The 112,973-nt window shown below is 67.6% G+C and carries 118 protein-coding genes, 4 pseudogenes and 1 riboswitch (1 of these 123 running past the window's edge); of the genes and pseudogenes, 73 read left to right on the forward strand and 49 right to left on the reverse strand.

Features of this window, described 5'->3' with window-relative positions:
* Nucleotides 1-205 precede the first annotated feature (205 nt).
* From CEX87_RS13745 to CEX87_RS13775, 7 genes are all read right to left on the reverse strand, one after another.
* Nucleotides 206-655 carry a septum formation family protein gene (locus tag CEX87_RS13745; protein WP_142301093.1) on the reverse strand — a complete coding sequence of 150 codons (450 nt, stop codon included), beginning with the start codon at nt 653-655 and terminating at the stop codon, nt 206-208.
* The gene (locus CEX87_RS13750) at nt 645-1,268 is read right to left on the reverse strand and encodes an alpha/beta hydrolase family protein (protein WP_094287725.1); all 624 of its coding nucleotides are present in this window, start codon (nt 1,266-1,268) and stop codon (nt 645-647) included. Before CEX87_RS13750 ends, CEX87_RS13745 begins: the two co-directional genes overlap by 11 nt.
* Entirely contained in the window at nt 1,265-2,101 is an 837-nt protein-coding gene (thiD, locus tag CEX87_RS13755) for a bifunctional hydroxymethylpyrimidine kinase/phosphomethylpyrimidine kinase (protein WP_094287726.1), read from the reverse strand. The genes CEX87_RS13750 and thiD overlap by 4 nt, the downstream gene beginning before the upstream one ends.
* A complete protein-coding gene (gene thiC / locus CEX87_RS13760) occupies nt 2,098-3,741 on the reverse strand; it encodes a phosphomethylpyrimidine synthase ThiC (RefSeq protein ID WP_094287727.1) in 1,644 nt (547 codons plus the stop codon). The genes thiD and thiC overlap by 4 nt, the downstream gene beginning before the upstream one ends.
* A riboswitch (TPP riboswitch) is annotated at nt 3,735-3,843 on the reverse strand. It overlaps the preceding gene by 7 nt.
* Before the next feature lie 73 nt (nt 3,844-3,916).
* Nucleotides 3,917-4,732: an exodeoxyribonuclease III gene (locus tag CEX87_RS13765; protein ID WP_094287729.1), complete on the reverse strand. Its 816-nt coding sequence runs from the start codon at nt 4,730-4,732 to the stop codon at nt 3,917-3,919.
* Nucleotides 4,733-4,735: 3 nt separating this feature from the next.
* Complete coding sequence (locus CEX87_RS13770; RefSeq protein WP_094287731.1) at nt 4,736-5,629, reverse strand: N-acetylglutamate synthase, CG3035 family; 894 nt, start codon at nt 5,627-5,629, stop codon at nt 4,736-4,738.
* Nucleotides 5,630-5,631: 2 nt separating this feature from the next.
* Entirely contained in the window at nt 5,632-6,225 is a 594-nt protein-coding gene (locus tag CEX87_RS13775; protein WP_094287733.1) for a peptide deformylase, read from the reverse strand.
* A 137-nt stretch (nt 6,226-6,362) separates the two neighbouring features.
* Here CEX87_RS13775 and CEX87_RS13780 point away from each other — a divergent pair, with 137 nt between their 5' ends.
* The 5 genes from CEX87_RS13780 to CEX87_RS13800 are packed head-to-tail and all read left to right on the forward strand — an operon-like array spanning nt 6,363 to nt 9,667.
* Nucleotides 6,363-6,671, forward strand: coding sequence for a DUF3263 domain-containing protein (locus CEX87_RS13780; protein ID WP_064351385.1), 309 nt, complete (start codon nt 6,363-6,365; stop codon nt 6,669-6,671).
* 40 nt (nt 6,672-6,711) lie between these two features.
* Nucleotides 6,712-7,170, forward strand: a complete 459-nt coding sequence (locus tag CEX87_RS13785; RefSeq protein WP_198957222.1) for a LytR C-terminal domain-containing protein — start codon at nt 6,712-6,714, stop codon at nt 7,168-7,170.
* Between the two features lie 10 nt (nt 7,171-7,180).
* On the forward strand, nt 7,181-7,915 hold the full coding sequence (gene sodC / locus CEX87_RS13790; protein ID WP_064419972.1) for a superoxide dismutase[Cu-Zn]: 735 nt from the start codon (nt 7,181-7,183) through the stop codon (nt 7,913-7,915).
* Entirely contained in the window at nt 7,896-9,029 is a 1,134-nt protein-coding gene (locus CEX87_RS13795; protein ID WP_094287849.1) for a glutamate--cysteine ligase, read from the forward strand. Before sodC ends, CEX87_RS13795 begins: the two co-directional genes overlap by 20 nt.
* A 2-nt stretch (nt 9,030-9,031) precedes the next feature.
* The gene (locus CEX87_RS13800; RefSeq protein ID WP_094287737.1) at nt 9,032-9,667 is read left to right on the forward strand and encodes an LON peptidase substrate-binding domain-containing protein; all 636 of its coding nucleotides are present in this window, start codon (nt 9,032-9,034) and stop codon (nt 9,665-9,667) included.
* Here the strand turns inward: CEX87_RS13800 and CEX87_RS27115 are convergent, their stop codons facing one another.
* The 11 genes and pseudogenes from CEX87_RS27115 to CEX87_RS13855 all read right to left on the reverse strand — a co-directional run.
* Nucleotides 9,668-10,399 (reverse strand): hypothetical protein, encoded by a 732-nt coding sequence (locus CEX87_RS27115; protein WP_142301094.1) that lies wholly within the window; start codon nt 10,397-10,399, stop codon nt 9,668-9,670.
* A gap of 35 nt (nt 10,400-10,434) precedes the next feature.
* A complete protein-coding gene (locus CEX87_RS13810; protein ID WP_094287741.1) occupies nt 10,435-11,703 on the reverse strand; it encodes a WXG100 family type VII secretion target in 1,269 nt (422 codons plus the stop codon).
* 103 nt (nt 11,704-11,806) lie between these two features.
* Nucleotides 11,807-12,091: a type VII secretion target gene (locus tag CEX87_RS13815; RefSeq protein WP_094287743.1), complete on the reverse strand. Its 285-nt coding sequence runs from the start codon at nt 12,089-12,091 to the stop codon at nt 11,807-11,809.
* 62 nt (nt 12,092-12,153) lie between these two features.
* A complete protein-coding gene (locus CEX87_RS13820; protein WP_094287745.1) occupies nt 12,154-13,059 on the reverse strand; it encodes an SAM-dependent methyltransferase in 906 nt (301 codons plus the stop codon).
* Nucleotides 13,046-13,408, reverse strand: a complete 363-nt coding sequence (gene mnhG, locus CEX87_RS13825) for a monovalent cation/H(+) antiporter subunit G (RefSeq protein ID WP_064399765.1) — start codon at nt 13,406-13,408, stop codon at nt 13,046-13,048. Before mnhG ends, CEX87_RS13820 begins: the two co-directional genes overlap by 14 nt.
* Nucleotides 13,405-13,692, reverse strand: a complete 288-nt coding sequence (locus CEX87_RS13830) for a monovalent cation/H+ antiporter complex subunit F (RefSeq protein WP_064399764.1) — start codon at nt 13,690-13,692, stop codon at nt 13,405-13,407. Before CEX87_RS13830 ends, mnhG begins: the two co-directional genes overlap by 4 nt.
* Nucleotides 13,693-13,723: 31 nt before the next feature.
* A complete protein-coding gene (locus CEX87_RS13835) occupies nt 13,724-14,260 on the reverse strand; it encodes a Na+/H+ antiporter subunit E (protein ID WP_198957229.1) in 537 nt (178 codons plus the stop codon).
* Nucleotides 14,260-15,855 (reverse strand): Na+/H+ antiporter subunit D, encoded by a 1,596-nt coding sequence (locus CEX87_RS13840; protein ID WP_094287749.1) that lies wholly within the window; start codon nt 15,853-15,855, stop codon nt 14,260-14,262. The genes CEX87_RS13835 and CEX87_RS13840 overlap by 1 nt, the downstream gene beginning before the upstream one ends.
* A 31-nt stretch (nt 15,856-15,886) precedes the next feature.
* On the reverse strand, nt 15,887-16,357 hold the full coding sequence (locus tag CEX87_RS13845; protein ID WP_064399761.1) for a Na(+)/H(+) antiporter subunit C: 471 nt from the start codon (nt 16,355-16,357) through the stop codon (nt 15,887-15,889).
* Nucleotides 16,354-19,242: a Na+/H+ antiporter subunit A gene (locus CEX87_RS13850; protein ID WP_094287850.1), complete on the reverse strand. Its 2,889-nt coding sequence runs from the start codon at nt 19,240-19,242 to the stop codon at nt 16,354-16,356. Before CEX87_RS13850 ends, CEX87_RS13845 begins: the two co-directional genes overlap by 4 nt.
* Before the next feature lie 180 nt (nt 19,243-19,422).
* Nucleotides 19,423-19,614, reverse strand: a pseudogene (locus CEX87_RS13855) (hypothetical protein); the annotation flags it as partial.
* 1 nt (nt 19,615) lies between these two features.
* Here CEX87_RS13855 and CEX87_RS13860 point away from each other — a divergent pair.
* Nucleotides 19,616-19,849, forward strand: a pseudogene (locus CEX87_RS13860) (response regulator transcription factor); the annotation flags it as partial.
* On the opposite strand, the gene CEX87_RS13865 reads toward CEX87_RS13860, so the two are convergent.
* The 6 genes from CEX87_RS13865 to CEX87_RS13890 all read right to left on the reverse strand — a co-directional run bounded on the left by CEX87_RS13865 (nt 19,816) and on the right by CEX87_RS13890 (nt 26,502).
* Nucleotides 19,816-20,283: a DUF1707 domain-containing protein gene (locus CEX87_RS13865; RefSeq protein ID WP_064419966.1), complete on the reverse strand. Its 468-nt coding sequence runs from the start codon at nt 20,281-20,283 to the stop codon at nt 19,816-19,818. The pseudogene CEX87_RS13860 and the gene CEX87_RS13865 overlap by 34 nt on opposite strands.
* Nucleotides 20,284-20,484: 201 nt before the next feature.
* Nucleotides 20,485-22,701, reverse strand: a complete 2,217-nt coding sequence (locus tag CEX87_RS13870; RefSeq protein ID WP_094287751.1) for an AAA family ATPase — start codon at nt 22,699-22,701, stop codon at nt 20,485-20,487.
* A complete protein-coding gene (locus CEX87_RS13875; protein ID WP_198957224.1) occupies nt 22,694-23,554 on the reverse strand; it encodes a CDP-alcohol phosphatidyltransferase family protein in 861 nt (286 codons plus the stop codon). The genes CEX87_RS13870 and CEX87_RS13875 overlap by 8 nt, the downstream gene beginning before the upstream one ends.
* Nucleotides 23,551-24,279, reverse strand: coding sequence for a phosphatidylserine decarboxylase (locus CEX87_RS13880; RefSeq protein WP_094287753.1), 729 nt, complete (start codon nt 24,277-24,279; stop codon nt 23,551-23,553). Before CEX87_RS13880 ends, CEX87_RS13875 begins: the two co-directional genes overlap by 4 nt.
* 58 nt (nt 24,280-24,337) lie before the next feature.
* Nucleotides 24,338-25,591, reverse strand: a complete 1,254-nt coding sequence (moeA, locus tag CEX87_RS13885) for a molybdopterin molybdotransferase MoeA (RefSeq protein ID WP_094287755.1) — start codon at nt 25,589-25,591, stop codon at nt 24,338-24,340.
* The gene (locus CEX87_RS13890; protein WP_094287851.1) at nt 25,591-26,502 is read right to left on the reverse strand and encodes an SDR family NAD(P)-dependent oxidoreductase; all 912 of its coding nucleotides are present in this window, start codon (nt 26,500-26,502) and stop codon (nt 25,591-25,593) included. Before CEX87_RS13890 ends, moeA begins: the two co-directional genes overlap by 1 nt.
* Nucleotides 26,503-26,558: 56 nt before the next feature.
* On the opposite strand from CEX87_RS13890, the gene CEX87_RS13895 reads away from it, so the two are divergent.
* Together CEX87_RS13895 and CEX87_RS13900 are read left to right on the forward strand one after the other, a co-directional pair.
* Nucleotides 26,559-27,053, forward strand: a complete 495-nt coding sequence (locus CEX87_RS13895) for a PH domain-containing protein (protein ID WP_064419962.1) — start codon at nt 26,559-26,561, stop codon at nt 27,051-27,053.
* 56 nt (nt 27,054-27,109) lie between these two features.
* Complete coding sequence (locus CEX87_RS13900) at nt 27,110-28,513, forward strand: PH domain-containing protein (RefSeq protein ID WP_094287852.1); 1,404 nt, start codon at nt 27,110-27,112, stop codon at nt 28,511-28,513.
* Here the strand turns inward: CEX87_RS13900 and CEX87_RS13905 are convergent.
* A complete protein-coding gene (locus CEX87_RS13905) occupies nt 28,423-29,850 on the reverse strand; it encodes an FAD-dependent oxidoreductase (protein ID WP_233151386.1) in 1,428 nt (475 codons plus the stop codon). The two genes, CEX87_RS13900 and CEX87_RS13905, sit on opposite strands and share 91 nt — an antisense overlap.
* Nucleotides 29,851-30,004: 154 nt before the next feature.
* Here CEX87_RS13905 and CEX87_RS13910 point away from each other — a divergent pair, with 154 nt between their 5' ends.
* Genes CEX87_RS13910 through CEX87_RS13920 form a run of 3 tightly spaced genes read left to right on the forward strand, consistent with a single transcriptional unit; the run spans nt 30,005 to nt 31,630 of the window.
* Entirely contained in the window at nt 30,005-30,820 is an 816-nt protein-coding gene (locus CEX87_RS13910) for an HAD-IIA family hydrolase (protein ID WP_094287757.1), read from the forward strand.
* Nucleotides 30,821-30,829: 9 nt separating this feature from the next.
* Nucleotides 30,830-31,096 carry an addiction module protein gene (locus tag CEX87_RS13915; protein ID WP_094287759.1) on the forward strand — a complete coding sequence of 89 codons (267 nt, stop codon included), beginning with the start codon at nt 30,830-30,832 and terminating at the stop codon, nt 31,094-31,096.
* Between the two features lie 36 nt (nt 31,097-31,132).
* Nucleotides 31,133-31,630 (forward strand): SRPBCC family protein, encoded by a 498-nt coding sequence (locus CEX87_RS13920; RefSeq protein WP_064399750.1) that lies wholly within the window; start codon nt 31,133-31,135, stop codon nt 31,628-31,630.
* On the opposite strand, the gene CEX87_RS13925 is transcribed toward CEX87_RS13920, so the two are convergent.
* Complete coding sequence (locus tag CEX87_RS13925; RefSeq protein ID WP_094287761.1) at nt 31,627-33,324, reverse strand: DEAD/DEAH box helicase; 1,698 nt, start codon at nt 33,322-33,324, stop codon at nt 31,627-31,629. The two genes, CEX87_RS13920 and CEX87_RS13925, sit on opposite strands and share 4 nt — an antisense overlap.
* Nucleotides 33,325-33,544: 220 nt before the next feature.
* Between CEX87_RS13925 and CEX87_RS13930 the strand changes: the two genes are divergently transcribed.
* Nucleotides 33,545-36,082, forward strand: coding sequence for an excinuclease ABC subunit UvrA (locus CEX87_RS13930; RefSeq protein WP_094287763.1), 2,538 nt, complete (start codon nt 33,545-33,547; stop codon nt 36,080-36,082).
* Here the strand turns inward: CEX87_RS13930 and CEX87_RS13935 are convergent.
* The gene (locus CEX87_RS13935; RefSeq protein WP_094287765.1) at nt 36,072-36,581 is read right to left on the reverse strand and encodes a cupin domain-containing protein; all 510 of its coding nucleotides are present in this window, start codon (nt 36,579-36,581) and stop codon (nt 36,072-36,074) included. The genes CEX87_RS13930 and CEX87_RS13935 overlap by 11 nt on opposite strands.
* 121 nt (nt 36,582-36,702) lie before the next feature.
* Here CEX87_RS13935 and CEX87_RS13940 point away from each other — a divergent pair.
* Both CEX87_RS13940 and groL read left to right on the forward strand, forming a co-directional pair.
* A pseudogene (locus tag CEX87_RS13940) lies at nt 36,703-37,265 on the forward strand (TetR/AcrR family transcriptional regulator).
* Nucleotides 37,266-37,456: 191 nt separating this feature from the next.
* Entirely contained in the window at nt 37,457-39,082 is a 1,626-nt protein-coding gene (gene groL, locus CEX87_RS13945) for a chaperonin GroEL (protein ID WP_064399745.1), read from the forward strand.
* A 133-nt stretch (nt 39,083-39,215) separates the two neighbouring features.
* Here groL and CEX87_RS13950 read toward each other — a convergent pair whose 3' ends face one another.
* A complete protein-coding gene (locus CEX87_RS13950) occupies nt 39,216-39,590 on the reverse strand; it encodes a hypothetical protein (RefSeq protein WP_064399744.1) in 375 nt (124 codons plus the stop codon).
* 42 nt (nt 39,591-39,632) lie between these two features.
* On the opposite strand from CEX87_RS13950, the gene CEX87_RS13955 reads away from it, so the two are divergent.
* Nucleotides 39,633-40,457: an SDR family NAD(P)-dependent oxidoreductase gene (locus CEX87_RS13955; RefSeq protein WP_066810751.1), complete on the forward strand. Its 825-nt coding sequence runs from the start codon at nt 39,633-39,635 to the stop codon at nt 40,455-40,457.
* Here CEX87_RS13955 and CEX87_RS13960 read toward each other — a convergent pair.
* Both CEX87_RS13960 and CEX87_RS13965 read right to left on the reverse strand, forming a co-directional pair.
* Complete coding sequence (locus tag CEX87_RS13960) at nt 40,446-41,003, reverse strand: carboxymuconolactone decarboxylase family protein (RefSeq protein ID WP_094287767.1); 558 nt, start codon at nt 41,001-41,003, stop codon at nt 40,446-40,448. The genes CEX87_RS13955 and CEX87_RS13960 overlap by 12 nt on opposite strands.
* Nucleotides 41,000-42,724, reverse strand: coding sequence for an N-acyl-D-amino-acid deacylase family protein (locus CEX87_RS13965; RefSeq protein ID WP_094287769.1), 1,725 nt, complete (start codon nt 42,722-42,724; stop codon nt 41,000-41,002). Before CEX87_RS13965 ends, CEX87_RS13960 begins: the two co-directional genes overlap by 4 nt.
* 22 nt (nt 42,725-42,746) lie before the next feature.
* On the opposite strand from CEX87_RS13965, the gene CEX87_RS13970 reads away from it, so the two are divergent.
* From CEX87_RS13970 to CEX87_RS14000, 7 genes are all read left to right on the forward strand, one after another.
* Nucleotides 42,747-43,136 (forward strand): VOC family protein, encoded by a 390-nt coding sequence (locus CEX87_RS13970; RefSeq protein ID WP_094287771.1) that lies wholly within the window; start codon nt 42,747-42,749, stop codon nt 43,134-43,136.
* Nucleotides 43,137-43,153: 17 nt separating this feature from the next.
* Nucleotides 43,154-43,669: a mycothiol transferase gene (locus CEX87_RS13975; protein ID WP_066810749.1), complete on the forward strand. Its 516-nt coding sequence runs from the start codon at nt 43,154-43,156 to the stop codon at nt 43,667-43,669.
* On the forward strand, nt 43,666-44,226 hold the full coding sequence (locus CEX87_RS13980; RefSeq protein WP_094287773.1) for a phosphatase PAP2 family protein: 561 nt from the start codon (nt 43,666-43,668) through the stop codon (nt 44,224-44,226). Before CEX87_RS13975 ends, CEX87_RS13980 begins: the two co-directional genes overlap by 4 nt.
* 25 nt (nt 44,227-44,251) lie before the next feature.
* Complete coding sequence (locus CEX87_RS13985) at nt 44,252-44,830, forward strand: TetR family transcriptional regulator (protein WP_064425413.1); 579 nt, start codon at nt 44,252-44,254, stop codon at nt 44,828-44,830.
* Nucleotides 44,831-44,899: 69 nt separating this feature from the next.
* Nucleotides 44,900-46,417 (forward strand): aldehyde dehydrogenase family protein, encoded by a 1,518-nt coding sequence (locus tag CEX87_RS13990; RefSeq protein WP_094287775.1) that lies wholly within the window; start codon nt 44,900-44,902, stop codon nt 46,415-46,417.
* 92 nt (nt 46,418-46,509) lie between these two features.
* A complete protein-coding gene (locus tag CEX87_RS13995) occupies nt 46,510-47,355 on the forward strand; it encodes a hypothetical protein (protein WP_094287854.1) in 846 nt (281 codons plus the stop codon).
* A gap of 29 nt (nt 47,356-47,384) precedes the next feature.
* Complete coding sequence (locus CEX87_RS14000) at nt 47,385-48,392, forward strand: DUF2889 domain-containing protein (RefSeq protein WP_094287777.1); 1,008 nt, start codon at nt 47,385-47,387, stop codon at nt 48,390-48,392.
* On the opposite strand, the gene CEX87_RS14005 is transcribed toward CEX87_RS14000, so the two are convergent.
* Entirely contained in the window at nt 48,372-49,286 is a 915-nt protein-coding gene (locus tag CEX87_RS14005) for a crotonase/enoyl-CoA hydratase family protein (RefSeq protein WP_064425416.1), read from the reverse strand. The genes CEX87_RS14000 and CEX87_RS14005 overlap by 21 nt on opposite strands.
* 154 nt (nt 49,287-49,440) lie before the next feature.
* Here CEX87_RS14005 and CEX87_RS14010 point away from each other — a divergent pair, with 154 nt between their 5' ends.
* Complete coding sequence (locus CEX87_RS14010) at nt 49,441-50,373, forward strand: EfeM/EfeO family lipoprotein (RefSeq protein ID WP_064419946.1); 933 nt, start codon at nt 49,441-49,443, stop codon at nt 50,371-50,373.
* Nucleotides 50,370-51,623, forward strand: coding sequence for a Dyp-type peroxidase (locus tag CEX87_RS14015; RefSeq protein WP_064425417.1), 1,254 nt, complete (start codon nt 50,370-50,372; stop codon nt 51,621-51,623). The genes CEX87_RS14010 and CEX87_RS14015 overlap by 4 nt, the downstream gene beginning before the upstream one ends.
* Here CEX87_RS14015 and CEX87_RS14020 read toward each other — a convergent pair.
* Nucleotides 51,616-53,634, reverse strand: a pseudogene (locus CEX87_RS14020) (prolyl oligopeptidase family serine peptidase); the annotation flags it as partial. The gene CEX87_RS14015 and the pseudogene CEX87_RS14020 sit on opposite strands and share 8 nt — an antisense overlap.
* A gap of 237 nt (nt 53,635-53,871) precedes the next feature.
* Here CEX87_RS14020 and CEX87_RS14025 point away from each other — a divergent pair.
* Nucleotides 53,872-54,747 (forward strand): phytanoyl-CoA dioxygenase family protein, encoded by an 876-nt coding sequence (locus tag CEX87_RS14025; protein ID WP_064399731.1) that lies wholly within the window; start codon nt 53,872-53,874, stop codon nt 54,745-54,747.
* On the opposite strand, the gene CEX87_RS14030 is transcribed toward CEX87_RS14025, so the two are convergent.
* Entirely contained in the window at nt 54,737-56,224 is a 1,488-nt protein-coding gene (locus CEX87_RS14030; protein WP_158220775.1) for an MFS transporter, read from the reverse strand. The genes CEX87_RS14025 and CEX87_RS14030 overlap by 11 nt on opposite strands.
* A gap of 169 nt (nt 56,225-56,393) precedes the next feature.
* Between CEX87_RS14030 and adh the strand changes: the two genes are divergently transcribed.
* From adh to CEX87_RS14050, 4 genes are read left to right on the forward strand one after another with little or no spacing between them, the layout of a single operon-like run.
* Entirely contained in the window at nt 56,394-57,917 is a 1,524-nt protein-coding gene (adh, locus tag CEX87_RS14035) for an aldehyde dehydrogenase (protein ID WP_064425428.1), read from the forward strand.
* A 34-nt stretch (nt 57,918-57,951) separates the two neighbouring features.
* A complete protein-coding gene (locus CEX87_RS14040) occupies nt 57,952-58,512 on the forward strand; it encodes a DUF779 domain-containing protein (RefSeq protein ID WP_094287783.1) in 561 nt (186 codons plus the stop codon).
* Nucleotides 58,513-58,548: 36 nt separating this feature from the next.
* Complete coding sequence (locus CEX87_RS14045; RefSeq protein WP_064399728.1) at nt 58,549-58,827, forward strand: putative holin; 279 nt, start codon at nt 58,549-58,551, stop codon at nt 58,825-58,827.
* Nucleotides 58,820-59,305, forward strand: a complete 486-nt coding sequence (locus CEX87_RS14050) for a hypothetical protein (RefSeq protein WP_064399727.1) — start codon at nt 58,820-58,822, stop codon at nt 59,303-59,305. The genes CEX87_RS14045 and CEX87_RS14050 overlap by 8 nt, the downstream gene beginning before the upstream one ends.
* A 6-nt stretch (nt 59,306-59,311) precedes the next feature.
* On the opposite strand, the gene CEX87_RS14055 is transcribed toward CEX87_RS14050, so the two are convergent.
* Nucleotides 59,312-59,989, reverse strand: coding sequence for a TetR/AcrR family transcriptional regulator (locus CEX87_RS14055; protein ID WP_064399726.1), 678 nt, complete (start codon nt 59,987-59,989; stop codon nt 59,312-59,314).
* Between the two features lie 192 nt (nt 59,990-60,181).
* Between CEX87_RS14055 and CEX87_RS14060 the strand changes: the two genes are divergently transcribed.
* From CEX87_RS14060 to CEX87_RS14075, 4 genes are all read left to right on the forward strand, one after another.
* Nucleotides 60,182-60,601: an MmpS family transport accessory protein gene (locus tag CEX87_RS14060; protein ID WP_064399725.1), complete on the forward strand. Its 420-nt coding sequence runs from the start codon at nt 60,182-60,184 to the stop codon at nt 60,599-60,601.
* The gene (locus tag CEX87_RS14065) at nt 60,598-63,510 is read left to right on the forward strand and encodes an MMPL/RND family transporter (RefSeq protein ID WP_064419941.1); all 2,913 of its coding nucleotides are present in this window, start codon (nt 60,598-60,600) and stop codon (nt 63,508-63,510) included. The genes CEX87_RS14060 and CEX87_RS14065 overlap by 4 nt, the downstream gene beginning before the upstream one ends.
* 9 nt (nt 63,511-63,519) lie before the next feature.
* Nucleotides 63,520-64,914, forward strand: coding sequence for a dihydrolipoyl dehydrogenase (lpdA, locus tag CEX87_RS14070; protein WP_064399723.1), 1,395 nt, complete (start codon nt 63,520-63,522; stop codon nt 64,912-64,914).
* 76 nt (nt 64,915-64,990) lie between these two features.
* Nucleotides 64,991-65,224, forward strand: a complete 234-nt coding sequence (locus CEX87_RS14075) for a hypothetical protein (RefSeq protein WP_233151387.1) — start codon at nt 64,991-64,993, stop codon at nt 65,222-65,224.
* Nucleotides 65,225-65,289: 65 nt separating this feature from the next.
* Here the strand turns inward: CEX87_RS14075 and CEX87_RS14080 are convergent, their stop codons facing one another.
* A complete protein-coding gene (locus CEX87_RS14080; RefSeq protein ID WP_064399721.1) occupies nt 65,290-65,841 on the reverse strand; it encodes a carboxymuconolactone decarboxylase family protein in 552 nt (183 codons plus the stop codon).
* Nucleotides 65,842-65,869: 28 nt separating this feature from the next.
* Entirely contained in the window at nt 65,870-67,297 is a 1,428-nt protein-coding gene (gene ramB, locus CEX87_RS14085) for an acetate metabolism transcriptional regulator RamB (RefSeq protein WP_064399720.1), read from the reverse strand.
* A 131-nt stretch (nt 67,298-67,428) separates the two neighbouring features.
* On the opposite strand from ramB, the gene CEX87_RS14090 reads away from it, so the two are divergent.
* The 3 genes from CEX87_RS14090 to CEX87_RS14105 all read left to right on the forward strand — a co-directional run bounded on the left by CEX87_RS14090 (nt 67,429) and on the right by CEX87_RS14105 (nt 70,900).
* Nucleotides 67,429-68,205, forward strand: coding sequence for an acyl-[acyl-carrier-protein] thioesterase (locus CEX87_RS14090; protein ID WP_064425429.1), 777 nt, complete (start codon nt 67,429-67,431; stop codon nt 68,203-68,205).
* A 267-nt stretch (nt 68,206-68,472) separates the two neighbouring features.
* On the forward strand, nt 68,473-69,759 hold the full coding sequence (gene aceA / locus CEX87_RS14095) for an isocitrate lyase (protein ID WP_064399719.1): 1,287 nt from the start codon (nt 68,473-68,475) through the stop codon (nt 69,757-69,759).
* Nucleotides 69,760-69,904: 145 nt separating this feature from the next.
* Nucleotides 69,905-70,900: a 3-hydroxybutyryl-CoA dehydrogenase gene (locus CEX87_RS14105; protein ID WP_332888953.1), complete on the forward strand. Its 996-nt coding sequence runs from the start codon at nt 69,905-69,907 to the stop codon at nt 70,898-70,900.
* Nucleotides 70,901-70,917: 17 nt separating this feature from the next.
* Here CEX87_RS14105 and CEX87_RS14110 read toward each other — a convergent pair whose 3' ends face one another.
* The 3 genes from CEX87_RS14110 to CEX87_RS14120 all read right to left on the reverse strand — a co-directional run bounded on the left by CEX87_RS14110 (nt 70,918) and on the right by CEX87_RS14120 (nt 73,638).
* Nucleotides 70,918-71,757 carry a DUF559 domain-containing protein gene (locus tag CEX87_RS14110; protein WP_064399717.1) on the reverse strand — a complete coding sequence of 280 codons (840 nt, stop codon included), beginning with the start codon at nt 71,755-71,757 and terminating at the stop codon, nt 70,918-70,920.
* A gap of 319 nt (nt 71,758-72,076) precedes the next feature.
* Complete coding sequence (locus tag CEX87_RS14115; RefSeq protein WP_064425423.1) at nt 72,077-72,931, reverse strand: polyphosphate kinase 2 family protein; 855 nt, start codon at nt 72,929-72,931, stop codon at nt 72,077-72,079.
* The gene (locus CEX87_RS14120; RefSeq protein ID WP_064399715.1) at nt 72,928-73,638 is read right to left on the reverse strand and encodes a TetR/AcrR family transcriptional regulator; all 711 of its coding nucleotides are present in this window, start codon (nt 73,636-73,638) and stop codon (nt 72,928-72,930) included. Before CEX87_RS14120 ends, CEX87_RS14115 begins: the two co-directional genes overlap by 4 nt.
* A 73-nt stretch (nt 73,639-73,711) precedes the next feature.
* Between CEX87_RS14120 and CEX87_RS14125 the strand changes: the two genes are divergently transcribed.
* The 9 genes from CEX87_RS14125 to CEX87_RS14165 all read left to right on the forward strand — a co-directional run bounded on the left by CEX87_RS14125 (nt 73,712) and on the right by CEX87_RS14165 (nt 81,264).
* Nucleotides 73,712-75,082: a DUF445 domain-containing protein gene (locus tag CEX87_RS14125; RefSeq protein ID WP_165593340.1), complete on the forward strand. Its 1,371-nt coding sequence runs from the start codon at nt 73,712-73,714 to the stop codon at nt 75,080-75,082.
* Between the two features lie 89 nt (nt 75,083-75,171).
* A complete protein-coding gene (locus tag CEX87_RS14130) occupies nt 75,172-75,600 on the forward strand; it encodes a helix-turn-helix domain-containing protein (protein ID WP_064419938.1) in 429 nt (142 codons plus the stop codon).
* Nucleotides 75,601-75,656: 56 nt separating this feature from the next.
* Entirely contained in the window at nt 75,657-76,301 is a 645-nt protein-coding gene (locus tag CEX87_RS14135) for a hypothetical protein (protein WP_064399712.1), read from the forward strand.
* 66 nt (nt 76,302-76,367) lie between these two features.
* Entirely contained in the window at nt 76,368-76,652 is a 285-nt protein-coding gene (locus tag CEX87_RS14140) for a DUF2516 family protein (RefSeq protein WP_064399711.1), read from the forward strand.
* Nucleotides 76,652-77,080, forward strand: a complete 429-nt coding sequence (locus CEX87_RS14145) for a DUF2599 domain-containing protein (protein WP_416171910.1) — start codon at nt 76,652-76,654, stop codon at nt 77,078-77,080. The genes CEX87_RS14140 and CEX87_RS14145 overlap by 1 nt, the downstream gene beginning before the upstream one ends.
* A complete protein-coding gene (deoC, locus tag CEX87_RS14150; RefSeq protein ID WP_064399709.1) occupies nt 77,080-77,772 on the forward strand; it encodes a deoxyribose-phosphate aldolase in 693 nt (230 codons plus the stop codon). The genes CEX87_RS14145 and deoC overlap by 1 nt, the downstream gene beginning before the upstream one ends.
* A 99-nt stretch (nt 77,773-77,871) precedes the next feature.
* A complete protein-coding gene (locus CEX87_RS14155) occupies nt 77,872-78,168 on the forward strand; it encodes a hypothetical protein (RefSeq protein ID WP_416171911.1) in 297 nt (98 codons plus the stop codon).
* Complete coding sequence (locus CEX87_RS14160) at nt 78,110-79,747, forward strand: S53 family peptidase (protein WP_416171912.1); 1,638 nt, start codon at nt 78,110-78,112, stop codon at nt 79,745-79,747. The genes CEX87_RS14155 and CEX87_RS14160 overlap by 59 nt, the downstream gene beginning before the upstream one ends.
* Nucleotides 79,748-79,788: 41 nt before the next feature.
* Nucleotides 79,789-81,264 carry a zinc ribbon domain-containing protein gene (locus CEX87_RS14165; protein ID WP_094287789.1) on the forward strand — a complete coding sequence of 492 codons (1,476 nt, stop codon included), beginning with the start codon at nt 79,789-79,791 and terminating at the stop codon, nt 81,262-81,264.
* A 3-nt stretch (nt 81,265-81,267) separates the two neighbouring features.
* Here the strand turns inward: CEX87_RS14165 and CEX87_RS14170 are convergent, their stop codons facing one another.
* The 4 genes from CEX87_RS14170 to CEX87_RS14185 form a co-directional block, all read right to left on the reverse strand.
* Entirely contained in the window at nt 81,268-82,182 is a 915-nt protein-coding gene (locus tag CEX87_RS14170; RefSeq protein WP_064399707.1) for an LmeA family phospholipid-binding protein, read from the reverse strand.
* A complete protein-coding gene (locus CEX87_RS14175; RefSeq protein WP_094287791.1) occupies nt 82,179-82,994 on the reverse strand; it encodes a carbon-nitrogen hydrolase family protein in 816 nt (271 codons plus the stop codon). Before CEX87_RS14175 ends, CEX87_RS14170 begins: the two co-directional genes overlap by 4 nt.
* 40 nt (nt 82,995-83,034) lie before the next feature.
* Nucleotides 83,035-83,817, reverse strand: a complete 783-nt coding sequence (locus CEX87_RS14180; protein WP_198957225.1) for a class I SAM-dependent methyltransferase — start codon at nt 83,815-83,817, stop codon at nt 83,035-83,037.
* A gap of 71 nt (nt 83,818-83,888) precedes the next feature.
* Nucleotides 83,889-84,395 (reverse strand): DUF2505 domain-containing protein, encoded by a 507-nt coding sequence (locus CEX87_RS14185; RefSeq protein ID WP_094287793.1) that lies wholly within the window; start codon nt 84,393-84,395, stop codon nt 83,889-83,891.
* Nucleotides 84,396-84,421: 26 nt separating this feature from the next.
* On the opposite strand from CEX87_RS14185, the gene CEX87_RS14190 reads away from it, so the two are divergent.
* Nucleotides 84,422-85,477, forward strand: a complete 1,056-nt coding sequence (locus CEX87_RS14190; protein ID WP_094287795.1) for a UDP-N-acetylmuramate dehydrogenase — start codon at nt 84,422-84,424, stop codon at nt 85,475-85,477.
* A gap of 15 nt (nt 85,478-85,492) precedes the next feature.
* A complete protein-coding gene (locus CEX87_RS14195) occupies nt 85,493-86,785 on the forward strand; it encodes a L,D-transpeptidase (protein WP_064427110.1) in 1,293 nt (430 codons plus the stop codon).
* A 36-nt stretch (nt 86,786-86,821) separates the two neighbouring features.
* On the opposite strand, the gene CEX87_RS14200 is transcribed toward CEX87_RS14195, so the two are convergent.
* The gene (locus CEX87_RS14200; RefSeq protein WP_094287797.1) at nt 86,822-87,070 is read right to left on the reverse strand and encodes a hypothetical protein; all 249 of its coding nucleotides are present in this window, start codon (nt 87,068-87,070) and stop codon (nt 86,822-86,824) included.
* An 89-nt stretch (nt 87,071-87,159) separates the two neighbouring features.
* Complete coding sequence (locus CEX87_RS14205; RefSeq protein WP_064419930.1) at nt 87,160-87,918, reverse strand: SDR family oxidoreductase; 759 nt, start codon at nt 87,916-87,918, stop codon at nt 87,160-87,162.
* Nucleotides 87,919-88,104: 186 nt separating this feature from the next.
* Here CEX87_RS14205 and CEX87_RS14210 point away from each other — a divergent pair, with 186 nt between their 5' ends.
* The 6 genes from CEX87_RS14210 (at nt 88,105) to regX (ending at nt 94,197) form a co-directional block, all read left to right on the forward strand.
* On the forward strand, nt 88,105-89,454 hold the full coding sequence (locus tag CEX87_RS14210; protein WP_094287799.1) for an ROK family transcriptional regulator: 1,350 nt from the start codon (nt 88,105-88,107) through the stop codon (nt 89,452-89,454).
* A gap of 36 nt (nt 89,455-89,490) precedes the next feature.
* Nucleotides 89,491-90,819, forward strand: coding sequence for a D-inositol-3-phosphate glycosyltransferase (gene mshA, locus CEX87_RS14215; RefSeq protein WP_094287801.1), 1,329 nt, complete (start codon nt 89,491-89,493; stop codon nt 90,817-90,819).
* The gene (locus CEX87_RS14220) at nt 90,816-91,322 is read left to right on the forward strand and encodes a type III secretion system chaperone family protein (protein ID WP_064425348.1); all 507 of its coding nucleotides are present in this window, start codon (nt 90,816-90,818) and stop codon (nt 91,320-91,322) included. Before mshA ends, CEX87_RS14220 begins: the two co-directional genes overlap by 4 nt.
* A 108-nt stretch (nt 91,323-91,430) precedes the next feature.
* Nucleotides 91,431-92,192 (forward strand): phosphoglyceromutase, encoded by a 762-nt coding sequence (locus tag CEX87_RS14225; protein ID WP_094287803.1) that lies wholly within the window; start codon nt 91,431-91,433, stop codon nt 92,190-92,192.
* A 137-nt stretch (nt 92,193-92,329) separates the two neighbouring features.
* Nucleotides 92,330-93,514: a sensor histidine kinase gene (locus tag CEX87_RS14230; RefSeq protein ID WP_094287805.1), complete on the forward strand. Its 1,185-nt coding sequence runs from the start codon at nt 92,330-92,332 to the stop codon at nt 93,512-93,514.
* Entirely contained in the window at nt 93,511-94,197 is a 687-nt protein-coding gene (regX, locus tag CEX87_RS14235) for a two-component sensory transduction protein RegX (RefSeq protein WP_064419926.1), read from the forward strand. The genes CEX87_RS14230 and regX overlap by 4 nt, the downstream gene beginning before the upstream one ends.
* Before the next feature lie 7 nt (nt 94,198-94,204).
* Here the strand turns inward: regX and CEX87_RS14240 are convergent, their stop codons facing one another.
* Entirely contained in the window at nt 94,205-94,519 is a 315-nt protein-coding gene (locus tag CEX87_RS14240; RefSeq protein WP_198957226.1) for a YciI family protein, read from the reverse strand.
* The gene (locus tag CEX87_RS14245) at nt 94,516-95,313 is read right to left on the reverse strand and encodes a hypothetical protein (protein WP_198957227.1); all 798 of its coding nucleotides are present in this window, start codon (nt 95,311-95,313) and stop codon (nt 94,516-94,518) included. The genes CEX87_RS14240 and CEX87_RS14245 overlap by 4 nt, the downstream gene beginning before the upstream one ends.
* 12 nt (nt 95,314-95,325) lie before the next feature.
* Here CEX87_RS14245 and CEX87_RS14250 point away from each other — a divergent pair, with 12 nt between their 5' ends.
* The 9 genes from CEX87_RS14250 (at nt 95,326) to CEX87_RS14290 (ending at nt 103,090) form a co-directional block, all read left to right on the forward strand.
* Complete coding sequence (locus CEX87_RS14250; protein ID WP_064399693.1) at nt 95,326-96,324, forward strand: Ppx/GppA family phosphatase; 999 nt, start codon at nt 95,326-95,328, stop codon at nt 96,322-96,324.
* 26 nt (nt 96,325-96,350) lie between these two features.
* A complete protein-coding gene (locus CEX87_RS14255; protein ID WP_094287811.1) occupies nt 96,351-97,511 on the forward strand; it encodes a hypothetical protein in 1,161 nt (386 codons plus the stop codon).
* Nucleotides 97,512-97,526: 15 nt separating this feature from the next.
* Entirely contained in the window at nt 97,527-98,372 is an 846-nt protein-coding gene (locus CEX87_RS14260; RefSeq protein ID WP_094287813.1) for a sugar phosphate isomerase/epimerase family protein, read from the forward strand.
* 45 nt (nt 98,373-98,417) lie between these two features.
* Nucleotides 98,418-99,290 (forward strand): thioesterase family protein, encoded by an 873-nt coding sequence (locus CEX87_RS14265; protein ID WP_094287815.1) that lies wholly within the window; start codon nt 98,418-98,420, stop codon nt 99,288-99,290.
* Nucleotides 99,291-99,350: 60 nt separating this feature from the next.
* A complete protein-coding gene (proC, locus tag CEX87_RS14270; protein WP_064399689.1) occupies nt 99,351-100,232 on the forward strand; it encodes a pyrroline-5-carboxylate reductase in 882 nt (293 codons plus the stop codon).
* A 127-nt stretch (nt 100,233-100,359) separates the two neighbouring features.
* Entirely contained in the window at nt 100,360-100,620 is a 261-nt protein-coding gene (locus CEX87_RS14275) for a helix-turn-helix domain-containing protein (RefSeq protein ID WP_064351303.1), read from the forward strand.
* 131 nt (nt 100,621-100,751) lie between these two features.
* Nucleotides 100,752-100,853, forward strand: a complete 102-nt coding sequence (locus tag CEX87_RS14280; RefSeq protein ID WP_003402602.1) for a 30S ribosomal protein bS22 — start codon at nt 100,752-100,754, stop codon at nt 100,851-100,853.
* 31 nt (nt 100,854-100,884) lie between these two features.
* Nucleotides 100,885-101,985 (forward strand): SDR family oxidoreductase, encoded by a 1,101-nt coding sequence (locus CEX87_RS14285; protein WP_064399688.1) that lies wholly within the window; start codon nt 100,885-100,887, stop codon nt 101,983-101,985.
* A gap of 37 nt (nt 101,986-102,022) precedes the next feature.
* Complete coding sequence (locus tag CEX87_RS14290; RefSeq protein WP_094287817.1) at nt 102,023-103,090, forward strand: lysophospholipid acyltransferase family protein; 1,068 nt, start codon at nt 102,023-102,025, stop codon at nt 103,088-103,090.
* Between the two features lie 21 nt (nt 103,091-103,111).
* Here the strand turns inward: CEX87_RS14290 and CEX87_RS14295 are convergent, their stop codons facing one another.
* Complete coding sequence (locus CEX87_RS14295) at nt 103,112-103,645, reverse strand: FAS1-like dehydratase domain-containing protein (protein ID WP_064425337.1); 534 nt, start codon at nt 103,643-103,645, stop codon at nt 103,112-103,114.
* Between the two features lie 105 nt (nt 103,646-103,750).
* Entirely contained in the window at nt 103,751-104,641 is an 891-nt protein-coding gene (locus CEX87_RS14300; RefSeq protein ID WP_064399685.1) for an HAD family hydrolase, read from the reverse strand.
* Nucleotides 104,642-104,680: 39 nt separating this feature from the next.
* On the opposite strand from CEX87_RS14300, the gene CEX87_RS14305 reads away from it, so the two are divergent.
* From CEX87_RS14305 to CEX87_RS14355, 11 genes are all read left to right on the forward strand, one after another.
* Entirely contained in the window at nt 104,681-104,935 is a 255-nt protein-coding gene (locus tag CEX87_RS14305) for a glutaredoxin family protein (protein WP_064399684.1), read from the forward strand.
* A 141-nt stretch (nt 104,936-105,076) separates the two neighbouring features.
* Nucleotides 105,077-106,420, forward strand: coding sequence for a glutamyl-tRNA reductase (locus CEX87_RS14310; protein WP_064399683.1), 1,344 nt, complete (start codon nt 105,077-105,079; stop codon nt 106,418-106,420).
* 3 nt (nt 106,421-106,423) lie between these two features.
* A complete protein-coding gene (gene hemC / locus CEX87_RS14315; protein WP_094287819.1) occupies nt 106,424-107,356 on the forward strand; it encodes a hydroxymethylbilane synthase in 933 nt (310 codons plus the stop codon).
* 22 nt (nt 107,357-107,378) lie between these two features.
* On the forward strand, nt 107,379-109,037 hold the full coding sequence (locus tag CEX87_RS14320; protein WP_064399681.1) for a bifunctional uroporphyrinogen-III C-methyltransferase/uroporphyrinogen-III synthase: 1,659 nt from the start codon (nt 107,379-107,381) through the stop codon (nt 109,035-109,037).
* Nucleotides 109,038-109,061: 24 nt separating this feature from the next.
* Nucleotides 109,062-110,042, forward strand: a complete 981-nt coding sequence (hemB, locus tag CEX87_RS14325) for a porphobilinogen synthase (RefSeq protein ID WP_064399680.1) — start codon at nt 109,062-109,064, stop codon at nt 110,040-110,042.
* A complete protein-coding gene (locus tag CEX87_RS14330; protein WP_064399679.1) occupies nt 110,039-110,491 on the forward strand; it encodes a hypothetical protein in 453 nt (150 codons plus the stop codon). The genes hemB and CEX87_RS14330 overlap by 4 nt, the downstream gene beginning before the upstream one ends.
* Before the next feature lie 20 nt (nt 110,492-110,511).
* Entirely contained in the window at nt 110,512-110,883 is a 372-nt protein-coding gene (locus CEX87_RS14335; RefSeq protein ID WP_094287821.1) for a hypothetical protein, read from the forward strand.
* Nucleotides 110,880-111,362 carry a DUF3093 family protein gene (locus CEX87_RS14340; RefSeq protein WP_064399677.1) on the forward strand — a complete coding sequence of 161 codons (483 nt, stop codon included), beginning with the start codon at nt 110,880-110,882 and terminating at the stop codon, nt 111,360-111,362. The genes CEX87_RS14335 and CEX87_RS14340 overlap by 4 nt, the downstream gene beginning before the upstream one ends.
* Nucleotides 111,359-111,670: a hypothetical protein gene (locus CEX87_RS14345; protein WP_233151388.1), complete on the forward strand. Its 312-nt coding sequence runs from the start codon at nt 111,359-111,361 to the stop codon at nt 111,668-111,670. Before CEX87_RS14340 ends, CEX87_RS14345 begins: the two co-directional genes overlap by 4 nt.
* Before the next feature lie 115 nt (nt 111,671-111,785).
* Nucleotides 111,786-112,643 (forward strand): oxygenase MpaB family protein, encoded by an 858-nt coding sequence (locus CEX87_RS14350; protein ID WP_094287823.1) that lies wholly within the window; start codon nt 111,786-111,788, stop codon nt 112,641-112,643.
* Nucleotides 112,630-112,973, forward strand: the 5' portion of a protein-coding gene (locus CEX87_RS14355; protein ID WP_064427097.1) for a TetR/AcrR family transcriptional regulator. It continues 277 nt past the right edge of the window; 344 of the gene's 621 nt are visible here — the first part of the coding sequence; it begins with the start codon at nt 112,630-112,632; its stop codon lies off the right edge, out of view. Before CEX87_RS14350 ends, CEX87_RS14355 begins: the two co-directional genes overlap by 14 nt.

Here is a 112,973-nt window from a genome sequence, read left to right on the forward strand (position 1 = left end):
GGGGGAGAGGGAGGGAGGGGGAGGGGTGGGGGGGGTGGGGGGGGGGAAGGGGAGGGGGGCGAGGGGGGGTGGGGGCGGAGGCGTGGTGGGCGGCGGCGGGGGGGTGTAAGGGGCAGGCTGCCCGCCGTAGGACGGCGGTGGTCCGTACGGCGGGGGAGGACCCGGCGGCGTTGTCACGCGGTAACCGTATCGCGGTCACCGCCGTCTAGCTGCGGATCGAACCCCAGCGCTCGTTCTTGGCCATCGCGACGCAGACCACCGACCGCGCTCCCTCCGACCATGCCTGCGCACTCGGATAACCGATCGCGAGCCGAAAGGTCGGCCCCTCGGGGATATTCGGCGCGTAGTCGAAGAACTTGCCACTGCACTGGTCGCCGATCCTTCTCAAGGCGTCCTCGCCGGGATACTCCGGCGCGTCGGGTGCGCGCAGGATCGCGAACACCTCCCCGTAGTGGGGACCGTCGCAGTCGACTCGCTTGACTTCCTGCGGCAGAAGGTCGGACTCACGCGTGCGCACGCAATCTCCGAGCCGTAGGAGATCGGCGCGCACCGTGGTCGTCATGCGTGGTTCGACGATGTAGAACCAACCGATCGCCGCCAGGGCGCCGATACCGATCACAACAACCGCGACGATCACCCAGTGGCTAGGACGCACCCGTCAACCGTAATGCCGCATCCACAGCCAGCGCAGGCACATTGAGTGTCTTGGAGGCCAGATCGTGGCGGGCGCCGGTGATCTCGACGACCTCGACGGGTGCGCCGATCAGAGCGGCGGCGGACCGGAGTTCGTCGATCGATCCGAACGGGTCGGCGGTGCCGTGCGTGAACGCCGTCGGTACGGTGATGCGCGGAAGGTGTTCGGTGCGTGCGCGTTCCGGCTTTCCGGGCGGATGAAGTGGATACGAGAACAGTGTCAGAACGTCGATGTGGGCCACCCCGTCGGCCACGGCCATCGAGGTCATCCGCCCGCCGTAGGAGTGCCCGCCCGCGATGACGGGCCCGTCGGCGAGCGTGCGGGCGACGTCGATGGCCTCGACCACTCCGGCCTGGTCGGCCTTGGCGGATCCCGACGGCGGGCCCTTGGGCCGGCGGCGCCGGTAGGGCAGGTTGTAGCGCACGGCAAGCCAACCGCGTCCGGCCCACTCGTCACAGAGCCTCTTGAGAAGCGGTGCTTCCCTGCTGCCTCCGGCGCCGTGGGTGAGTACGACGACACCGGCGGGGTCGGCGTCGGGTTCATGGGCGACACCCGCGATCGGTTCGAGGTTCACTCGGTGAGCCTGAACAGCGCCGACACCGGGCCGTGGCCGCGTCCCAACGGATAGGCGGCGCGCAGACATTCGGTGACCCAGCGTTTACCGAACGCGACCGCGTCGGGTACCGAATAGCCGTGTGCCAGCGCGCTGGCGATGGCTGCGGCCAACGTGTCACCGGCGCCGTGGTCGTGGCCGGTGTCGATGCGCGTGGCGTCGAATTCGTAGAACTCGGTGCCGTCGAACAGCAGATCGGGGCTCTGCGCCGACGCTCGCAGGTGGCCTCCCTTGACCAGTGCCCACCGCGGTCCGAGTGCGTGCAGCGCGCGGGCCGCCTCCCGCTGGGATGAGGGGTCGATGACCTCGATGTCGGTGAGCAGGCGCACCTCGTCGAGGTTCGGTGTCACCAGTGTCGCCAACGGGAACAGTTGTGCCCGCAGTGAATCCAGCGCACTGGGATGCAAAAGGGGATCACCGTGCATGGAGGCGCACACAGGGTCGACGACCAAGGGCACCGAACCGGCCATGCCCTGTGCGCGCCAGGTTTCGGCGACGGTGTCGATGATCTCCGACGACGCCAGCATCCCCGTCTTGGCTGCCTGCACGCCGATGTCGGAGGTCACGGCTTCGATCTGTCCTGCGATGACGTCGAGGGGAATCTCGTGAAAACCCTTGACCCCGACCGAGTTCTGAACGGTGACGGCGGTGACCGCAACCAGGCCGTGAACCCCGAGCAGAGCGAACGTGCGCATGTCGGCCTGGATTCCCGCGCCTCCGCCAGAATCGGATCCGGCGATCGTCATCACCCGCACCGGGGTGGTACGGGGCGGCGGCAGTGGTAGGTAGGTCATGCCAGCGGCAGGTACACGCGGTTGCCGTGTTCGGCGAATTCGCGTGACTTCTCGGCCATCCCCATCTCCATCGCGGCTTCGATCGCCTCCTCGCTGTCGAGCCCGTGCTTGGCAGCATAGTCGCGGACGTCCTGCGTGATGCGCATGGAACAGAACTTCGGCCCGCACATTGAGCAGAAGTGTGCGGTCTTGGCCGGTTCGGCGGGCAGCGTCTCGTCGTGGAACGCGCGGGCGGTGTCGGGATCCAGCGACAGTGCGAACTGGTCGTGCCAGCGGAACTCGAAGCGTGCGCGGGACAGCGCGTCGTCGCGTTCCTGAGCGTGGGGGTGGCCCTTGGCGAGATCAGCGGCGTGCGCGGCGATCTTGTAGGCGATGACGCCATCCTTGACGTCTTTGCGGTCGGGTAGGCCGAGGTGTTCCTTCGGCGTCACGTAACAGAGCATGGCGGTGCCGGCCTGCGCGATGATCGCGGCGCCGATGGCGCTGGTGATGTGGTCATAGGCCGGTGCGATGTCGGTCGCCAGCGGGCCCAGCGTGTAGAACGGCGCCTCCTCGCACCACTCCTCCTCGAGCCGGACGTTCTCGACGATCTTGTGCATCGGCACATGGCCGGGACCCTCGATCATCACCTGCACACCATGCGATTTCGCGATCTTGGTGAGCTCGCCGAGCGTACGCAGCTCGGCGAACTGGGCGGCGTCGTTGGCGTCGGCGATCGAGCCGGGCCGCAGGCCGTCGCCGAGTGAGAACGTCACGTCGTAGCGCTGCAGGATCTGGCACAGCTCATCGAAGTGGGTGTACAGGAACGATTCCCGGTGGTGTGCCAGGCACCATGCGGCCATGATGGAACCGCCGCGACTGACGATTCCGGTGACCCGCTTGGCCGTCAGCGGAACGTAACGCAGTAGCACGCCGGCGTGCACGGTCATGTAGTCCACGCCCTGTTCGCACTGTTCGATCACGGTGTCGCGGTACAGTTCCCACGTCAAAGCGGCCGGGTCGCCGTTGACTTTCTCCAGGGCCTGGTAGATCGGAACCGTGCCGACCGGCACCGGGGAGTTGCGCAGGATCCACTCCCGAGTCGTGTGGATGTCGCGGCCGGTGGACAGGTCCATGATCGTGTCGGCGCCCCAGCGGGTGGCCCACACCATCTTGTCGACCTCTTCGGCGATCGAACTGGTCACCGCCGAATTGCCGATGTTGGCATTGACTTTCACCGCGAACGCCTTGCCAATGATCATCGGCTCGGTCTCGGGGTGATTGTGGTTCGCGGGTATGACCGCCCTGCCCGCCGCGACCTCGTCGCGGACCAGCTCGACAGGGACTCGCTCGCGGGCGGCGATGAACGCCATCTCGGCGGTGATCTCGCCGGCACGGGCCCGCTGCAGCTGCGTTCCGCGGTCGCGCACCACGCCCGGGCGCGCAGGCAAGCCCGCCTGCAGGTCGAGGGTCGCCGTCGGGTCGGTATACGGACCGGAGGTGTCGTAGAGGTCGAGGTGCTCGCCGTTGGTCAGGTGCACCCGGCGCAATGGGACTCTGGCGCCGGGCACATCGTCGAGCTCTCGATACACCTTCGTGCTGCCCTGGATCGGGCCGGTGGTGACGGACGGATTGACAGGACTATTTGCGACGTGCGTCATTTGAACTATCTCCCTACGCCGGCATTACCCGGTCAGGTTCGTACGGTCGACGGGCCCACCCGTCCTCTCAGCGCGCTGGTGCGCGCTCCCGTGTGTGGACGCCTGCCACGCTAGCGCAGACGCGGAGGAATCGGGAAGGGGCGACGAGAGAATCGTCGGAAGTGGACCGTCGCGGTCACCCCAGTTCGATCAACACCGGGGCGTGATCGCTGGGCGCTCCGATGCGGTCCTTGCCGCTCTTGCGTTCATCGCGGACGATCTCGGCGTGCGTGACGCGGTCGGCGAGCGCGGGTGAGCCGAGGATGAAATCGATGCGCATGCCGCGGTTCTTCGGGAACCGCAGCTGTGTGTAGTCCCAGTAGGTGTAGACCCCCGGTCCGGGAGTGAACGGCCGCACCACGTCGGCGAAACCCGCTTCCACCACCGCGTTGAACGCCTCGCGTTCTGGTGCAGTGACGTGTGTGCTGCCTTGGTAGAACTCGACGCTCCAGACGTCCTCGTCGGTCGGCGCGATGTTCCAGTCCCCGACGAGCGCGATCTGCGCGGCCGGGTCATCGGTCAACCACTTGTGTGCCGTATTACGGAGCGCGGCAAGCCATTCCAGCTTGTACGCGTAGTGCGGTGAGCCGACGAACCGGCCGTTCGGCACGTACAGGCTCCACACCCGGACTCCGTTGCAGGTGGCGCCGAGGGCGCGGGCTTCGGCGGCCGCCTCCACGTCGGGCTTGTCGCTCCAGGTCGGCTGATCGTCGAAGCCCACGTGCACGTCCTCGATCCCGACGCGGGACGCGATCGCCACGCCGTTCCACTGGTTGAAGCCGCAGTGGGTCACCTCATAGCCGGCGGCCAGGAAGGGCATGACCGGGAATTGCTCGTCGTTGCACTTGGTCTCCTGCATCGCCAGCACGTCGACGTCGGCTCGCTCGAGCCAGTCGGTGACCCGTTCGACCCGAGCCCGAATCGAGTTGACGTTCCAAGTGGCGATCCGCATGGCTTACAGGCTACGAGCGTCGACATAGCGGCTGCGGTGCTGCGTCTGAAATCCCATCGACCTGTAGAGGCCGAGGGCCACCGCGTTGTCGACCAGCACCTGCGCGTAGCCGCCGGTCGCACCCCGCTGGGTCCCCCAACCCAACAGCGTCGAACACAGTGCGCGCGCCAGACCCGCACCGCGGGCCCGCTCGTCGACCCACACCGCCGACAGCCCGACCCAGCGCCGGCCGCACGGCGCCGTCGTCACGGCGGCCCTGCCGACGGCCGCACCGGGGATCGTCGCGAACGCGACCTCACCGTCGATGACGGCGGTCAGCACGTCGACAGGCACGGCGCGGCGATACAGGTGCAGCCATGCGGCGTCGGGTGTCGCGGTCAGGGTCACGCGTTCGTCGACCACCGTGTCGCTCAAATCGCTTGTCATGACCTCGGTCTCGAGGTGCGGCGGCTTTACGATCGGGCGGAACAGCCGATCGGGTATGGAAAGCCACGGCGTCAGGCCCCGCTTGCCGTACCAGCTGATGATCGTTGGAATGGCCGTGGCGTCGGCATCAAAACCCAGCGGGACAGCGGAATTGCCGCGGTGCGTGTGGCCTCCTGCGGCGCGCAGCAGCCAGCCGCCCAGCCATTTCTGTTCGACACCCGGCCACGCCAACGCCGCCGCGTGTTCGACGTTGCGGATGTCGGCGGTGCGCACCGGTGCGGCGGGCAGCTCCCTGATGGCGACGACATCGTCGACATCGACCCGTACGACGACCCCCCGTTTCGTCCGAATCCCCAGTGCCGCACCGCTGTCGACGACATGGCCGACCACGTCGGTCAGCGGCGGTGTGGAACCGGCCGGCCGCCGGTAACGCACTGTCACGCGTGTGCCGATCGCGGGCAGCCCGGGCACGGTCAGTGACCGAACGGATCGGGGTCCTTACCGGGCATCCACGACAACCCCGGCACTCCCCAGCCGTGCGACTTCACCGCACGCTTGGCGCTGCGCGCATGCCTGCCCACCAAGCGGTCCAGGTAAAGGAAGCCGTCGAGGTGACCCGTCTCGTGCTGCAGCATCCGGGCGAACAGGTCGGTGCCCTCGAGGGTGATCGGATTGCCTTCTGCGTCCAGCCCCGTCACCCTGGCCCAGTCGGCCCGCCCTGTCGGGAACGACTCCCCGGGCACCGAAAGGCAGCCCTCGTCGTCGTCGTCCGGATCGGGCATGGTCTCGGGAACTTCGGAGGTCTCCAACACCGGATTGACGACCACACCGCGGCGGCGGGTGATGCGACCGCGCACCTCGGCGCAGTCGTAGACGAACACCCGCTTGGAGATGCCGATCTGGTTCGCGGCCAAGCCAACCCCGTTCGCGGCGTCCATCGTGTCGAACAGGTCGGCGATCAAGTCCGCGAGATCGGCGGGCAGCGAACCGTCCTCGCCGACCGGCACCGGCTCGGTGGCTGTGTGCAGGACGGGATCTCCTACGATGCGGATCGGAACGACTGCCATGGTCGAAAATCTTAGGTCGGCAACCCTTGCTGGCCGACTCGCGGGCATGTCGAACCGCTCATCAGCCCATCACGTGGTTGAATGAGCGCCGAACCACAGCGATGTCATTCAAGTTGTCGGAAGGGTCCAAGAGCCAGATGGACGGCGCGATCGCGCGGACTGAACAATCCGGAGACAACTCTGAACTCTCCGACGGGCTGACTCGGCGCGAGCACGACATTCTCGCGTTCGAGCGGCAGTGGTGGAAATACGCGGGCTCCAAGGAAGACGCCATCAAGGAGTTGTTCTCCATGTCGGCCACCCGCTACTACCAGGTGCTGAACGCGCTCGTCGACCGACCTGAGGCGCTCGCTGCCGATCCGATGCTGGTCAAACGGTTGCGGCGACTCAGGGCCAGCAGGCAGAAGGCGCGGGCGGCACGCCGTCTCGGCTTCGACGTCACCTGAGTTCCCCGGGCCGCGGGGCCCGCTCGATAAGGTGGGCGCAATGAACCAGCGAGATTCGTCGGGGCTGCCCCTGCGCGCCATGGTGATGGTGCTGCTCTTCCTGGGCGTCGTTTTCCTTTTGGTGGCGTTTCAGGCGATGGGTTCCGACAGCGACGAGGAGGACGCGCCGCCGCTGGCGACCGCGACGACGACCACCGCGACCACGACGTCGGAGGCGCCGGCACCCGCCGATGCCGAGGTCCGGGTCTTCAACATCTCCACCGTCGCGGGCGCGGCCGAGGGTACCGCCGGACGGCTGCGCGAGGCCGGCTGGAACGTCACCGAGACCGGCAACCTCGAGTTGGCGGACGTGGCGGCCACCACCGTGTACTTCAGCGACGCGCCCGGCGAGCAGGAGGCCGCAGACGAGGTGGGACGTCTGCTCGAGGCGCCCGTCGAACCGCGATTGCCCGCACTCGCCGAACAACCGCCCGGCGTCATTGTGGTGGTCACCGGTTAGGCTCGTGCACATGTTCAAGACCGTCGCCGCCGCTGCCTTGTTCGCCGTTCCCGCACTCGCGTTGAGCGCCTGTGCGGCGCCCGAGGAGCCCAGCAACGTGCAGGGCACCCCGCCGTCCGTCTGGACCGGATCCCCGCCTCCCTCGGCCCCGCCGGGTGAGGGCGGTGGTCACGGCGGCGAACAGGCAGAAGGCCAAGGTCAAGGCCAAGGTGAAGGACAGGGTGCGGGTGAGACGCTCACCGCCGAATTGAAGCTCGCGGACGGCACACCGGTGGCGACCGCCGACATCCAGTTCAGTGGCGGCTACGCGACGATCAGCGTCGAGACCACCACGCCCGGGAGACTGACGCCCGGCTTCCATGGCATGCACATCCATCAGGTCGGCAAGTGCGAGGCCAACTCGGTCGCGCCCACCGGTGGCGCGCCGGGGAACTTCAACTCGGCGGGCGGGCACTTCCAGGTGCCCGGCCACAGCGGTCATCCCGCGAGCGGTGACCTGACGTCGCTGCAGGTCCGCGAGGACGGTTCGGCCAGGGTCCTGACGACGACCGACGCGTTCACCGCCGAAGAACTCACTTCGGGCGCGGGCACCGCGATCATCATCCACGAGAAGGCGGACAACTTCGCCAACATTCCGCCGGAGCGCTACCAGCAGGTCAACGGTGACCCGCCGCCGGATGCGGCCACTCTGGCGACCGGTGACGCCGGATCGCGGGTGGCGTGCGGTGTTATCCGTACCGGCTAACAGCCACATCGATTTTGTCGGCTCGCCCCGACCGACGGTCGGGGTCGAGTGGGAGTTCGCGCTCGTCGACGGGACGACCCGGGACCTGAGCAATGAGGCCACCGCGGTCATCGAGGAGCTCGGCGAGAACAACCCGCGCGTGCACAAGGAACTGCTGCGCAACACCGTCGAGATCGTCACGGGCATCTGCGATTCGGTGCCCGATGCGATGAACGACCTGCGTTCGACGCTGGTGACGGCCCGCGAGATCGTCCGGGGCCGCGGCATGGAGTTGTTCTGCGCGGGCACCCACCCGTTCGCGAAGTGGTCGCCGGGCAGCCTGACCGACGCCCCCCGTTATGCCGAGCTGATCAAGCGCACCCAGTGGTGGGGCAGGCAGATGCTGATCTGGGGTGTGCACGTGCACGTCGGGGTCCGCTCCGCGCACAAGGTGATGCCGATCAACACCTCGCTGCTCAACCACTACCCGCATCTGTTGGCCCTGTCGGCGTCGTCCCCGTTCTGGGACGGCGAGGACACCGGCTATGCGTCCAACCGGGCGATGATGTTTCAGCAGTTGCCGACGGCCGGGCTGCCGTTCCACTTTCAGTCGTGGGCGGAGTGGGAGCGTTTCGTCTACGACCAGAAGAAGACTGGCATCATCGACCACATGAACGAAATCCGTTGGGATATCCGGCCTTCGCCGCACATCGGGACGGTAGAGGTCCGGATATTCGACGGTGTCTCCAATCTGCGCGAGTTGGGTGCGCTGGTGGCGTTGACGCACTGTCTGGTCGTCGACCTCGACCGGCGGCTCGACGCCGGTGAGTCGCTGCCGACCATGCCGCCATGGCACGTGCAGGAGAACAAATGGCGTGCAGCGCGTTACGGTCTGGACGCCATCATCATCCAGGATGCGAACAGCAATGAACGGTTGGTGACCGAGGATCTCGACGAGTTGCTCAACCGTCTCGAGCCGGTGGCCGCGTCGCTGCACTGCGCCGACGAATTACGGCACGTCGCCGACATCTACGCGGGCGGCGGATCGTATCAACGTCAACGCCGCGTCGCCGAGGATCACGACGGCGACCTGCGCGCCGTCGTCGACGCCCTGGTCGCCGAACTGGAGCTGTAGACGTGGCGGCCATCCCGATGTTCCCGCTGCAGGTGGCGATGCTGCCCGGCGAGGAGCTTCCGTTGCGGATCTTCGAACCTCGTTACAGCGCATTGGTTTCGGACTGTCTGGCCACCGAGGACCCGGCGTTCGGTGTCGTGTTGATCAAGGCGGGCAGGGAAGTGGGCGGCGGGGACGTTCGCAGCGACGTCGGTGCGATGGCACGCATCGGCGAGGTCGCTGATTTCGGCGACGGCCGTTACCGCCTCAAATGTGCGGTAGGCGAACGTATTCGGGTCATCGAGTGGCAGCCCGACGATCCGTATCCACGCGCAGCGGTCGAACCGTGGCCCGATCAGCCGGGCGAGCCCGTCGAGGCGGACGCGATCCGCGACGTGGAGGACCGCATGGTCGCGCTGTTCGAACGGATCGCCGCTGCACGCGGGGCCGAGGTCAGCGGCCGCGAATTCGTGGCGGGTGCGGACGCGTCCGGCGACGCCGGTAAGTGGTTGTACACGTTGACCTCTCGTCTCCCTATGGGGCAGGCCGACCGCTACGCAGTACTGGCTGCGCCGACCGTCGCCGAGCGGCTGGCGGCGCTGAGCGACGCCGTCGAGACCGTGACCGCGATGGTCGAGTTCCAGCTGTCGGGGGAGTAGTCACACCGCGGTGAACTGCTCGTTGCGCAACCGTTCGAGCGCGCGCCCGTCGGTGAGTTCGAGGCGATCCTCGGGATGCTTCCAGTAGTGGCGGACCATCCAATACAGCGTGCCGAAGCCGGGCTCGTATCGGTCGGCATTCGGTACGACGATCGGCTTACCGTCGTTGAGCACGAAAATAATTGGATTTCGAGTTCGCTTGTCGGCAACGTCGGCGACATCGACAATGTCAGCCCAACGCGCAGTGCGGGTTCGCAAGATGTCAGCGTGCTCAATGACGTCTGGTCCGATCCGCAGTCGGGCCACGCCACGGCCCCTGAGCATCGCCACCAGGCCGGTCAGTGACAGAACCAGCAGGGTGATCATCAAGTACCGGTTGACGGTATCCCGCCCAGGCGTCGTGAAAGGGAGCTCCGCGACGCCGCGTGAAACGAACGCGAGATAGCATACCGATCCGATCGCGGCACCGACCAATGTGAGACTCCAACTCCAGGCGATAAGCGGATTGACGCGCAGCGTCGTCCCGTGGGTGTCTGATTTGGCGTACTTCGTCGGCGATAAGAACCAGGTCGTGGCGAGCGTAACCAGGGCTCCGGAGAAGAACAACGTCAGTCCACCGGACGTTAACGCCGCAGGAATTGAGCCACGCTGCAGCGCCACCACTGTTTGCGCCACGCTGTAGCCAACCCCGCCTACAAAACCTAAGAGCCCGAACTTCGCCAGGGCTGACAACCTGTTGTCCCAGTTGCGCGGTGGAGGCGGTTTCTCTATGCCCCGCACAGCACCTCACCGACCTTGGTCCCGACCGACTTCATCCACGCACCGCCAGCGACAGAGCCGCCGACCGCGAGAGCCGGAGCGACGCCGGGAAACGGAACCGGACCACCCAACATTGCACCTCCCGCCGCACCGCCGGCATTGCCGACGAGCGCGAATGTACCGGCGAACACCGAAACACACTTGTCGGCGGGCGTGGGCGCGGCGAGGAAGTCATACGTCGCCGACATGACACCGAGTGCGGGACCACCGTACTTGGCGCCCGCTCCGACTTTCTCCACGGCGTCCATGGACAACATCGGAATCTTGCCGCCCCGATCGATATGCGTTTCCAATCCCGTGAGGACATCTCCGATGCGGTCCGGGACGGTCTGGACGAGTAGCGGACTATCGGGAGGAAGAACGCCGTGGCGGCCGTCGGGCAAGTTGAAAGCCGCAGTGCGCACGCCTTCCGATGTTTCGTCGATGACGTATTGCGTTCCGTCCGCCCAATTCATGATCGTCTTCTTGTATCCGCCGGGCGTACGCGTCGAACTAGTCCACGAGATCAGATTGCCGTCAGTGTCGTAGTGGTCATCGGTCGTCATGTCGGGAACGCCGTTCTTGTAGTCCGGTTCGTACTCGGTGATGACGTGCCTACTACCGTCCTGCATGATCAGTGTCTTCTCGAAGTGGCCCTCATCGTTGTACCGCGACGTCGTCTCGCGGACGGTCATGGCCATCTGCTCACCACGCACCGTCGCTTGCTGCGTGAGCCCAATCGGATTTCGAGGATCGGGTACATCGTCAGCCGGTCGCTGCGTACCGGGGAGCATCAAGCCCGGCAGCCCGCCGGTCGCGGGGGGCGCGAAGCCGAACGGCTTCGCCGCAGCCATCACCTCGTCAGCTGTGCTTGTGTCGGCGTCGCCGACAGCACCCAACAGCTCATTGATGGCGGCCTGCTCGGTCGCAACTTGCTCCATCAACTCGGCGATCTGCTCCGCGCTTTGACCCCCGGGATCGATCAGCACCACCCACCCCTCCGACACGTTGAGAGGGCCGCGGTCGATTTCATCAGCCTTGTCCAGCAGTGCTTTTCGTGCCGTCCCGATGGTGCCGGCGCCTTCACTGAGGGCGTTGCCGATCGCGGTGGTGTAGCGGTTGAACTCCGATGTGGTCTGGCGCGCGCGACCGAACATCGCCGATGCCGCGTCGTGCGCTTGGCCGGACCACGCCTTGGTCTCGGGCATGCGCTTGAGGTGGTTGTTGATTCGTTCCACTGCCCGTTCCACCGATTCGCCAGCGGTCGTTACCGCAGGGCCGGTGAAATTCAGTGAGTCTGGGTTCCAGCTTTCGAGTCGGGAACGCGATGGCAGCACGGGTTCAGAAGATTTTCTTGAAATGTCCCGCAAGGTCCGAGTCGGTCACCTCGTAGGTGTTGCCCGCACCGCGGACTGCCTCGCCCATCTTGCTGACATTTGCGGCTATCGCGTCGACCCGCTCCGTCACATGCTCACCCAGAAGTCGTGCGGCCCACTGAGTGGCGGAGGCGGGTAAGCCGTCGGCGGCATCGCTCACTTTGTGGCCGACGTCAGCCTCACGGATCAATGACGACACCGTGTCGACCTGACCGGCGAACGCCTTGAGGATCTCGGGGTCAACCTCCATCGTTCAGAAGTTACCGGATGTCAGAGCCCCGCCGTGACGCTGATTTTGGCCGACAGCGGTTGTCAGCAGGTCCGTTGTCCCTCGACAAATACCGTCCGCGGAGTGGTGTCGTCGGGCTCGCCCACGGCGCACCGGCCGTAGCGCTCCATCAGGTCCGCGGCACCGATCAAGGTGACGTCCCAACCGTGGTCGGTGAGCCAGTCGGTCACCTCGGTGCGTTCCTCGGTGTACCAGAGGTCCTGTACGTCGAACGCGTCGTCGCTACCGTCGTTGCCCGCCTGTCTGCGGTACTCGGCCAGCTTCTCGCGGCGACTGGCCAGGTACTCCGGATCGAAGAACTTCGCCCCGAACGACTCGACGGCGATGCGGCTGCCTTGCGCGCTGAGCTTGTGAATCCGTTCGAACAACAAGTCTTGTCCGCGTGCGGGCAGATACGGGAGGAGCCCCTCGGCGGCCCACGCGGTCGGCTCGCTCGCGTCGAACCCCGCGTCCCGCAGAGCCCGCGGCCAATCCTCGCGCAAGTCGATCGGCGCCGGGATGTACTTGGCGGCCGGCTGGACTTCGTGTCGGCGCAATGTGTCGACCTTGAACGTCAGCACCCGGGGCTGGTCGATCTCGTAAACGACGGTGCCACCGATCCACGGCAACCGCCAGGCCCGCGCGTCGAGCCCGGCCGCCAGAATCACCACCTGGTCGATGCCGTTGGCACCCGCGGCGATGAAGAACTCATCGAACCATTTGGTGCGCGACGCCGCGTAGCCGCCGATCGAGCGGATGCGTTGGGCCATGTGGGCAGAGGGCGGTTGCCAACCCTGTTCCACCGCCGCGTCGACGAACATCTGCGCGTAGGGATCGGTGAACAGCGGGCAGTCGGTGTTCTGCTCCAGCGCACGAGACCAGGCCACCCCCAGCGCCGTCGCGCCCACACTCTCGGTGATGCCCCAGCTGTCGTCGTCAGTCCTGGCCATCGGCGCCGCTTTCCGTGTGGTCGGCGAACTCGTCAATCTCGTCCGCGGTCAACAGATCGTCTCGGACGTTCTGTTCCCGATACGCGAGCTGGCCAACCCGGTTCGCCACCACCGGTGCGGTGATCACCGTGAACAAGCCGGTGAGTACGAGCATGCCGATATCGGCGTTGCCGCGCAGCCGTATCCCGGCGCCGATGATCACCAGCAGGAGCCCGAGCACCTGCGGCTTGGACGCCGCGTGCATGCGCGTCAACGTGTCGGGGAAACGGACGATGCCGATCGCGGCGGTCAGTGCGAGCGACGAGCCGCCCAGCACCAGCACGCTCGTGAGGATGTCGAGTCCGGTCATCCTCGCCCCCCGATGGTGCGGGACTTGTCGACGTCGGGGACGCGGAATCGGGCGACGCTGACTGTGCCGACGAAGCTGATCAACGCCAATGCGGCCATGCCGTAGGTGACGGTGCTGTCCAGGCTGTAGGCGCTCCAGATGCCGATCCCGCACATCGCCACGGCGATGAGTGTGTCGACGGCGACCAGGCGGTCCAGTGTGCTCGGCCCGGCGAGGAGACGGAACATCGTGATGGCGGCGGCGGCGGTCATCATCACCGCGGCGATGACCCAGACGGTGATCATGCGCGCTGCGCCTTCGTATCTCGCTGGGGGCTCATACTTCGTGCTCCTCGTGCTCGTGCGCCGGGCGCCAGTCCTCGGGACGCTCGAACGTTCGGACCAACAACCGTTCGATCACGGCCACCTGGTGGTAGAACGCTTGCAGCGCGCGGTCGGAGCCGACATCGATGACATGCATGTAGAGCAGCCGGCGGGTCTGGTCGATCTCGAGCACGATCGATCCGGGAATCAGGTTGAAGATGACGACCGCCAACGACAGCACCAGGTCTGACTTCACGGAAAGCTGTGCCCGCAGAACGGCCGACAGCGGAGGGCGGGGTTTCAACGCCAGCAGTGCAACCTGTCCCGAGGACAGCACCAACCGGTAGGCGACCGTGAGGATGAGCCGGATCAGCGACAGCACGTGCACCTTGCCTTCGACCGGCACGGCGGGCAGGGGCAGCAGCCATGTGATCAACGCCGCGACGGCCGCACCCGAGAGCACATTCGCCGCGGAGAAGGTACCCCACAGCAGGATCCAGACGAACACCAGCCAGCAGAAGATCCAGACGCGCAGCGCGACGCTTCTCATCATTGCGGCCCCACCACGGCAGTGATGTACTCGCTCCGGTCGAGCACCTCGTTGGAAGCCCTTTCACTGTAAGCGAATATCGGCCCGGCGAGCACCGTCAGCGCGAGCCCGGCCGCGATCAGCGCACCCGTGGGCCCGACCATCCCCGCCGGCATGCGCCCGACGTGATCGCGGTCCACGAACTGGATGTCCTCGGGTTCGTCGAGCAACGCCGACGGCAGCGCCGCGGACAGATGGCCTTCGGGCGCGTCCGCGCGCGAGCGCCAGAACGCTTTGGTCCACACCCGCACGACCACGTACAGCGTCAGCAAGCTGGTCACCACACCGCCGGCCACCAACGTCCAGGCCAGCACCGAGCCGTCCTGCGCCCCGGCCTCGAGCAGTGCGACCTTGCCGATGAAACCGGAGAACGGCGGTATTCCACCGAGATTGAGCGCGGGGATGACGAACACGAACGCCAGCAGCGGGCTGGCAGCCGCCAAACCGCCCAGGCGGTCCATGGTCGACGCCCCGGCTTGGCGTTCGATCAACCCGACGACCAGGAACAGCGTCGTCTGCACCAGAATATGGTGCGCCACATAGTAAATGGCGCCGGACATGCCGAGTTGGTTGGACAATGCGATGCCGAACACCATGTAACCGATGTGACTCACCAGCGTGAACGACAGCAGACGTTTGATGTCGCTCTGCGCGATCGCACCGAGGATGCCGATCAGCATCGTCAACAACGCGGCCACCAACAGCACCGGGTCAAGGCCACCGTCGGGAAACAACAGCGAGTGCGCCCGAATGATCGAATAGACGCCGACCTTCGTGAGCAGGCCGGCGAACACTGCGGTGACCGGTGCGGGTGCGGTCGGATAGGAGTCGGGCAGCCAGGCCGAGAGCGGAAACACCGCAGCCTTGATGCCGAACGCCACCAACAGCACGGCGAACATCGCCGAACGGACTCCGCCCGACACGTCGTCAAGGCGCACGGAGAGTTCCGCCAAGTTCAGCGTCCCGGTAGCGCCGTAGACCAGCGCGAGACCGAACAGGAAGATCAGCGACCCGACCATCGACACCATCACATACGAGATGCCCGCGCGTACACGGTCCTTGCTGGCTCCGACCGTCAGCAGCACGAAGCTCGCGGCCAGCAGCACCTCGAACCCGACGAAGAGGTTGAACAGGTCACCGGCGAGGAACGCCATGCAGACACCGGCCGACAACACCAGATAGGTGGGCATGAAGATCGACACCGGTTGGCGTTCGTCACCGTCGCGCACACCCTGTCCGATGGCGTAGAACACCACGGCCAGCAGCACGATCGCCGAGACGACGAGCATCAGCGCCGACAACCGGTCCACCACCAGCGTGATGCCCAGCGGACCCATCCCGGGCACCGATTGGCCCCAGCCGCCGACGTGGAGCACGAGCGTGCCGTCCCTGTCGGCGAGGTAGAGCAGCGCGCCGCACACCGCGACGACGACAGACAACACGACGAGGGTGAGGAGTCGCTGCAGTCGTGGCCGCCGGCCCGCGATCAGCGTGGTCGCCGCGCCCAGCGTCGGGAGCAGGACGGGCAGGGGGATCAAGGTGGTCGCCAACGTCATGCGCAGTCCGCCTTCACTACTCGCGCCCGCATCACTTGGACCCCTCGTATCCGGGCAGGGCGTCCAACTCATCGGGTGCGTCGGTGTCGCGCATGGCTTCGGGTTGCGGTCGGTCCTCTTCGACGGCGGCGATGTCCTTCGAAGCCAACTCGGAGACCTTGGCGTCCTCGGGGTCGTCACCCACTTCCTCGGCGGTGGTCAACCGATAGGTCCGGTAGGCCATCGCCAGCACGAACGCCGCGACGCCCATAGTGATGACGATCGCGGTCAGGATCATGCCCTGGGCCAACGGATCCGCCGTGGTGGTCTGAGGTTCGCTGCCCCGCCCCCAGATCGGAGGCTCACCGGCCGGGCCGCCGGCGATGAGGATGAGCAGGTTGATCGCGTTGCTGATGAGCAACAGCCCCAACAGCATTCGGGTCAGGTTGCGCTCGAGCAGCAGGTAGACGCCTGCGCTGGTGAGCCCGCCGAGCAGGATGAGGGGCACGAGCGAGGTCGTCATCGCGTACTCACCGCCGTCTTCTGCTCCTGGCCCAGCTCCACGTCGATGCGGGCCCCCAGGCTGCGCAACACGTCGAGCACCAGGCCCACGACGATGAGGTACACCCCGAGGTCGAAGAACAACGCGGTGACGAATTTGACGGTGCCCAACACCGGCACGTCGATCTCGATCAGCGCCGAGGACAGTGCGGGCGCCCCCACCAGAAGCGAGGCGAACGCGGTACCTGCGGACAAGGTGAGGCCCGCGCCCAGGATCTTGCCCGCGTCCAGCGGCAGCGTCTCGCCCAGTTCGTAGCGACCGCCGGCCAGATACCGCAGCACCAGCGCGAGTCCGGCGGTCAAACCACCGGCGAATCCACCGCCGGGAGTGTTGTGTCCCGCGAAGAAGAAGTACGCCGACAACACCATGATCAGCGGGAAGATGACGCGGGTGGCGACCTCGAGGATCAACGACCGGTGCCGCGGGTCACGCAGTTCGCTGCCGCGCAGCCAGGTGATGTCGCCGGCCGCCGGGCTGGTGTTCACCATCGCCGGCAGCCGGCCGATGTCGGGCTGACCTGCATCCGAGACCCGCGGCGGCGCCCCGAACCTCCTGTGCCGGAAAACCATTGAGGCGACGCCGGTCGCCGCGACCACGAGCACCATGACTTCGCCCATGGTGTCCCAGGCGCGGATGTCGACCAGCAGCACGTTGACGGCGTTGGCGCCGTGGCCGCGGTAGTACGCCGCCTCGGGGATCAACGAGGCGATCGGAGTTCCGGTGCGCGCGGCCATCGCGTACACCGCCAGGGTGGTCACGGTCGCACCGACCGCCAGTGCCAGCGCCGCCCGCGGCCACCGGTATCTGCGGATGTGGACCCGGTCGGCTTCGGCGGGCAACGTGCGCAGCACCAGCACGAACACCACGAGGGTCAACGTCTCGACCAGGAACTGGGTCAGGGCCAGATCCGGTGCGCCGTGCAGCGCGAAGATCACCCCGCACCCGTACCCGGTCACGCCGACGAGCAGCACCGCCGCCAGGCGGTTGCGCATCACCAGAGCGCCGAGCGCGGCGGCCAGGATGATCAGACCGATCACCACCTGAAGCGGTGAACCCCACAGCCTGAACTGCGGGTGGTCGCGCGCACCCACCGCGAGCGCGATGGTGGGCACCAGCACCAGCGTCGACAGGATCGCTGCCTGGGTGGCCGGGATGGAACCGCGCTGGGTGACAGCGGTGAGTTCCACCGCCCACAGGTCGAGCCGGCGTATCACGGCGTCGTACGCGTGGTCGGCGTTGCCGAGTGGTTCGCGCATCGTGCGGAACCGGCGCAACCGTTCGCGGCCCACGAAGGCCGCCACGCCGGTGGCGATCACCAGCACCGACAACAGCAGCGGCACGTTCACGCCGTGCCACAGCGCGAGGTAGTACTCGTTGTTGCCGCCCGGCACCGTGTCGGCGTAATCCTCCAGCACATCGCCGATCCCGACGGGCCAGATCCCGAAGGCCAGGCCCGCGGCCGCGAGGATGCCCGGCGCAATCATGAACGTGCGCTCGGGGCGGTGCATCTCGGTGACACGGGTGCTCGGCTCGGGCCGCCCCTTGCGGCCGAACGCACCGAACAGGAAGCGCAGGCTGTAGATGGTCGTGAACACCGAGCCGATCACGATGCCGGCCAGCACCAGCGGGGCGAAGGCGCCGAGGGTGGGGGTGTGCAGGACGGTGGCCAGGTCGGTTTCCTTGGCGACGAAGCCGAAGAACGGGGGCAGTGCCGCCATGCTGGCCGATGCGCCGACGGCGATGACGAACAGCAGCCGCGCCTTGTCGCCGAGCCAGGCCAGCCTGCGGATGTCGCGGGTGCCGGTGGCGTGGTCGATGATCCCGACGACCATGAACAGCGCCGCCTTGAACATGGCGTGTGCCACCAGCATCGCCAGTCCGCCGAGCATCATGTCGCTGCCGCCGGTGCCGACCATGACCGTGATCAGCCCCAGCTGGCTGACCGTGCCGAAGGCCAGGATCAACTTCAGGTCGTACTCGCGCACCGCGCGCCAACCGGCCAGCAGCATGGTCAACAGGCCGAGTGAGACCACCATGGGCCGCCACACCGGGGAGTCAGCGAAGCTGGGGCTCATGCGCGCGATCAGGTAGACGCCGGCCTTGACCATCGCCGCCGCGTGCAGATACGCGCTCACCGGGGTCGGTGCGGCCATCGCGCCCGGCAGCCAGAAGTGCAGCGGCACGATCGCCGACTTCGACAGGGCGCCGACCAGAATGAGCACCAGCCCGACCGACGCCGCCATCCCGGTCGGCGGGGATTCAAGGAGTTCGGAGAGCAGGTAAGTGCCTGCCATGTTGCCGAGCACGATGATGCCGACCAGCATCGCCAGGCCGCCGAACGTCGTGACCAACAGCGCCTGGGTCGCCGCTCGCCTGCTGGTCAGGCGTTCGGCGTAGTGGCCGACCAAAAGGAACGACAACACCGACGTGATCTCCCAGAACACGTAGAGCATCAGCAGGTTGTCGCTGGTGACCAGCCCGAACATCGCACCGGAGAACGCGACCAGTTCGGCGGCGAAACTCGGCAACCGGTTCTCGATGCGGCCGTCGTGGTGTTGGAAGTAGTCGGCGCAGTAGAACAGGACCAGCGCGCCGATACCGAGAACCAGCACGCTCATGATCGCGGCGAGCGTGTCGAAGCGCAGCGTGAAGTTCATCGACAGCTCGGGCACCCACGGCACGTCGACGGTGCTCGTCCCCCTGGCGGACGGCCAGTTCTGCGCCACCCACACCAGAGACAGAAGCGGCACCAGCGCCAGCGGATAGAACGCCTTGCGCCCCCACATGTGGACAAGCAGGGGCGCCACCGCGGCGGCGACCGCGTGGGCGAGCAGGACGGCGAGCAGGGCACTCCGATCGGTTGGGTTGGTCAGCACGCGGCCGCCAACCGGAGAACTTTATGGTCGGGGTGTCAGCCGAGTAAGGCTTCGGATCGTCATTCTACGTGGGCCGATCGCGGCTACTATGCCGCGTCGTCGACACCACCGACCTCGCGGTGGTCGACGCAGGTCGGACCGCGCGGAAACTCAGAAGTACCGCGCCCACACATATACCCAGGCCAGCAGGGTGCTGAGCAGCGCGACGACCATGCCGTAGCGGGAGAACTGCCAGAAGCTGATCCGGTGGCCGGCGCGCTGGGCGATGCCGATCGCCACGACGTTCGCGCTTGCCGCGATCGCGGTGCCGTTGCCGGAGAAGCAGGCGCCCAGTGCGAAGGCCCTGCACCGCGCACGGCAGGGTGACGGGTTGCCCGACACCATCCTCACACCGCGAGAGGAGGAGGTGCTCAAGCTCATCGCCGACGGTTACTCCTCGCGCGACATCGCCAACACGTTGGGCATCAGCGTCAAGACCGTCGACCGGCACCGGACGAACCTGCTGGCCAAACTCGGACTGCAGGATCGAGTTGCGTTGACCCGCTATGCGATTCGCGCCGGACTGATCGAGTCCTGACGGCGTTGGCACGGGGCGGGCGCTAACCCGTACCGCACCGGGAGCGCGTGGCCCAACAACCCGATCCCCGCGCCGAGAATCGGCCAGACCGGCCAGAAGTACCAGGCTCCCGCGGTGAGTCCGACCGCCAACCACACCGTCAGCACGATCGCGACCATGGCCAGGTAGCCGGCCAGGTGGATTTGAACACTGCGACGGGCCAGCTGCCTGCGAGCCTCCCGGTGGCGGGGATCGTTGCGCCTGAGGCGCTCGACGGGCAGATCGGCGGTGAGCTCGTGCAGTTCGGGGCGGGTGGCCGCGGCGAAGGCGGCCTGCAGGCGGGCCTCGTACTCCGGCATCGCGAGGTAGCCCTGCGCGAGGGCCTGGCCGAGTAGGTCGGCCGTCTTCTCCCGGTCGGGGTCTCCGGCGCGGACCACGGGTGTGATGGCGGGCATGCCGACCTCCTCGATCTTGACAATGACAAGTTACGTTGACTATGCCGCATCAACTTGCCACTGTCAAGATGCTTCTCCTTTGTCCCGCGAACGTGGGTTACCCGCACGCGTCCGGTGCGTTTGACGTGCGTCAAGCCCACACTCGCGGAGGGGATTGGACTCGCGTTGGATGCTCGGGAGGGGAGCCGCCCGGGGACGTGGTCAGCGAGCGGCCGAGAACGCCCGCAGCGACTCGACCTGTGCCGCGTCCAGCGACGGGCGCACCGCCTCGCGCGCGGCCGCGACGTCGTCGGCGGTGACATCGGCGGCGTCGATCGAGCGCCGCATCGCGGTCAGCGCCGCCTCGCGCAACAACGCGACGCAGTCGGCGGCGCTGTAGCCCTCGAGTTCCCCGGCCAGGGCGCCGAGATCGACGTCGTCGGCGAGCGGGACGGACTTGCCGGCCGTGCGCAGGATCTCGCGACGGGCCTCGGCGTCGGGGGGTTCGACGAACACGAGCTTCTCCAGCCGACCGGGACGCAGCAGGGCCGGGTCGATCAGATCGGGCCGGTTCGTTGCACCGACCACCACCACGTCGCGCAGCGGTTCGATGCCGTCGAGTTCGGTCAGCAGCGCCGCCACCACGCGGTCGGTGACACCCGAGTCGAAGCTCTGACCGCGCCGCGGCGCGAGCGCGTCGATCTCGTCGAGGAACACCAGCGACGGGGCCGAGTCGCGGGCGCGCCGGAACAGTTCCCGCACGGCCTTCTCCGACGAGCCGACCCATTTGTCCATCAGCTCGGCACCCTTGACGGCGTGCACCGACAACCGCCCCGAACTGGCCAGCGCCCGCACCACGAACGTCTTGCCGCAACCGGGTGGGCCGTAGAGCAGCACACCGCGGGGCGGCGCCACGCCGAGACGCTGGAATGTGTCGGGGTGCTGCAGCGGCCACAGCACCGCCTCGGTGAGCGCCTGTTTGGTGTCGGCCATGTCGCCGACGTCGTCGAGCGTCACCGAGCCGACCGAGACCTCTTCGGTGGCCGAGCGTGACAGCGGGCGGATGACGGTCGTAGCGCCCAGCAGATCGTCCTGGACCAGGGCGGGCGGCTCACCGTCGGCGCTGGCGCGCGCCGCGGCCCGCAGAGCCGCCTCACGGACCAGCGCGGCCAGGTCCGCGACTACGAATCCCGGTGTGCGCTCGGCGATCTCGTCGAGATCGAGGTCCTTGGCAGGCACCTCGCGCAACAGCACCTCGAGCAGCTGCCTGCGGATCGCGCCGTCGGGCAGGCTCAGCCCGAGTTCGCGGTCGCACAGGTCGGGCGCGCGTAACCGGACGTCGACGTTGTCGGGCTGCTGCGACGTCGCGACGAACGCCACACCGCGGGTGGCGACCGCGTTGCGGAGTTCGGTGAGGATCAGCGTGGCCACCGGTTCGGCGGTGGCCGGCAGCAGCGCGTCGATGTCGGCGATCAACAGCACGCCGCCGCCGTCGCGGACGGTCGCCACCGCCGACGCCACCCTCGCGATCCGGTCCTCGGCGCGTAGCGAGCCGACCTCCGGTCCGTCGAGTTCGACCAGTCGCCGGTTGGCGCAGACCGCGCGCACCAGCGCTGCCTTGCCGACGCCGGCCGGGCCCGATACCAGGACGCCCAGATTGGCTGTGGCACCGAGGGTTTCAAGCAGTTCGGGCCGGTCGAGTGCGAGATTGAGCCATTCGGTCAGGCGCTGCGCCTCGGCTTGAGATCCCTTGAGGTCGTCGACGCTCAGCGTCGGTTGCGATGTCTGCGGTGCGGTTACCACCGCCTGACCGATCGCAGTGTCCGAAGCGGGTGCGACGGATCCGCCCGGTGAACCGTCGGCCCAGCAGACCGCCGAATTGGGTTGCACACTCACGGGTCCCGCGGGGTCGGTGCCGGTCACCGTCAGCAGTTCGGAGGTCCAGGTGATGCCGACCGACGAGGCAAGCGCCGCGGTCGCGCGCGAGGACGGGATGTCGGGTCCCAGCTCCCGCGGCAGCAGCGACACCGTGTCACCGACCGTCATCACCTTGCCCAGCAACGCTTGTCGCAGCGTGGCCTGGGAGATCGACTGGCTGGCCAGCCGCGAGCCCGACAGCGTCACCGATCGAGCGCCGTAGACGGTCACGGGCGCGACCAGCACGGTGGTGTCTTCACGCAGCCCGGCATTGGACAGCGTGACGTCGTCGAGCAGCGCGGTGCCGGCGGGAACACCGGCGGGTGCCTCTGCGGCCACCGCGGCGGTGGTGCGCGAACCGGTCAGCGACACCGCATCCCATTCGCGGATGCCCAGCGCGGCAATGGCTTCCGGATGCAGGCGCACCACACCCCTACGCGAGTCGAGCGCCGAGGTGTTCAGTCGCGCGGTCAGCGTGAGGTGCGCCCGGGGGGCCGGGCGGTCGGACTGCAGTTCAGTCATGTCGGGTGCCGGGTCTGCGCAGTCCCAGTCGCATCACCGACCGGCGGTGCGGCTGGGCCCGGCGGATTGCCCGCCGGGCGGCGCGCTGCTGGCGTGGTTTGTCGTCCCAGACTTCGGGGTGCGCGGCCAGGAACCGGCGGGTGCGGATGGCGAACGGGATGTGTAGGACGTAGGCGGCGATGATGATCAGGATCACCAGGTAGCCATAGAGGATCGCGGCGGCCACGCCGATCGCCACGAACGCCAGCAGCGGCGCGACCATGTTGGGCGGCACCGAGAACGTGTGGATCTTGCGCATCGGGATCGTACTGACCACCAGCGCCGAGACGCCGAGCATCCAGATGACGACGGCGGGTTCCGAGGTCCACCAGCCGTCACCGAACTGCATCTTGGCGGCAAGCGGACCGATCGCGCCGATCGCACCTGCCGGCGCGGGCATGCCGACGAAGTACTTCTTCTCGTAGTCCGGTTTGTCGACGTCGAGCATCGCGTTGAACCTGGCCAGGCGCAGCACTATGCACACCGCGTACACCAGCACCACGATCCAGCCGACCTCCGACTTCGACAGCAGCGTGCCGTAGACGATGAAAGCCGGTGCGACACCGAAGTTCACGGCATCGGCGAGCGAATCGATCTCCTCGCCCATCCTCGACGTCGCCTTCAGGGCGCGCGCAATGCGGCCGTCGAGCGCGTCGAGTATGGCGGCGACCGCCAGAAACGCCATCGCCTCGGTCGGCCGGTCGTCCAGCGCCATCTTGACCGCGCTCAGCCCCAGGCAGATCGCGGCGACCGTCATCGCGCTGGGCAGGATGCGCAGGCTGACGACGGAGCGCTTGATGCGGGGCCGGATCACGCCGAAGCCACCCGGCCGGCGACAGCGGGCTCCAGCTCGGCCAATACCGTCTCGCCCGCCAGCGCGCGCTGCCCCACCGTCACCAGGATGCGCGATCCGGCGGGCAGGTACGTGTCCAGCCGCGAGCCGTAGCGGATCAGCCCGTAGGTCTCGCCGATCGCCAAATCGTCGCCCACCTTTGCCTCGCACACGATGCGCCGCGCCACCAGGCCGGCGATCTGTACGGCGATCACCTCGACGCCGTCGGCGGTGCGGATCAGCACGCTGTTGCGTTCGTTGTCCTCGCTGGCCGCCTCCAACTCGGCCGAGCCGAACAAGCCCGGGCGGTGCTCGACCGCGACGACCTCACCGCTGATCGGGGCGCGCTGCACATGTGCGTCAAAGACCGACAGGAAGATGCTGATACGGGGCAATGGTGTTGGGGGTAAACCGAGTTCGGCCGGTGGCGCGGCCTCCTCGATCAGGCAGATCAAGCCGTCAGCGGGGGCGACGACCAGACCGGGCCGGGTGGGCGGTACGCGCGGCGGGTGGCGGAAGAACGCGGCGTTGGCGGCAGCCGATGCCAGCGCGGCGCCACGCAGCCACGAGTTCCGGCGCCCGAGCGCGGCCAGCGTCAGGCTCGCGCCGACGAACGGCAGTCCCGCGGGATGCATCGGGGGGATCGTGGTACGGGCCAGCGCCAAGAGCCGCGCGGGGCCGGATTTCAGGTCGGGGCGTCTGGCCATCGTCCCGCGATTCTACGGGCCGGGTGCGCGACGCGGCATTGGCCGGTCCGCCGGGAAATCAGGTCAGGTCCCACACCTGGACCGTCGACCCGGCCGAAAGAGCGTCGACATCCTCGGCGATCTCCAGCAGACAGTTCGCCGAGGCCAGCCACCGCAGGTGGTGTGAGGCGGGCGGTCCGTAGCTGGTCACCGTCCCGGCGGCCGCGTCGAGCACGCCGCGACGGAACTGGCGTTTTCCGCGCGGCGAGGTGAGGTCCTCGGTCAGCACGGCGTCCCGGCGCGGCCGGGCGGGGTTCGGCAGCCCCATCGCGATGCGCAGCGGCGCGCGCAGGAACACCTCGAAAGAGACCAGCGCGCTGACCGGGTTGCCGGGCAGCGTGACGATTGGGATGTCCCGCTGCGGTGATGCGGGCGAGCCCGCGGTGGTGATGACGCCGCAGCCCTGCGGCATGCCCGGCTGCATCGCGACCTTGACGAAGTCCACCGACCCGCCGAGGCCCGATGTCGCAGGCGTCGGAGCTCCGAGCGCATCCTTGACGACCTCGTACGCGCCCGCGCTCACCCCACCCGTCGTGATGATCAGGTCGGCGTCACCGGTGTGCTTTGCAAGGGCGGCGCGGAACGATTCGACGTCGTCGCCCGTCATGGGGGAGGCCACTACGTCGGCGCCGGTGTCGCGCAGCGCCGCGGCGAGCATCACCGCGTTCGATTCGTAGATCTGACCCGGTGCCAGCGGTGTGCCGGGTGCGACGAGCTCGGTGCCGGTCGACATCACCAGCACGCGCTGGCGCGGTATCACCGTCAACTCGGCAAGACCCAGTGCGGCGGCCAACCCGAGCGCGGCCGGTGTGACGAGCTGACTCGCGCGTAGCACGGCCGTACCGGCCGTGACGTCCTCACCGGCGCGCCGGATGTGCTGGCCGTCTCGGGCGGTTGCGCGGATCTCCACGGTGTCGGTCGCCGCGTTCGTCGCCTCCACCGGCACCACGGCCGTCGCACCGGCAGGAAGCATAGCCCCGGTCATGATCCGATGTGCCACACCGGGTTTCAGCGTGAGAAGGTCAGTGCGGCCGGCGGGGATGTCCTCGGCGACGGGCAACCGGACCGGGTTCTCGGGCGTGGCCGAAGCGACGTCATCGACCATGACGGCATAGCCGTCCATCGCGGAGTTGTCGAAGCCGGGCAGCGACAACGGCGCGACGACGTCCTCGGCCAGCACCAAGCCCAGTGCGTCGGCGATGGGAACGCTGACCGCTGGACGGGCGGTGATCAACACGGCGACGACGCGCTGATGCTCTTCGACGGTCCGCATCAGACGGGGTACGTGACGCCGGTCAGTTCCTCGGACATGGTCCACAACCGGCGCTGTATGTCTTCGTCGTGCGATTGTGCGCTCGAGGCGACGAGTTTCGGATGTCCCTTCACCTCGCCGATACCGTCGGGGCCGTAGTACTGCCCGCCCTGCACGCCCGGGTCGGTGGCCGCGCGAAGCGTGGGCAGCGCACCCTTGTCCGCAGGCTGGGTGAAGATCTTCCACACGATGTCCGGAACGAAAACCGGTATGTAGCGCATCAATTCGGTGTCCGAGAAGCCGGGGTGGGCAGCGGCCGCGATGGTCGGCGCGCCGCCGGCAGCCAGGCGCCGCTGCAGTTCGTAGGTGAACAGCAGATTGGCCAGCTTGGACTGTCCATAGGCTTGAATCCGGTTGTATCCGGTCTCGAAGTGCGGGTCCTCGAAGCGGATTCGAGCCATGATCCGGTGGCCGACGCTGCTGACCGTCACGATGCGCGACCCGTCGACGCTACGCAGGTTGTCGAGCAGCAGGCCCGTCAACGCGAAGTGGCCGAGGTGGTTGGTGCCGAACTGCATCTCGAAACCGTCTTTGGTGGTCTCGCGACTCGGCACGTACATCACGCCTGCGTTGTTGATCAGCAGATCGATGCGCGGGTGCGCGGCGCGCAGCTCGTCGGCGGCCCTGCGGACGCTGTCCAGCGAGGAGAGATCGAGTTCCTGCAGGCTGACCACGGCGTCGGGACTCGACCTCTTGATGCCCTCGACCGCCTCCCTGCCTTTGTCGAGGTTGCGCACCGCGAGCACCACCGCGGCGCCCGCGCCTGCCAGGGCGGCCGCGGTGTCATAACCCAGCCCGCTGTTGGCGCCTGTCACGATCGCGGTTCGCCCGGACTGGTCCGGTATGTCGGCCACGGTCCATTTGCTGCCCATGACGATCAACATACTCAGCGGCCGACGGACTCGCGGTTACCTAGGCTGGACGCCTGATGACCGATGTCGTGGAATTCTTGGACCCCGCGAACAAGCCGAGCCGCAAGGCGCCACTGGTGTGGGCGATCGGCGCGGCGATCCCGTGGTCGTTCGCGGTGCTCGCACAACTGGTGTGGTTCGTGGTGGACCCGCAGCCCTGGTGGGTGCATGCGCTCGCGGCGCTGGGCACGCTCCTAGGCATCGTGACGTTCGTCGTCGTCGTGCCGTGGTGGCGGTACCGGGTGCACCGGTGGGACATCGATCCGCGGGCGGTGTACACCCGCACCGGTTGGTGGACCCAGGAGCGCCGCATCGCGCCGATCTCGCGCGTGCAGACCGTCGACACCGAACGCGGTCCGCTGGACCGGTTGTTCGGGCTCGCGAACGTGACGGTGACGACGGCGTCCTCGGCGGGCGCGGTCCGCATCGTCGCGCTGGACGCCGAGGTGGCCGACGCGGTCGTCGCCCGTCTCACCGACATCGCCGCGCTGGGAACCGAGGACGCGACGTGACGGTCACCGGGTGGCAGCAGCCTGCCGGCGAGGAGTGGCAACGCCTGAGCCCGCGGATGCTGTTGGTGCACCCCGTTCACGAGGTGGTACGCCAGATCCCGGTGCTCGTCGGCACGCTGGTGCTCGGCTCGGCGACCGGCAACCCGCTTCTGGCTGTCGCGGTGCTGGGGATCACCGTCGCGATCGGCTTGGCGCGCTGGTTCACCACCACATTCCGCGTGGGGCCGAGCGATGTGCAGCTGCGCACCGGTGTGTTGCAGCGCAAGGAACTCTCGGTGCCGCGCAACAGGATTCGGTCGGTGTCTACCGACGCCCGCCTGCTGCACCGGTTGCTGGGGCTGACGGTGCTGCGGGTCAGCACCGGCCAGGAGGCCAGGGGTGACGCAGAGTTCGCGCTCGACGCCGTGCCCACCGAGCAGGTCGGCAGGCTGCGCGCGGTGTTGCTGGCCGAATCCCTTGCGGTGGAGGAGGACAAGCCGTCGGAACCTGGTCGCGTGCTCGCGCGGTGGACGCCGTCGTGGTTGCGCTACAGCCCGCTGAGCTTCACCGGCCTGGCGATGATCGCCGCCGCGGTCGGCGTGGCCTATCAGGTGGGTGTCGACAGCGGCGTGCACGAATCGGGCCTTGCCCGATCGTGGCTCGACACGGCCAGGAGCCTCGGCGTGGCGGCCGGCATCGCGCTCGGCGTGGCGGTGCTTGTGCTGGCCTCCGTCGTCCTCTCGGTGCTGCAGTCGTTATTGACCTACGGCAACCTCGAACTGCGAAGGGACTTCGAGGTGCTGCATCTGAAATACGGGCTGATCCGCGTCCGCGAAAACACCTTCGACATGCGCCGTCTACGCGGAGGCACGCTTCGGGAACCGTTGCTGGTGAGGCTGTTCGGCGGCGCACGCCTCGACGCGGTGATGACCGGTGTCGGCGGAGAGGGTGAGTCGTCGCTGTTGTTGCCGCCGTGCCCCAAGCGCAGCGCCGACGAGGTGTTGACGAATCTGATCGAATGCCCCGACGCGGTGACCGGGCCGCTTCGTGCACACGGCCCCGTCGCCACGCGCAGGCGCTGGAGCCGGGCGACGGTGCTGCCCGCCGCGGCGGCGGTGGCGCTGTTGGCGGCGCCGACGCCGATATGGGCGTGGGTGCTCTGGGTTCTGTTCTCCGGGTGCTGCGCGCTGCTGGCGTTCGACCGCGCACGGTCGTTGGGGCATCGCGTGGGAGACGGTTGGCTGGTCGCGCGTACGGGAAGCCTGCAGCGCCGCCGCGACTGCATCGACGCCTCGGGCATCATCGGCTGGACCGTGCGCCAGACGTGGATGCAGCGGCGCGCCGGGGTAGCGACACTGGTGGCCGCGACGGCCGCCGGGGTCAAGCACTATCAGGTGATCGACGTACCCGCGACGCTGGCGTGGTCGATCGCGGCGCAGGCGTCGCCGTGGGTGGCCGACACAGCATGGGCGCGTCGATAGTGGGGTCGCTGTCGACGTAGCACCCGCACCATGAACAAGGGCGAGAAGAGTTTCGCCGGCGGATCGACCATCCCCAGTACACGCAGGAACTGCAGCATGACCGTCGGGTCCGTTTCAGACGCCGTCAACACCCGCTCCAAGTAGGCGTTGATCAGCCGGATCGACAGTGGCACAGTTCCTTCGACTTCGGGCAGCGCCAGATCCGATCCGACGGCGGTCTGCCAGGCGATGCGGATCGTCTTGGCGCTGGACCGGAAGAAGCGGTGGGCCAGATTCCTGTCGCCGCGCCGCAGGCAGTCGCGCAGCACGGTCGCCTCGACGGCCGCGACTGTCATGCCCTGTCCGTAGATGGGGTTGAAGCTGCACACCGCGTCCCCGAGCACCAGCAGCCCGTCCGGCAGCCGGCGCATCTTGTCGTAGCGGCGCCACCGGTTGGACGGCACACGGTAATTCACCACGGGGCCGAGCGGTTCGGCGTCCGCGAGGGCGGCCAACACATCTGGCGGCACGAAATCGGCCGCGAACTCGAGCATGCCGGCAGGCGTGTCGGGCGGCTCGTGGCCCGCCATGGAACCGACCCCGAACATCGCCGCGCCGTTCTCGCAGCACGCGATTGCGAACATTTTCGGGCGGTTGTGCTCGGGCATGACCGCGATGAAGTTCTCCGAGATCCTGCCGGGTCTGATGCGCACCGGCTGGCAGGCGTACGCCAACTGCACGACCACCTCGTCTACCGGCGGACGGCCATACCCCAGCTGTTCGAGGAACAGGGGTGTCCGGGAACCACGCCCGGTCGCATCGACGACGAGGTCGCCGTCCAACATTCTCACCTCGCGGGTGTCACGGTCGATCACGTCGACGCCCGTCACCCGGCTGCGGTCGGTTGTCGCCCGCAGAGAGACCACGTCGTGCCGCTCCAGGATCGTCACGTTGGGGACGTCGCGCATGCGCCGCAACACATGCCAATCGAGAAACGGTCGGCTCTGGAAATAGAAGGGCATCGCGTCGGGCGACGGGCAGCGGCCCGATTGCACGAGTTGATGGCCGCCGAACGAGAAGCAGATCTTGGAGTAGTCGCCGTCCCATCTGATCGCGCCGTCTGCGACGAGTTCATCGAGGATGCCCGGCAACAACTCATCGAGCACCTGTGCCCCGCGCGCGAGTAGGGCGTGTATCAGCTTGCCCTGCGGGACTCCGCGCCTGGGCGTGGGCCCGGTCGGCAGCGCGTCACGTTCCACCACGGTGACCGTCCGATAGCTGTCCGCGAGAACCCTGGCGGCGAGCAATCCCGCCATACTCGCGCCGAGAACGACCGCTCGTTCGCCTACGACTGGCATCGCCCACTCCTTACCTCGCGATTCGTGGCCGGGTATCGGCCCTGGTAACGAACAGTTTTCGGCGTCCAGCCAAGCCGCACTAGCGTAGGCCACTACTCGAATCCGCGAGACCTCCACGATTTGCGCGCACGCTTAGGCCGTTTACTGTCGGGCCATGGCTATCGGTGGGGTGCTGTTCGACATCGATGGCGTGTTGGTGACCTCGTGGCGTCCGATCGAAGGCGCGGCCCAGACGGTCCGTACGTTGACCGACAACCAGGTTGCCTGCGCGTACCTGACCAACACGACGACCAAGACCCGCATGCAGATCGCCGAACTGCTCTCCGAAGCGGGGATGGCGGTCCGGCCCGATGAGGTCATCACGGCCGCGGTGTTGACCGCGCAATATGTGCGCGACCGGTATCCGGATGCGCGTTGCTTCCTCGTCAACAGCGGGCAGATCGCCGAGGACATGCCCGGCATCGACGTCGTCTACTCGCACGAGTGCAGCGGTCCCCGCGCACCGGAGACCCCGGACGTCATCCTGCTCGGCGGTGCGGGTCCGGAGTACAGCCACCTGACGTTGTCGTGGGTCTACGACTGGATGACCCACGGCGTGCCGGTGGTCGCGATGCACCGCAGCACCGCATGGACGACGACCGACGGGTTGCGCGTGGACACCGGCATGTACCTGCTCGGCATGGAGGAGACCTCCGGTCGCAAAGCCACCGCGGTCGGCAAGCCCGCCCCCGAGGGCTTCCTCGCCGCGGCGAGTCGGCTCGGGGTCGAACCCGACGAGATGTACATGGTCGGCGACGACCTCAACAACGACGTGCTGGCGGCGCAGGTGGTCGGTATGACCGGCGTGTTGGTGCGCACGGGCAAGTTTCGCCAGGATACGTTGGATCGTTGGGCGGCAGACGAATTCGCGATGCAACCGAATTATGTGATCGACTCCGTGGCCGACCTGCCGCAGCTTCTCGGACTGTAGGGGGCATCGATGTGGGAGCGAATGCAGCAGATGTTGCTGCAGCGGGGTATCAACACCTATTTGGAGCTGGCGCTGTGGATCACGCTGGTCTATATCGTGATCGGAGTCGGTTACGCGATGTTTCACATCGAGTTGATCGGCCAGCTCGAGGCGGCGCTGTCCGGCGACTTCACCATCTTTGCCAACATCGCGGCCCTGGTCGTGGCCGTCGTGCTCTGGCCGCTGCTGTTGATCAGCTCGTGGGTCTGTGGGGTGGCCGGGTGTGGAGTCTTCTGACGATGACTTTTCGTGCCCGCCGCAGTCTGTATCGACATGACTGAACAACGCATCCACGCGACCACCACCGTCAACGCCCCGATCGAGACCGTGTTCGACGTGCTCGCCGACCCGTCGACGCACCAGGCGATCGACGGCACCGGATGGGTGCGCGAGCCGCTCGACTCCGAACCCCTGACCGAGGTCGGCCAGGTTTTCCGGATGGGCATGCACCACGACAACCACCCAGAGAAGTACTACGAGATGGCCAACCGGGTCGAGGTTCTGGACCGGCCGCGCGCCATCGGTTGGCTGCCGGGCCAGGGTCCCGAGCAGCGGGGCTATCTGATGAACGCCACCGAACTCCAATGGGGCGGATGGCTATGGCGATACGACCTCGACGCAGTGGCCGAAGACCGGACGGCGGTCACGTTGACCTACGACTGGTCGAACGTGGCGCCGCACATGCGCGACATCGAGTTCCCGCCGTTCGAACCGCAGCACCTCGACAACTCGCTGAAGAACCTCGCCTCGATCGCCGAGTCGCGCAGCTAGGACTGCAGGGTGCGTACCGCCTCGATGCGGGCGCGGAGCTGATCGGTCGTCGCCGCCGCGACCGCCGGGCCGCCGCAGATCCGGCGCAGCTCCTTGTGGATCCAGCCGTGTGGCTTACCGGTGCGGTGGTGGGCGATGGACACCAGCGTGTTGAGTTCCTTGCGCAGCTCGCGCAGTTGGCCGTGGGTGGAGACCCGCGGCACCTCGCCCGAGGCGGTCTGGCGGGTGAGTTGTTCTTCCTGCCTGCGTCGCAACAGGTCCCGCATCTGGTCGGGGGCGAGCAGGCCGGGGATCCCGAGGTAGTCGGCCTCGTCCTCGCTGCCGACGGCCGCTGCGGTACCGAACGACGAGCCATCGAAGATCACCTGGTCGAGCTCGGCGTCGGCGCCCAACATCTCGAAGCCGTTGTCGGCCTCGCCCAGCTCGTCCTTCGTCTTGTTGGCGTCCTCGAGGGCCGCGTCGTCCCACTCGCCCTGCGACTCGCGGTGCGGCTTGCCGAGCACGTGGTCGCGCTGTGCCTCCATCTCGCTGGCCAGGTCGAGCAGCGCGGGCACCGACGGCAGGAAGATGCTCGCGGTCTCACCGGGGCGCCGGGAGCGGACGTAGCGTCCGATCGCCTGGGCGAAGAACAGCGGGGTCGACGCGGATGTCGCATACACGCCGACGGCGAGTCGCGGCACGTCGACACCCTCGGAGACCATGCGCACCGCGACCAGCCAACGACTCATGCCTGTCGCGTATTCGGCGATGCGGTCGGAGGAGCCGGGGTCGTCGGACAGGACGAGCGTCGGCGCCTCCCCGGTCAGCGTCGTCAGCACCTTGGCGTACGCGCGGGCGGCTTTCTGGTCCGAGGCGATCACCATCGCGCCCGCGTCGGGCACCCCGCCGTTGCGCAGCTGGGACAGCCGGGTGTCGGCGGCCTGCAGCACCGCCGGAATCCACTCGCCGTTCGGGTCGAGCACCGTGCGCCAGGCCCGTGCGGTCTGCTCGGCGTTGAGCGGTTCGCCGAGGCGCGCCGAAAACTCCTCGCCCGCACTGGTGCGCCAGCGCGCTTCCCCGGAGTACGCCATGAACACCACGGGCCGCACCACCCCGTCGGCCAGCGCGTCGGAGTACCCGTAGATGTGATCGGCCCGCGACCGCATCACGCCGGTGCCGTCGGGCTCATAGGTGACGAAGGGGATCGGGCTGTCGTCGCTGCGGAACGGTGTACCGGTCAGCGCCAGCCGGCGGGTGGCGTCGTTGAACGCCTCGCGCATGGCCTCGCCCCAGCTCTTCGCATCGCCGCCATGGTGGATCTCGTCGAAGATGACCAGCGTGCGGTAGTTCTCGGTGCGCACCCGGTGCCGGGTGGGGTGGCTGGCCACCTGGGCGTAGGTCACGACGACGCCGTGGTACTCCGACGAGTGGTGAGCGGCGCTGTTGGAGAACTTCGGGTCCAGCGACAGGCCGAGCCTGGCGGCCGCCAGCGCCCACTGGATCTTGAGATGCTCGGTCGGCACGACGACGGTGACGCGCTCGACGGTGCCGTCGGCCAACAGCTCGCCGGCCACGCGCAGGGCAAACGTCGTCTTGCCCGCGCCGGGGGTAGCGACGGCCAGGAAATCACGCGGTTTGGCGCCAAGATACCGCACCAATGCCCGACGCTGCCAGCCTCGCAAAGCCTGGGTGTCGGGCGCTGTGTCTGCCCGCACCCAAAGACTCCTCACTGATCGGACAGCAGCCTAGCGCAACGGATTACGGCCTCGCATCTCTGCGTGGCGTGTCGCCGGACCGCCGGTGTGTCGAACATGGCCGGCGGCTGCGAACCGCCGCTGCGCGCCGAGGGACAGACGCTGCGTCGCGACCCCGTGGGAACTGCGCACAGCAAACACGGTGCTTGTCCTGGCGCGAGGTGGGTACTCTCCGCCAACCATGTCGCCAACCCCCACTACCCGCAGCGACGACATCGACCCATGCGTCCGCGTCTTCGGTACCCGCGTACACAACTTACGGGGTGTGGACGTCGCCGCCCCGCGCGACGCGCTGGTGGCATTCACCGGCATCTCCGGTTCCGGCAAATCGTCGCTGGCATTCGGCACCATCTACGCCGAGGCGCAGCGCAGGTACTTCGAGTCCGTGTCTCCATACGCGCGGCGCCTGCTGCTGCCGACCGGCGCGCCCAAGGTCGACGACATCACCGGGCTGCCCCCGGCCGTGGCCCTGCAGCAGCGCAGGGGGACGGCCACCTCACGGTCCACGGTCGGCACCGTCACGACGCTGTCCAACCTCTTGAGGATGCTATTCTCCCGTGCCGGCACGTACCCGCGCGGCGCCACCGAACGACTCGACTCCGACGCGTTCTCCCCGAACACGGCCGTCGGCGCCTGCCCGAAGTGTCACGGTCTCGGGCGGATCCATGAGGTGACCGAGCAGACGCTCGTGCCGGACCCTTCGTTGACCATCCGCGAGGGTGCCGTCGCGGCGTGGCCGGGCGCCTGGCAGGGCCAGAACCTGCGCGACATCCTCATCACGCTGGGGTTCGACATCGACAAGCCATGGCGGAAATTGCCCAAGCGGCAACGTGATTGGATACTGTTCACCGACGAGCAGCCCACCGTCGAGATCGATCCGAGCCAGCATCCGGTCGCGGCGGACTACTACTACAACGGAACATTCTCCAGCGCCGAACGCCACGTCCGGCACACGCTGGCGAACTCGCAGAGCGCGATGATGCGCCGACGCGTCCTGCAGTTCGTCGACAGCGTCGAATGCGGGGTATGTCGCGGAGCGGGGCTGCGACCCGAGGCGCTGAAGGTTACCTTCGCGGGTCGCACCATCGCCGACTACGTGGCGATGCCGCTGGCCGAACTCGCCGGTGCGCTGCGGCCGACCGCGGCCCGCAAGGACGCCGCCCCGGCGTTCGAGTCGACCGCATCCGGTGAGTTCACCGAGGTCGCCACGATGATCGCCGCCGATCTGGTCGCCCGCATCCAGGTGCTCGTCGACCTCGGCCTCGGCTATCTGACGCTGAACCGCCGCACCCCCACCGTGTCTCCGGGTGAACTGCAGCGGCTGCGGCTGGCCACGCAGCTGCGAGCCGGATTGTTCGGTGTGCTCTACGTGCTGGACGAGCCGTCGGCCGGCCTGCATCCCGCCGATGCGGAGCCGTTGCTCGACGTTCTGGATCGCCTTCGGCGAGCGGGCAATTCGCTGTTCATCGTCGAACACGACATGGATGTCGTGCGCCGGGCCGACTGGATCGTCGACGTCGGCCCCGGCGCGGGCGAGCACGGAGGACGGGTGCTCTACAGCGGACCCGTCTCCGGCCTGAACGACGTCGACGAGTCGATCACCCGCCGATACCTGTTCGGTGACGAGGCGGCCGAACCTCGGACCCCGCGCGAGCCGTCGTCACGACTGCGATTGCGCGGCGTCTGTTTTCACAATCTGCGCGACGTGGATGTCGACCTGCCGCTCGGCGTCTACACCGCGGTCACCGGTGTATCCGGTTCAGGTAAGTCGACGCTCGTCGTCAAGGTTCTCGGCGATGTGGTGAACCGCCATCTGGGCCGCGCCGTGGGGATGGCCGAAAGCGATAGCGACACCGACGATTCCGACGCCGAGATCGTCGACCTCGATCACGACGCCAGCATCGGGGTCATGGCGGAGGGCGTCGATGTGATCGACCGACTGGTCGCCGTCGACCAGCGGCCGATCGGGCGCACCCCGCGTTCGACGCTGGCCACCTACACCGGCCTGTTCGACGCGGTCCGACGGGTGTTCGCCGCGACGCCGGCCGCACGCCGCCGGGGCTGGACGGCGGGCCGGTTCTCGTTCAACGTCGCAGAAGGTCGATGCGAGACCTGCCAGGGGGAGGGCTTCGTATCAGTCGAACTGCTGTTCCTGCCTGGCACCTACGCCACCTGCCCGACGTGCGGGGGCGCCCGCTACAACGAAGCCACGCTGCGGGTGCGCTACCGCGACCACACGATCGCCGACGTCCTCGCCATGACCGTCGACGATGCCGCACAGTTCCTCGAAGACATCCCAGGTGCATCGCGCAGCCTGACGACGCTGCGTGAGGTCGGGCTGGGATATCTGCGTCTCGGTCAGCCCGCCACCGAACTGTCCGGAGGGGAGGCCCAGCGCATCAAGCTGGCGTCTGAACTGCAGCGGCCCCGTCGCGGCCACACGATCTATGTCCTCGACGAACCGACGACGGGACTGCATCCGGCGGATGTGGATCTCCTCGACGCCCAACTGCATCGCCTCGTCGACGCGGGCAACACGGTGGTGGTGGCCGAACACGATATGCGGATGGTCTCCGGGGCGGATTGGGTGATCGACCTCGGACCGGGCGCGGGCCACGACGGCGGCCGCGTCGTCGCGGCGGGCACACCGCAGAAGGTGAGCCGGGCGAAGGGCAGTCGCACGGCGCCGTATCTGGCCGCGCGGCTGGTCACTCGATGAAGAAGTTGTCGTTGCGGATGAACCACTCCCGGCGTTCCTCGTCGGTCAAGTCGCCCAGCGCGGCGAATCCCTCGAAGTAGTGCTCGCGTGGGGCGCCGGGAGCGAACAGCATCAACAGCGACGTCGGCGCGTCGGCCTCGTTGCGGAAGCCGTGGATGCCGCCGGGCGGCACGTAGAAGAAATCGGTGGGATTGCCGTCGAACCAGTCGGTGCCGTCGTAGAGCCGCACCGTTCCCGACAGTACAAAGAAGGCCTCCGATATCGCGCGGTGAAAGTGGGGTCCCGGCCCGCCGCCGTTCGGTGCGATGTCCACGCGGTACAGCCCGTAGTCGCCGTCGGTGGCTTTCTGGTCGGCGAGGTAGTGGTATTTGACGAGCCCGAACGAGTCGTAGTCTGCCGGCTCGGTGCCACGTCGCACCCAGGCACTGGCCTCCGGTTCGGGCGCGGTGTACCGCGGAGGCGGGTAGGGCGGCACCTGCCGGGGATCGACGAGCGACATGCCAACCCACCCTGCCACGGTCAGACCACCGCCGGCACCGGATACGTGACGCCGGGCAGCTCCTCGCAGTTCCGTGTTCGAGCCGCCGGGGTCCCCCATAGTCTGATTCGGAGGTGATGACGTGAGTGCGACCGACCGGCCGCTGCGTGCCGACGCCCTGCGCAATCGCGCCCGCGTGTTGGAGGTCGCCTATGCCGCGTTCGCGACCGACGGCCTCGCGGTGCCGATCGACGAGATCGCCCGACGTGCCGGCGTGGGCGCGGGCACGGTGTACCGCCACTTCCCGGCCAAGGCGGACCTGTACCGCGCGGTCGTCGAGGACCGGATCGACAGCCTCGTCGCCGAGGGCCGGGCCCTGATCGAGGGTGTGTCGCCGGGAGGGCGCTGTTCGTTTTGCTGAGGTCGCTGGTCCTGCAATGGGGAGCGGCCGATCGGGGCCTGAAGGACGCGATGGCGGGGGAAGGCATCGACCTTGCGGCGGTCATCCCGGAGACCGTGCAGGCCTTCCTCGACTTCCTCGGCGGCCTGCTCGAGGCGGCTCAGGATGCCGGGACCGCCCGGCGCGATGTCGACGTGCTCGACGTGAAGGCGATCCTTGCCGGCTGCTTCGCGATCCAGGACGCCAACCCCGAACAAGCCGAGCGGCTCACCGAGGTGGTGCTGGACGGCCTGCGAGCGGCCTGAACGGGTGCGCATGCGATCTTGCACTCGCCATGCCCGAGTGCTAGAAAGGCAATTGGCACTCGCGACCGGTGAGTGCTAGGTCGGGACGGTGAGGCAACGGGCCGCATCTGCGGAGCACACCCGAGCCGTCCGTCGCGGGCACTGCACCCGACCGCAGACGTGCCATCCCCAATCCGGAGGAACACTTCGCAATGGCCAAGACAATTGCGTATGACGAAGAGGCCCGCCGCGGCCTCGAGCGGGGCCTCAACAGCCTCGCCGACGCGGTAAAGGTGACGTTGGGGCCCAAGGGTCGCAACGTCGTCCTGGAGAAGAAGTGGGGCGCCCCCACGATCACCAACGATGGTGTGTCCATCGCCAAGGAGATCGAGCTGGAGGACCCGTACGAGAAGATCGGCGCTGAGCTGGTCAAGGAAGTCGCCAAGAAGACCGACGACGTCGCCGGCGACGGCACCACCACCGCCACCGTGCTGGCCCAGGCGCTCGTGCGCGAGGGTCTGCGCAACGTCGCGGCCGGCGCCAACCCGCTCGGCCTCAAGCGCGGCATCGAGAAGGCCGTCGAGAAGATCACCGAGACGCTGCTGAAGTCGGCCAAGGAGGTCGAGACCAAGGACCAGATTGCCGCCACCGCTGCGATCTCGGCCGGCGACACCCAGATCGGTGAGCTGATCGCCGAGGCCATGGACAAGGTCGGCAACGAGGGTGTCATCACCGTCGAGGAGAGCAACACCTTCGGCCTGCAGCTCGAGCTCACCGAGGGTATGCGCTTCGACAAGGGCTACATCTCGGGTTACTTCGTGACCGACGCCGAGCGTCAGGAAGCGGTCCTCGAGGATCCGTACATCCTGCTCGTGTCGTCCAAGGTGTCGACCGTCAAGGACCTGCTCCCGCTGCTGGAGAAGGTCATCCAGGCCGGCAAGCCGCTGCTGATCATCGCCGAGGACGTCGAGGGCGAGGCCCTGTCGACCCTGGTGGTCAACAAGATCCGCGGCACCTTCAAGTCCGTCGCCGTCAAGGCCCCGGGCTTCGGTGACCGCCGCAAGGCGATGCTGCAGGACATGGCCATCCTCACCGGTGGTCAGGTCGTCAGCGAAGAGGTCGGCCTCTCACTCGAGACCGCCGACATCTCGCTGCTGGGCCAGGCCCGCAAGGTCGTCGTGACCAAGGACGAGACCACCATCGTCGAGGGCGCCGGTGACTCCGACGCCATCGCCGGCCGGGTGGCCCAGATCCGCGCCGAGATCGAGAACAGCGACAGCGACTACGACCGCGAGAAGCTGCAGGAGCGCCTGGCCAAGCTGGCCGGCGGTGTTGCGGTGATCAAGGCCGGCGCTGCCACCGAGGTCGAGCTCAAGGAGCGTAAGCACCGCATCGAGGACGCCGTCCGCAACGCCAAGGCGGCCGTCGAGGAGGGCATCGTCGCCGGTGGTGGCGTGGCCCTGCTGCAGGCCTCCCCGGCGCTGGACGAGCTCAAGCTGGAGGGCGACGAGTCCACCGGCGCGAACATCGTCCGCGTGGCGCTCGAGGCGCCGCTGAAGCAGATCGCCCTCAACGGCGGCCTGGAGCCCGGCGTGGTGGCCGAGAAGGTCCGCAACTCGGAGAAGGGCGTCGGCCTCAACGCCGCGACCGGCGAGTACGAGGACCTGCTCAAGGCCGGCGTCGCCGACCCGGTCAAGGTGACGCGTTCGGCGCTGCAGAACGCGGCGTCCATCGCGGCGCTGTTCCTGACCACCGAGGCTGTCGTCGCCGACAAGCCGGAGAAGGCGGCCGCTGGCCCGGCCGACCCGACCGGCGGCATGGGCGGCATGGACTTCTAAGTCCCGGTTCTCACGGAAAAGCCCGGCTCCTCGCAAGGGGCCGGGCTTTTTCACGTCCACTGGTAGCGCCGAACGTGGGTTACCCGCACGCGTTTGCGCGCGGACCGTGACACACGCCCACACTCGGCGGGGGTTACTCCTTGAGCGGCACGCAGTCGTGCAGGCAGTCCGGGCTCGTCGACGGCGACTCCGCGGTGGCCTTGCGATGCAGTACCGCGCGCGACGGTTGGACCGACAACGACTCGCCCGCCTGGTGCGCCTCACCGTCGACGATCAACGAGTACCCACCGGCCTCACTCGGCGGCCACACGATGGTGACGTCGCCGTGGCGGGCGGTGTTCTCCCGCGTGTGCCGACCGACGGTCCCGACGTCGAGTCGGCCGTCGCGCAACACGGGTTCGACGGCGACGGTGTGGGCGCGGTAGTCGTCGCCGACGGAGATCAGATAGGCGAAGCCGAAGTCTGCCAGCACGTCGGTCAACCGGTCGAGATCCACCTTGACGCTCATAGGGCGAGGATACGTCCGCGCAGCGGCGCGTTAGGTTCTTGTATGCCCTTGCCGCCGCCATCGTCTACCACCACCGCCGTCGTCACCGGAGCATCGGCGGGCATCGGCGCCGACATCGCCCGCGAACTCGCCGCGCGCGGTCACGGCGTCACGCTCGTCGCTCGTCGCGAAGACCGGCTGCGCGATCTGGCGGCCGAACTCGGCGGCAACGTCCGCGCCGAGACCATCGCGTGCGACGTCGCCGACCCGGCGGCCCGCGCCGCGCTGTTCGACCAGATCGCCGAGCGCGGCCTCACCGTCGACATGCTTGTCAACAACGCCGGGATCGGCACGATCGGATCGGTGACGAAATCGCCTGTGGCCGATGAGATTGCGCAGGTTCGCGTCAACGTCGAAGCCGTCATCGACCTCACCACCCGCGCGGTCCAGCAGATGGTGCCGCGTGGCCGCGGTGCGATCCTCAACGTCGGGTCCACCGCGGGCTACCACCCGTTTCCCGGCCAGTCCGGCTACGCGGGAACCAAGGCGTTCGTCAAGACCTACACCGAGGGCGTGCGGGCCGAACTGGCCGGCACCGGCGTCACCGTCGCGATGCTGGCTCCAGGGCCGGTGCGCACCGAGTTCCTCCAGGCGGCGGGCATGGACGAACGCAAGTTCGCCGCGGCATTCCCCAAGTTCATGTGGGTGCCGTCGCGGGAGGTGGCCAGAATCGGTGTCGACGCGCTCGAACACGACCGCGGCACGGTAATCGCAGGACGCCAGAATGTGCTGAGTACCCGCCTGCTGCAAGCGCTTCCGCGGGCTCTTCTGCTCTGGACGCTGCGCAGGCAGCATCCCGGGCTGCGTCGCGACCGCTCAGCGGTCTGACAGCGGCCAGCGCCGCATCCAACCCTCGACCGGCAAGGCCATGCCGTTGCACAGCGTGCAGATGGTGCGATACCAGCCGACTGTGACCAGCAGCTCCATCCGCTGCTCGTCATCGAGCTCGTCGCCCAGGGCGTGCCACGTGTGATCCGACCATGTGCCGGTTCTCTCGACCTCGTCCACGGCGGCGATCAGTGCCCGCTCGAAATCGCTGAAGCCGGGATCGTCGTCGAGAACCAGCGCGTCACATTCGCGTTCGCTGACCCCGGCGATGGGACCCCAGAACGCGGCCTGGCCGCCCCATTCGTACTCGCACCGCAGCAATGCGCAGATCCGCAGGATCGCGATCGTGCGCAACCGCGGCGGCAGACGCGCGTCGACGTAGAGCGACTCGCCCAGTTTGCGAAGCCGCGCAGCCAGATTCGGGTGCCTCTGCAGGCAGCGCACCAGCAGCAGCGGCTCGTACGTGCGGTCGGGGTGTCCCCAGCCGTTGATGCCTGCGGCGTCGTCCTCGCTCCACGGGGGAGCCAGCGGCGCGACCCTGCTCACGCAGTGGGCGCGGGTCGGCGGCCGCGGATCAGCGCGCCCGGACGCGCGACGGTGGGAGTGCCGTTCTCGGCGATGATCTCGCCGGACACGACGGTCGCGACGTATCCCTCGGCGCTCTGGTCCAGGCGCCGGCCGCCGGCGGGAAGGTCATAGGCGATCACCGGTCGGTGTAGGCGCAGCCCGTCGTGGTCGATGACGTTGAGGTCGGCCTTGTATCCGACGGCGATCCGGCCGCGGTCGGCCAGGCCGGCAACCCGGGCGGGCACCGACGTCAGTTCGCGCACCGCCTCGGCCACCGACAGCCGACCCGCGGCGCGGTCCCGTGACCAGTGCGTCAGCATGTACGTGGGAAAGCTTGCGTCGCAGATCATTCCGTAGTGGGCCCCACCGTCGCCGAGTCCGAGCACCACGTCGTCGCGACGGATCAGGTCCGCGACCGTGTCGAGGGTGCCGTCGCGGAAGTTGGCCAGGGTCACCAGAAGAATGGCGTGACCGTCGTCGTCGAGCAGCCGGTCGTAGGCCTCCTCGAGCGGGCTGACGCCGCGGGCACGGGCGCGGCTCGCGATGCTCTCGGACCGCGGAGGTTCGTAGTCCGGTGGGTCGCCGAGCGGGAACATCCATTCGAACGCCTGCGCCGCGAACATCAGCGGATGGCCCTCGCCGACCGGCTGGTCCGACAGGATTCGTTGTCGCACTTCGGGTTTGCGCATCTCGGCAACGCGTTCGGCCAGCGGCAGTGAGGCCAGTTCCTGATAGCTGGGGTACATCACGAACGGGTTGCCCGACAACTCGAGGCCGAGCACCAGCCCGATGGGCCGCGGGAAGATCTGCGCGGTGATCTCGCCGCCGTCGATGTTGGCCTTCTCGACCATCGTCAGCGCGTCGAGGAAGAACGGGTCGCCGGCGTTGCCGATCGCCAAGGTGAACGTCACGGGCAGGCCGACCTCGGCGGCGACCTCTAACACCGTTCGCAGCACGGGCTCGTAGTCGCCGGCCACCAGGTCGGGCACGAACTGGATCAGCCCGCCGCCGGCGTCGTCGACTCCGCGGGCGATCGCCTCGATCTCGGCGCGGTCGGCGTCGTAACTGGGGATCGGTCGCCCGCTCTCGGTTTTGTGCAGCGTGAACCGCGACGACGCGAAGCCCAGCGCGCCGGCCTGTACGGCTTCGGCGGTGAGTTTGCGCATCATCGCCAGGTCCTCGGCGGTGGCCGGTTCGCGGTCGACACCGCGCTGCCCCATCACGTACACCCGCAGCGGCGAGTGGGGCAGCAACGCGGCCACATCAATGTCCCGGCGCCGCTCCTCGAGCGCGTCGAGGAACTCCGGGAACGTCTCCCAGTGCCACGGCAACCCGTCGACCATCACCACACCGGGGATGTCCTCGACCCCGGCCATCACGTCGACGAGGACGTCGTGGTCCTCCGGCCGGCACGGCGCGAACCCCACCCCGCAGTTGCCCATCACCACGGTGGTCACACCGTGCGCCGACGACGGCGTCAGGCGGTCCGACCAGATCGCCTGGCCGTCGTAGTGGGTGTGCAGGTCCACGAACCCGGGGGTGACCAGGAGGCCCGTCGCGTCGATCTCCCGCGCGCCGGGCTCATCGACTCTTCCGACGGCCGCTATGACTCCTGCCGAAACCGCCACGTCACCGACGTAGGGTTGCCCGCCGAGGCCGTCGACGATGGTGCCGCCTCTGATGACGAGTTCGTATGTCATACGTCGAATCTACGATGGGCCGGTGATCGACCACTTCGGAATCAACTGCGCGGACTTCCAAAGGTCGCAGGCGTTCTACGACACGGTCCTGGGCGTGCTCGGCTACACCCGCCAACTCGACTATCAGGTCGCCATCGGTTACGGCAGGGACGGTAAGCCCGACTTCTGGATCGCGGACATGAACGCCGGCGACGCGGCGGGTCCCAACCGCGAGGTGCACTTCGCGTTCGAGGCCGCCGACACCGATGCCGTGCAGGCGTTCTACGACGCCGCGATCCAGGCCGGCGCGGAGTCGCTGCACGCCCCGCGGCTGTGGCCCGAGTACCACCCCGGTTACTACGGCGCCTTCGTGCGCGATCCCGACGGCAACAACATCGAGGCCGTCTTTCACGGGGCGCGAACACCGGACTGACGTATACCGTCGAGGCCATGGCTGACTCAGACGTGGCAGTGGTCCGCGAAATTCTGCGCGATGCGTTCACCCGGCTCAGCGAGCACGTGGAGAACCTCACCGACGGGCTGACCGACGAGACCGCGTTCTTCCGTCCCACGCCAACCGCCAACAGCATCGCGTGGCTGGTGTGGCACAGCGCCCGTCAGCAGGACGTCCAGCTCGCCGATCTTGCGGGCACCGAGCAGGTCTGGTTGCGCGACGGGTGGGTCGACCGGTTCGGGCTCGACCTGCCCCGCGAAGACATGGGTTACGGGCACAGCCCCGAGGAGGTGGGCCGCGTCCGCGCCCCTGCGGATCTGCTCGCCGGCTACGCGCACGCCGTGCACAAGGCGACGCTGGAGTACATCGCGTCGGTCACCGCAGAGGAACTGAGCCGCGTCGTCGACGAGAACTGGGATCCACCGGTGACGGCGAGCGTGCGGCTGGTGAGCATCATCGACGACGGCGCCCAACACCTCGGCCAGGCGGCCTACATCCGCGGAATCACGTGACCCGATGGTGGCCGGCGCTCGCGCTGGTGGCGATGCTGCTGCTCGGCTGCGCGGTCGGCAAATCCTCGACGGCGGTCGACGACTGGTTCCAGGGTTTCGGCGACACCCCGGTGCGGCGCCTGGCCGTGATCGCGGATGCCCGCGTGCTGCTCACCCTGACTGTCGTGGTGTTGGCCGCCGCGTGCCTGCAACGGCGTTGGTGGCTGGCGCTGATGACGGTCGTCGGGCCATTGGCCGGAATCGCGGTCGTCCGGGTGCTCAAACCGATCTTCGACCGCCAGAAGGGAGGCGGGCTCGCCTATCCGAGCGGACATCTCACCGCGACCACCATCGTGTGGGGGCTGGCCGTCCTCGTTTCCGGTGCGGCGTGGTGGGTCGTGGTGACCGCGGTTCTCGCCGTGGCGTTGGCGATGCTCGGAGTCGCCGCGACCTTTCACTACTTCACCGACGTGGTGGGCGGTGTGCTGTTCGGTTCGGCGGTCGTGTGGGCCGCCGCGGTCATCGCCCGACGCGACCGCAGCGGGGACCGCGATTCCCCGTCGGCCTCGGCTGGCTAACTCGACGCGGTGCAACAATTGGCTGATGGCGTTGTCCGATAGGCCTCTGGGCTTGCGCGAGCGAAAGAAGCTTCGAACTCGTGCGACTATCCGGCGGGAAGCGTTCCGCCTGATCCAGGAGCGGGGCTACCAGGCCACCACCGTCGAGCAGATCTCCGCTGCCGCCGACATCTCACCGCGCACCTTCTCCCGCTACTTCCCGACCAAAGAGGCGGTGCTGATCTCCGACGATCACATCCCGCCGATCATCGACGCGTTCGTCGCCGCGCCCGCCGACATGTCGGTCATCGACGCCTACCGGCACGCCGTCGAGACCACGTTCAATTCGCTGACCCCCGAGCAGCGCGAAGAGGCCATGATCGGGCAGCGGCTGATGTACACCGTGCCCGAGGTGGCCGGCCTGCTCTACGCCGAATATGTCCGGCTGATCGGCCTGATCGAAGACGCGCTGATGCAACGTCCCGGCGCACCGACCGACCCCCGCGAGCGACGCGTGCTGGCAGGGGCGATCGTCGGGGTGCTGATCAGCGCCTCGCACGGCACCCCACTGCCCGGCGACCCGATCTCGGACAGCCTGCAGGTGCTCGACCGGCTCATGAGGTAGACGCCCGCAAACTTGACACGTGTCAACCCTGCTGCGATCTAGATCACATGCGACCGCTAGCATGGGGACATGACTGCGACGTCCGACGTTGAGCTGCCCGATACCGGCACCATCCGCAATCCCGCGACCGGAGCCGTCGCGGGCACCGTGCGATGGACCGACCCCGCCGACGTGCCGCGCATCGCGGCCGGCCTGCGCCAGGCCCAGCGTCAGTGGGAGGCCCGCGGCGCCAAGGGCCGGGCCAAGGTGCTGGCCCGCTACGCCGTCTGGCTCGGCGACCACCGCGACGAAATCGAGTCGCTGCTGATCAAGGAGACCGGCAAGTCGGCCGTCGACGCGGCACAGGAGGTGCCGCTGCTGATCATGATCGCGTCGTACTACGTCAAGACCATGGAGAAGGCGCTGGCGCCCGAGAAGCGTCCTGCGCCGCTGCCGTTCCTGTCGATCAAGAAGATCGAGGTGCACTACCGGCCCCGTCCCGTCGTCGGCATCATCGCGCCGTGGAACTACCCGGTGGCCAACGCGTTGATGGACGCCATCGGTGCGCTGGCGGCGGGCTGCGCGGTGTTGCTAAAGCCGTCGGAGCGCACACCGCTGACGGCCGAGCTGCTGCTGCGCGGCTGGCTGGACTCGGGCGCACCGGAGGTGCTGGCGCTGGCCCAGGGCGCCCGCGAGGTGTCCGAGGCCGTCATCGACAACGCCGACTTCATTCAGTTCACCGGCTCCAGCGCGACGGGTGCGAAGGTCATGGAGCGCGCCGCTCGCCGGCTCACCCCGGTCAGCCTCGAACTCGGCGGCAAGGACCCGATGATCGTGCTCGAGGACGCCGACATCGACCTCGCCGCGCACGCCGCGGTGTGGGGTGCCTTCTTCAATGCCGGGCAGACGTGCGTATCGGTGGAGCGGGTCTACGTGCTCGAATCGGTCTACGACAAGTTCGTCGACGCGGTGGTGCGCGACGTCGAAAAGCTCAAGATGGGCGCAGGCGAGGGCTTCGACTTCGGCTCGCTGATCGACGAGACTCAGGTGGCCGTCACCGCCCGCCACGTCGACGACGCGCTTGCCAAGGGTGCGCGGGCGCTGACCGGCGGTAAGCGCCCCGAAAGCGAGGGCAACTTCTATCCGCCCACCGTCCTCGTCGACGTCGACCACTCGATGCTCTGCATGACGGAGGAGACGTTCGGGCCGACACTGCCGATCATGAAGGTCGCCAGCGTGGACGAGGCGATCCGGCTGGCCAACGACAGCCCGTACGGGTTGAGTGCCGCGGTGTTCTCCAAGGACATCGAGCGGGCCAACGACGTTGCGGTCGAACTGGATTGCGGTGCGGTCAACATCAACGACGTGATCTCGAACCTGATGTGCACGACCGCTCCGATGGGCGGCTGGAAGACCTCGGGTCTTGGCGCGCGGTTCGGCGGGGCGGACGGCTTGCGCAAGTACTGCCGCCAGGAAGTGGTGGTCGCGCCGCGCACCAACGTCGGCGCAGGCGGCAACTACTACAACAACTCGCCCAAGGCGCTGAAGCGGATGAACACGTTGATGACGAAGCTGGCGCTGATCACCCCGAAGCGGGCCGCCAAGTAGCGACGTCCCCGCCACCGCGTCGAGACTACGGTTTCTGAGGCGGTTACTCGCGGTTCGTGTCAGAAACCGCGGTTTCGGGTAGGAGGATGCGCGTGCGCGTGGTGGTGACGGTCTTCTTGTGGCTCGTCACGACGGCGCTGCTGGCCGTCGCCGTCCCCACCATGTGGGCGCAGCGCAACGTGGTCGACGAGGGCGGATACTCCGCGTTGGCCCAGTCGGCAGCCGAGGACCCGCAACTGCAGAAGGCGATGGCGGGGGTGCTTACCACCGAAGTCGCGTCGTACATGGGCGACAACGGTTACGACGTCGACAGCACCGTCATCAGCGGGGTGGCCTCGGCCTACACGGCGAACCCGACGTTCCCCGAACAGTTCGCCCTGGCCAACACCGTCGGTCATCGCTGGATGTTCACCGACGCGGCCCAGCAGGTCGAGGGCACCGACGAATGGATCCTCGACCTCGGCCCGATGCTCGCCGACGAGTCGTTCCGCAAAACGCTGGGTAACGTCGGCGTCGCCACCCCCAACTCGCTGCCGGTCTCCGTATCGATCACCGATACCTGGCGGCCCGGTCAGCTCGAACGGGTGTCGACGTGGGGGCCGTGGGTGAGCATCGGCGCGAGCATCCTCACGGTGGTATTCGCCCTGTTGACGCTCACGGCGGCCCGCAGTCGCGGCAGAGCCCTTGCCGCCCTTGGTGTTTCCGCGCTCATCGTGGGCGCGGCGGGGTGGGCGGGCCTCGAGGTGGCGCGCCGCTCCGTCAATGGCGCGTTGAACCGGCTGTCGGGGGACCTGCGAGTGGTCGTCGATGTGATGGTGGCGCACGCCGAGGACAACCTGCACCACTGGCTGAACCTCACCCTGGCCGCAGGCGGAGTGCTGGTGCTGTTCGGCGTGCTCGTGGCGATGCTCGGCGGGTTACGGCGACGCGACGTTTAGCCAACCTCGGTATTGCTACCGTGAAACCCATGCCGTTCGTCACCGACATCGTGGGCCCCCAGCGGCCCGTCGAGATGTGGCCACCGCTGGTGGCGGGCGCACTGCGGCGGACCAGCACCATCGACACCCATCCCGATGGCGCTGCGGATTCCGATGTGGACCTGAGGGCGCGTGACGTCGTCGTCCGGCGCGGTGCGGTGGAGGTGCTCGACGAGATCGCCGTGCGCGCCCGTTTGGCCGACCGGGTCATCGAGACGATCGAGGCGGTCGCGGCGGGCGACGACCGGCTCGGTCGCCTCGTCGGTAAGCGGGTAGGTCCCGGATTCCGCTCCGCGGTAGATGAACTGCTACCAACGGACGTCCATGGCTCGACCCTGCTGCACCTGCTGCTCGACGACTGGGTCGGTGCGGCGCTGGTCTCCGGTTACGCACTGCAGTACGCGACGATCGTCGCGGGTACTGAGGAGAAGTTGCCGCCCGGCACCGCCGATCGCATGGCCGGTATCTGCGCGGGTTTCGCACCTGAGGCGTCGCTCGTGGGATACGCGCGACGCCTCGGCACCATCCCCTCGGTGCACGGACCGCAGGCCCCGCCGATCGACATCGACGGTGTGCACGCCGTCGAAACCCTTGGTGCACACGGCATGCGGCGATTACGGCGACTCGACCTGCACCCGCCGGAACAGGGTGTGGCACGCTACTCGGCCCGCTTTGATGCGCACTTCCGTGACTCCCATGTCGACGGCGACGGGGTCGAGACGATCGTGCACGAGTACACGCTCGCCGGCGCGGTCGACGTCGCGACGCGGACGATCACCGCGATCAGCGCGGACGTGCGTGTGCTGCCGTGGCAGGAATGCCCGGGCGCCATCGGCAGTGCGCAACGTGTGCAGGGGATGAGGCTCGCCGAGCTTCGCGACCGCGTCCGGCGAGAGTTCGTCGGCACCAGCACGTGCACGCATCTCAACGACACCCTGCGTGCGATCGCCGATCTCGACGCGCTCTTCGAGCTGCGTTCAGGGCTCGATGACGTGTGACGGGTCGGGGCGCTTCTCCGGCGGCGCCTGGCTGTAGTCGCCCCATGGACCGTCGCGCTGCTCGACGGCGGCCCGAACCCCCTGCGCGGCAGCGGTTTCGATGAAGGACAGCGCATCGGGGGTGTTGCGCATCAGCCCGTCGAGGATGCCGCCGAGGGTTTGGGTGGAGGCCAGGCCCATGTTCTCGTAAGCCTGGTTGACGATCAGCTTCTGCGCCTGAAGCTGCGACAGCGGGATCGCGGCCAGCCTGCCTGCGACCTCTTTGACGCGGGCCTCGAGGTTCTCAAACGGCACCGACTCGTTGATGAGTTCGACTGCGGCGGCTTCCTTTCCGGTCAGCGGCTCGCCGGTCAACGAGTGCCACTTCACCTTCGCCAGGCTCAGCCGGTACAGCCACATGCCGGTGAGGTAGGCACCCCACATGCGGGCGTAAGGAGTGCCGATCACCGCGTCGTCGCTGGCAATCACGATGTCGGCGCACAGCGCGTAGTCGCTCGCGCCGCCCACACACCAGCCGTGCACCTGGGCGATCACCGGCTTGGACGCCCGCCAGATCGCCATGAACTTCTGCGTGGGACCGGTTTCGCGCGCGCTGACCATGGCGAAGTCCTTGCCGGGGTCCCAACGGCCGTCGGTGTTCATCGCATCGCCCCAGTGTGCAAAACCACCGCCGAAGTCGTAGCCGCCGGAGAACGCGCGGCCGGCGCCACGCAGCACGATCACCTTGACGGCGGGATCACGCTCGGCCGCACCGATGGCCTTCTCGATCTCGTCGGGCATCGGCGGGACGATGGTGTTGAGGTGGTCGGGACGGTTGAGGGTGATGGTGGCGATGGGTGGCTCGGCGGCATAGAGCAAGGTCTCGAACTGCGGCCCGGATTCTGGCGGCGTCATGGCCCAAGTTTGGCAGAGAAGGCGCCGGCGCCGATTCTCGCGCCGAGCCGGTTCGCGCTTGATGGTGCACCCGCTCGCAACGCCGATTTAGGCTTGCCTCGCCTCTGACCAGCCAGAAGTGCTATGTTCAGCCTCTCCTAACTTCGAGGTGCTAATGAACCGGTATCTTGCCTGGGCAACCCCCATCGCCGTCGTCGGCCTGATCCTGTCCGGATGCTCGAACGAGAGCTCGTCTTCCGGCAGCGAGACGACGTCGGCCACTGGAACCGCGACCGAGACGACGAGCGCCGCTCCCGCAGTCGATCCCGCGGTACTCGACAAAGCGGCCGCCGACTACAAGGCCTACGCGCAGAGCAACATCGACGAACTTCAGCGCGTGGTCAAGGTCTTCACCGATGCCGTGCGCGCCGGAGACCTCAAGGCCGCCCAGGACGCGTACGCGCCTTCTCGCGCCCCGTGGGAACGCATCGAGCCGATTGCCGCCCTGGTCGAGGAGATCGACGGCAAGATCGACGCCCGCGTGGACGACTTCGCGGGCGTCGACGACCCGAAGTTCACCGGTTGGCACCGCCTCGAGTATCTGCTGTTCGAGAAGAACACCACCGAAGGCGCGGCGCCGTTCGCCGACCAGCTCGACAAGGACGTCGCCGACCTGAAGGCGCAGTTCCCGTCGATCGAAGTGAAGCCGATCGATGTGTCCACCGGCGCGGCGGAGCTGGTCGAAGAGGTGTCCGAGGGCAAGATCACCGGCGAGGAGGACCGCTACTCCAAGACCGACCTGTGGGACTTCGACGCCAACATGCAGGGCTCGCGCGACGCCGTCAACACGTTGAGCGCCGCTCTGGTACAAGCCGATCCGGCTCTGCTGGGCAAGATCGAAGCGGGGCTCAACTCCGTGTTCGACACGATGCGGCCGTTGCGCCGCGGTGACGGCTGGGTGTTGTTCTGCACCGAGAACGACCCCTACCCGTCGCCGCGCTGCCCCGAGGTCACCGTGACACCGGACGTCATCGACAAGCTCAAGGCCGAACTCGCCGGGTTGTCGGAGAACCTGTCGCAGGTGTCGGGAGTGCTGAAACTGAAGTGAGCGAAGGCCGCTCGGGGCTGTCGCGCCGGGGCTTCATCACCGGCGCGCTGGGCACGGGTGCCGCGGTGGGTGCCGGTGCCGCCCTCGCCGGATGCTCGAAGGATGATGCCGCTCCGCCTGCTGCCGCGGGGACGCTCGTCCCGTTCGAGGGCGCCCACCAGACCGGCATCACCGCGCTGCCCATCCCCGAACAGGGATTGATCGCCTCGTTCAACGTGCTGTCGAAGGATCGCGACGGCCTCAAGCGCGCACTCCAGGAACTCACCGAAGAGATCCGCGGGCTGATGGCGGGCAAGCCGCCCGAGGTGCGCGACCCGGAATACCCGCCCGTCGACTCGGGCATCCTCGGCGAGCAGCCTCCGGCAGACAACTTGTCGGTGGTGGTCGGTGTGGGCGCGTCGCTGTTCGACGATCGGTTCGGGCTCGCGGACCGCAAGCCCAAGGAACTGGTCACGATGCCGTTTCTGGCCAACGACCGGCTGGATCCCAAACTGTCGCACGGTGATCTGTCGATCGTGATCGAGGCCGGGCACAACGACACGGTCATCTTCGCGCTGCGTCAGCTGATGCGCCGCACGCGCAGCGATCTGGTGATGCGGTGGATGGTCGACGGATACGCCAGGGGCATCGGCGCCGGGCAGGCCTCAGAGGCGGCGACTCCTCGAAACCTGTTGGGCTTCAAGGATGGGACGGCCAACCTCGATGTCGACGACGGCGCCGTGATGGACCGCCACGTCTGGGTCGGCCCGCAGGACGGTGAACCGGAGTGGGCGGTCGGCGGTTCCTATCAGGCGATCCGCATCATCCGCATGTTCGTCGAGTTCTGGGACCGCACCCAACTCGTCGAGCAGGAGGCGCTGATCGGGCGCAGCAAGGTCAGCGGCGCGCCGCTCGGGCTCAGCGGTGAGTTCACCGACCCCGATTACCCAGAAGACCCAGACGGCAAGCGAATTCCGCTCACGGCCCACATCCGGTTGGCCAACCCGCGAACGCCGGAGACAGACGAGAACCTGATCCTGCGGAGGGGCTTCAACTACTCCCGGGGTTTCGACGGCGCGGGCCGACTGGACCAGGGTTTGGCCTTCATCGCCTATCAGCGCAGCCTGGAGAAGGGGTTCCTGACGGTGCAGCGCCGCCTGGCAGGGGAACCGCTCGAGGAGTACATCCTGCCGGTCGGCGGCGGCTTCTTCTTCATCTTGCCGGGCGTCACCGGTCCCGACCGGTTCCTCGGCGATCAGCTGTTCAGCTGAGCATCGACCACAGGAACTCGTAGATCAGCGCTGACCGGAATGCGGTCTGGGCGTTATCGGCCGCGCCGGCGTGTCCGCCCTCGATGTTCTCGTAGTAGTGGACCGGATGGCCCGCATCCTCGAGGGCCGCGGTCATCTTGCGCGCGTGGCCCGGATGTACGCGGTCGTCGCGCGTCGACGTGGTGATGAGAACGGGCGGGTACCGGCGATCCGCCGAGATATTCTGGTACGGCGAGTATTTCGAGATGAACTCCCAATCGTCGGGATCGTCGGGATCCCCGTACTCGGCCATCCAGGAGGCCCCCGCGAGCAGCAGGTGGAACCGTCGCATGTCCAATAGCGGCACACTGCACACCAGCGCGCCGAACAGTTCCGGGTAGCGTGTCAGCATTACGCCCATCAACAGGCCGCCGTTGCTTCCGCCCTGCGCGCCGAGCTGCTCGACTGTGGTGATACCGCGCGCCACGAGATCGCGTGCCACAGCGGCGAAGTCCTCGTAGACGAGATGCCGGTTCTCACGCATCGCCTGTGTGTGCCACGTCGGCCCGTACTCCCCTCCACCGCGAATGTTCGCCAACACGTACGTGCCACCCCGGCTCAACCACAACCGGCCCAACACACCGGCGTAGCTTGGCGTGTTGGCCACCTCGAAGCCGCCGTATCCGCCCAACAGCGTGGGGCTCGGCGCATGATTGTGGCGATGCCCCACAACGAAATACGGGATCGTGGTGCCGTCATCGGACGCCACAAAGAACTGCTCGACCTCAAGGTCGGCGGCGTCGAAGAACGACGGCGCGCGTTTGACCTCTGCGACGGCGTCACCGGCCACGCCCCATAACAGCCGCGACGGGGTGTCGAAACCGCTGGAGTCGACGAAGATCTCGTCGCCGTATTCGTCGGCGTCGACCAATACCGTATTGGTGTTCGGCGGGATCCCTGCAATCTCGGCTCGCCGCCATGCTCCCGGTGTCACGACCTCGACGTGGCTGATCACATCGACGAGCGTGACGAGGATCAGGCGTTCACGTGTCCACGCGTAGTCGTCCAGGCTGGAGTGCTCGTCGGGTTCGAACACCACGTGCAGATCCCGCGCGCCATCCAGATATTCGACGTAGTTCGCGGCAAGCAGGGAACCGGCGCGATACGTCGTCGACCCGACTGTCCACTCCGCGCGCGGCCGGATCAACAGCCACTCGCGGTGCACGGAGATCCCGGCATCGGTTGGCACGTCGATGGGTATCAGCGTTTCGCCGCGCAACTCGTAACGCTCGCGGTTGAAGAAGTCGAACGCCCGCGTGATCAGCAACCGTTCGAATCCCGGTGTCGCGTCGTAGCCGCATCCCACGCTGACGTCGGCGATCTCACCCTCGAACAGGGTCTGCGCATCGGCGAGCGGTTGCCCGCGCCGCCAGCGCTTCACGATCCGGGGGTAACCGGAGTCGGTCAACGAACCCGGTCCGAAGTCGGTGCCGACCAGCACGGTATCGCGGTCCTGCCACGTGACGCTCGACTTGGCCTCGGGAAGCGCGAAACCGTCCGCGACGAACTGCCTTGCGGCCATGTCGAATTCGCGAACAACGGTGGCGTCGGCGCCGCCGCGGGACAGTTCGACGAGCGCGAGGGAGAAGTCCGGTTCGAGCACGTCGGCGCCGGCCCACACCCAGTTGTCGTCGTCTTGGTCGGCGAGCGCGTCGACATCGATCAGGACGTCCCACTCCGGCTGCTCGCTGCGGTAGCTGTCCAGCGTCGTGCGCCGCCACAGACCCCGCGGGTGGTCCGCGTCGCGCCAGAAGTTGTACAGGTGATCACCGCGCCTACGGACGTAGGGGATGCGGGCGTCGGTGTCGAGTACCTCCAGCGCCTCGCGCCGCATCTGCTCGAACCTCTCACTGCCGAAGCGCGCGACCGTCGGCTCGTTGTGCTTGCGCACCCAGTCCAACGCATCATCACCGGTGATGTCCTCGAGCCACAGATACGGGTCCTCATCCACGCGCCCATTGTCGCGGTCCGGCGCCCGACCGGTTCAGCCGGTGTTGCCGTGCCGGGTATGACGCCGTTTTCCGGCTCGCTTTGCGGCAGAGTTAATTTTCTGCCGGAATGCCCCGCGCCAGCGGCCGCGGTGAGTGATCATGACGTGGTCACCTTTCGTCTTGCCGAAGGAGGTCGTCATGGCCGACCCACAGATCGTCGACACCGACGAGGCTCGAGAAGAAGAGGTTCAGCAGGAAATCGACCTGCTGCCATCCTGATGACTGACGACTCATCGACGGCTCGACACGTCGGTGAGATCGAAGAACTCGGCTACACCGTCGTCAGGGGAGTCCTCGACGACGCCGCGGTCGACGGCTACCTGAGCGATACGCGTCGGCTCGAGCGCGAACTGCCGACGGTGATCGCCAACTCGAACACCGTCGTGAAAGGCTTTCCCCGCCCGGGACAGAAGCCGCTCAACGGCGCCGATCACGACTGGGTGCGGATCGACAACCTGCTGCTACACGGCGCCCGATACGAGGCGCTCCCGACCAACCCACGGTTGTTGCCGATCATCGAGGGTGTGCTCGGTCGGGACTGTCTGCTGTCCTGGTTCATGACGAGCAACCAGCTGCCAGGAGCGGTCGAGCAGCGGTTGCACTGCGACGACGAGATGTATCCGATTCCGCGGCCCCACCAACCGCTGCTCTGCAACGCGCTGATCGCGCTCTGCGACTTCACCGATGAGAACGGCGCGACCCGCGTTGTGCCGGGCACCCACCGGCTGGCAGCGATGCCGTCGGAGCCCTATCCACCGAGCACGCCGGTGGAGATGGCCGCCGGTGACGCGCTGGTGTGGAACGGCGGCCTGTGGCATACGGCCGGCGCCAACCGGACGAACAAACCGCGTCCCGCCCTCACCGTCAACTACTGCGCGGGGTTCCTTCGCCAACAGATCAACCAGCAGCTGAGCATTCCTCGCGAATTGGTGCGACGGCTGGATCCACGACTCCGCGAACTGATCGGCTACGGCTTGTTCGCGGGGAAGATGGGCCGGATCGATTGGCGCCCGCCGGCCGACTACCTGGGATCTGAAGAGCATCCGTTCCTCGACTCGGTTCGCGACCGTCTGGAGCGGCCGCTCACGATCTGAGGGCCGGCTGTTCGGGCAGCCGCAAGGCGATGATCAGTGCGACGGCCGTGATGGCCGCGGCGACCGCGATGGTCGCCTGCGCGCCTGTCGAGAGTGCCGTCGCGAGCGCGGACGTATCGGCCGAGGGCGTCAGTCGCGAGTGCGACGGCACCGCCGCGTCCAGCGCCGACCGGCCGGCCACACCGCTGAAGACGGCCGTGAGAATCCCCGCGCCAAGCGCGCCGGCCAGAAGTCGCAGCGCGCTCTGAACCCCACCGGCAACCGCTGAGTCCTGTTCCGGTACTTCGTAATACGATATATTCACCAGTCGCGCGTATGCGACACCCCAGGCCACGCCGTAGGCGACCAGCACCGCTCCCACGGCGGCCAGCGGCGTCTTCGAGGAGAGCAGGGCGATCAGGCCGAGCAACAGAAGCGGCAAAGCCGCAAGGGCGTATCGGGCCACCGTGCGGTCATCGAGTCGCCGAGCAAGCGCAGCCGCGGCCGGGCCGCTGAGCACCGCGCCCGCGCCGTAGCAGGCCAGCACGACGCCCACACCCCATTGGCCCGCGCCGAGGACGAATCCCAGGACCAGTGGTAGGGCCAGCTGGAATCCGGTGTCGCCGATGGACATGAACGCGGAACTGAACGTGGCCAGGCGAAAAGACCGGTACCGGAACAGGTGTGGCGGGGTAATGGGTTCTCGTCGCCGACGGATCCGCCTGCACTGCGCCGCGGCGAAGGCGGCGGCCGCGATCGTGACTCCGAAAAGCCCCGCGGCCGTGCGTACTTGGTCGTCGTAGCCGCCGCCTCCGAGGTCTACGGCCAGCGCAAGGCTGCCCGCACTTGCCGCCAACAGGAGTGCACCCCAGACGTCGATGTCGGCGAGACGCTTACGGGGGTTCTCGGCCAAGGTGGCGGCGATGCCCACCGCGGCAAGCACGCCAAGTAGCGCCGACCCGAAAAACGCCCAGCGCCAACTGATCGCGGTGGCCGCCGCCGCGCCCCCGACAAGAGGTCCTATCACCGCCGCCAGTCCGATCGCCGCCGCCCACAAGCCGAAGGCGCGCTCACGCTGCGGCCCGCGTTGCGCGAACAGCGTGTTGAGCACGCCGAGACCGTTGGGCAGAGTCGCCGCCAACGCCAATCCGGACAGCACGCGCCCGGCGAAGAAGGACGGCAGATCCCAGGCGATGCCGCTGAGCACGCTTCCCGCGATGAACAGGGCGGTGGAGACGAGCAGCACTAAGCGTCGTCCGAGAACGTCACCAAGCCTGCCGAACAGGACCATGAATGCCGCCGCTGCGGCGAAGTACGCCGTGAACGCCAAGCCCAGATCGGCCACGGACAAACCGAGATCGCGCACCAGCGACGGGATGACAGCGTCGGCGATCGTGAAGTCGCTGATCGCCAACGTCACCGCCAGCAACACGAACCCGTAGCTTGTCGAGGGCCGCGAACCGGGCGCGCGGTGTTCGACCGTCGGTGACGGATCCACGCGACCATTGTGGAGGTCGCGAGGCACGGTAGGGGCACGCTGGCGCACCGATGTGATCGCGAGCACAATCGGCCATGATGCGAAAGACCGACCGCCATCGACCCGTCGCCTTCGCCGATGGCGACCGGCCGTCACAGGTCTCGTCAGATGTCTCAACGAGGAGGACACGATGACCGTTTACGCCCGCCCGGGTGCCGCCGACGCCCTGATGTCGTTCGAGTCGCGCTACGGCAATTTCATCGGCGGAGAATGGGTGCCGCCGGCGTCCGGGGAGTACTTCGAGAACCCGACGCCGGTGACGGGCCAGCCGTTCTGTGAGGTGCCGCGATCCAACGAAACCGATATCGAGGCAGCGCTGGACGCCGCACACGGCGCGGCCACCGCATGGGGCAAGACGGCCGCGGGCGAGCGCGCCGTCATCCTCAACAAGATCGCCGACCGTATCGAGGCCAACCTCGAGTCGCTGGCGCTCGCGGAGTCGTGGGACAACGGCAAGCCCATTCGCGAGACGCTCAACGCCGACCTCCCACTGGCCGTCGACCACTTCCGCTACTTCGCCGGAGCGATCCGGGCGCAGGAGGGATCGCTGTCCCAGATCGACGACGACACCGTCGCCTACCACTTCCACGAGCCGCTCGGCGTCGTCGGGCAGATCATCCCGTGGAACTTCCCGATCCTGATGGCGACGTGGAAGCTGGCGCCCGCGTTGGCCGCCGGGAACGCCGTCGTGCTGAAACCGGCCGAGCAGACGCCGGCCTCGATTCTGTATCTGATGAGCCTGATCGGCGACCTGCTGCCCGCCGGTGTGCTCAACGTCGTCAACGGTTTCGGTTTCGAAGCGGGTAAACCGCTGGCGTCGAGCAACCGCATCGCCAAGATCGCGTTCACCGGCGAGACCACCACCGGCCGGCTGATCATGCAGTACGCGTCCCAGAACCTGATTCCGGTGACGCTGGAGCTCGGCGGCAAGAGCCCCAACATCTTCTTCTCCGACGTGATGGCCGCCGCCGACGATTACCAGGACAAGGCGCTCGAAGGTTTCACGATGTTCGCCCTCAACCAGGGCGAGGTGTGCACATGCCCGTCGCGCAGCCTGATCCAGGCCGACATCTACGACGAGTTCCTGGAGTTGGCCGCGATCCGCACGAAGGCCGTGCGACAGGGCGATCCGCTGGACACCGAGACGATGATCGGGTCGCAGGCCTCCAACGACCAGCTCGAAAAGGTGTTGTCCTACATCGCGATCGGTAAAGACGAAGGCGCCCGCGTCGTCACTGGCGGTGAGCGCGCCGAACTCGGCGGCGACCTGTCCGGCGGCTACTACGTGCAGCCGACGATCTTCGAGGGCAACAACAAGATGCGGATCTTCCAGGAGGAGATCTTCGGGCCCGTCGTCGCGGTCACCTCGTTCACCGATTACGACGACGCGATCGCCATCGCCAACGACACCCTGTACGGGTTGGGCGCCGGCGTGTGGAGTCGCGACGGCAACACCGCCTACCGCGCCGGCCGCGATATCAAGGCGGGTCGGGTGTGGACGAACTGCTACCACGCCTACCCGGCGCACGCCGCCTTCGGCGGATACAAGCAGTCCGGCATCGGCCGCGAGAACCACAGGATGATGCTCGACCACTACCAGCAGACCAAGAACCTGCTGGTGTCCTACAGCAACAAAGCGCAGGGATTCTTCTGACGAGCGCTTGCGCGAGGAGGCGAGGGTTCTGACGATGCCCGGGCGCGAACGTGGGTTACCCGCACACCAAACTCGACTTTCGCGTGCGGGTAACCCACGTTCGGCGCAACAGGAACCACCCCCGCGGGCGCTGATCACCGCCGCGGCCGCGGACCTGCTGGCCCGACTGCATGACAAGCACGGCGCGCTGATGTTTCACCAGTCCGGCGGCTGCTGCGACGGGTCGTCGCCGATGTGCTACCCCGACGGGGAGTTCATCGTGGGCGACCGCGACGTGCTGCTCGCGGTGCTCGACGTCGGCGACGGGGTACCGGTGTGGATCTCGGGCTCGCAGTTCGAGGCGTGGAAGCACACCCAACTCGTGATCGACATGGTCCCGGGCCGCGGCGGCGGATTCAGCGTCGAAGCCCCCGAAGGGGTGCGGTTCTTGAGCCGGGGCCGGGCGTTCACCGAGGCAGAGATGCAGGCACTGGCCGCCACACCGCCTGTGACCGGGGCGGATTTCGAACGGGGCGTCCGTCCGCGACCGTCGGACACGCATATCGTCGGTAACCCAATCGATGCCTGTCCGATACCTGACGCGCCGGGCGGGTGAGCGGGGCTAAGCCGTTGTCCGCGTAGCCTTTCAGGCGTGATACCGCTTCCCCGTGCATGGGTGCTGACCAGCGCGTTGCTGGTCGGTACGGCAGTGGGGCTGATCCTGGGGGTCGCTGCCACGCTGGTGATCGACGCGCCCATCCGGCCCGACGTCGTCGTGGCGCTCGTCGTCGGCGTACCCGCCGCGCTCGGCATGCTGGCGATCCTGGTGTCGGGTCGGCGGTGGGTGACGACCGCAGGCGCCTTCCTGCTCGGCGTCGCGCCCGGGTGGTTCGGGGTGCTGGTCGCGATCCAGGCGGTGCACGGTGCCTGAGACAACCGAAACGCTGCCCGGCGACCCGACGGAGCCCTACACCCCGACATTCACCACCGGTGAATTCCAGGCGGTGATGGGAACGACGGCCGTCGCCGAGCATCCGTCGCAGCCGGTACCGATCCCGGCACAGCCCGTCGTGGTTCCCGGCAACTACCCCTATCTCAAGCGCTGGATGTTCGTGCTCGTCGTCGCGGGCGTCTGGGCGCTCGCCGCGTTGGCGGGATGGGGTCTGTACCACTGGTGGTACCACTCGATGGACAAGACGGCCCCGGTGTTCGTCGCGCTGGTCTTCGTGGTCACGGCCACGGTGGCCGGTCTGCTTCTCGCGATGGTGCCCGACAGGCCCGTGGTGTCCGCGCTCGCGCTCGCGCTGATGTCGGCGCCGTTCGGAGCGGTCGCGGGGGCCGCGGTACTGCACGGTCTTTACTTCTGCGAGTGGGCCACCCGGTGTTTCGCAGGGGTGATCCCCTACTGAGTTGTCTCAGCGGCCGGTCGGTTCCCATGTCCGCATGGCCGCGTCGAGGCCCTGATCGTCCAACGCGCGCACCGGCAACGGTTCGTTGTCGTCGCCAGAACGCATACCGTCCAACAGGATCCCGACGTAGCGACGCCACAGATCGGTGTCGACGTGTCCGGCGAACTCGCTGACCATTCCGGCGAGCAGGCTGAGCAGAGGCAGGTCGGTGTGCGAGATGTCCGAGCGCAGACGGCCGTCGGTCTGCGCTCGTTTGACGACTTGCACCGCCACCGGGTGAAGGCGTTCCTGTGCCGCCACCACGCGGGCACCGCCGTAGGCTTTGCTGAACGCGATTTCTCGCAAGCCCCGGTCGGTAGCGGTCATCGCGCACAGCTGCTCGACGAACCACACGAAGCCCTCCCACGGATCGTTGTGCTCCAGCGCGGTTTCCGCCAACGCGGTCATCTGGTCCAGGCCGTCGACGAAGATCGCCTCGAGCAGTTCGTCTTTGGTCGCGAACCGTCGATACACCGTTCCCACTCCCACCCCTGCGTACCGGGCGACGTCATTGAGGTTGGGCTCCAAACCTTTTGATGCGAACAACTCACGGGCCGCTTTCAGAACGCGTGTGCGGTTGCGTTCAGCGTCTTTGCGCAGGGGGCGACAACCCAGCCGCGGCGACTCCGTCTCACCCACATCCATCCGGCCGAGTGTAATGCGGTCCACAGTAAAGCGGATTGACCTTGTCCGCTTCGTTCGTTAGCTTGGCTGACTAGCACTGCGCCCCTTGAGCCCGGGGTGGTCACAACGCCGGAAGGCCCGCACATTGACTCCCGTCGATCGATTTCCCGCACTGCTCGTGCGCGCTGATGCCGACCCGGGGGAGCGCCGGTCATGAAGCTGGTGACGCGCGTCTGGCTCCCCGTCATGATCGTGATCGCCGCGACTGCGGGCGTTCTCGCGGTGTCGCACTTCCGGGGCATCTTCGGTGCCGAACCCGCTCTGAAGACCCCGATCGGTGCCGACACCGCGGAGAAGTTCATCCCGAAGGTGGTCACCTATGAGGTCTTCGGTACGGGCAACGCCGTGGTCAACTACCTCGATCTCGACGGAAAGCCGGTGCGCGCCGGAACCGTGAGCCTGCCGTGGTCGCTGACGTTGGAGACCACAGCGCCGTCGGTAGCGCCGAACATCATCGCCCAGACCGACGGCCAGTCCATCGGCTGCCGCATCACCGTGGACGACGAACTCAAGGATGAGAAGACGGCTCAGGGTGTGAACGCCCAGACGTTCTGTCTGGTGAAGTCCGCATGAGTGCACCGGTCGACGACGCGCCGACGAACCCCAACCCGATCGCCCGGCCGAAACGTCCGTGGCTTCCGCGGTTGATCCGCATGTTCGCTCTGCCGATCATCGTGGGCTGGGTCGTCATCATCGGCTTCCTCAACACCGCGGTGCCGCAGCTCGAAGTGGTCGGCAAGCAGCGCGCGGTGTCGATGAGCCCGCAGGATGCGCCGTCGATGATCGCGATGAAGCGCGTCGGCACAACGTTCGAGGAATACGACACCAGCAGCTCGGTCATGGTCGTGCTCGAGGGCGAGAAGAAGCTGGGTGTCGAGGCGCTGGAGTTCTACGAACAGATGGTGCGTGATCTGCGCGCCGACACCGCACACGTGCAGTATGTGCAGGACCTGTGGTCCGACTCGTTCACCGCCGCGGGCGCGCAGAGCGTCGACGGCAAGGCCGCTTACACCCAGGTGTACATCGCCGGCGACCAGGGCGAGAGGTTGGCCAACGAGTCGGTGCGCGCCGTGCGGGACATCGTCGCCAAACACCCGACACCGCCGGGCGTCGGGGTTTACGTCACCGGGGCGGCGGCGACGACGACCGACCAGAACGCCGTCGGCGACAAGAGCATGCGGACCATCGAGATGCTCACCTTTGGCGTCATCGTCGTCATGCTGTTGGTGATCTACCGGTCCGTCGCCACAACGCTGGTGCTGCTCGGCATGCTCGCGATGGGATTGCTCGGCAACCGCGGGTTGATCTCATTTCTGGGCTACCACAACGTCTTTGGACTGACGACCTTCGCCACCAACCTGGTGGTCACCCTGACCATCGCCACCGCCGTCGACTACGGGATCTTTCTGGTCGGCCGGTACCAGGAGGCCCGCCGATCCGGTGAGGACCGAGAATCGGCGTACTACACGATGTTTCACGGGACCGCCCACGTCGTGGCGGCGTCCGGGTTGACCATCGCGGGCGCCACCTTCTGCCTGAACTTCACCCGGCTGCCCTACTTCCAGAGCATGGGCTATCCGATGGCCGCGGCGATGGTGTTCGGCATCGTGGTGGCCTTGACGTTCGGCCCCGCGTTGATCTCGGTGGTCAGCCGCTTCGGCCGCGTACTCGAACCCAAGGGCAAATCATCGACCCGGGCGTGGCGGAGGATCGGCACCTCGACCGTCCGCTGGCCCGGTGCGTTCGTGGTGGTGGCCGTCGCGGCCTGCCTGGTCGGCTTGCTCGCGCTGCCCAGCTACCACACGAGCTACAACGACCGGCTGTATCTGCCCGACGACATCTCGGCGAACGTCGGTTACGCGGCGGCGACCCGCCACTTCTCCGAGGCCCGGATGAACCCGGACGTGCTGATGGTCGAGACCGACCGCGACCTGCGCAACCCGGCAGGGTTCCTGATGATCGACAAGATCGCGAAAGCCTTGGCCGATGTCGAGGGAATCGCCCAGGTGCAGGCGATCACCCGGCCCGACGGCAAGCCGATCGAACACACGACGATCCCCTACATGATCGGCCAGCAAGGTGTCGGCCAGCTCATGTCCAACGACTACCAGCAGGGCGTCATCGACAACATCATGGCCCAGGCCGACGAGATGGCCCACACCATCGAGTCGATGGAGAAGATGAACTCGATCACCCGTGAACTGTCCGTGGTGTCGCGGAGTATGGCCGACAAGATGACCGACACGTCGCTGACCGTGCAGGAAGTGCGCGACAACATCGCCAACTTCGATGACTTCTTCCGCCCCGTGCGCAACTACTTCTACTGGGAGCCACACTGTTTCAACATCCCGGTCTGCTGGTCGCTGCGTTCCATCTTCAACAGCCTCGACGGCATCTCGACCATGTCCGACGACTTCCAGGCGATGGTTCCTGACATCAACCGGATGGCCGACCTGACGCTGGAGATGACCGCCGTGATGCCGGGGATGATCCAGTCGATGAAGAACCAGCGCCAGATGATGCTGAACCAGTATCAGGTTCAGAAGGCGCAGCAGGACCAGACCATGGAGCAGCAGGAAGACAGTGCGGCGATGGGGGAGGCGTTCGACGAAGCCCTCAACGACGACTCCTTCTACGTTCCGCCGGAAGCGTTCACGAACGCCGACTTCATCCGCGGCATGGACCTGATGATGTCGCCGGACGGGCACGCCGTCCGGTTCACCATCATCCACCAGGGCGATCCGCTGACCGAGGACGGCATTTCGCGGATCGAACCGCTGAAGAAGGCCGCGGCGGCGGCGATCAAGGGCACGCCGCTGGAAGGTTCCTGGGTCTACGTCGGCGGCGCCGCGGCGATGTTCGACGACATGCAGCAGGGCGCCGATTACGACCTGCTGATCGCGGTCACAGCGGCGCTCCTGCTGATCCTCGTCATCATGATGGTCATCACCCGAGCGCTGGTTGCCGCCCTGGTCATCGTCGGAACCGTGGCGCTCAGCCTGGGCACCGCGTTCGGGATGTCAGTGGTGCTGTGGCAGCACATCATCGGCATCCCCCTGCACTGGATGGTCCTGCCGATGGCGATCATCGTGCTGGTGGCCGTCGGCGCGGACTACAACCTGCTGCTGGTGTCGCGAATGAAGGAGGAAGTCCACGCCGGACTGCGCACCGGAACCATCCGCGCCATGGCGGGCAGCGGGCCCGTCGTCACCGCCGCCGGGTTGGTGTTCGCGTTCACCATGGCGACGATGGCGGTCAGCGACCTGATCGTCATCGGCCAGGTCGGCACGACGATCGCGCTGGGCCTGATGTTCGACACGTTCGTAATCAGGGGATTGATGACGCCGTCGGTGGCCACGCTGCTCGGACGGTGGTTCTGGTGGCCGCTGCAGGTGCGCCAGCGTCCGCGCCCGGCGCCGTGGCCCCAGCCGATCCAACGCGATCCCGCGGGACATGGCGGACCGTTCGCCGATGCCCATTAGTGTGGGGGCGTGACCCACTATGACGTCGTCGTTCTCGGAGCAGGTCCCGGCGGGTACGTCGCGGCCATCCGGGCCGCGCAGCTCGGACTGAACACCGCCATCGTCGAGCCCAAGTATTGGGGCGGCGTGTGCCTCAACGTCGGGTGCATCCCGTCCAAAGCGTTGCTGCGTAACGCGGAGCTCGCGCACATCTTCACCAAGGAAGCCAAGCAGTTCGGCATCAACGGAGAGGCGACGTTCGACTACGGCGTCGCCTTCGACCGCAGCCGCAAGATCGCCGACGGGCGCGTCGCCGGCGTGCACTACTTGATGAAGAAGAACAAGATCACCGAGATCCACGGCTACGGCAAATTCAAAGACGATCACACACTCGAGGTCGATCTGAACGAAGGCGGCACCGAGGCAGTCGAGTTCGACAACATCATCATCGCGACCGGTAGCAGCACCCGCCTGGTGCCCGGCACGTCCCTGTCCGAAAACGTGGTCACCTACGAAGAACTCATCATGACGCGCGAGTTGCCCTCCTCGATCGTGATCGCCGGCGCCGGTGCCATCGGCATGGAGTTCGGCTACGTGATGAAGAACTACGGCGTCGACGTCACGATCGTCGAGTTCCTGCCCCGCGCGCTGCCCAACGAGGACGCCGACGTCTCCAAGGAGATCGAAAAGCAGTTCAAGAAGCTCGGTGTCAAGGTGCTGACCGGCACCAAGGTCGAATCGATCAAAGACAGCGGCGGCGACGTCACCGTGTCCGTCAGCAAAGACGGCAAGTCCGAGGACATCAAAGCCGAAAAGGTGCTCCAGGCAATCGGTTTCGCGCCCAACCTCGAAGGCTACGGGCTCGACAACACGGGCGTCGGAATCACCGAGCGCAAGGCGATCGACATCGACGACTACATGCGCACCAACGTGCCGCACATCTACGCGATCGGCGACGTGACAGGCAAGTTGCAGCTGGCGCACGTGGCCGAGGCGCAGGGCGTCATCGCAGCCGAAACCATCGCAGGCGCAGAGACGTTGCCGCTCGGGGACTACCGGATGCTGCCGCGCGCGACGTTCTGTCAGCCGCAGGTCGCCAGCTTCGGGCTCACCGAGGAGCAGGCCCGCGAAGAGGGGTACGACGTCAAGGTCGCCAAGTTCCCGTTCACCGCCAACGCCAAGGCGCACGGTGCCGGCGATCCCAGCGGCTTTGTCAAGCTGATCGCCGATGGCAAGTACGGCGAGCTGATCGGCGGCCACCTGATCGGCCACGACGTGTCCGAACTTCTGCCCGAGCTGACGCTGGCCCAGAAGTGGGACCTCACCGCCACCGAACTGGCGCGCAACGTCCACACGCACCCGACCATGTCCGAGGCCCTGCAGGAATGCTTCCACGGATTGCTCGGCCACATGATCAACTTCTGAGCCGGGTCCACACAGCAGCGTGGTTCAGACAACCAACACGGCGAGGGCACTCTGGGTCGCCGGCATCGGTGGCTTGGTGATCGGCCATATCCTCTGGCTGGCCGGAATATCCTTCGCCACCTCGACCTCCGATGTCAGCACCTGGGTGCTGGTGGTGGCAGCGGTGTCGTTTGTCGTGGGCGGCGCGGTCGGCTGGCTGGGCTGGCGGGCGTATCAGCGCAGAAGCGAGGTGTGGGCGGCGTTCCTGTGCGCGCTGCCGGTCTCGCCGGTGCTGCTGTCGATGATCGTCCTCGGTATCACGTATCTCTAGCGCGCCGTTTGTGAACCTGCCGACGTTGACGGGCCGATGAGTGTCGTCAGATTCACACTCGAGCGCTAGTCCGGGAAGTCCAGCGGCACTTTCAAAGTGGTGATCGTGGCTGCCAGACCGTCGTACTGGGCGGCCAGCATGCAGAACTCGATCAGCTGCGGTTTGGTGAGGTGCCTGGCCAACACGGCCCAGGTCTCGGGTGAGACGCCGCGGGTCACGACGAACTCGTCGGTGGCGGTGATCAACGCGCGCTGGCGGTCGGTCAGCCCTTCGGCGTCGGGACCCTCGAAGATCTTCTTCTGCACGTCCGGGCCGAGCCCCCGGGTGCGGGCCAAGCGGCGGTGCTGCTGCAGTTCGTATTCGCAGTCCCGGAGATGCCCGACCCGCAGGATGACGGTTTCAGCGTCCTGCACCGACAGCTTGCTCAGCATGCCGAGCAGCACCCCGCTGTACGGCAGCCACGCCAGGAACAGAAGCCGGTGTTGGCCAAGCACATTGAACAGACTGAAGCGGGGCGCCCTGATCGCGCGGGCGCCGAGCTTGGCGATGGCCCAGTTCAGCGGGCCGAGTTCCTTGAATCCACCGGGCGCGATACGTGCCGACTCGGGTGCGCTCATCACAGCGAGTCTACGTGTGGTCGCCGAATCAAGGTCGACGTACCAGATAGGGCGAGACCGTGCTGCGGTGCTCGTCGATGTCGAGCGCACGGCCGAGGGCGGGGAAGGCGCGCTGCGGACAGTTGTCGCGTTCGCAGACCCGGCAACCGGCGCCGATCGGCGTCGACACCTCCCCGGACAGGTCGAGCCCCTCCGAATACACCAGCCGGTGGGCGTGGCGCAGCTCGCAGCCCAGGCCGATGGCGAACGTCTTACCCGGCTGGCCGTAGCGCTGCGCACGCCGTTCGACGGTGCGGGCCACCCACAGGTAGTTGCGCCCGTCGGGCATCTGCGCGACCTGCACTCCGATCTTGCCGGGGTTGGCGAATGTCTCGTAGACGTTCCACAACGGGCACGTACCTCCGCTGGAGGAGAAGTGGAAACCGGTGGCGGACTGGCGTTTTGACATATTGCCCGCGCGGTCGACGCGAACGAAGGACAGCGGCACACCGCGCATCGACGGCCGCTGCAGGGTCGACAGCCGGTGGGCGATCGTCTCGTAGCTGACCGAGTAGAACGCCGAAAGCCGCTCGACGTCGTAGCGGAAGTTCTCCGCGACATCGTGAAACTGCGCGTACGGCAACACCATTGCGGCGGCGAAGTAGTTGGCCAGGCCCAGTCGCGCCAGCCGCGTCGACTCGTCGCTGGTGAACTTGCCCTCGTCGACGAGCTTGTCGATGAGGTCGCCGAATTCCAGATACGCCAGTTCGACGGCCATCTTGAACACGGTCTGCCCGGATGAGAGGTGGTTGTTGAGCTCGAGTGTCTTGGTCTCGGGGCTGTAGCGGTGCAGCACTGATTCGCCGAGGTCCATGCGGTGGACGATGCGCACGCCGTGCACCATCGTCAGTCGGTCCGACAGTTGGCGGGCGAGTTCCGAGCGGTGCATCGGCATGCGGATGGTGAGGTCTTCGGCCGCGGTGTCGAGTTCGTGCAGATAGTTCTGTCGTTGGTAGAAGTAGTCGCGCACCTCCTCGTGGGGCATGGTGATCGCACCCGAGCCCGAGCTGAAGCCGCCGCCTGCGGCGAACCTGTCCTCGGTGGCCGCCGCCAGTCGGGTGGTGGTCAGCTGGTAGCGCCGGTGGAGGTTGACCATCGCGCGGGCGAGGTTGGGGTGCGCGGCGACCATGTCCGCGATCTCGGCCAGGTCGACGTTGATGTCGAGGTCGCGGTCGAGCGTGACCTCGCGTAGCTCCGCGACCAGACGGGTGTCGTCCTCGGAGGCGAAGAACGTCGCGTCGACGCCGAACACCTCGGTGATTCGCAGCAGGACGGCCACGGTCAGCGGCCGAACGTCATGCTCGATCTGATTGAGGTAGCTCGGCGAGATGTCGAGCATCTGGGCAAGCGCCGCCTGGCTGAAGCCACGCTCGCTTCGAAGTTGCCGAACCCGTGAGCCGACAAACGTTTTCGCCACGTCAGCCAGCGTAGCAACGGTGCGAAGGCGCGCTTCGCATTGTTGGCAGATCCACCGCTGTGGCAGGATCGGCGGTCGTGAGCGAGAAGCAGGGATCGGGAACGAGCCCGGCGCAGGGCCTGGCCAAGACCATGATGCCGGTCCCTGACCCGCACCCCGACGTCTTCGACATCGAGTGGCCGCTCCGGGTGGCCGACGTGGACCGCGAAGGCCGGCTCAAATTCGACGCCGCGACGCGCCACATTCAGGACATCGGCTCCGACCAGTTGCGCGAATTGGGATTCCAGGAGACCCACCCGCTGTGGATCGTGCGCCGCACGATGATCGACATGATCCGCCCGATCGAGTTCCAGGACATCCTGCGGCTTCGTCGTTGGTGTTCGGGCACGTCGAACCGGTGGTGCGAGATGCGGGTGCGCATCGACGGCCGAAAGGGCGGGCTGATCGAATCCGAGGCGTTCTGGATCAACATCAATCGCGAGACGCAGGGACCGGCGCGCATATCCGACGACTTCCTCGAGGGGTTGCGGCGCACGACCGACGTCAACCGGCTGCGGTGGAAGGAGTACCTGTCGGCGGGCAGCCGCGACAACGCCGACGACATCCGCGAGTTCCCGACGCGGGTCAGCGACATCGACATCTTCGACCACATGAACAACGCGGTGTACTGGTCGGTGATCGAGGACTACCTGCACCACCATCCGGAACTGGCGCGGTACCCGCTGCGGGTGACGATCGAACACGACGCCGCGGTCGCCCTTGGCGACAAGATGGAGATTCTCAGCCACACCTATCCGCCCGGTTCGACGGACAAATTCGGTCCGGAGCTGACGGACCGCACTGTTACAACGCTCACATATGCGGTCGGCGACGAGGCCAAGGCCGTCGCAGCGATCTTCAACCTCTGATCATGATCGGTTTAACAGTACGAGCGTACTGACCTGCGGAAATCGCCTACTCATCGGTAACTTCTGAACCGGTCAAGCGCACCTGGTTCTTCGCAAGATTCGCAAATCCGGGGGAGTGGTTGGCGAAAGTTGGCACTCGAAACGGCTGGACCTGCGCTAATGGACTGAGGCATCCTCGTAGTAGCGAAACTGCTAAACCGTTTGGGCGTTAACAAGCCGGGTACTCCGGCGGCGCCGCAGCGATAGTGAACAGATCGAAGGAGCGCCATGTCAACCGTTGGCAAGCCGAAGAGCGCCGAGGAAATTCAGCGCGACTGGGACACCAATCCCCGCTGGAAAAACGTCACCCGCGACTACTCGGCCGAGGACGTCGTCGCGCTGCAGGGGACCGTCGTCGAGGAGTCCACGCTGGCCAAGCGTGGGGCGGAGATCCTCTGGAACCAGCTGCATGACATGGAGTTCGTCAACGCGCTCGGCGCGCTGACCGGCAACATGGCCGTCCAGCAGGTGCGCGCAGGGCTGAAAGCCATCTACCTGTCCGGGTGGCAGGTCGCCGGTGACGCGAACCTGTCCGGTCACACCTACCCCGACCAGAGCCTGTACCCGGCCAACTCGGTGCCGCAGGTCGTGCGCCGGATCAACAACGCGCTGCTTCGCGCCGACGAGATCGCCAAGGTCGAGGGAGACACCTCGGTCGAGAACTGGCTGGTGCCGATCGTCGCCGACGGCGAGGCCGGCTTCGGCGGTGCGCTGAACGTCTACGAGCTGCAGAAGGCGATGATCGCCGCCGGTGTCGCGGGTTCGCACTGGGAGGATCAGCTGGCATCGGAGAAGAAGTGCGGTCACCTCGGTGGCAAGGTGCTGATCCCGACCCAGCAGCACATCCGCACCCTGACCTCGGCGCGTCTGGCGGCCGATGTCGCCGACGTCCCGACCGTGGTCATCGCCCGCACCGACGCCGAGGCGGCCACCTTGATCACCTCCGACGTCGACGAGCGCGATCAGCCGTTCATCACCGGTGAGCGGACCAAGGAAGGCTTCTACACCGTCAAGAACGGCATCGAGCCGTGCATCGCACGCGCCAAGGCCTACGCGCCGTACGCCGATCTGATCTGGATGGAGACCGGCACCCCCGACCTCGAGCTGGCCAAGAAGTTCGCCGAGGGCGTGCAGGCCGAGTTCCCGGACCAGATGTTGGCCTACAACTGCTCGCCGTCGTTCAACTGGAAGAAGCACCTCGACGACGCGACGATCGCGAAGTTCCAGAAGGAGCTGGGCGCGATGGGCTTCAAGTTCCAGTTCATCACGCTGGCCGGCTTCCATGCGCTGAACTACTCGATGTTCGACCTGGCTTACGGCTACGCCCGCAACCAGATGTCGGCATACGTCGAGCTGCAGGAGCGCGAATTCGCCGCCGAGGAGCGGGGTTACACCGCGACCAAGCATCAGCGCGAGGTCGGCGCCGGCTACTTCGACCGGATCGCCACGACGGTGGACCCGAACAGCTCGACGACCGCGCTGAAGGGTTCGACCGAAGAGGGTCAGTTCCACTGACGATGCGCGGCCCCCAGGCCGCGAGGAAGAAGTGGAACCGAAGGCTGAAGCCACTGACGATGCGCGGCCCCCAGGCCGCGAGGAGGAAGTGGAACCGAAGGCTGAAGCCACTGACGATGCGCGGCCCCCAGGCCGCGAGGAGGAAGTGGAACCGAAGGCTGAAGCCACTGACGATGCGCGGCCCAGGCCCCCTAGACCAGGCCCAGTAGGCTCACGAGGCCCAACGGCTTGTCATCAGGCCCCGTCCTTATATTGGGCGGGGCCTGATGTTATGGAGAGGACGCAAGTGAGCATTGAACGAGTCGGTGTGGTCGGCGCCGGACAGATGGGCAGCGGGATTGCGGAGGTGGCCGCGAAAGCCGGCGCCAACGTCGTCGTCTACGAGCCGTCCGAGGAACTCGTCGAGGCGGGGCGCAAGCGGATCACCGGCTCGTTAGAGCGGGCCGCGAGCAAGGGCAAGCTCTCGGAGGCCGACCGCGATGCGACGTTGGCGCGGCTGTCGTACACCACCGATCTGTCCGACCTGGCCGACCGTCAACTCGTGATCGAGGCGATCATCGAGGACGAGGCGGTCAAGGCCAAGGTCTTCGCACAGCTCGACGCCGTCGTCACCGATCCCGATGCGGTCCTCGCGTCGAACACCTCGAGCATCCCGATCATGAAAATCGCTGCGGCAACGAAGAATCCGAGCCGGGTACTGGGGCTGCACTTCTTCAACCCAGTACCGGTGCTGCCACTGGTGGAGCTCGTCAACACGCTGGTGACATCCGAGGAGGCGCTGCAGCGGACCGAGCAGTTCGCGAGCGAGGTGCTCGGTAAGCAGGTGGTGCGGTGCAGCGACCGCTCCGGGTTCGTCGTCAATGCGCTGCTGGTGCCGTACCTGCTCTCGGCGATCCGGATGGTGGAGGCGGGCGTGGCCACGGTGGAGGACGTCGACAAGGCAATCGTGGCCGGACTCTCGCATCCGATGGGCCCCCTGCGGCTTTCGGACCTGATCGGTCTGGACACCATGAAGCTGATCGCGGACTCGATGTTCGACGAACTCAAGGACCCGCACTATGCGCCGCCACCGCTGCTGCTGCGGATGGTGGAGGCGGGTCAGCTCGGCAAGAAGTCAGGCCTGGGCTTCTACAGCTACTAGTGCCGAGCGCACGCCCATCAAACGGGGCAGCCGCGGCTTCTGAGCGCCTCGCGTACCCGGCGCACTATCTCGGCTCGTTGACACCGTAGATGACGCGCGCTGACCCGCACGATCAGCCAGCCTTGCGCGGCCAAGAACTCCAGCCGTTCGATGTCTCCGGCGTGAATGTCCGGACTGGTCCAATGCTGCACTCCGTCGTACTCGACGCCCACTTTCCATTGGCACCAGCCCATATCGATTCGGCGATTGCCAACGCGAATCTGCGTGGCCGGGCGAGGCAACCCGTCACGGACGAGCAGCAGGCGAAGCTCGGTCTCTTTCGGCGATTCCGCGCCGCCATCGACGAGATCCATCGTCGCGCGCAGTTCACGGATGCCCCGTGCGCCGGGATAGCGGTTCGCGATGCCCTGCACTTCGGCGACGGTGCACCCGGTCGCGTTGAGCAGGGCGTCGATTCGCATGATCCCCAGATCCCCCGGCACGCGGCGGCCGATGTCGTAGGCCGTGCGGGCCGGCGTCGTGCAGTCGATGCTGCCGCGCAGGCAGATCTCGTCGTGGGCGAGGACGCCGCGATGGATGACGATGCCCGGTGGCGATGGCTGGTTGGGGTGAGCTAATTCAGCAGGCAGGTCGTCGGGTATCCATCGGGCGCCGTGCATCGCGGCAGCCGAGTGTCCAACGAGCACCGCCTTGCCGCGTGACCACAACCATGCGGCCACTGCCTTGTCAGCGGCGTCGAGTTTTGCCCCCGCCCGTGCGTATACGTTGTGGTGGACCTTGATGTAGTCCTTGCGTAAGGCGTAACGCGTAACGACACCCTCAGCGAGCGCCTGACTGCCCAAAATGAAATGTTCCACAAGTGGTTAGGCGCGCCAGCGGCTCAGTCGGTTCCCCCAGCGTCGGAGTTCTGATGGGTTTCGGGCCGGATGGTTGCCGAGCGTCGGATTGTTGACGTGTTTCGGGCCGGATCGCACCATACTTCCGACGCTCGGGGCGCCTGCGCGCTCAGGAGGCGCCCGCGTGCATCGGGCCCGGCCGGCATGGTCTGCGGCGTTGGTGGGTCGGCCGGTTGCCGAGCGTCGGCCGGTTGCCGAGCGTCGGGGTTCTGACGCGATTTGGTCCGGATCGCGCCATATTGACGACGCTCGGCGCCGGGCGCCCCGCAGTCTCGACGCCTTACGACTCCAATAACCGCTTGCGTTCCGCGTCGACGTCGAAATCAGCAGGCGGGTAAGACAAGTCGAGGCCCTCGAGCGCTTCGATCAGCAGTTCGGTGACGGCGAGCCGGCTGTACCACCGGCGATCGCAGGGCACCACATGCCACGGCGCATAGTCGGTCGACGTGCGGTCCAGCACCGCCTGGTAGGCCTCCTGATACTGGGGCCATTTGAGGCGCTCGTCGATGTCACCAGGGTTGTACTTCCAGTATTTCGTCGGGTCGTCGAGCCGTTCGAGGAGCTGCTTCTTCTGCTCGTCCAACGAGATGAACATCGCCACCTTCACCAGAGTCATTCCACCGTCGACGAGTTCACGCTCGAACGCGTTGATCTCGTCGTAGCGCGCACCCCACACCTCCGGCGGCACCAGGTTGTGCACCCGAACGATGAGTACGTCCTCGTAATGCGACCGGTCGAAGACGCCGATGTGTCCCGGCGGCGGCAACGCGCGTCGGATGCGCCACAGGAAGTCGTGCGCCAGCTCCTCCGGCGTCGGCTTGCCGAATGCGGTGTAGCGTACACCCATCGGGTTGACCGCTCCGACAACATGTTTGACGATCCCACCCTTGCCCGCGGCATCCATGCCCTGCAGCACGAGTAAGACCGAGCGCGCGTCGTCACGGCCTTTCGAACTGGCGTAGAGCAGCTCCTGCAGCTCGGCGAGGCGATTGCTGCGGGCCGCTTGCACCGGCGCCGCATCGGCTTTGGCGCCGTCGAAACCCGGTGTCGCCGACGGGTTCAGATCGGCCACCTTGTCACCGGCCCGAAACCGCACCGCGTCGACGATGGGCGAGGTGACCGGGTCCGAGCTCACCGGTCGTCTTGCGTCGGGGGCGGAAGCACCGGCGACGGATGTGGTTGGCCGCGGAACGCCTCGAGTGACCCGCCCACTTCGACGATGCCGCACAACGCATTCCACGACAGCATGGTCAGGTAGTCGATCAGCTCGTCGGAGCTCATGCGCCGGTTGGACATCCACGAGTGCGTGGCAAGCTGAACACCGCCGACCGTGTGGTACGCCCACGGCTCGACGCCGCCGGTGTCCATACCGGCCTCCTGCATCCGGCGCCGCAGCATGACCGCCAGCATGCGGGCGATGATCTGCTCGGACGTGGCGACCGCTCGGCTCTTGCTCGCCGAGTTGTTCGCCATCACGAACTGATAGGGCTCGGGTTCGGCGGCCACCGTTTCGACGTAGACCCGGATCACCTCGCGAGTGAGTTCAAAACCGTCGAGGTTCGACGACAGCGCCGCGGCCATGTTCGGGATCAGCGTGGTCTGTGCGAACCGCATCATCACCGCGGTCGTGAGGTCGTTCTTGTCGACGAAGTAGCGGTACAGCACCGTCTTCGAGACGCCGATCTCGGCCGCGATCTCGTCCATGCTGACACCGCTACCGAGCCGGCGGATCGCCTCCAGGGTGCCATCCACCAGCTCATTGCGGCGCTCTACCTTGTGCTTGTGCCAACGCCGCTTGCGGCCGTCTGTCTTGACCGCGATCGCTTCGGACTGTTGTGCCACTATCCCCGTGATCCGTTCCGTAGTTCCCCTCGATAGTACGGCCGATCTTGACACCTCGTGTTGCCGGTCCGAGCTGCCGCGCGTCGTAGCGGATGATGGAGAAGTGGCACATAGACCGAGCGCCGGACGGCACGCCCCGGCGGCTCCGCCCGCCCCGCGGAGGAGCTTCGCCGAGTCCCTGGCCGGGGCCGACTCCGTAGCCGATGCCGAGCGCCGCCGTTCGCTGCGGCGCATGAAGGTCGTCGCGCTGAGCTTTCTCGTCGGCGCCTCGGTCATCTTCCTCATCTGTACCTGGGCCCAGTCCGCCGGTGCTGCCCCGGACTGGGTGGGCTATGTGCGCGCCGCCGCCGAGGCCGGCATGGTGGGCGCCCTGGCGGACTGGTTCGCGGTCACCGCCCTGTTCAAGCACCCGCTCGGCATCCCCATCCCGCACACCGCGATCATCAAGCGCAAGAAGGACCAGCTCGGCGAGGGTCTCGGCGCTTTCGTTCGCGAGAACTTCCTGTCTCCTGAAGTCGTGTCGGCCAAGTTGCGCAACGCCGAAGTGGCAGGTCGGCTCGGCAAGTGGCTCTCCGAACGCTCGCACGCCGAACGCGTTGCCGCCGAAACCGCCACCGTGCTGCGGGTTCTGGTGGAGATGCTGCGCGACGAGGACGTGCAGCAGGTGCTCGACCGGATGATCGTCAAACGCATCGCCGAACCGCAGTGGGGTCCGCCCATCGGTCGGGTGCTGGCCACGCTGCTGGCCGAACACCGGCAGGAGGCCCTGCTGCAACTGCTCGCCGACCGCGCCTTCCAGTGGTCGCTCAACGCCGGGCCCGTCATCGACCGGGTGATCGAACGCGATTCGCCCACCTGGTCCCCACGCTGGGTGGACCACCTCGTCGGCGACCGCATCCACCGCGAGTTGATGGACTTCACCGACAAGGTGCGCCGCAACCCGGACCACGAGCTGCGGCGGTCGGCGACCCGTTTCCTGTTCGAGTTCGCCGACGACCTCCAGCACGATCGGGCCACCATCGAGCGCGCCGAGAACGTCAAGGAACAGGTCATGGCCCGCGACGAGGTCACGCGCGCGGCCGAGACGGCGTGGACGGCGGCCAAGCGCATCCTGTTCGAGTCGGTCGACGACCCCTCATCGACGCTGCGCACGCGGGTCGCGGACTCGGTGATGCTGATCGGGGAGTCGCTGCGCGACGACGCCGACCTGCGCGACAAGGTGGACAACTGGATCATCCGGGCGGCCCAGCACCTGGTCGCCCAGTACGGCGTGGAGATCACCGCGATCATCACCGAAACCATCGAGCGGTGGGACGCCGACGAGGCCAGTCGCCGTATCGAACTCCACGTCGGACGCGACCTGCAATTCATCCGGATCAACGGCACCGTGGTGGGCGCGCTGGCGGGCCTGGTGATCTATTCCGTAGCCCAACTTATATTCTGACCTGCGCTAACGAGTGCTTGCAAAAGTTAGCACTGCGCCGTACGGTAGGGATGTCGCTTTTTGGATACCCGAGGCACGGAGGGCTTCGCATGTCGCAGGATGACAATCTTGCCGTCGTCGTGTCCAACGCTGCGCAGACCGCCGCCCAGGACATCGGCACGTTCATCCGGACGCAACGCGAAGCCGCTCAGGTATCCGTACGACAGTTGGCCGAGAAGGCCGGCGTCAGCAATCCCTACCTCAGCCAGATCGAGCGGGGATTGCGCAAACCCTCTGCCGACGTGCTCAACCAGATCGCCAAGGCGCTGCGGTTGTCGGCTGAGGTGCTCTACGTGCGGGCCGGGATTCTCGAGCCCAGCGAGAAGAGCGAGGTGCGCGACGCCATCGTCAACGACACGGCGATCACCGAGCGGCAGAAGCATGTGCTGCTCGACATCTACACGTCGTTCTGTCAGCAGAACGAGGCCGAGGTTGACGAGGCAGGTAGCGACACAGAACAGGAGTCGTCGACTGAATAGAGACTCCAGCTTCTGAACACGAACGCAACCGAACGACATCCTCAGAAAGGAACACCATGGCCAAGAACACTCCCGCCAAGAACCAGCCCACCCCCGACGACCTCAAGGCGCCGTTGCTCGCCGCCGTCGGTGCCGCGGACCTCGCCCTCGAGCGGGTCAACGAGATCGTCGCCGCCCTTCGTGAGCGCGCCGACGACGCCCGCACCGACTCGCGTAGCCGCGTCGAGGAGACCCGTGCGCGGATCGACCGACTGCAGGACGACCTGCCGACGCAGTTCGGTGAGCTGCGCGACCGTCTGAGCTCCGATGAGCTGCGCAAGTTCGCCGAGACCTACGCCGAGGCCGCGCAGACCACCTACAACAAGCTCGTCGAGCGCGGTGAGGCCGCACTCGAGCGCCTGCGCAGCCAGCCCGGCTTCAGCGAGGCCGCCGGCCGGGTCGAGGGGTACACCGACCAGGCCGTCGAGCTGACCCAGGAGGCGCTGGGCAACGTGGCCGCGCAGACCCGCGCCGTCGGTGAGCGCGCCGCCAAGCTGGTCGGCGTCGAGCTGCCGAAGAAGGCCGACCAGGGTGCTGCGCCGGTGAAGAACACCGCCAAGAAGGCCCCGGCGAAGACTCCGGCCAAGACTCCGGCGAAGAAGACGCCGGCCAAGAAGGCCCCGGCCAAGAAGGCGACAGCCAAGAAGGTCACCCAGAAGTAAGGACTCGACAGCGGGTCGCAAGGCCCAAAGTCGACCGAGGGGACGTCACCCGCTTAGTCTTGAAGCGTGCAGCTCCAAGGCTTGGTGGGTTACGTCCTCTTCTTTTTGCAGATCGCCGTGCTGGTGACGACGGTGTATGCATTCGTCCATGCGGCGATGCAACGGCCGGACGCCTACCCGGCCGCCGACAAACTGACCAAGCCGGTGTGGTTGGTCATCCTCGGGGTCGCGGGGCTGCTCGCGCTGGTCCTGGGTTCCGTGCTGGGCCCCGCCATCGCAGCCGTCGCGGCCGGTGTCTACCTGGTCGACGTGCGGCCCAAGCTGCTCGAGGTCCAGGGGAAGTCCCGGTAGTGCGGCCAACCATCGCGGTCGTCGTCATGGCGGCCGGCCTCACCGTGCCTGCGCTGGCGGCCCCCGTGGCATCGGCGAATCCACCTGCCAAGCCGACGGCGCCTGCCCCGCCGTTCGTCGATCACGTCGAATGGGCCAAGTGGGGCGATTTGTCGAGCCTGCGCGTGTACCCGACCGCGGCAGGCAGGCAGGCGTCCGGGCTGGCCACTCCGGCCCAGGGCGAGATGGCCTGGGCCGAGGTGCTGGCGCTCGCACCCGATGCGGACATCCCGGGCATGAGGCCCCAATTCGTCTGTCACTGGGAATTCGCCGAGTACTACCAACCCCGCAAGACCAGTTGGAATCTCGAGCCGTGGCGCCCCGAGGTCCCCTACGAGCAGATGGTGGAGACCGGCTGCAACCCCGGCGGTACCGAAGAGCCGTTCTGATGGCACGCACCTACCTGCGCGACGAGGTCGCCGGACTGGTCGATCACACACTGCTCAAACCCGAAGCCACCGAGGACGACGTCGCCGCGGCCGCTGAGGAGGCTGCGGCCCTCGGCGCTTACGCCGTATGCGTGTCGCCGTCGATGGTTTCGGTCGCCAGACGGTCCGGTTCGCCGTCGCAGCTGGTGTGTGCGGTCGTCGGATTCCCTTCGGGCAAACATCTTTCGGCGGTCAAAGCCAGTGAGGCACGGCTCGCGGTGGAAGACGGCGCCGGCGAGATCGACATGGTGATCGACGTGGGGGCCGCGCTGCACGGCGACTTCGCGGCGGTGCGCGCCGACATCGAGGCCGTGCGTAGCGAGATCGGTGCGCGCGCGACGCTGAAAGTGATCGTCGAGTCCGCCGCGTTGCTCCTGCTCGCCGACGAGCAGACCCTGCTGTCCGCCTGCCGGGCCGCGGCGGACGCGGGGGCCGATTTCGTCAAGACCTCCACGGGATTTCATCCCGCAGGCGGGGCGTCGCTACGTGCCGTGGAGCTGATGGCGACGGTGGGTCCGCAGGTCAAAGCCAGTGGTGGTATCCGGACCGCCGATGACGCGATCGCGATGCTGAACGCAGGCGCCACCCGGTTGGGGCTGTCAGGGACCAGGGCGGTACTCGAGGGCTTTCCGAAACTTGACCGCCGCCAGTAATTTACATTGGTCACCAATATTTGCCGTATAGTGACGTCCGCCCCCGACGGCTGGAACCATCGCACTCTGCGCACGGGAAACCGTGGATAGGACCTGATCATGATGACTCTAAGCGGTTTGCTTCGCCGAGCGCTGGCCGGAGCGGGGGTGACCGCGGTGCTGGCGACGGGCGCGTTCACTGCCGGCTGCGCCTCACAAGAGGAAGAGGCACCGGAGACGTCGACCACCACGACGACGACCACAACCACCACTACGGTGCCGCCTCCGCCCGCCACGCCGACGGAGAAGGCGCCGCGCATCGATCCCAATCAGCCGAACCCGTTCTCGCCCACCGTTCATGCGCCATCGGCTCCCGGTCCGACGCCCGGTCGACACCGCGGTCCTCACGGCCAGTAGGCGCGGGGTCCACCGGCCCTGCGCCCTCCTCACCGCCGCGCTGCTGATCGCAGCGTCGGGTGCGTGTGCATCTCGCACCCCGGCGGTGATCACCGGTCCCTATGCGGCACTGTTGGCGAGCTCGACCGACCTGGGCCCGTCACGTTCGGCGGACGCGCAAGTCACCGTAACGCTCGGCGGACCGCAACGTCCGGCCGCCTTGATGGGCTGGTCGAGCGACCGCGACCTCTGGGTGCGCTGGCGGCCCGGCGACAGTTGGGCGATCGTCGAGGGCGCTGCCGGGGATCTCGCGCGGGCATTCGCGATTCCGGTGCGCGACTACCGGTCTGCCAAAGGGGAGGAGTTCTACGCCTCGCCCGAACAGCCGGCGATACCGCCGCAGGTACGCGGCGACGTCACCGCGGTCGGGCGGGTGATGAGCTACACCCCGTACCGCATGAAGCGGCCCGACTTCGTTCCCCTTGACGTACCCAAGGGCGGGCTGACGCCCGACGGACTGTTGTCGGCGTACAACGCGACGCCGTTGGCGGACGCCGGCTTCACCGGCGAGGGCGCGACGATCGTCATCTTCGCGTTCGACAGCGTCGAGCAAGACGACCTCGACCTGTTCGCCGACAGCTCCGGGCTACCCCGGTTCACACCCGAGATCGTCGGCGGCAAACCGTCCGAGGTGCACGGTGAGACGGCGATGGATCTGCAAGTGGCACACGCGATTGCACCCGATGCACGGCTTGTCGTGGTCAACGCCAGGCCGACGGTGGAGGGCGACGGCACATACGAAAAGCTGGGGAGGCTGTTCGAACAGGTCGACCGCGACTACCCCGGAGCGGTGTGGAGCCTGTCGATCGGATGGGGATGCGAGGCGTTCGTCACCGCGGCGGATCTGGCTCCGGTCGAGGCGGCGTTGACGGCCGCCCAGCGGCATGGCACCACGGCGTTCGACGCCAGCGGGGACACCGCGGGCCTGGAGTGCAAAGGCGGAGACCGATGGTCGGCTCCGCCGGGCCCCGACGACGTCGGTGTCGATGCGGTCGCCTCGCTTCCCACGATGACGTCGGTCGGAGGCACCACGTTGTCGACCGGTACGCGCGGGCAGTGGCTGGCCGAACACGCGTGGGTGGATTCCCCGCTGTCGCAGGGCAGTAGCGGCGGGGTGGCGAAGCTGTTCGCCCGTCCGGCGTGGCAGGACAAACTGGATGTCGAGCGTGACACCGAACGCCGCCGCCTGCTCCCCGACGTCTCCGCGGTCGCCGATCCGTTCACCGGTGTGCGGTTCATCTTCGGCCAGCGCGAGGTGGTCGGCGGCGGTACGTCGCAATCGGCGCCGATCTGGGCGGCACTCACCGTGCTGATGAACCAGTACCTGCTGGCCAACGGTGGACGGCAGGTCGGAAACTTCAATCCGGCGCTGTACCAGGTAGCCTCCGGGTCGCGTCTGCCGGGCTTCCGGGATGTGACCAAGGGCGGCAACGCCGTCGATCTGGCGTCACCGGGGTACGACCTGGTTACGGGCCTCGGCACCCCGAACACCGAGAACCTCGCCCGCAACATTCTCGACCTGCAGAAGACGTCACGTTGACCGAAGCGTCACCACGCCGCCGCCGTCGGTGGCGAGATCCCTTGACGAGCACCCTGTTTCCGCATGTGGCGGCTCCGTCGAGGACGACGTTCGGGCTGGCGCTGGCAGCGCTGGCGGTGATGCTGTTCGGGTTCGCGGTGCTGCGTTGGCAGGCGCCGCTGATCGCGATCGGAGCGGTCGGTGTGGCGCTGGTGTTCGTCGTCTATCTGCGTCAGGCAGGTCACGACGTACCGGTACGGCAGTTGGTGCTGACCGCTGCGCTGGCTGCGGCACTCGGCGCCGCGTGGGCATTGGCAACCGGCAGCATCGTGGCCGAGTCTCACGACGTCGCACTCAGCGGCGGTGAGCTGGATCGCGAAAAACTGTTGGTAGGCACCGAGATACCGGTCGGTGGTGCGATCGTGATGCTGATCCCGGCGGGGTTACTGCGGTTGCGCCGCGGGGTGAGTCGAATCCCGCTCGACGGCTACGCGGTCGGCGTGTTGAGCGCCGTGGTGTTCACGTCGGCAGCGACATTGGTCAGGCTGGTCCCGCAGTTCGCGACCGGCGTCAGGGCCGAAGACCTGTGGGTCAGCGCGCTTCTGGTGCAGGCTGGTATCCAGGGGTTGACCCTGCCGCTGACCGCGCTGGCGCTCGGCGGACTCGTCGGCATCGCGCTGTGGGCGGGGCGGCGAAGGATGATCGTCGCGAGTGTGGTTGTGACGCTGACGCTTTACACGGTCATGGGTGTCACCGAGTACACCCCGGTACCGCACATCGTGCATCTGATCGTGCATATCGTGATCGCCGCGGTCGCACTGGCCGCGCTGCGCGGCGGGCAGCGAGCCCTAGGTCCAGAGCTACCGGTGCGAAGCCCCGAGGAAGGCACCGGCCGCGCGCGGGTGCTGGCGGCGCTCGGGGTGGGTGCCGCCGTCGCCGTCACGGCCGGTGTGGTGGCGGCCGTGCTCACCACCCCCGACGTCCCGAAGATCGTGTGCCCTCCCGATTGTGGACGCCCGCCGATCGGCGAGCCCATCGAATCCAACCCGCGGTTCTACGCCGCCGACGGGTCGTTCTCCGTCCAATACCCCGGCCCCGGCAGCGCGTACGAGGCCACCCTCCTAACCGATGGGGTCGAACTCGACTTCACCGGCGGCGACACCGGCATGCTCGAGCTGTTCGGTCTGCCCGCCGAGAACCGGACCGCCAAGCAGGTCGCCCAGGACCTGATCGACGAGTACTACCCCGACGCCACAACGGAATACGAGATCCCCAACGCGATGGTCGGCTACGAACCCGGCTACGGCGTCGTCGCCGACGACTATCCGCAGGACGCCAGCGGCAGCTTCACCCGGCTCCGGTTGATCGTGATGGTTGCGGTCAGAAACGATGTCGCGCTGGTGGCCTCGGCCATCGGCCCCTACCGCGAATTCACTCCCGACTTCGGCACCGGGCATCCATCGGGTGCGAACCTGCAGCTGGCGATAGATATGGGCAAGTACGTCAACAGTTTCCGCTGGACCGGTGTCACCGACTGAGGGTCACAGCTCGGCGAAGCACGGATCCTGCTGACCCTTCGGGATGTCGGCGTTGCGGGTCGAAAACCGGCTCACCACACCGTCATCGGTGACCTCCACCGAATCGGCTTTGATGTTCATCGGGTAGTTCTTCGTCAGCTCGGAGGTGAACGCGTCCAACGCCGGCTGCACGGCTTCGCGCGGCAGCGTGAAGCCCAGCCCGGTCAGCTCGATCACCTGCAGTGAGATTCCGCCGTCGGCGACCGTCGGCCGCGCCCTGATCGAGCCGAGCGCACCTTCCAACTCGATCGTGTCGTCGGACGGGTTGGTCGTGACCCCGCTGACGAATGCGCCGATGAGCGGGATCGAATCGGAGATGGTCTGCCGGATGCCCTCCGATGACCAGTTGATGTCCGCGACGAGCGAGCCGACCGTGCCGCCCGAGGTGGCTGTGTCCTCGAGGCGGACGTCCTCGATGGTCAACTCGACCTTCATACCCTTGGCGTCGCGGATCTGATTGCCGGCGGTCTCGATGTGGATGTTCGTGTAGTGGCCGGACATGTGCTGGATCAGGAACGGCGGCATGACGCCGAACGATGCGCTGGCCTCGTCTTCGACGACGCATGACGTGACGCCCGCGACGACATCGTTCGCGCGGTTGCGTGCGTACAGTTCTCCGGCCAGCACGCCCGCCAGCACCAGGGCCACCACGATGACGACCACCAGCACGATCGACAGGGGATCGCGCAGCAGGCTCCTGAGTTTCGACTCGGAGCGCGGCGGCTCGCCCTGGCCCGGTTCATTCGGTCCCTGGGGTCCCGGCGGCGGCCCCTGTGGTGGAGGCCCCTGCGGCGGCGGGGGTGCCTGGTCCTGCTGGGGTGGGGGGACCTGGCCCTGCGGCGGCGACGGCTGGTTCGGGCGGGCCCACGGGTCAGTCACGAGCGCGATTCTGCCTTACCGCGACGAGCGAAGTCCGCGCGGTTGCGCAGAACCGCGACCGTCTCGCGTACCTTGCGGCCGTCCTCCAGGTCGATGTCGGTCACCAGCAACTGCGGGTCGTCACCGGCGCTGACCAGCACGTCACCGGTCGGGGACGCCACCAGGCTGCCTCCCACGCCGGTCGGGCCGAGCGCGGCGATGTCGGGTTCGGGACAGCCCTGGTCGACGGCGGCGACGAAGCCGGTCGTGTCGATCGCGCGAGCCCTCGCCAGCAACGTCCACTGGTCGAGCTTGCCCGGTCCGCTGCCCCACGATGCGTGCACGGTGATCAGCTGTGCACCACGTTCGGCCAGCTCGACGTAGAGCTCGGGGAACCGGATGTCGTAGCACAGCGTCAACCCGACTCCCACGCCGTCGACCTCGATCAGGACCGGCTCCTGGCCGGGCGCGACCGTCTTGGACTCCTTGAACCCGAACGCGTCGTAGAGGTGGATCTTCTCGTAGTGCGCGTCGATGCCGTCGCCGGCGGCGATCAGCGTGTTGAGAACGCGCCCGTCACCGGACGGCACGAACATTCCCGCCACGACGACGATGCCCATCCGCTCGGCGATGGCCCGCACGCCCGAGGCCCACGGCCCGTCGAGCGGTTCGGCGACCGGGGCGAGCGGCACCCCGAACCGGCACATCGTCGCCTCAGGAAACAGCACCATCCGCGCGCCAGCGTCTGCGGCGCGGCGGGTGTAGTCCTGAACGACCGCGAGGTTCGCCGACGGGTCGGTGCCGCTGAGGATCTGCGCGAGGGCAATCCGCATACGGCCCAGCCTACGGCTTCAGCGGTTACGGCCCCCGGCTTCAGACAGGCGCGACGGTCGACCAGGGCACGGTGAGCACCCCGTCGCGCATCCGGCGTCGCGCGGATGCCACAGGAAAACCGTTGTCGCGCAATAACTCCAGCATCGCACGCCACCGGATCCGCGGACCGAATACGCCGTGGCCCGCGACGCTGGCCCACGCGCGATCGGCAGCGGTCAGCAGCGTGTGCACGGGCTGACCGTCGACGTTGTGGTGGATCAGCGCCTTCGGCAGCCGCTCGGCCAGGTCGGACGGCCGTTCGATCGCGAACGGGTCGCACGCCAGCGTCAGGCTCAGCGGCCCGTCTGCGTCCAGCAGAATCCAGCAGGCTCGCCTGCCGATCTCATCGCAGGTGCCGTCGACGATGAGGCCACCGGGCGCCAGCCGCCGCTGCATCGTCGACCAGGCCTCGTGAACTGCTTCGACCGGATACTGCCGCAACACGTTGAACGCCCGCACCAGGACGGGCCGCATCCCCGCCAATTCGAAACCGCCGAGGCCGAACTGCACCGCGGGGACCCCCGCCGCCTGTGCCGCCTGCACGCGGTCAGGATCGATCTCCAGTCCCACGACGCGAATATCGTTGCGCACCACCCGCAGCCGGGCGGCGAGCTCCAGCGTCGTCACCGGCAGTGCGCCGTAACCGAGATCGATGACCAGCGGATCCTCGGCAGCGGCCAGGGCGGCGCGGACCCGCGGCGCGTGCACGAGCCAGCGGTCACTGCGGCGCAACCGGTTGTAGCGGGTGGTGCCCCGGGTCAGCTGACCGATGGGCCCGCTCATGACCCGAGTGTATGGCCCGGTGGCGGTTCTGCGTCACCGCCCTCGGCGGTACCACCACTTGACGCTGCGCCTCAAGCGTTTTCGGCGATCCACAGGGTGGTGAAGTGCTGCTCGGCGATCAGCAGGTCGACGAGCTGGCCACCGATGAAGTTCTCGATCTTGCCGCCCACCAATGGAACTCGCACCTCCACCTCGACGGTGAACTGCAGCCGCGAACCGGTGCCCGCCGGGGCCAGCACGGCCGTGCCCGTCAGGTTCGCAGGCGCACCGGGGATCGACCCCTTGACTGTCGCGGTGGCCTTCCCGTCGAGCACCGCGCTCCACGCCTCCTCGCGCACGAAGCTCAGGTCCCCGCGGTGGAACTGGGTCACCACACCGGGCAGCCGGTCGGCGCGCAGCGTCTGCGTCGTGACGACATCGATGCCGCCCTGGTCGTCGACGACCATCGAGTCCAGCGAGTACATGTCGGCGCCGGAATCGGTCAGCCGCGCGAGCCAGTACCGCTCGTCGCCGAACGCCCGGTGGACCTGCTCGACGGTTCCCCCGTACTCGGCGGCCATGTCGAATGAGCGCGGCATAGCTGGTCAGGCTACCGTTACCGCCCGTGGTCGGTTCGCAGCTAGGGGGTGCCTCCGTCGAGGAGCGGGTGCCGCTTGCGCCGCTGACCACGCTGCGGGTCGGACCCGTCGCGCGACGGCTGATCACGTGTGACACCACGCAGAAGGTCATCGACGTGGTCCGCGCGCTCGGTCCAGGCGACGATTCGCTCGTTCTGGCGGGTGGCTCGAACGTCGTGTTGTCCGACGAGCTGACTGACCTGTCGGTGATCCATCTCGCCAATACCGAGATCACCGTCGACGGTGATGTGCTGCGCGCCGAGGCCGGTGCGGTGTGGGACGACGTCGTGGTCACCTCGCTGGCACACGGGCTCGGTGGCCTGGAGTGCCTGTCGGGGATACCGGGGTCGGCCGGGGCCACACCGGTGCAGAACGTCGGCGCGTACGGCACCGAGGTGGCCGACGTCATCCGACGGGTGCGCCTGCTGGACCGTCGCACCGGAGAAGACCGCTGGGTCCAAACCGAGGCACTGCGGTTCGGCTACCGGACCAGCGTCCTCAAATACGCGCACGACGCGATCGTGCTCGAGGTGGAGTTCGCGCTGGACCCGGCCGGGCGCAGCGCGCCGCTGCGCTACCGCGAACTGGCCACCGCGCTGGGCGCCGAACAGGGCACACGCGCCGATCCGCTCGAGGTCCGCGAGGCGGTGCTGGCACTGCGGGCGAGCAAGGGCATGGTGCTCGACGCCGACGATCACGACACCTGGAGCGTGGGCTCGTTTTTCACCAACCCCGTCATCACGACCGCGGAGTTCGAGCGGCTCCGCGCCTCGGTCGACGGACCGGTGCCCAACTATCCGGCCCCCGACGGAGTCAAACTGGCCGCGGCGTGGCTGGTCGAGCGGGCCGGCTACGGCAAAGGCCATCCGGGCGAAGGCGCCGCCGCCCGGCTGTCGACCAAGCATGCGCTGGCGCTGACCAACCGTGGCGGGGCCACCACCGCCGACGTGATCGCGCTGGCCAGGACGGTACGTGACGGCGTCCGAACGAAATTCGGGATCGAGCTCACAGCCGAGCCTGTCCTGATCGGGTGCTCGCTGTAGGTACGCTCGATTCACGTGAGTACAGCAGAACCCCTACCGCCGGGGTTCAACCGGCGGCGCGCCCTGGCCGCACTGGCGGTCGGCGTCGTCGCGCCGGGCGTGCTGGCCGCGTGCGGCTCCAAGGACGACGGGTCTTCGGCGTCGCAGGACGGTGAAGCGTCCGGTGCCCCCTCGCTGGACTTCACGCCGGCAAACGCCGCGACCGACGTCCCGCCGACCGCGCCCGTCGGTGTCCAGGTCGCCGACGGTTGGTTTCAGCGGGTCTCGTTGACCAACCCCGACGGGAAGGTCGTCGCCGGTGCGCTCAACCGCGACCGCACCGAGTTCGCGATCACCGAACCGCTCGGCTACGGCGTGCAGTACACGTGGAAGGGCTCGGTTGTCGGCCGCGACGGCAAGGCGGCGCCCGTCGAGGGCTCGTTCTCCACGATCAACCCCAGCACTCAGGTGAGTGGGCGCTTCCAACTCGGCGACGGTCAGGTCGTCGGGGTGGCGGCGCCGGTCATCCTCCAGTTCGACGGACCGATCAGCGACAAGGCCGCCGTCGAGAAAGCGCTCACGGTCACCACCGATCCGCAGGTGGAAGGCAGCTGGGCGTGGCTGCCCGACGAGGTCGGCGGGTCGCGCGTGCACTACCGCACCCGCGAGTACTACCCGGCGGGCACCAAGGTGAACGTCGACGCGAAGCTTTACGGCGTGCCGTTCGGCGACGGCGCCTACGGCGCGCAGGACATCTCGCTGCACTTCGAGATCGGCCGTCGTCAGGTGGTCAGGGCCGACGCACCGTCGCACCGCATCCAGGTGCTCGACGGGGCTGGCGCGGTGGTCATGGACTTTCCCTGCAGTTACGGCGAAGGCGATCTGGACCGCAACGTCACCCGCAGCGGCATCCACGTCGTCACCGAGAAGTACAGAGACTTCTACATGACCAACCCGGCCGCGGGCTACGCCAACGTGCACATGCGGCATGCGGTACGGATCTCCAACAACGGCGAGTTCATCCACGCCAACCCGGCCAGCCTGGGTTCTCAGGGCAGCAGCAACGTCACCAACGGCTGCATCAACTTGTCGCCGGCCGATGCCGAGCAGTACTTCAACAGCGCGATTTACGGCGATCCCGTCGAGGTCACCGGCACGCGCATCCAGTTGTCCTACGCCGACGGCGACATCTGGGATTGGGCCGTGCCGTGGGAGGAGTGGAAGTCGATGTCGGCGCTGTCGGACGCGAACGCTCCGGACATGCCGAGCACCGCGCCCGCGACGCCGTCGGGCGCACCCGAGCCGGTGAGCGGCCGTCCGGGCGGGTGACGTTCACAGTGTCAGCACGCCCGGCGGCTGACCCGCCTACTGAGCGTCGGTGCTGAACAGGTACCAGCCGCCGTCGCCCGGGGCGCAGAACCAATACGGGTAGGCCCGGTCGAAGTTCGGATCGTTCCAGACGATGGGGGCGTCCGACTGGCATTCGGCCTCGGTGGCCCAGAACCACGGCTGCCCGTTCGCGTCGGTCTCCAGGTAATCAACGGCATGGGCCGTTCCCGCTGCGCCCATCAAGCCCGCGAACGCCAGTGCAGCGGCCGCGATTGCCTTCTTCATGTCATCCCACCCTGTCCAGTTGAATTGATTTCGAGTGGAAGATAACGTCCCGCGGCTCAATGATCTACGCGAACGTAAAAAGCAGATCCTCAGAGCTTCCGGTTGAACCGCGATCCGCTGGACCCGCTGACCTGATCGCGCGGCCGGACCACGATCAGGTCGAGATCGACGTGCGATGGCCTGCTGGCGACGAAGCCGATGATCTCGGCGATGTCTTCGGCCACCAGTGGAGTGACGCCCTCATACACCTTGGCCGCGCGGTCCTCGTCGCCCTCGAACCGGTTCAGCGAGAAGTCCGTCTTCACCATGCCGGGCGCAACTTCGGTGAGCCGCACCGGTTTTCCGAGCAACTCGCTGCGCAGCGTGCGGTGCAGCACGCCCTGCGCGTGCTTGGCAGAGGTGTAGCCGCCGCCGTTGTCGTAGATCTCCACCGCCGCGATCGAGGTGACCGTGACGATCAGCCCGTCGCCCGACGCGATCAGCTTCGGCAGCAGCGCGCGGCTCACCAGCAGCGTGCCGAGCACATTGACTTCCCACATCCAGCGCCAGTGCTCGACGTCGGCCTCGGCAACCGGATCCAGCCCGAGGGCCCCGCCGGCGTTGTTGACCAGCACATCCACCCGGTCCACCGCCGCCGCCAACGCCGACACGGACTCCTCAGATGTGACGTCCGCCACAATCGCGGTGCCGCCGATCTCTTCGGCCAGGGCCTTGAGTGGCGCCTCGCGCCGGGCCACGCACACCACGTGAAAGCCAAGGGCTGCAAGGGTTCTCGCGGTCGCTTCACCGATTCCGGCGCTTGCGCCGGTGACCACCGCGACACGACCGTCGGCCTGGAAAGTCGTCATCTGCCCAACCTTAGTTGGCGTGCTAAGTTCACCTCGTGTTGTCCAGTCAGGCCTGTATGCGGCGTGCGTGTTGTTGTTGCACGCCTCGCCGCGCCTGACTGTTTGAAGACGACATCTCTGTCCTTCTGAATCGCCGGGTGTGGCCCGAACACCGCCGCCGGCCGAATTCTCCCCAAGGACAAGCAGATGAGCACTCCCGTCGCCACCACCCTCTCCGCCAAGCGTTCCGTGCGCAGCGCGCAGCATCCCAAGCAGACGCTGACGTTCGTGACCGGCCGGCACCGCCAGGCCGGCACGCGGATCGTCGCGCCGTCACTGAAGGTCGCCGACGCGGCCGCCGCCTCGGTGTTCAGTGCGGCCCGCCAGCGCGGACCCATCGCCCGTGACGCGATCGCGCGGGTCACCGGGCTGAGCATCGCGACCGTCAACCGCCAGGTCACCGCGCTGCTGGAGGCCGGTGTGCTGCGGGAGCGCGCCGACCTCGCGGCCTCCGGCGCGATCGGCAGGCCCCGAGTGCCTGTCGAGGTGAACCACGAGCCCTTCCTCACGCTCGGCGTCCACATCGGCGCGAAGACCACAAGCATCGTCGCCACCGACCTGTTCGGCCGCACCCTCGACGTGGTGGAGACGCCAACCCCGCGGGGCCCGCAGGCCGCGGCGCTGACGTCGCTGGCCGGCAGCGCCCGCCGCTACCTGAGCCGCTGGCACCGCCGACGCCCGTTGTGGGTCGGGGTGGCCGCCGGCGGTGTCGTCGACAGTACGACGGGATACCTGGACCACCCGCGGCTCGGATGGTCGGACGCACCGGTCGGGCCGGTGCTCGCCGAGGCGATCGGACTGCCGGTGTCGGTCGCCTCCCACGTCGACGCGATGGCGGGCGCCGAACTCCTGCTGGGGGCGCGCAGGCAACCGTCGACCGCATGGCCGGAAACGCTGTTCGCCCCCGCGGGCACGAGCCTGTACGTCTATGCCCGCGAGACCGTCGGGTATGCGCTGTCCATCGGCGGGCGCGTGCACTCCCCGGCCAGCGGTCCGGGCACCATCGCCGCGCTGCCCGCACACTCCGAATTGCTCGGCGGCACCGGCCAATTGGAGTCGACTGTCAGTGACGAAGCGGTGCTGATCGCCGCTCGCAAGGCACGCATCATCCCGCTCGAGGGACCGGGCTCGACGATGCAGGCGCTGCTCAAGACCGCACGCCAGGGCAGCCAACCGGCGCAGGAACTGCTGGCCGAGCGTGCCCGGGTGTTGGGTGAGGCCGTGGCCCTGCTGCGCGACATGCTCAACCCCGACGACCTCGTCGTCGGCGGTCAGGCGTTCACCGAGTACCCCGAAGGTATGGCCACAGTGGAAGCCGCGTTCGCGCAGCGGTCGGTGATGCCCGCCCGCGAGATCCGGCTCACCGTATTCGGCAACCGCGTCCAGGAGGCCGGCGCGGGCGTGGTGTCGCTTGGCGGGTTGTACGCCGATCCGATCGGGGCCATGCGGCGCGCGCAGCTGCGCAGACCCGAAGCCAGGCCCGAGGTCCCTGCGTAGCCCGGCGCATCGGGCCGACGGTGTAGACATGTCTGTGTGCGCCTAGCAACGGATCCGTCCCGTTCTGATGCCGCCGGACTTCCGGTCCCCAGGCGCGTCGCCGTGCTGTCGGTGCACACGTCGCCGTTGGCCCAGCCCGGCACCGGCGACGCGGGCGGGATGAACGTCTACGTGCTCCAGAGCGCGCTGCAGATGGCTCGCCGCGGGGTCGAAGTTGAGATCTTCACGCGGGCGACCTCGTCGGCCGACCAACCCACTGTGCGGGTCGCGCCCGGTGTGCTGGTGCGCAACGTGGTCGCAGGCCCGTTCGAGGGGCTCGACAAGTACGACCTGCCCACCCAGTTGTGCGCGTTCACCGCGGGGGTGCTGCGCGCGGAGGCGACGCACGAACCGGGCTACTACGACATCGTCCATTCGCACTACTGGCTGTCGGGTCAGGTCGGCTGGCTGGCGCGCGACCGCTGGGCGGTGCCGCTCGTGCACACCGCGCACACGCTGGCCGCGGTCAAGAACGCCGCCCTGGCCGAGGGTGACTCACCCGAACCGCCGCTGCGCGCGGTCGGGGAGCAGCAGGTCGTCGACGAGGCCGACCGGTTGATCGTCAACACCGAACACGAAGCGCAGCAACTGGTTTCGGTGCACAACGCCGATCCGGCAAGGATCGACGTGGTGCACCCCGGCGTCGACCTCGAGACGTTCACACCCGGGGACCGCAACGCCGCGCGTGCCGCGCTGGGACTCGACACCGACGAGCAGGTGGTCGCGTTCGTCGGGCGCATCCAGCCGCTGAAGGCGCCCGACGTCGCACTGCGCGCCGCGGCCAAACTGCCGGGCGTCCGCGTGCTGGTGGCCGGCGGCCCCTCCGGCTCCGGACTACAGGCCCCCGACGGGCTGATTCGACTGGCCAACGATCTGGGTATCTCGGACCGGGTGACGTTCCTGCCGCCCCAGTCGCGCGACCAGCTGGTCAACGTGTACCGGGCCGCCGACCTGGTGGCCGTACCCAGCTATTCGGAGTCCTTCGGCCTGGTCGCGGTCGAAGCTCAGGCATGCGGGACGCCGGTGGTGGCCGCCGCGGTCGGCGGATTGCCGGTCGCGGTGCGCGACGGTGTCACCGGGACACTGGTCGACGGGCACGACGACGGCGACTGGGCGCACGCCATCGGCGATGTGCTGGGCCGCGCCGACGCTCTGAGGCCCGCGGCCGCGGCCCACGCCGCGACGTTCTCGTGGGCCCGCACCGTCGACGCGCTGTTGGCCAGTTACGGCCGCGCCATCGCCGACTACCGGGCACGTCACCAGATGCGAGACGGCGCGCGCCGTACGGGTCGGCGGTTCTCGCGGCGGCGGGGGGTGCGGGCATGACCAACGCGGCGAAGATCATCGAAGAGGCGTGCAAGGAGAACGGCCTGGTCTGCACGTATCACGAAGGTGCGCGCGGCGGGTTGGCCGGCATCATCGTCGAACTGCCCGGCGAGCGACGGCTCAAGACCAACACGATCCTGTCGATCGGCGAGCACTCGGTACGCATCGAGGCGTTCGTCTGCCGCAAGCCCGACGAGAACCACGAGGGCGTCTACCGGTTCCTGCTCAAGCGCAACCGCCGCCTCTACGGGGTCGCGTACACGCTCGACAACGTCGGCGACATCTACCTCGTCGGGCGGATGTCGCTGGAATCGGTGACCTCCGACGAAGTCGACCGGATCCTCGGTCAGGTGCTCGAAGCCGTCGACAACGACTTCAACACGTTGTTGGAGTTGGGATTTCGCTCGTCGATTCAGAAGGAGTGGGAATGGCGGGTGTCGCGCGGCGAGTCGCTGAAGAATTTGCAGGCGTTCGCCCACCTGATCGACGACGAGGACGACTGACCCTTTCGCCCAGACCGACGTTTTGGCGGGTTTTTCGACCGAATTCCACCATTCCGTCGGTCTCGGTGCGGGGGGTGGGCGATCCGTCTGCCGTGAGAGGATTGCGGCATGTCTGATTCCCGGGGTGACTGCACGCTGATCCTGCTCCGCCACGGCCAGAGCGACTGGAACGAGAAGAACCTGTTCACCGGCTGGGTCGACGTCGACCTCACCGAGAAGGGCCGCGCCGAAGCGGTCCGCGCCGGCGAGCTGATAAAAGAACTCGATCGCCAGCCCGACGTGGTCTACACCTCGCTGCTGCGCCGCGCGATCACCACCGCGAATCTGGCCCTGGACAAGGCCGATCGGCATTGGATCCCGGTGCACCGCGATTGGCGGCTCAACGAGCGCCACTACGGCGCGCTGCAGGGCCTGGACAAGGCCGAGACCAAGGAGCGCTACGGAGACGAGCAGTTCATGGCGTGGCGGCGCAGCTACGACACCCCGCCGCCGCCGATCGAGCCGGGCAGCACCTACAGCGAGGACGGCGACCCGCGCTACGCCGACCTGCCCGGCGGTCCGCCGCGCACCGAATGCCTCAAGGACGTCGTCGAGCGGTTCGTGCCGTACTACACCGAGACCATCGAGCCCGACCTGCGCGCGGGTAAGACCGTGCTGATCGCCGCGCACGGCAACTCGCTGCGCGCCCTGGTCAAGCACCTCGACGGGATGTCCGACGAGGACGTCGTCAACCTCAACATCCCGACCGGCATCCCGCTGCGCTACGACCTGGACTCCGACCTCAAACCGAAGATCATCGGCGGCACCTATCTGGATCCCGAGGCCGCCGCCGCCGGCGCGGCAGCCGTCGCCGCACAGGGCGCCAAGTAGTCCGTCAGCCGTCCCAGGCGAACGGACGGTGAACAGCGGGGGTCCGGAGCCCGAATTTCGGTGTTTCGGTATGTGAGTTGTCCCGTTTTGGCCGCACGCTGCTGGGATGACGTTCACCGGGTGCGTACGATTTCGGCGTGAGTGTCGTTTGGGCACTGCTGCTGGCAGCGGTGGTCGCACTGCTCGCTCTGGGAGCCGGTATCGCGCTCGGGGCGCGTTTGAGCCCCCGCCTCACCGATCGCAGACAGCGTCGCACCACCGCGCAGAGCGGGGTCACGGTTTCACAGATGCTCTCCCACATCGCATCGCGGGCGCCCACGGGAATCGTGGTGGTCGACCACTTCCGTGACGTCGTCTACGCCAACGACCGGGCCCGCGAGCTGGGACTGGTTCGTGACCGGCTGCTCGACGAGCGGGCCTGGCGGGCCGCCGAGCGCACACTGGCCACCGGCCAGCCCGGCGACGTCGACCTCAGGGCAAACAAGCGCGTCAACCCCGGCCGGTCCGGCCTGTCGGTGCGCGGACACGTTCAGCTGCTGACCGACCAGGACCGCCGCTTCGCCGTCGTCTACGTCGACGACCACTCCGAATACGCCCGTATGGAGGCCACCCGCAGGGACTTCGTCGCCAACGTCAGCCACGAGCTCAAAACGCCGGTCGGGGCGATGGGGCTGCTGGCCGAGGCGCTACTCGCATCGGCCGACGACCCCGAGACCGTGCGCCGATTCGCCGAGCGGATGGTCGCCGAGTCCAACCGGCTGGCCAACATGATCGGCGAGCTGATCGAGCTGTCGCGGCTGCAGGGCGCCGAGCGCCTGCCCGACCTCGCGGCCGTCGACGTCGACACCGTGGTGTCCGAAGCGCTGTCGCGGCACAAGGTGCCCGCCGACAACGCAGACATCAAGATCACCACCGACGCGCCGACCGGTTTCCGCGCCCTCGGAGACCAAGCCCTGCTGGTCACCGCGATCGCGAACCTGGTCTCCAACGCGATCGCGTATTCGCCGCACGGGTCGTCGGTCTCGATCAGCCGCAGGCGGCGCGGGGACAACATCGAGATCGCCGTCACCGACCGCGGTATCGGCATCGCCCGCGAGGACCAGGAGCGGGTCTTCGAGCGATTCTTCCGCGTCGACAAGGCGCGGTCCCGGGCCACCGGCGGCACCGGGCTCGGGTTGGCCATCGTCAAGCACGTGGCGGCCAACCACAACGGAAGCATCCGGCTGTGGAGTCAGCCGGGAACGGGATCGACGTTCACCCTGTCGATTCCGGCCTATCCCGATCACGAATCGGACGAACGAGAGGACCAGCGAAACCAATGACCAGTGTGCTGATCGTGGAGGACGAGGAGTCCTTGGCTGATCCCCTGGCCTTTCTTCTTCGCAAAGAGGGCTTCGAGGCCACCGTCGTCACCGACGGGCCCGCGGCCTTGGCCGAGTTCGAGCGCTCCGGCGCCGACATCGTGCTGCTCGACCTGATGCTTCCCGGCATGAGCGGTACGGATGTGTGTCGTCAATTGCGTTCGCGCTCAAGCGTTCCAGTCATCATGGTGACGGCCCGCGACAGCGAGATCGACAAGGTCGTCGGGCTCGAACTCGGCGCCGACGACTACGTCACCAAGCCTTACTCAGCCCGCGAGCTGATCGCTCGTATCCGCGCGGTGTTGCGGCGCGGCGCCGAGAACGACGACCCCGGGATCGGTGACGGCGTGCTCGAGGCCGGGCCCGTCCGAATGGACGTCGAGCGCCATGTGGTCTCGGTGAACGGACAGCCGGTGACGATGCCGCTCAAGGAGTTCGACCTGCTCGAGTACCTGATGCGCAACAGCGGCCGGGTATTGACCCGCGGCCAGCTCATCGACCGCGTGTGGGGTGCCGATTACGTCGGCGACACCAAAACCCTTGACGTCCATGTGAAGCGGTTGCGGTCCAAGATCGAGGCCGATCCGGCCAACCCCGTGCATCTGGTCACCGTCCGCGGCCTGGGCTACAAACTCGAGGGCTGACGCCGGTCTAACCGGTAGTGCCGCCCATGATCTCGAGGACGTCGAACGTGTTGACACCGGCGGTGACCGACGGGTCGCGCTCGGCGATCGCGAGCACCTCGGCGCGATCGTCGGCACGCAGCACGCCCAGCCCCCATACGCCTTCGGGATCGGCGACCGGGCCGTAGACGACGACGCGGCCCTGCGCCAACAGCTGCTCCCAGTACTCCTGATGCGCCGCCATCGCCTGCTGCTCGGCGGGCGTCATGGTCTGGGCGAAATCCGGTCGCGGCGGGATCAGCCGGAACAGGAACAGCGATGCGGCGCCCGAAGGATCGGTCATCCGGCCAGGCGGGTGGCGGGGTGCACGGCGATAAGCCCTAATCCGCTGCGCCGCTTGCACATCGCCGCGAGCTCCGCGTACGCCTTCTCGCCGAGCAGTTCGGTCAGCTCGGGGCCGTAGGACTCCCACACCTGCCTGCTGCCGACGTGCGCGTTCGGATCGCCGGTGCAGTACCAGTGCAGGTCGGCGCCGCCTTCACCCCAGCCGCGACGGTCGTACTCGGTGATCCACGTCTTGAGGATCTCGGTCCCGTCGGGTCGTTCCACCCACTCCTGCGTGCGACGGATCGGCAGCTGCCAGCACACGTCGGGTTTCATGGTCAGCGGTTCGACGCCGAGCTTGAGCGCCTTGCTGTGCAGTGCGCATCCGATACCGCCTGCGAAACCGGGCCGGTTGAGGAAGATGCAGGCGCCCTTGTGCTTCCGGGTGCGCAGGTTGGGCTTGTCGTCGTACTCGTCCATCTCGAGGTAGCCCTTTTTGCCGAGCCCCTTCTCGCGGAACTGCCAATCCTCGTCGGTCAGCGTCTTCACCGCGTCGTCGAGGCGCGCGATGTCGTCGTCGTCGGACAAGAACGCCCCGTGCGAACAACACCCGTCATCCGGGCGTCCCTCCACCGTGCCCTGGCACGCCGGGGTGCCGAACACGCAGGTCCACCGCGAGAGCAACCACGTCAGATCGGCGGCGATCAAGTGCTCGGGATTGTCGGGGTCGTAGAACTCGACCCACTCACGGGCGAAATCGAGTTCGACCTCTCCGGGGTGCGGTGCAGTCACAATTCTCAACGGTAGACCCATTAAGTTGGATGAGTGCGATTAGGCGTGCTCGACGTGGGCAGCAATACCGTTCACCTTCTCGTGGTGGACGCGCGACGCGGTGGGCACCCGACGCCGATGAGTTCGACCAAGGCCTCGCTGCGCCTCGCTGAGGCCATCGACAGCGACGGCAAGATCACCCGCAGAGGCGCCGACAAGCTGATCGGCACCATCGACGAATTCGCCAAGATCGCCACGAGTTCCGGCTGTGCGGAGCTGATGGCGTTCGCCACGTCCGCGGTGCGTGACGCGAAGAACTCCGAAGAACTGCTCGCCCGGATTCTCGCCGAGACGGGGGTGGCGCTGCGCGTGCTCGCAGGCGTCGACGAGTCGCGGCTGACGTTTCTTGCGGTGCGACGGTGGTACGGCTGGAGCGCCGGACGGATCATCAACATCGACATCGGCGGCGGCTCGCTCGAACTGTCCAACGGCGTGGACGAGGAGCCGGAGGTTGCGCTGTCGCTTCCGCTCGGGGCGGGCCGGCTCACCCGCGAGTGGCTCCCTGACGATCCGCCGGGCAGGCGGCGGGTGGCGATGCTGCGCGACTGGCTGGCCACCGAGCTGGCCGACGCCGGCGCCGAGATGCTCAAGGCCGGCGCTCCCGACCTGGCGGTCGCATCGTCGAAGACGTTTCGGTCGCTGGCCAGGCTGACCGGCGCGGCGCCCTCGGGGGCCGGCCCGCGGGTCAAACGGACGCTGACCGCCACCGGCTTAAGGCAGCTCATAAATTTCATCTCTAGGATGACCGCGGCTGACCGTGCCGAACTGGAAGGGGTGAGTGCCGATCGGGCGCCACAGATCGTGGCCGGAGCGTTGGTCGCCGAGGCGAGCATGAATGCCCTCGGTGTCGAGAGCGTCGACATCTGCCCCTGGGCGTTGCGGGAGGGGCTGATTCTGCGGAGACTCGACAGCGAAGCCGATGGCAGCGGTCTCGCCGGCGGTACCCACAATCCGGCCTCAGTACAGACGTTTGTGCGTAATGCTGGACGATAGATGACGAGGCCCGAAGGCAACACACGATGACAGGACCAGAAGACGACCACAGCAACACGCGACCCATCTCGGTCGCGGAGTTGCTGGCGCGCAACGGCACGATCGGTGCCCCGCCGGTCGGCGGGCGGCGCCGTCGTCGCCGCGGCGCCGACTCCGTGACCGTCGCCGAACTGACCGGTGAGATCCCGATCATCCGTGACGACGACGCACCCGCCACGGGGCGTTCGGCCGCCGCGACGGTCGAGGCCCCCGCCGAAACCGAGCCCGTCGCGCCCGCCGAGGCCGCGGACGCCGAACCCGCCACCGACACTGCTGAGGCCGCCCCCGCCGAGACTGCCGAGACCGCTGCCGCCAACGGCGCCGTCGACCACACCGAGGAGACGGTCGAGGAGGAAGCCCTCGAGGTTCCCGAAGACGAGCCTCTCGAGGCCTCCGGCACCGAGACTTCCGAGGTCGAGGCCGTCGAGGACGAGGCCGCCGACGCGGCCGGTGCGGACGAGGACACCGACTACGCCGATGCCGTCTCCGACTACCAGACCCACATCGAGCAGCGCGACGCCGACGAGGACCTCGACTTCTTCGCCCCGCCGCGGCGCTCGACCTTCGCGCGCCGACGCTTCGGCATGCTCGGTCGCAGCGCACCGGCAGAACCCGGCGATGCCCAGGTCGGTGCCGAGGAGATGAGCCCGGATCCCGTCGACTGGGCCGATCCGGACGCCGACGAGGACGAGGCCGCCGACGCGGCGGTCGCCGTGGCCGAGCCCGAGCACGACGATGAGCGCGACGACAGGCCGTCCTACCTGCGTTCTCCCGATGACGCCCTGTTCGGCGGTCCCGACGTCGACGACGATGTCGCCCGGCCGGACAACGACCTGAGCCCGGCCGACGTCGACCTCGACGAGGACGCACCGCGTTCGGGTGCGATGTCGTCGATCCTGCGCGGGGCGATGGTCGTCGGGCAGTGCGTGGTCGCGGTCGCGTTCGGCGCCGGGCTGTTCATCGCCTTCGACCAGCTGTGGAAGTGGAACAGCATCGTCGCGCTGGTACTGGGCGTGCTGGTGATCCTGGGCCTGGTGGTCGGCGTGCGCGTGGTCCGCAAGACCGAGGACATCGGCAGCACACTGATCGCCGTCGCGGTCGGCGCGATGGTGACATTCGGGCCGCTGGCATTGATGCAGGCGGCTTGAGGCGCCCAATCACCCGTGCGTCCAGCCATTAAGGTCGGTCTGTCGACGGCCTCGGTCTACCCGCTGAGAACCGAGGCGGCCTTCGAATACGCAGCCAAGCTCGGCTACGACGGGGTCGAGCTCATGGTGTGGGCCGAGACGGTCAGCCAAGATGTCGACGCCATCGAGCAGCTGTCGAAGCGTTACGAAATGCCCGTGCTCTCCGTGCACGCGCCGTGCCTGTTGATCACCCAGCGGGTGTGGGGTGCCAACCCGATTCCCAAGCTAGAACGCAGCGTGCGGGCGGCCGAACAGCTGGGCGCTCAGACCGTCGTCGTGCATCCGCCGTTCCGGTGGCAGCGCCGCTACGCCGAAGGCTTCTCCGAGCAGGTCGCCGAGCTCGAAGCGTCCAGCGAGGTGATGGTCGCCGTGGAGAACATGTTCCCGTTTCGTGCCGACCGCTTCTTCGGCGCGGGTCAGACCTCCATCGAGCGGATGCGCAAGCGTGGCGGCAACCCCGGGCCGGGCATCTCGGCGTTCGCGCCGTCCTACGATCCGCTCGACGGCGACCACGCCCACTACACGCTCGACCTGTCGCACACCGCGACCGCCGGCTCCGACGCACTCGAGATGGCGCGCCGCATGGGCGAGGGGTTGGTGCACCTGCACCTGTGCGACGGCAGCGGCGCCTCGACCGACGAGCATCTGGTGCCCGGCCGCGGCACTCAGCCGACGGTGGAGGTGTGCGAGATGCTGGCCGCAAGCGACTTCAACGGCCATGTGATCCTTGAGGTGACCACATCGGGTGCGCGCACCGCCGCCGAACGCGAAGCGCTGCTGGTCGAGTCGTTGCAGTTCGCCCGCAGGCACCTGCTGCGCTGACACCCCTGACCTCGTTCCGAACTCGCTTCTAGAAGGACTCACCAGATGGCCGGCTCCACCCTGTTCACCGACGCCATGGCGCTCACCCACGCCGGTGACGGCGTGTATCACGGTGAGCTGAACGAACATTGGACGATCGGGCCGAAGGTGCACGGCGGAGCGATGCTCGCGCTGTGTGCGAACGCCGCGCGGACGGAGCATTCCAGGGGGCTGCAACGATCGGCGCACGCGCGCAGCGCAGGGGACGACTCGGGGGATCAGGCGAGCGGTGGCGTGGAACCGATCGCGGTGTCGGGAAACTTCCTGTGGGCGCCCGACCCCGGCCCGATGCAGGTGGTCACGACCGTGCGCAAACGCGGGCGTCGCGTCAGCCTGATCGACGTCGAACTCAGACAGGGCGACCGTACAGCTGTGCGGGCCGCGATCACGCTCGGCGAGCCGGAACATCATGTGACGCCGCTGCTCTCGGTCAATCCCGTGATCCCGTTGATGCAACCGGATCCGCCGCCCGGTCTCGAGCCGATCGGTGAGGGCCACCCGATGGCCGACATCGTGCACCTCGCGCGCGGCTGCGACATCCGGCCCTCGCTGACCACGATGGAACCGCGGTCCGACGGCGGCCCGCCGGTGATCGAGTACTGGGTGCGGCCCAAGGGTGTCGCCCCGGACGTGCTTTTCGCGCTGCTGTGCGGCGACGTGTCGGCTCCTGTGACGTTCGGCGTCAACCGGTTCGGTTGGGCGCCCACCGTCCAGCTGACGGCGTACCTGCGCAGCAGGCCGGCCGACGGGTGGTTGCGCGTGCTCTGCACGACCGTGCAGATCGGCCAGGACTGGTTCGACGAGGACCACATCGTCGTCGACTGCGAGGGCCACATCGTCGTGCAGACCCGCCAACTCGCGATGGTTCCGCAGGGGTAGGCGGCAAGCCGCGGAGGGTGGCCGCACACGCGGTGCCCGACCGTCTGCAATGCTTCCGGCATGGCCAGAATCGCGATCGTCGGCGGTGGAAGTATCGGTGAGGCACTGTTGTCCGGGCTGCTGCGGGCCGGACGGCAGGTCAAGGACCTGGCGGTGGCGGAGAAGGATTCGGACCGGGCCCAGTACCTGGCCGACACCTATTCGGTGCTGGTGACGACGGTGGCCAACGCGGTGGACCACGCGAGCTATGTGATCGTGGCCGTCAAACCGGCCGACGTGGCCGGGCTCGTCGACGAGATCGTCGATGCGGCGACCAATGCCGAAAGTGACACGGCCGAACAGGTTTTCGTGACGGTCGCGGCCGGCGTCACCACCGAGTACTACGAGAATAAGCTGCCCGCCGGCGCGCCCGTGATCCGCGTCATGCCCAACGCGCCGATGGTCGTCGGTGGGGGAGTGAGCGCGCTGTCGGCCGGTCGCTTCGCCACCCCCGAACAGATGAAGGAGGTCTCGGCGATCTTCGACGCGGTCGGCGGGGTGCTCACGGTGCCCGAGTCCCAACTCGACGCGGTCACCGCGATCTCCGGGTCGGGGCCGGCCTATTTCTTCCTGATGGTCGAGGCGCTCATCGACGCCGGCGTCGACGCCGGGCTCTCGCGATCGGCGGCCACCGACCTCGTCGCACAGACCATGGCGGGGTCGGCCGCGATGTTGCTGGATCGCCTCGACCGGAACGCGTCCGCGGGAGGTGCCGCCGGCGGCCCGTCGGGTGCCGGAATGGACACCACGCCCGCTCAACTGCGCGCGACGGTCACCTCGCCGGGCGGCACCACCGCGGCCGGTCTGCGGGAACTGGAGAGGGGCGGCCTGCGAGCGGCCGTTGCCAGGGCGGTCGAGGCCGCGAAAAAGCGCTCTGAGCAGCTCGGAATTACATCTGAGTAATTCTTTAAATTACCCACACCCGTCGCAGTAACACCATCTGCCACGCTATTCTCCTCGTGTAAGCACGGGTCGGTGCCAGCGGTGGGGAAGCCGCTGGAACTGCCCGTGCCTGAATGATTGGGTTGCGATGACGTCTATGAACGGGCCATCCTCGCGGGATTCGGCCAGTGGGAAGTCGGCTCGGGACTCCGGATCCGACGGTCAACAGCCACGGGCGCAATTCCTCACCGTCGCCGAGGTGGCGAGCCTGATGCGGGTCAGCAAGATGACGGTGTACCGGCTGGTGCACAACGGCGAGCTGCCTGCCGTCCGGGTCGGCCGCTCGTTCCGCGTGCATGCGAAGGCTGTTCACGACATGTTGGAGAGCTCGTACTTCGACGCAGGCTGATCTCCTCCGCGTTCCCGGCGACACCGTCGCCGGCCGTTGGGCGCGTTTCGCGGTTACCTGCACAGCCCGGTAAAGTGGCCGGGTCAGTCAACGATGCTCATCGGGCAGGTAAGGCGTAGGTAGCGGAGTTCATGGGTTCAGTCATCAAGAAGCGGCGCAAGCGCATGTCGAAGAAGAAGCACCGCAAGCTGCTTCGTCGCACCCGAGTCCAGCGCAGAAAACTCGGCAAGTAATCGCCGCCCGCCGTCGCTAGGCTCACCGGACATGGATTCCGAGGGTCGTGCCAATGGAGACGTCAACGGGGCTGACCCACGCGACGCCGTGCAGTATCCGAAGGTCGTGCTGGTCACCGGGGCGTGCCGGTTCCTCGGCGGCTACCTGACGGCCAGGCTGGCGCAGAACCCGTTGATCAACCATGTGATCGCCGTCGACGCGATCACTCCGAGCAAGGACCTTCTGCGGCGGATGGGGCGCGCGGAGTTCGTCCGCGCCGACATCCGCAACCCTTTCATCGCGAAGGTCATCCGCAACGGCGATGTCGACACCGTGGTGCACGCCGCGGCGGCGTCCTACGCACCCCGCTCCGGGGGCCGCGCGACGCTCAAGGAACTCAACGTGATGGGCGCGATCCAGCTGTTCGCGGCCTGCCAGAAGGCGCCGTCGGTGCAGCGAGTGGTGCTCAAGTCCACGTCGGAGGTGTACGGCTCGACCTCGCGCGACCCGGTGATGTTCACCGAGGACACCAGCGCGCGACGGCCACCGGGGGAGGGCTTCGCCCGCGACAGCATCGACATCGAGGGCTATGCGCGCGGACTGGGGCGTCGTCGGCCCGACATCGCGGTGACCATCCTGCGGTTGGCCAACATGATCGGGCCGGGTATGGACACCGCGCTGTCGCGCTACCTCGCCGGCCCGGTGGTGCCGACGGTCATCGGACACGACGCCCGGCTCCAGCTGCTGCACGAGCAGGATGCGCTCGGGGCGCTCGAGCGCGCGACGATGGCGGGCAAGGCGGGCACCTACAACGTCGGCGCGTCCGGGATCGTGATGATGAGCCAGGCGATCCGGCGGGCCGGCCGGATCGCGTTGCCCGTGCCGCGATCGGCGCTGGCGGCGGTGGATTCGCTGAGGCGCGCGACTCGTTACACTGAACTGGATCGTGAGCAGCTGAACTACCTCAGTTATGGCAGAGTGATGGACACATCGCGGATGCGCAACGATCTCGGCTATAACCCGAAGTGGACGACGGTGGAGGCCTTCGACGATTACGTCCGAGGTCGCGGATTGACTCCGATCGTCGACCCGCGGTGGGTACGCTCAATGGAGAGTCGCGCCGTTGCCGCGGCGCAACGGTGGGGGCGCTAGGCGCATCAACTAATCGGGTGGGGAGAAGGAAACGACCGTGGCGGGCGAGTCCAAGGCGAAAGTCATTCCGCTGCATGGCAATTCGGGCCGTGCAGCGGCTCAGCGGCGTAATGCCGCACGAGCGCAGGGCTCGCGCCGACATCCCTCGCAGCTGTCGGATCCGGTAGCCGGGGCCTCCGCCGAGGAGATCGCCGCCGTCGTCCGCGAGATCGACGAGCACCGCGGCGGCGTCGCGGGCGCACCGCCGGTCGACCAGACGCCCACCGAACTGGCCAAGCAGATCGCCTCGGTCGGGGAGTTCGTGCGCAAGCGGATGACGGGTGAGTACACCGTCGACGAGTTCGGGTTCGATGCCCATCTCAACAACGCAATCTTTTTGCCTTTGCTGAGAGTCTTCTTCAAGTCGTGGTTCCGCGTCGAGGTCAGCGGGATCGAGCATCTGCCCGAAACCGGCGCCGCGCTCGTGGTCGCCAACCACGCTGGCGTGCTGCCGTTCGATGGGCTGATGACGTCGGTGGCGGTGCATGACCACCACCCTGCCCAGCGCGACCTGCGCCTGCTCGCCGCCGACATGGTGTTCGACCTGCCGGTGGTCGGTCAGGCCGCCCGCAAGGCCGGCCACACCATGGCCTGCACCGCCGACGCGCATCGGCTGCTGGCCGCGGGTGAGCTGACCGCGGTGTTCCCCGAGGGCTACAAGGGCCTGGGCAAGCACTTCAAAGACCGCTACAAGCTGCAGCGATTCGGTCGCGGCGGTTTCGTGTCGGCGGCGCTGCGCACCAAGGCGCCCATCGTGCCGTGCTCGATCGTCGGGTCCGAGGAGATCTATCCGATGATCGCCGACGTCAAGCTGCTGGCCCGGTTGCTCGGCCTGCCGTACTTCCCGATCACCCCGTTGTTCCCGCTGGCGGGTCCGGCGGGCATGGTGCCGCTGCCGTCGAAATGGCACATCCAGTTCGGCGAACCGATCGAGACCGCGGATTACGACGAGTCGGCTGCCGACGATCCGATGGTCACCTTCGAACTCACCGATCAGGTGCGCGAGACCATCCAGCAGACGCTGTACCAACTGCTCACCCAGCGCCGGAACACGTTCTTCGGCTGAGCGCGCGAAAAGCCGCTAGCTCTACGAATTACTTTGCTTGGCAATCATTTTCGCGATTGCCTCGTCGCGTGCGGCCGCAATGCGCTGGCTCACCTCGTCGGCTTCGGTGTCCGACTGCGCCTCGCCCATGACCGTGACGACGCTCGTCAGGATGGGGTTGCCGTCGGCGTCGGTCACCTCGCCGCGCACCTCGGTGACGATGGCGCCGTGCGATTCGGTGACCGAATCGAGGTAGGAGTCGAAGAACAGCTTGTCGCCGGCCAGGATCGGGCGGTGGAACGTGATCTTCTGGTCGCGGTGCAGGACCCGCTCCATGTTGATCGGCACGTCGAACTGGTTGAAGATCTCCAGCTGAACGCGCCGACCGGCGACGGCGAGGAAGGTCAGCGGTGCGATCAGCGAGTCGTAGCCGTACTCGGCGGCGGCCTCTTCGGTGAAATGCGCGGGGTGCTCGTCCTTGACCGCCTGTGCGAACTCACGGATCTTCTCCCGGCCGACCTCGAAGTAATCGGGATACCGGTAGTGCGTTCCGATGATGTTCTCTGCGATTGCCATACCTGAACTGCTCCTCGGGTGCGCGCGCTGCCGTCTCTCCTCGTCGGAGTCAGCGGCGCGAGCCTATCAGCGGGTCTGGGCCACCGCCGCGACCAGAGCGGCTCGTCAGCGGCCCTCCTGGCGGCGGGAGACCACCGCCGCCAGCGCCCCTCCGGCCGCGCCGAGCGCCAGCGCCGACGGCACACCGATGCGCGCGGCCTTGCGGGCGGTGCGGAAGTCGCGGATCTCCCACCCCCGCTCACGGGCCAGGTCGCGCAGATCGGCGTCGGGGTTGATCGCCACCGCCGTACCCACCAGGGAGAGCATCGGCACGTCGTTGAAGCTGTCCGAGTAGGCCGTGCAGCGGCGCAGGTTGAGGCCTTCGCGGATGGCCAGCGAGCGCACCGCGTGCGCCTTGCCCGTGCCGTGCAGAATGTCGCCGACCAGCCGCCCGGTGAACACCCCGTCGATGGATTCGGCGACGGTGCCCAGCGCCCCGGTCAGGCCCAGCCGCTTGGCGATGGTCGCGGCCAGTTCGTACGGGGTCGCGGTGACCAGCCACACCTGCTGTCCGGCATCGAGGTGCATCTGCGCGAGCGCGCGGGTGCCCGGCCAGATCTTGTCGGCGATGATCTCGTCGTAGATCTCCTCACCGACCGCCATCAGCTCGGCCGTCGAGCGCCCCTCGATGAAGGCGAGCGCCTTACGACGGCCCGCGGCCACGTCCTCGCTATTCTCGCGGCCCGTCAGCTGGAATTTCGCCTGCGCGTAGACGAACCGCGCGATGTCGCCGTAGGTGAAGAACTTGCGGGCGGCAAGGCCGCGGGCGAAGTGCAGCAGCGAGGACCCCTGCACCAGGGTGTTGTCGACGTCGAAGAACGCCGCCGCGGTCAGGTCAGGGGGCGGTGCGGGTGGGGCCGTGGCGGCTTCGGCCACGAGGTCGGTGACGGCCGCCTCTGCGCTGGCCTCACCGGCAAGTTGCTGTTCAGCAGCTTCGCGGTCGCCGTTTCGAGACACGGATCAACCCTAAGTCACGGAGGTGGAGATACTGGCGAGGTGGAGCACCAGGTGGAGTTGCTGACGCGCGACGGTTGCACGATATGCACCGCGGCGGCGGCCCGGCTCGCGGCGCTGGCCGGCGAACTGGGCTTCACGCTGACCGTCACCGATGTCGACGCCGCCGCGGCCGCGGGCGATTCCGGGCTGCGCGCGGAGTACGGCGACCGGCTTCCGGTCGTTCTGCTCGACGGCAGCGAGCACAGCTACTGGGAGATCGACGAGCCGCGCCTTCGGGCCGACCTGGCGAAGTGACCATCCGTTTTTGCGCGAAATTGCGTTCCAGCAGGCCTCCACTCGTGATTCGGCTGCTGGAACGCAATTTCGGCGATAATGGTGGGGAATTTGGTGAGCTAACTGTTCAACGGCTACCTTGGATGACGTGGTGATGATGCCGTGAGCGTGTTGCTTTTCGGGGTTTCGCACCGCAGTGCGCCGGTGTCGGTGCTCGAGCAGCTGAGTACCGACGAGTCCGATCAGGCCAAGATCGTCGACCAGGTGCTGCAGTCCTCCCTCGTCACCGAGGCCATGGTGCTGTCGACCTGCAATCGCGTGGAGATCTACGCCGTTGTCGACGCGTTCCACGGCGGGTTGTCGGTGATCGGCCAGGTACTTTCCGAGCACTCCGGGATGAGCCTCAACGACCTGACCAAATACGCGTATGTGCGGTACGCCGAAGCGGCTGTCGAGCACCTGTTCGCGGTGGCGTCGGGCCTGGATTCGGCCGTTGTCGGTGAACAGCAGGTGCTCGGCCAGGTGCGCCGCGCGTACGCCGCCGCCGAGGCCAACCACACCGTCGGACGCACCCTGCACGAGCTCTCGCAGCGCGCGTTGGCCGTCGGCAAGCGGGTGCACACCGAGACCGGCATCGACGCCGCGGGCGCGTCGGTGGTGTCCGTCGCGCTGTGCACCGCCGAATCCAAGCTCGGCTCGCTGGCCGGTCGCACCGCGGTGGTCATCGGGGCGGGTTCGATGGGTTCGCTGGCCGCCAAACACCTGACCCGCGCGGGCGTCGACCGCATCCACGTCGTAAACCGCAGCCAGCCGCGGGCCAAGCGGCTCGCCGCCAACGTCCGGGAACTGGGCGTCGACGCGCACGCCTTCCCGTTCGACCACCTGCCGCCGCTGCTGACCGATGCCGATGTGGTGGTCTGCTGCACCGGGGCGGTGCGCCCGGTGGTCTCACTGGCCGACGTGCACCGCGGCCTCGCGCACGGCCAAGAGCCCAAGCAGCTGGTCATCTGCGATCTCGGCATGCCCCGTGACGTCGACCCCGCCGTGGCCGGTCTGCCCGGCGTCTACGTCGTCGACATGGAGCGCATCCAGCGCGAACCGGCGGCCCGCGCCGCGGCGTCCGACGCCGAAGCCGCCCGCGCGATCGTCGCCGCCGAGGTCGCCACCTACCTGGCCGGTCAGCGGATGGCCGAGGTCACCCCGACCGTCACCGCGCTGCGTCAGCGCGCCGCCGACGTGGTCGAGGCCGAGCTGCTGCGGCTGGACCACCGCCTGCCGGGCCTGGACGCCATCCACCGCGACGAGGTCGCCAAGACGGTGCGACGGGTCGTCGACAAACTCCTGCACGCGCCGACTGTGCGCGTCAAGCAGCTGGCGAGTGCGCCGGGCGGAGACAGCTACGCAGAGGCTCTGCGTGAGCTCTTCGAGCTCGACCAGCAGGCCGTCGACGCCGTCGCCGGGCCCGAATTGCCTTTGATCGCACCAGATCTCGATAAGGCCGAGTAACGCTTGACTGTAATCCGGATAGGCACTCGCGCCAGTCTCCTGGCGACCACTCAGGCCGGTACGGTCCGAGACGCGCTCATCGCCAACGGACACGCGGCCGAGCTCGTCCCCATCTCCACCGAGGGTGACCGCAACCAGGGCCCGATCGCCGAGATCGGCGTTGGCGTGTTCACCGCGGCTCTGCGCGAAGCCATCCACGACGGCCGGGTGGACGCCGCCGTGCACTCGTTCAAGGATCTGCCGACCGCGGCCGACACCCGCTTCGTCATCGCCGCGAGTCCCCCCCGCGAAGACCCCAGGGACGCCCTGGTGGCACGCGATGGGCTGGTGCTCGGGGAGTTGCCGCCGGGTTCTTTGATCGGCACGTCGAGCCCGCGGCGGGCGGCACAGCTTAGAGCACTGGGTCTCGGTTTGGAAATCCGCCCCCTAAGAGGCAACCTGGATACCAGGTTGAACAGGGTTAGCAACGGTGATCTCGACGGCATCGTAGTCGCACGGGCGGGACTGGCCCGCATCGGGCGACTGGCCGATGTCACCGAGACTCTCGAGCCGGTGCAGATGTTGCCAGCGCCGGCTCAAGGTGCGCTCGCGGTCGAGTGCCGCGCAGGCGACACCGGGCTCGCTGCGCTGCTGGCGGAGTTGGACGACGCCGACACACGCGCCGCGGTCACCGCTGAACGGGCCCTGCTCGCCCGACTGGAGGCGGGTTGTCACGCACCGGTGGGCGCGATCGCTGAGGTGGTCGAGTCCATCGATGAGGACGGCAACGTCTTCGAAGAGGTGTCGCTGCGCGGCTGCGTGGCGGCACTGGACGGATCCGACGTGATCCGCGCGTCCGGCGTCGGCACAACCGACCGGGCCCGGGAGCTGGGGCTCTCGGTGGCCGAGGAGTTGTTCGACCTCGGGGCGCGCGAACTCATGGCGGACGCCAACTGAGCTGTAGAGCGGAGTGACTGAGATGACAGGCCAGACCAGCGGGCGGGGGCGCAAGCCGAAGCCGGGCCGCATCACGTTCGTCGGCTCGGGTCCTGGCGACCCGGGACTGCTGACGACGCGGGCGCACACGGTGCTCGCCAACGCTGCCTTGGTGTTCACCGATCCCGAGGTGCCGGAAGCGGTGCTGGCCCTGGTGGGTTGCGAACTGCCGCCCCCGTCGGGGCCCGAACCGGCTGAGGCCGCCGACAACGGCGAGGCCTCGGGTAAGGAAGCCCCGACCCTGCCCGGCGGACCGGATATCCGGTCGGCCGTCGGCGATCCGGCCGAGGTGGCCAAGACGCTGATCACCGAGGCGCGCACCGGTGTCGACGTGGTCCGGCTGGTGGCGGGCGATCCGCTGTCGGTGGACGCCGTGATCACCGAGGTGTCCGCGTTGGCGAAATCGCATCTGAACTTCGAGATCGTGCCGGGCCTGCCGGACACCACCGCGGTGCCCACCTACGCCGGCCTGCCGCTGGGATCGGCGCACACCGTGGCCGACGTCCGCGACCCCGACGTCGACTGGGCCGCATTGGCCGCCGCGCCCGGCCCGTTGATCCTGCACGCGACGGCGTCTCATCTGCCCGACGCGGCGCGCACGCTGATCGAGTACGGCCTGACCGACACCACGCCACTGGTGGTCACCGCCAACGGCACGACGTGCCAGCAGCGTTCGGTCGAGACCACCCTGGCCGGGCTGCTCGACAAGGCCACCCTGGCGGGCTCCGAGCCGGCCGGTCCGTTGGCCGGACCGCTCGTGGTGACCATCGGCAAGACCGTGGCCAACCGCACCAAGCTGAACTGGTGGGAGAGCCGCGCCCTGTACGGCTGGACCGTGCTGGTGCCCCGCACCAAGGACCAGGCCGGCGAGATGAGCGAGAAGCTGGTGGGACACGGTGCGCTGCCGATCGAGGTCCCGACCATCGCCGTCGAGCCGCCGCGCAGCCCCGCTCAGATGGAGCGCGCGGTCAAGGGACTGGTCGACGGCCGGTTCCAGTGGGTGGTGTTCACCTCCACCAACGCGGTTCGTGCGGTGTGGGAGAAGTTCAACGAGTTCGGTCTCGACGCCCGGGCGTTCTCGGGTGTGAGGATCGCCTGCGTCGGCCAGGCCACCGCCGACCGGGTACGGGCGTTCGGCATCAATCCCGAGCTGGTTCCGGCGGGTGAGCAATCGTCGCTCGGCCTACTCGACGAATTCCCGCCGTATGACGACGTTTTCGACCCGGTGAACCGCGTGCTGCTGCCGCGCGCCGACATCGCCACCGAGACGCTGGCCGAGGGTCTGCGTGAGCGCGGCTGGGAGATCGAGGACGTCACGGCATACCGCACGGTGCGCGCCGCGCCGCCGCCTGCGCACACCCGCGAGATGATCAAGACCGGTGGCTTCGACGCGGTCTGCTTCACCTCGAGCTCCACGGTGCGCAACCTGGTCGGTATCGCGGGCAAGCCGCACGCGCGCACCATCGTCGCGTGCATCGGGCCCAAGACCGCCGAGACCGCAGCGGAATTCGGTCTGCGCGTCGATGTGCAGCCCGAGGTGGCCGCCGTCGGACCGCTGGTGGAGGCGCTCGCGGAGCACGCCGCCCGGCTGCGGGCCGAGGGCGCACTGCCGCCGCCGCGTAAGAAGAGCCGCCGCCGCTGACCGCAACACCGAAGGTGGGTTTGCATGGGCTTTCCTAGGCATCGCCCCCGCAGGCTGCGCACGACTCCGGCGCTGCGGCGACTCGTCGCCGAAACCACCTTGGAGCCACGGCAACTCGTGTTGCCGATGTTCGTCGCCGACGGTATCGACGAGCCACGCCAGATCTCGTCGATGCCCGGCGTCGTCCAACACACCCGCGACTCGCTGCGCCGCGCCGCCGCCGACGCGGTGGCCGCCGGTGTGGGTGGCCTGATGCTGTTCGGCGTGCCGCGCGACGCGGACAAGGATCCCACCGGCTCCGTCGCCGTCGCCGAAGACGGCATCCTCAACGTCGCCCTGCGCGACCTGGCGAGTGACCTCGGTGACGACACCGTGCTGATGGCCGACACCTGCCTCGACGAGTTCACCGACCACGGCCACTGCGGAATCGTGGACGCGTCGGGCCGGGTTGATAATGACCTGACCAACAAGCGCTACGTGGAACTCGCTGTGGCGCAGGCGGATTCGGGCGCACACGTGGTCGGGCCGAGCGGAATGATGGACGGCCAGGTGGCCGCGATCCGCGACGGGCTGGACGCCGCCGGGCACACCGACACCGTCATCCTGGCGTACGCCGCGAAGTTCGCCTCCGGTTTCTACGGGCCGTTCCGGGAAGCGGTGGGATCGAGCCTGCGCGGCGATCGTCGCACGTACCAACAGAATCCGGGCAACGCGCGCGAGGCGTTGCACGAGGTGGAACTCGACATCGACGAAGGCGCCGACATCGTCATGGTCAAGCCCGCGATGGGCTACCTCGACGTGGTGCGCGCGGCCGCCGACCTGTCGCCGGTGCCCGTGGCCGCCTACCAGGTCTCCGGTGAGTACTCGATGATCAGCGCCGCAGCCGCCAACGGCTGGATCGACCTACAAGCGGTGGCTCTGGAGACGCTGACCAGCATCCGGCGGGCCGGGGCAGACATCGTGCTGACGTACTGGGCGGCCGACGTCGCCGGTTGGCTGGCGTGAATCCGGAACCGCAGGGCCACCCGGATGAGGCCGGCCAGCAGCCCGAGTCGGGTGGCCGCCCGGACGACGTCGACACCGGCTTTTGGCTCTGGGTGGTCGCGCTCGTCCTGATGGTCGTCGGCCAGGTCGTCGACCTGCTGGTCAGCGAACGCGCCGACGGCCTGCCCGCACCGGTGCTGGCCCTCTCGGCGGTGTTCATCGTGATCCTCGGCGCCGTGGCGCTGACGTTCCAATTCCTGATGCGCCAGGGGTACCGGTGGGCCCGCACCGTGCTGACCGGCGCAGGTGTCGCGGCGGTCGTGTACGCCGTGAGCAGCCTGTTCGGCGAGGAACGGCCGCCGGCGGCCGCGCTCGCCTACGCCGTCACCGCCATCCTCGGCTCGGTGCTGATCGTGGGCGGTGTGTACCTGCTGCACCGTAAAGACGCCAACGACTACTTCACGCGGTGACCCGATAGGCTGACCCGACCATGACCGCTCCTGCGCCGCGAGCCCGCGTCGTCACCGCCGCCTTCTGGTGCTGGGTCGTCGCCGCGGTGATGTTGATGCTCGGCGGGCTGATCGCCGCCTCGGTGAACCTGCCGCCGCTGTTTCGCGGCGCGGGGGTCCTCACCGCCGTCGCCGGCGCAGGAATGGCGTTCCTCGCAGGCCGCAGCCGCGCGGGCGATGCCCGGTTCCGCCGGGCCGGCGTCGCGTTGGCGCTGACCATCGTCGTATTCGTGGTGCTGCTCGCGATGCGCGGCGTCGTGCACATCGTGACGGTGCTCGCGGTGCTGCCCCTGATCGCGGGCGCCGTCCTGATCACCCGGCCGAGCGCGGACGCGCAGGGGGAAGCGACGTGACCGACAAGCAGACCGCGCCGCAGGTGCTGTTCTACGAGCAGGGGGCCAGTTGGTGGTGGTTGGCCGCCGGGCCCGCCGCGGCGATCGCGATGGGATTGATCCAGGCGTCAGCCGGCTACGGGTTCCAGTGGGTGGTTCCCGGGATGTTCCTGGTGCTCGTCAGCGGCTTCCTCGCGATACAGGTCAAGGCCGCCCGTATCCACACCTCGGTCGAGTTGACGCCCGAGACGCTGCGGCAGGGCACCGAGCGCATCGGTACCGACGAGATCGTCCGCGTCTATCCCGAGGCGACCGGTTCGGAGCCGCCGAAATGGCAGTCGGCGCGGGCGCTGGGCGAGCTCACCGGTGTGCCGCGCGGCCGCACGGGTATCGGGCTGAAGATGACCAACGACCGCACCGCGCAGGCGTGGGCCCGCAAGCATCAAACGCTGCGGCAGACGTTGACCCAGCTCATCGAAGAGCGCATTCCGCCGGCATGACGGTCCGCGCAGCGCTCGAGCTGGTGCTGGCCGTCGCCGCTGCGGTGGGCAGCGTGCTGAGCTGGCTTGCGGCCAAGACGACGGTCGCGGTCCCGCCGGTGCTCGAAGGCGAACCGCAGACAACCTCGGTCGAGTACAGCGCGCCGATGGTGGGACTTGCGCTGCTTCTGGCGGCGGTCGCCGGTGTGTTCGTGGTGCTGACCATCGCCCATTGGCGCCGCGATCGGCGCGCTGCCCCTTCGCCCCGCGATCGGCGCGCTGCCCCTTCGCGCCGCGATCGGCGCGCTGCCCCTTCGCGCCGCGAGTGACCGCGTTTGCACGTGACACGCCGGGCGATCCCGTGCAGAACAGGTCGCTCGCGGGAAGTGAGAGGCCGCTCACAGCCGCTTGGTACAAAGTGCAAATTTTGTAACACTGTGTCGTATGACCGAGTTGGTGGAGACAGACAGGCCCGTCGACGATGCGCTGCCGCTGGGCCCGCAGTCGCTGGTGTGGCGCTACTTCGGGGACAACCGGATGTACCTGATCGGGCCGCGCCCCGCGGTGCTGCAGAACATGCTGGCCGAACTCGGCCAGGGCGTGCTCGACCACTCCGTGTTCTTTGACGACACCGCCGCGCGGGTCAAGCGCTCGCTGCCGCCGATCTTCAACACGGTCTACGGCTCCGATGAGGACCACCCGGGCGCCCAGGTGCGCGACTTCCACACCGACATCAAGGGCAAGATGCCCGACGGCGCCCGGTACCACGCCCTGGATCCGAAGACCTACTTCTGGGCGCACGCTACGTTCGTCGAGCAGGTGCTGTACTTCGCCGACACCTTCGTCCAGCGGCTGAGCCGCGAGGAGAAGGAGCAGATCTATCTCGAGTCCAAGACGTGGTACCGCCGCTACGGCGTGAGCGACCGGCCGATGCCCGCCACCTACGACGAGTTCGAACGGTACTGGGACCGCATGCTCGACGAGATCGTCGTCGCACACAAGACCGCGGTGTACGGCGTCGGCTACGTCACGAAGGGTTTCCCGTGCCCCAAGGGTGTCCCGGAATGGGCGTGGAAGCTGATCGCGCCGGTGTTCAATCCGCTGGCAGCATTCCTGACCACCGGCGGCCTGCCGCCCCGCGCGCGCGAGCTGCTGCAACTGCCGTGGAGTGAACGCCAGGAGCGCCGTTACCAACGGTTCGCGGCGTTGTGGCGGTCGCGCCCGGTCAACTGGGTGTGGGATCGTCTGCCCATGAGTTGGCGCTACAACAGCTACGCCCAAAAGGGTTATGCCCGGGCCTGACCCGGCCAACGGGTCCGATTCGTCGCCCGCGACGGAAGCCATCCTGGACGCCGCCGTCATCGAGTTCGAGCGGCACGGCTTCCGGCGGGTCGCACTCGACGACGTCGCCCGCCGCGCAGGCGTCAGCCGGACCACGATCTACCGCCGGTTCGCCAACCGCGACGAGCTCGTGGCCGCGGTGATCGAACGCGAGAACATCGCGCTGTTCGCCGACATCGCCGAAGAGGTCAAACGCGTTGGGCCGCAATCGAACTATTACGTCGAGGCGTTCACCCTGTCGATCCTGAAGTTCCGTCGCCACCGCGTGCTGTACCGGATATTGACCGACGA

It is taken from the genome of Mycobacterium lehmannii, assembly GCF_002245535.1.
GTDB lineage: Bacteria > Actinomycetota > Actinomycetes > Mycobacteriales > Mycobacteriaceae > Mycobacterium > Mycobacterium lehmannii.

Coding starts and splice junctions, on each gene's coding strand:
- CEX87_RS14255 (WP_094287811.1), top strand. CDS start 96,351: ATGACAGGACCAGAAGACGACCACAGCAACACGCGACCCATCTCGGTC.
- moeA (WP_094287755.1), bottom strand. CDS start 25,591: ATGCGGACCGTCGAAGAGCATCAGCGCGTCGTCGCCGTGTTGATCACC.
- CEX87_RS14210 (WP_094287799.1), top strand. CDS start 88,105: ATGAGCACTCCCGTCGCCACCACCCTCTCCGCCAAGCGTTCCGTGCGC.
- CEX87_RS13920 (WP_064399750.1), top strand. CDS start 31,133: ATGACTGAACAACGCATCCACGCGACCACCACCGTCAACGCCCCGATC.
- CEX87_RS14265 (WP_094287815.1), top strand. CDS start 98,418: ATGGCCGGCTCCACCCTGTTCACCGACGCCATGGCGCTCACCCACGCC.
- CEX87_RS14055 (WP_064399726.1), bottom strand. CDS start 59,989: ATGGATGTGGGTGAGACGGAGTCGCCGCGGCTGGGTTGTCGCCCCCTG.
- CEX87_RS14335 (WP_094287821.1), top strand. CDS start 110,512: ATGACCGCTCCTGCGCCGCGAGCCCGCGTCGTCACCGCCGCCTTCTGG.
- CEX87_RS14160 (WP_416171912.1), top strand. CDS start 78,110: ATGCGCCATCGGCTCCCGGTCCGACGCCCGGTCGACACCGCGGTCCTC.
- CEX87_RS13870 (WP_094287751.1), bottom strand. CDS start 22,701: ATGACTGAACTGCAGTCCGACCGCCCGGCCCCCCGGGCGCACCTCACG.
- CEX87_RS14320 (WP_064399681.1), top strand. CDS start 107,379: ATGACAGGCCAGACCAGCGGGCGGGGGCGCAAGCCGAAGCCGGGCCGC.
- CEX87_RS14240 (WP_198957226.1), bottom strand. CDS start 94,519: ATGACCGATCCTTCGGGCGCCGCATCGCTGTTCCTGTTCCGGCTGATC.
- CEX87_RS13765 (WP_094287729.1), bottom strand. CDS start 4,732: ATGCGGATCGCCACTTGGAACGTCAACTCGATTCGGGCTCGGGTCGAA.
- CEX87_RS14350 (WP_094287823.1), top strand. CDS start 111,786: ATGACCGAGTTGGTGGAGACAGACAGGCCCGTCGACGATGCGCTGCCG.
- CEX87_RS14040 (WP_094287783.1), top strand. CDS start 57,952: ATGCCCGGGCGCGAACGTGGGTTACCCGCACACCAAACTCGACTTTCG.
- CEX87_RS13865 (WP_064419966.1), bottom strand. CDS start 20,283: ATGCCCGCCATCACACCCGTGGTCCGCGCCGGAGACCCCGACCGGGAG.
- mnhG (WP_064399765.1), bottom strand. CDS start 13,408: ATGACCGGACTCGACATCCTCACGAGCGTGCTGGTGCTGGGCGGCTCG.
- CEX87_RS14180 (WP_198957225.1), bottom strand. CDS start 83,817: ATGAGCGGGCCCATCGGTCAGCTGACCCGGGGCACCACCCGCTACAAC.
- CEX87_RS13975 (WP_066810749.1), top strand. CDS start 43,154: ATGGCTGACTCAGACGTGGCAGTGGTCCGCGAAATTCTGCGCGATGCG.
- CEX87_RS14090 (WP_064425429.1), top strand. CDS start 67,429: ATGATGCCGGTCCCTGACCCGCACCCCGACGTCTTCGACATCGAGTGG.
- CEX87_RS14245 (WP_198957227.1), bottom strand. CDS start 95,313: ATGGGTCTACCGTTGAGAATTGTGACTGCACCGCACCCCGGAGAGGTC.
- CEX87_RS14280 (WP_003402602.1), top strand. CDS start 100,752: ATGGGTTCAGTCATCAAGAAGCGGCGCAAGCGCATGTCGAAGAAGAAG.
- CEX87_RS14130 (WP_064419938.1), top strand. CDS start 75,172: ATGTCGCAGGATGACAATCTTGCCGTCGTCGTGTCCAACGCTGCGCAG.
- CEX87_RS14060 (WP_064399725.1), top strand. CDS start 60,182: ATGAAGCTGGTGACGCGCGTCTGGCTCCCCGTCATGATCGTGATCGCC.
- CEX87_RS13880 (WP_094287753.1), bottom strand. CDS start 24,279: ATGGCCAGACGCCCCGACCTGAAATCCGGCCCCGCGCGGCTCTTGGCG.
- CEX87_RS14080 (WP_064399721.1), bottom strand. CDS start 65,841: ATGAGCGCACCCGAGTCGGCACGTATCGCGCCCGGTGGATTCAAGGAA.
- CEX87_RS14175 (WP_094287791.1), bottom strand. CDS start 82,994: ATGCGGATTGCCCTCGCGCAGATCCTCAGCGGCACCGACCCGTCGGCG.
- CEX87_RS14155 (WP_416171911.1), top strand. CDS start 77,872: ATGATGACTCTAAGCGGTTTGCTTCGCCGAGCGCTGGCCGGAGCGGGG.
- sodC (WP_064419972.1), top strand. CDS start 7,181: ATGTTCAAGACCGTCGCCGCCGCTGCCTTGTTCGCCGTTCCCGCACTC.
- CEX87_RS13835 (WP_198957229.1), bottom strand. CDS start 14,260: ATGAGAAGCGTCGCGCTGCGCGTCTGGATCTTCTGCTGGCTGGTGTTC.
- CEX87_RS14220 (WP_064425348.1), top strand. CDS start 90,816: ATGACCAACGCGGCGAAGATCATCGAAGAGGCGTGCAAGGAGAACGGC.
- CEX87_RS13950 (WP_064399744.1), bottom strand. CDS start 39,590: ATGAGCGTCAAGGTGGATCTCGACCGGTTGACCGACGTGCTGGCAGAC.
- CEX87_RS13915 (WP_094287759.1), top strand. CDS start 30,830: ATGTGGGAGCGAATGCAGCAGATGTTGCTGCAGCGGGGTATCAACACC.
- hemB (WP_064399680.1), top strand. CDS start 109,062: ATGGGCTTTCCTAGGCATCGCCCCCGCAGGCTGCGCACGACTCCGGCG.
- CEX87_RS14285 (WP_064399688.1), top strand. CDS start 100,885: ATGGATTCCGAGGGTCGTGCCAATGGAGACGTCAACGGGGCTGACCCA.
- CEX87_RS13990 (WP_094287775.1), top strand. CDS start 44,900: ATGACTGCGACGTCCGACGTTGAGCTGCCCGATACCGGCACCATCCGC.
- CEX87_RS14025 (WP_064399731.1), top strand. CDS start 53,872: ATGACTGACGACTCATCGACGGCTCGACACGTCGGTGAGATCGAAGAA.
- CEX87_RS14225 (WP_094287803.1), top strand. CDS start 91,431: ATGTCTGATTCCCGGGGTGACTGCACGCTGATCCTGCTCCGCCACGGC.
- CEX87_RS13840 (WP_094287749.1), bottom strand. CDS start 15,855: ATGACGTTGGCGACCACCTTGATCCCCCTGCCCGTCCTGCTCCCGACG.
- CEX87_RS13895 (WP_064419962.1), top strand. CDS start 26,559: ATGACCGATGTCGTGGAATTCTTGGACCCCGCGAACAAGCCGAGCCGC.
- CEX87_RS14135 (WP_064399712.1), top strand. CDS start 75,657: ATGGCCAAGAACACTCCCGCCAAGAACCAGCCCACCCCCGACGACCTC.
- CEX87_RS13985 (WP_064425413.1), top strand. CDS start 44,252: ATGGCGTTGTCCGATAGGCCTCTGGGCTTGCGCGAGCGAAAGAAGCTT.
- CEX87_RS14185 (WP_094287793.1), bottom strand. CDS start 84,395: ATGCCGCGCTCATTCGACATGGCCGCCGAGTACGGGGGAACCGTCGAG.
- CEX87_RS14345 (WP_233151388.1), top strand. CDS start 111,359: ATGACGGTCCGCGCAGCGCTCGAGCTGGTGCTGGCCGTCGCCGCTGCG.
- CEX87_RS13785 (WP_198957222.1), top strand. CDS start 6,712: ATGAACCAGCGAGATTCGTCGGGGCTGCCCCTGCGCGCCATGGTGATG.
- CEX87_RS13780 (WP_064351385.1), top strand. CDS start 6,363: ATGGACGGCGCGATCGCGCGGACTGAACAATCCGGAGACAACTCTGAA.
- CEX87_RS13775 (WP_094287733.1), bottom strand. CDS start 6,225: ATGGCAGTCGTTCCGATCCGCATCGTAGGAGATCCCGTCCTGCACACA.
- proC (WP_064399689.1), top strand. CDS start 99,351: ATGGCCAGAATCGCGATCGTCGGCGGTGGAAGTATCGGTGAGGCACTG.
- CEX87_RS14205 (WP_064419930.1), bottom strand. CDS start 87,918: ATGACGACTTTCCAGGCCGACGGTCGTGTCGCGGTGGTCACCGGCGCA.
- CEX87_RS13820 (WP_094287745.1), bottom strand. CDS start 13,059: ATGGCCAGGACTGACGACGACAGCTGGGGCATCACCGAGAGTGTGGGC.
- CEX87_RS14200 (WP_094287797.1), bottom strand. CDS start 87,070: ATGAAGAAGGCAATCGCGGCCGCTGCACTGGCGTTCGCGGGCTTGATG.
- CEX87_RS14005 (WP_064425416.1), bottom strand. CDS start 49,286: ATGACGCCGCCAGAATCCGGGCCGCAGTTCGAGACCTTGCTCTATGCC.
- CEX87_RS14065 (WP_064419941.1), top strand. CDS start 60,598: ATGAGTGCACCGGTCGACGACGCGCCGACGAACCCCAACCCGATCGCC.
- CEX87_RS13910 (WP_094287757.1), top strand. CDS start 30,005: ATGGCTATCGGTGGGGTGCTGTTCGACATCGATGGCGTGTTGGTGACC.
- groL (WP_064399745.1), top strand. CDS start 37,457: ATGGCCAAGACAATTGCGTATGACGAAGAGGCCCGCCGCGGCCTCGAG.
- thiC (WP_094287727.1), bottom strand. CDS start 3,741: ATGACGCACGTCGCAAATAGTCCTGTCAATCCGTCCGTCACCACCGGC.
- CEX87_RS13845 (WP_064399761.1), bottom strand. CDS start 16,357: ATGACGACCTCGCTCGTGCCCCTCATCCTGCTCGGCGGGCTCACCAGC.
- adh (WP_064425428.1), top strand. CDS start 56,394: ATGACCGTTTACGCCCGCCCGGGTGCCGCCGACGCCCTGATGTCGTTC.
- CEX87_RS13900 (WP_094287852.1), top strand. CDS start 27,110: ATGCTGTTGGTGCACCCCGTTCACGAGGTGGTACGCCAGATCCCGGTG.
- CEX87_RS13930 (WP_094287763.1), top strand. CDS start 33,545: ATGTCGCCAACCCCCACTACCCGCAGCGACGACATCGACCCATGCGTC.
- regX (WP_064419926.1), top strand. CDS start 93,511: ATGACCAGTGTGCTGATCGTGGAGGACGAGGAGTCCTTGGCTGATCCC.
- CEX87_RS14010 (WP_064419946.1), top strand. CDS start 49,441: ATGAACCGGTATCTTGCCTGGGCAACCCCCATCGCCGTCGTCGGCCTG.
- CEX87_RS13955 (WP_066810751.1), top strand. CDS start 39,633: ATGCCCTTGCCGCCGCCATCGTCTACCACCACCGCCGTCGTCACCGGA.
- CEX87_RS13890 (WP_094287851.1), bottom strand. CDS start 26,502: ATGGGCAGCAAATGGACCGTGGCCGACATACCGGACCAGTCCGGGCGA.
- CEX87_RS13935 (WP_094287765.1), bottom strand. CDS start 36,581: ATGTCGCTCGTCGATCCCCGGCAGGTGCCGCCCTACCCGCCTCCGCGG.
- CEX87_RS14275 (WP_064351303.1), top strand. CDS start 100,360: ATGACGTCTATGAACGGGCCATCCTCGCGGGATTCGGCCAGTGGGAAG.
- CEX87_RS14295 (WP_064425337.1), bottom strand. CDS start 103,645: ATGGCAATCGCAGAGAACATCATCGGAACGCACTACCGGTATCCCGAT.
- CEX87_RS13965 (WP_094287769.1), bottom strand. CDS start 42,724: ATGACATACGAACTCGTCATCAGAGGCGGCACCATCGTCGACGGCCTC.
- aceA (WP_064399719.1), top strand. CDS start 68,473: ATGTCAACCGTTGGCAAGCCGAAGAGCGCCGAGGAAATTCAGCGCGAC.
- CEX87_RS13905 (WP_233151386.1), bottom strand. CDS start 29,850: ATGCCAGTCGTAGGCGAACGAGCGGTCGTTCTCGGCGCGAGTATGGCG.
- deoC (WP_064399709.1), top strand. CDS start 77,080: ATGGCACGCACCTACCTGCGCGACGAGGTCGCCGGACTGGTCGATCAC.
- CEX87_RS14000 (WP_094287777.1), top strand. CDS start 47,385: ATGCCGTTCGTCACCGACATCGTGGGCCCCCAGCGGCCCGTCGAGATG.
- CEX87_RS13830 (WP_064399764.1), bottom strand. CDS start 13,692: ATGATCACCGTCTGGGTCATCGCCGCGGTGATGATGACCGCCGCCGCC.
- CEX87_RS13815 (WP_094287743.1), bottom strand. CDS start 12,091: ATGGAGGTTGACCCCGAGATCCTCAAGGCGTTCGCCGGTCAGGTCGAC.
- thiD (WP_094287726.1), bottom strand. CDS start 2,101: ATGACCTACCTACCACTGCCGCCGCCCCGTACCACCCCGGTGCGGGTG.